The 115,343-nt window shown below is 39.9% G+C and carries 101 protein-coding genes and 3 pseudogenes (2 of these 104 running past the window's edge); 36 read left to right on the top strand and 68 right to left on the bottom strand.

Going from position 1 to position 115,343, the window contains the following annotated elements; translation table 11 throughout:
• The 3 genes from PULV_RS17980 to PULV_RS17970 all read right to left on the bottom strand — a co-directional run.
• Window positions 1-2,472: the 5' portion of an EAL domain-containing protein gene (locus tag PULV_RS17980; RefSeq protein WP_086744448.1), read on the bottom strand. The gene continues 2,028 nt to the left of window position 1, outside the view; only the first 2,472 of its 4,500 coding nucleotides appear in the window; its start codon is at window positions 2,470-2,472; its stop codon lies off the left edge, out of view.
• Between the two features lie 95 nt (window positions 2,473-2,567).
• The gene (locus PULV_RS17975) at window positions 2,568-2,990 is read right to left on the bottom strand and encodes a GNAT family N-acetyltransferase (RefSeq protein WP_193332426.1); all 423 of its coding nucleotides are present in this window, start codon (window positions 2,988-2,990) and stop codon (window positions 2,568-2,570) included.
• The gene (locus PULV_RS17970; protein WP_086744446.1) at window positions 2,990-3,187 is read right to left on the bottom strand and encodes a DUF3283 family protein; all 198 of its coding nucleotides are present in this window, start codon (window positions 3,185-3,187) and stop codon (window positions 2,990-2,992) included. Before PULV_RS17970 ends, PULV_RS17975 begins: the two co-directional genes overlap by 1 nt.
• Window positions 3,188-3,255: 68 nt before the next feature.
• Here PULV_RS17970 and PULV_RS17965 point away from each other — a divergent pair, with 68 nt between their 5' ends.
• A complete protein-coding gene (locus PULV_RS17965) occupies window positions 3,256-3,996 on the top strand; it encodes a transporter substrate-binding domain-containing protein (RefSeq protein WP_193332425.1) in 741 nt (246 codons plus the stop codon).
• 24 nt (window positions 3,997-4,020) lie between these two features.
• Here PULV_RS17965 and PULV_RS17960 read toward each other — a convergent pair whose 3' ends face one another.
• From PULV_RS17960 to PULV_RS17925, 8 genes are all read right to left on the bottom strand, one after another.
• Window positions 4,021-5,604 (bottom strand): PAS domain-containing protein, encoded by a 1,584-nt coding sequence (locus PULV_RS17960; protein WP_193332424.1) that lies wholly within the window; start codon window positions 5,602-5,604, stop codon window positions 4,021-4,023.
• An 18-nt stretch (window positions 5,605-5,622) separates the two neighbouring features.
• A complete protein-coding gene (locus PULV_RS17955; RefSeq protein WP_086744443.1) occupies window positions 5,623-5,865 on the bottom strand; it encodes a DUF1289 domain-containing protein in 243 nt (80 codons plus the stop codon).
• 137 nt (window positions 5,866-6,002) lie between these two features.
• Entirely contained in the window at window positions 6,003-7,118 is a 1,116-nt protein-coding gene (locus PULV_RS17950; protein ID WP_086744442.1) for a lysophospholipid acyltransferase family protein, read from the bottom strand.
• 183 nt (window positions 7,119-7,301) lie between these two features.
• The gene (locus PULV_RS17945; protein WP_193332423.1) at window positions 7,302-8,402 is read right to left on the bottom strand and encodes a DUF1513 domain-containing protein; all 1,101 of its coding nucleotides are present in this window, start codon (window positions 8,400-8,402) and stop codon (window positions 7,302-7,304) included.
• A gap of 1 nt (window position 8,403) precedes the next feature.
• Window positions 8,404-9,540 carry an imelysin family protein gene (locus PULV_RS17940; protein ID WP_193332422.1) on the bottom strand — a complete coding sequence of 379 codons (1,137 nt, stop codon included), beginning with the start codon at window positions 9,538-9,540 and terminating at the stop codon, window positions 8,404-8,406.
• 21 nt (window positions 9,541-9,561) lie between these two features.
• On the bottom strand, window positions 9,562-10,965 hold the full coding sequence (locus tag PULV_RS17935) for a di-heme oxidoreductase family protein (RefSeq protein WP_193332421.1): 1,404 nt from the start codon (window positions 10,963-10,965) through the stop codon (window positions 9,562-9,564).
• Window positions 10,966-10,970: 5 nt separating this feature from the next.
• Window positions 10,971-12,629, bottom strand: a complete 1,659-nt coding sequence (locus PULV_RS17930) for a di-heme oxidoreductase family protein (RefSeq protein WP_193332420.1) — start codon at window positions 12,627-12,629, stop codon at window positions 10,971-10,973.
• Between the two features lie 109 nt (window positions 12,630-12,738).
• Window positions 12,739-14,154, bottom strand: a complete 1,416-nt coding sequence (locus PULV_RS17925; protein ID WP_193332419.1) for an imelysin family protein — start codon at window positions 14,152-14,154, stop codon at window positions 12,739-12,741.
• Window positions 14,155-14,428: 274 nt separating this feature from the next.
• Between PULV_RS17925 and PULV_RS17920 the strand changes: the two genes are divergently transcribed.
• Window positions 14,429-14,689, top strand: coding sequence for a DUF2999 family protein (locus PULV_RS17920; protein WP_086744437.1), 261 nt, complete (start codon window positions 14,429-14,431; stop codon window positions 14,687-14,689).
• Window positions 14,690-14,757: 68 nt separating this feature from the next.
• Here the strand turns inward: PULV_RS17920 and PULV_RS17915 are convergent, their stop codons facing one another.
• The gene (locus tag PULV_RS17915; protein ID WP_227009441.1) at window positions 14,758-15,900 is read right to left on the bottom strand and encodes a PQQ-dependent sugar dehydrogenase; all 1,143 of its coding nucleotides are present in this window, start codon (window positions 15,898-15,900) and stop codon (window positions 14,758-14,760) included.
• 51 nt (window positions 15,901-15,951) lie between these two features.
• Window positions 15,952-16,857 (bottom strand): polysaccharide deacetylase family protein, encoded by a 906-nt coding sequence (locus PULV_RS17910; protein ID WP_086744435.1) that lies wholly within the window; start codon window positions 16,855-16,857, stop codon window positions 15,952-15,954.
• A gap of 231 nt (window positions 16,858-17,088) precedes the next feature.
• Here PULV_RS17910 and PULV_RS17905 point away from each other — a divergent pair, with 231 nt between their 5' ends.
• A complete protein-coding gene (locus PULV_RS17905) occupies window positions 17,089-17,442 on the top strand; it encodes a hypothetical protein (RefSeq protein WP_193332417.1) in 354 nt (117 codons plus the stop codon).
• Window positions 17,443-17,505: 63 nt separating this feature from the next.
• Here PULV_RS17905 and PULV_RS17900 read toward each other — a convergent pair whose 3' ends face one another.
• Window positions 17,506-18,795 (bottom strand): SO_0444 family Cu/Zn efflux transporter, encoded by a 1,290-nt coding sequence (locus PULV_RS17900; protein ID WP_193332416.1) that lies wholly within the window; start codon window positions 18,793-18,795, stop codon window positions 17,506-17,508.
• Window positions 18,779-19,192 (bottom strand): Zn(2+)-responsive transcriptional regulator, encoded by a 414-nt coding sequence (gene zntR, locus PULV_RS17895; RefSeq protein ID WP_086744431.1) that lies wholly within the window; start codon window positions 19,190-19,192, stop codon window positions 18,779-18,781. Before zntR ends, PULV_RS17900 begins: the two co-directional genes overlap by 17 nt.
• Window positions 19,193-19,312: 120 nt before the next feature.
• Between zntR and PULV_RS17890 the strand changes: the two genes are divergently transcribed.
• Window positions 19,313-20,260, top strand: coding sequence for a D-2-hydroxyacid dehydrogenase (locus PULV_RS17890; protein ID WP_193332415.1), 948 nt, complete (start codon window positions 19,313-19,315; stop codon window positions 20,258-20,260).
• Here the strand turns inward: PULV_RS17890 and PULV_RS17885 are convergent.
• Window positions 20,257-21,135: a hypothetical protein gene (locus PULV_RS17885; RefSeq protein WP_086744429.1), complete on the bottom strand. Its 879-nt coding sequence runs from the start codon at window positions 21,133-21,135 to the stop codon at window positions 20,257-20,259. The two genes, PULV_RS17890 and PULV_RS17885, sit on opposite strands and share 4 nt — an antisense overlap.
• Window positions 21,136-21,255: 120 nt before the next feature.
• Between PULV_RS17885 and PULV_RS17880 the strand changes: the two genes are divergently transcribed.
• From PULV_RS17880 to PULV_RS17865, 4 genes are all read left to right on the top strand, one after another.
• Entirely contained in the window at window positions 21,256-23,040 is a 1,785-nt protein-coding gene (locus PULV_RS17880; RefSeq protein WP_193332445.1) for a DUF885 domain-containing protein, read from the top strand.
• Window positions 23,041-23,141: 101 nt separating this feature from the next.
• Window positions 23,142-23,963, top strand: a complete 822-nt coding sequence (locus PULV_RS17875; RefSeq protein ID WP_193332414.1) for an MBL fold metallo-hydrolase — start codon at window positions 23,142-23,144, stop codon at window positions 23,961-23,963.
• 66 nt (window positions 23,964-24,029) lie between these two features.
• A complete protein-coding gene (locus PULV_RS22120) occupies window positions 24,030-25,607 on the top strand; it encodes an HD domain-containing phosphohydrolase (protein WP_193332413.1) in 1,578 nt (525 codons plus the stop codon).
• Between the two features lie 18 nt (window positions 25,608-25,625).
• Complete coding sequence (locus PULV_RS17865) at window positions 25,626-26,555, top strand: hypothetical protein (protein WP_086744426.1); 930 nt, start codon at window positions 25,626-25,628, stop codon at window positions 26,553-26,555.
• 34 nt (window positions 26,556-26,589) lie between these two features.
• On the opposite strand, the gene PULV_RS17860 is transcribed toward PULV_RS17865, so the two are convergent.
• Together PULV_RS17860 and PULV_RS17855 are read right to left on the bottom strand one after the other, a co-directional pair.
• Window positions 26,590-27,486: a diguanylate cyclase gene (locus PULV_RS17860; protein ID WP_227009440.1), complete on the bottom strand. Its 897-nt coding sequence runs from the start codon at window positions 27,484-27,486 to the stop codon at window positions 26,590-26,592.
• A gap of 165 nt (window positions 27,487-27,651) precedes the next feature.
• Window positions 27,652-28,191 (bottom strand): annotated as a pseudogene (locus PULV_RS17855) (PhoH family protein); the annotation flags it as partial.
• Between the two features lie 110 nt (window positions 28,192-28,301).
• Here PULV_RS17855 and PULV_RS17850 point away from each other — a divergent pair.
• The 10 genes from PULV_RS17850 (at window position 28,302) to PULV_RS17810 (ending at window position 41,272) form a co-directional block, all read left to right on the top strand.
• The gene (locus tag PULV_RS17850) at window positions 28,302-31,574 is read left to right on the top strand and encodes a hypothetical protein (RefSeq protein WP_193332412.1); all 3,273 of its coding nucleotides are present in this window, start codon (window positions 28,302-28,304) and stop codon (window positions 31,572-31,574) included.
• Window positions 31,564-33,933, top strand: a complete 2,370-nt coding sequence (locus PULV_RS17845; protein WP_193332411.1) for a hypothetical protein — start codon at window positions 31,564-31,566, stop codon at window positions 33,931-33,933. The genes PULV_RS17850 and PULV_RS17845 overlap by 11 nt, the downstream gene beginning before the upstream one ends.
• Window positions 33,926-34,630 carry a hypothetical protein gene (locus PULV_RS17840; RefSeq protein WP_193332410.1) on the top strand — a complete coding sequence of 235 codons (705 nt, stop codon included), beginning with the start codon at window positions 33,926-33,928 and terminating at the stop codon, window positions 34,628-34,630. Before PULV_RS17845 ends, PULV_RS17840 begins: the two co-directional genes overlap by 8 nt.
• 3 nt (window positions 34,631-34,633) lie before the next feature.
• The gene (locus PULV_RS17835; RefSeq protein ID WP_227009439.1) at window positions 34,634-35,086 is read left to right on the top strand and encodes a hypothetical protein; all 453 of its coding nucleotides are present in this window, start codon (window positions 34,634-34,636) and stop codon (window positions 35,084-35,086) included.
• The gene (locus tag PULV_RS17830; protein WP_193332409.1) at window positions 35,077-37,308 is read left to right on the top strand and encodes an ATP-dependent DNA helicase; all 2,232 of its coding nucleotides are present in this window, start codon (window positions 35,077-35,079) and stop codon (window positions 37,306-37,308) included. The genes PULV_RS17835 and PULV_RS17830 overlap by 10 nt, the downstream gene beginning before the upstream one ends.
• Window positions 37,301-38,650 carry a hypothetical protein gene (locus tag PULV_RS17825; protein ID WP_227009438.1) on the top strand — a complete coding sequence of 450 codons (1,350 nt, stop codon included), beginning with the start codon at window positions 37,301-37,303 and terminating at the stop codon, window positions 38,648-38,650. Before PULV_RS17830 ends, PULV_RS17825 begins: the two co-directional genes overlap by 8 nt.
• 764 nt (window positions 38,651-39,414) lie before the next feature.
• Window positions 39,415-39,792: a MerR family transcriptional regulator gene (locus PULV_RS17820; RefSeq protein ID WP_193332408.1), complete on the top strand. Its 378-nt coding sequence runs from the start codon at window positions 39,415-39,417 to the stop codon at window positions 39,790-39,792.
• 60 nt (window positions 39,793-39,852) lie between these two features.
• The gene (gene merC, locus PULV_RS17815; protein ID WP_008109712.1) at window positions 39,853-40,242 is read left to right on the top strand and encodes an organomercurial transporter MerC; all 390 of its coding nucleotides are present in this window, start codon (window positions 39,853-39,855) and stop codon (window positions 40,240-40,242) included.
• Entirely contained in the window at window positions 40,230-40,454 is a 225-nt protein-coding gene (locus PULV_RS22015; protein WP_227009437.1) for a GDCCVxC domain-containing (seleno)protein, read from the top strand. The genes merC and PULV_RS22015 overlap by 13 nt, the downstream gene beginning before the upstream one ends.
• A 65-nt stretch (window positions 40,455-40,519) precedes the next feature.
• A complete protein-coding gene (locus tag PULV_RS17810; RefSeq protein WP_138628172.1) occupies window positions 40,520-41,272 on the top strand; it encodes a phosphoribosyltransferase family protein in 753 nt (250 codons plus the stop codon).
• 233 nt (window positions 41,273-41,505) lie between these two features.
• Here the strand turns inward: PULV_RS17810 and PULV_RS17805 are convergent, their stop codons facing one another.
• From PULV_RS17805 to cadR, 27 genes are all read right to left on the bottom strand, one after another.
• Window positions 41,506-43,248: a hypothetical protein gene (locus tag PULV_RS17805; RefSeq protein ID WP_193332407.1), complete on the bottom strand. Its 1,743-nt coding sequence runs from the start codon at window positions 43,246-43,248 to the stop codon at window positions 41,506-41,508.
• Between the two features lie 47 nt (window positions 43,249-43,295).
• On the bottom strand, window positions 43,296-43,970 hold the full coding sequence (locus tag PULV_RS17800) for a hypothetical protein (protein WP_193332406.1): 675 nt from the start codon (window positions 43,968-43,970) through the stop codon (window positions 43,296-43,298).
• A 1-nt stretch (window position 43,971) separates the two neighbouring features.
• The gene (locus PULV_RS17795; RefSeq protein ID WP_193332405.1) at window positions 43,972-44,634 is read right to left on the bottom strand and encodes a Cap15 family cyclic dinucleotide receptor domain-containing protein; all 663 of its coding nucleotides are present in this window, start codon (window positions 44,632-44,634) and stop codon (window positions 43,972-43,974) included.
• Window positions 44,634-45,551, bottom strand: a complete 918-nt coding sequence (locus PULV_RS17790) for a nucleotidyltransferase domain-containing protein (RefSeq protein ID WP_193332404.1) — start codon at window positions 45,549-45,551, stop codon at window positions 44,634-44,636. The genes PULV_RS17795 and PULV_RS17790 overlap by 1 nt, the downstream gene beginning before the upstream one ends.
• A gap of 49 nt (window positions 45,552-45,600) precedes the next feature.
• Window positions 45,601-45,846 (bottom strand): hypothetical protein, encoded by a 246-nt coding sequence (locus PULV_RS17785; RefSeq protein ID WP_085282030.1) that lies wholly within the window; start codon window positions 45,844-45,846, stop codon window positions 45,601-45,603.
• 76 nt (window positions 45,847-45,922) lie between these two features.
• Complete coding sequence (locus PULV_RS17780; RefSeq protein ID WP_175474806.1) at window positions 45,923-46,069, bottom strand: hypothetical protein; 147 nt, start codon at window positions 46,067-46,069, stop codon at window positions 45,923-45,925.
• A gap of 296 nt (window positions 46,070-46,365) precedes the next feature.
• The gene (locus PULV_RS17775; protein WP_085282028.1) at window positions 46,366-46,932 is read right to left on the bottom strand and encodes a hypothetical protein; all 567 of its coding nucleotides are present in this window, start codon (window positions 46,930-46,932) and stop codon (window positions 46,366-46,368) included.
• Between the two features lie 38 nt (window positions 46,933-46,970).
• Window positions 46,971-47,900, bottom strand: a complete 930-nt coding sequence (locus tag PULV_RS17770) for a hypothetical protein (RefSeq protein ID WP_193332403.1) — start codon at window positions 47,898-47,900, stop codon at window positions 46,971-46,973.
• A gap of 20 nt (window positions 47,901-47,920) precedes the next feature.
• Window positions 47,921-48,700 (bottom strand): Qat anti-phage system TatD family nuclease QatD, encoded by a 780-nt coding sequence (gene qatD, locus PULV_RS17765; protein ID WP_193332402.1) that lies wholly within the window; start codon window positions 48,698-48,700, stop codon window positions 47,921-47,923.
• Window positions 48,697-50,031: a Qat anti-phage system QueC-like protein QatC gene (gene qatC / locus PULV_RS17760; RefSeq protein WP_193332401.1), complete on the bottom strand. Its 1,335-nt coding sequence runs from the start codon at window positions 50,029-50,031 to the stop codon at window positions 48,697-48,699. Before qatC ends, qatD begins: the two co-directional genes overlap by 4 nt.
• The gene (locus tag PULV_RS17755; protein WP_193332400.1) at window positions 50,024-50,911 is read right to left on the bottom strand and encodes a hypothetical protein; all 888 of its coding nucleotides are present in this window, start codon (window positions 50,909-50,911) and stop codon (window positions 50,024-50,026) included. Before PULV_RS17755 ends, qatC begins: the two co-directional genes overlap by 8 nt.
• A 1-nt stretch (window position 50,912) precedes the next feature.
• Window positions 50,913-52,673 (bottom strand): KAP family P-loop NTPase fold protein, encoded by a 1,761-nt coding sequence (locus PULV_RS17750; protein WP_193332399.1) that lies wholly within the window; start codon window positions 52,671-52,673, stop codon window positions 50,913-50,915.
• 18 nt (window positions 52,674-52,691) lie between these two features.
• The gene (locus tag PULV_RS17745) at window positions 52,692-53,261 is read right to left on the bottom strand and encodes a recombinase family protein (RefSeq protein WP_193332398.1); all 570 of its coding nucleotides are present in this window, start codon (window positions 53,259-53,261) and stop codon (window positions 52,692-52,694) included.
• A 132-nt stretch (window positions 53,262-53,393) separates the two neighbouring features.
• Window positions 53,394-53,747, bottom strand: a complete 354-nt coding sequence (locus tag PULV_RS17740; protein WP_193332397.1) for a cupredoxin domain-containing protein — start codon at window positions 53,745-53,747, stop codon at window positions 53,394-53,396.
• Window positions 53,748-53,772: 25 nt separating this feature from the next.
• Window positions 53,773-56,016, bottom strand: coding sequence for a heavy metal translocating P-type ATPase (locus PULV_RS17735; protein ID WP_227009436.1), 2,244 nt, complete (start codon window positions 56,014-56,016; stop codon window positions 53,773-53,775).
• On the bottom strand, window positions 56,009-56,437 hold the full coding sequence (locus PULV_RS17730) for a MerR family transcriptional regulator (protein ID WP_193332395.1): 429 nt from the start codon (window positions 56,435-56,437) through the stop codon (window positions 56,009-56,011). The genes PULV_RS17735 and PULV_RS17730 overlap by 8 nt, the downstream gene beginning before the upstream one ends.
• A gap of 90 nt (window positions 56,438-56,527) precedes the next feature.
• Entirely contained in the window at window positions 56,528-56,992 is a 465-nt protein-coding gene (locus tag PULV_RS17725) for a YybH family protein (RefSeq protein ID WP_193332394.1), read from the bottom strand.
• A 21-nt stretch (window positions 56,993-57,013) separates the two neighbouring features.
• Entirely contained in the window at window positions 57,014-57,910 is an 897-nt protein-coding gene (locus PULV_RS17720) for a copper resistance D family protein (protein WP_193332393.1), read from the bottom strand.
• 18 nt (window positions 57,911-57,928) lie between these two features.
• Window positions 57,929-58,276 carry a copper resistance CopC family protein gene (locus PULV_RS17715; protein ID WP_193332392.1) on the bottom strand — a complete coding sequence of 116 codons (348 nt, stop codon included), beginning with the start codon at window positions 58,274-58,276 and terminating at the stop codon, window positions 57,929-57,931.
• Window positions 58,277-58,300: 24 nt separating this feature from the next.
• Window positions 58,301-60,133 carry a 2Fe-2S iron-sulfur cluster-binding protein gene (locus PULV_RS17710; protein ID WP_193332391.1) on the bottom strand — a complete coding sequence of 611 codons (1,833 nt, stop codon included), beginning with the start codon at window positions 60,131-60,133 and terminating at the stop codon, window positions 58,301-58,303.
• Window positions 60,133-60,744, bottom strand: coding sequence for a PepSY domain-containing protein (locus PULV_RS17705; protein ID WP_227009435.1), 612 nt, complete (start codon window positions 60,742-60,744; stop codon window positions 60,133-60,135). The genes PULV_RS17710 and PULV_RS17705 overlap by 1 nt, the downstream gene beginning before the upstream one ends.
• 88 nt (window positions 60,745-60,832) lie before the next feature.
• Entirely contained in the window at window positions 60,833-63,997 is a 3,165-nt protein-coding gene (locus PULV_RS17700) for an efflux RND transporter permease subunit (protein ID WP_193332389.1), read from the bottom strand.
• A 14-nt stretch (window positions 63,998-64,011) separates the two neighbouring features.
• Entirely contained in the window at window positions 64,012-65,769 is a 1,758-nt protein-coding gene (locus tag PULV_RS17695) for an efflux RND transporter periplasmic adaptor subunit (protein WP_193332388.1), read from the bottom strand.
• The gene (locus PULV_RS17690) at window positions 65,769-67,181 is read right to left on the bottom strand and encodes a TolC family protein (RefSeq protein ID WP_193332387.1); all 1,413 of its coding nucleotides are present in this window, start codon (window positions 67,179-67,181) and stop codon (window positions 65,769-65,771) included. Before PULV_RS17690 ends, PULV_RS17695 begins: the two co-directional genes overlap by 1 nt.
• The gene (locus PULV_RS17685) at window positions 67,181-67,678 is read right to left on the bottom strand and encodes a DUF411 domain-containing protein (protein WP_193332386.1); all 498 of its coding nucleotides are present in this window, start codon (window positions 67,676-67,678) and stop codon (window positions 67,181-67,183) included. Before PULV_RS17685 ends, PULV_RS17690 begins: the two co-directional genes overlap by 1 nt.
• Window positions 67,679-67,785: 107 nt before the next feature.
• Window positions 67,786-68,166 carry a hypothetical protein gene (locus PULV_RS17680; RefSeq protein WP_193332385.1) on the bottom strand — a complete coding sequence of 127 codons (381 nt, stop codon included), beginning with the start codon at window positions 68,164-68,166 and terminating at the stop codon, window positions 67,786-67,788.
• 485 nt (window positions 68,167-68,651) lie between these two features.
• On the bottom strand, window positions 68,652-69,041 hold the full coding sequence (cadR, locus tag PULV_RS17675) for a Cd(II)/Pb(II)-responsive transcriptional regulator (RefSeq protein ID WP_193332384.1): 390 nt from the start codon (window positions 69,039-69,041) through the stop codon (window positions 68,652-68,654).
• Window positions 69,042-69,119: 78 nt separating this feature from the next.
• Here cadR and PULV_RS17670 point away from each other — a divergent pair.
• From PULV_RS17670 to PULV_RS17660, 3 genes and pseudogenes are all read left to right on the top strand, one after another.
• A pseudogene (locus PULV_RS17670) lies at window positions 69,120-69,779 on the top strand (cation transporter).
• A 10-nt stretch (window positions 69,780-69,789) separates the two neighbouring features.
• Window positions 69,790-70,515, top strand: a complete 726-nt coding sequence (locus tag PULV_RS17665; protein WP_186507792.1) for a transglutaminase-like domain-containing protein — start codon at window positions 69,790-69,792, stop codon at window positions 70,513-70,515.
• Window positions 70,508-71,419, top strand: coding sequence for a cation diffusion facilitator family transporter (locus PULV_RS17660; RefSeq protein ID WP_193332383.1), 912 nt, complete (start codon window positions 70,508-70,510; stop codon window positions 71,417-71,419). Before PULV_RS17665 ends, PULV_RS17660 begins: the two co-directional genes overlap by 8 nt.
• A 67-nt stretch (window positions 71,420-71,486) precedes the next feature.
• Here PULV_RS17660 and PULV_RS17655 read toward each other — a convergent pair whose 3' ends face one another.
• The 6 genes from PULV_RS17655 to PULV_RS17630 all read right to left on the bottom strand — a co-directional run bounded on the left by PULV_RS17655 (window position 71,487) and on the right by PULV_RS17630 (window position 78,911).
• On the bottom strand, window positions 71,487-74,615 hold the full coding sequence (locus PULV_RS17655; RefSeq protein ID WP_193332382.1) for an efflux RND transporter permease subunit: 3,129 nt from the start codon (window positions 74,613-74,615) through the stop codon (window positions 71,487-71,489).
• A gap of 10 nt (window positions 74,616-74,625) precedes the next feature.
• The gene (locus PULV_RS17650) at window positions 74,626-75,516 is read right to left on the bottom strand and encodes an efflux RND transporter periplasmic adaptor subunit (RefSeq protein WP_193332381.1); all 891 of its coding nucleotides are present in this window, start codon (window positions 75,514-75,516) and stop codon (window positions 74,626-74,628) included.
• Between the two features lie 52 nt (window positions 75,517-75,568).
• The gene (locus PULV_RS17645; RefSeq protein WP_193332380.1) at window positions 75,569-76,861 is read right to left on the bottom strand and encodes a TolC family protein; all 1,293 of its coding nucleotides are present in this window, start codon (window positions 76,859-76,861) and stop codon (window positions 75,569-75,571) included.
• A 74-nt stretch (window positions 76,862-76,935) separates the two neighbouring features.
• Window positions 76,936-77,292: a hypothetical protein gene (locus tag PULV_RS17640; protein WP_193332379.1), complete on the bottom strand. Its 357-nt coding sequence runs from the start codon at window positions 77,290-77,292 to the stop codon at window positions 76,936-76,938.
• A 7-nt stretch (window positions 77,293-77,299) separates the two neighbouring features.
• The gene (locus PULV_RS17635) at window positions 77,300-77,947 is read right to left on the bottom strand and encodes a class I SAM-dependent methyltransferase (protein WP_138522019.1); all 648 of its coding nucleotides are present in this window, start codon (window positions 77,945-77,947) and stop codon (window positions 77,300-77,302) included.
• Window positions 77,948-78,008: 61 nt separating this feature from the next.
• On the bottom strand, window positions 78,009-78,911 hold the full coding sequence (locus tag PULV_RS17630) for a cation transporter (protein WP_193332378.1): 903 nt from the start codon (window positions 78,909-78,911) through the stop codon (window positions 78,009-78,011).
• Between the two features lie 178 nt (window positions 78,912-79,089).
• Here PULV_RS17630 and PULV_RS17625 point away from each other — a divergent pair, with 178 nt between their 5' ends.
• From PULV_RS17625 to PULV_RS17610, 4 genes are all read left to right on the top strand, one after another.
• Entirely contained in the window at window positions 79,090-79,443 is a 354-nt protein-coding gene (locus PULV_RS17625) for a hypothetical protein (RefSeq protein ID WP_193332377.1), read from the top strand.
• 82 nt (window positions 79,444-79,525) lie between these two features.
• Window positions 79,526-80,743: a TolC family protein gene (locus tag PULV_RS17620; RefSeq protein WP_193332376.1), complete on the top strand. Its 1,218-nt coding sequence runs from the start codon at window positions 79,526-79,528 to the stop codon at window positions 80,741-80,743.
• Window positions 80,744-80,797: 54 nt separating this feature from the next.
• Window positions 80,798-82,081: an efflux RND transporter periplasmic adaptor subunit gene (locus PULV_RS17615; protein ID WP_184424877.1), complete on the top strand. Its 1,284-nt coding sequence runs from the start codon at window positions 80,798-80,800 to the stop codon at window positions 82,079-82,081.
• An 11-nt stretch (window positions 82,082-82,092) separates the two neighbouring features.
• The gene (locus tag PULV_RS17610) at window positions 82,093-85,293 is read left to right on the top strand and encodes an efflux RND transporter permease subunit (RefSeq protein WP_193332375.1); all 3,201 of its coding nucleotides are present in this window, start codon (window positions 82,093-82,095) and stop codon (window positions 85,291-85,293) included.
• A 157-nt stretch (window positions 85,294-85,450) separates the two neighbouring features.
• Here PULV_RS17610 and PULV_RS17605 read toward each other — a convergent pair whose 3' ends face one another.
• From PULV_RS17605 to PULV_RS17580, 6 genes and pseudogenes are all read right to left on the bottom strand, one after another.
• Window positions 85,451-85,798: a hypothetical protein gene (locus PULV_RS17605; RefSeq protein WP_193332374.1), complete on the bottom strand. Its 348-nt coding sequence runs from the start codon at window positions 85,796-85,798 to the stop codon at window positions 85,451-85,453.
• 13 nt (window positions 85,799-85,811) lie between these two features.
• Window positions 85,812-86,129, bottom strand: coding sequence for a hypothetical protein (locus PULV_RS17600; RefSeq protein WP_064435648.1), 318 nt, complete (start codon window positions 86,127-86,129; stop codon window positions 85,812-85,814).
• A complete protein-coding gene (locus PULV_RS17595) occupies window positions 86,126-87,163 on the bottom strand; it encodes a hypothetical protein (RefSeq protein WP_193332373.1) in 1,038 nt (345 codons plus the stop codon). The genes PULV_RS17600 and PULV_RS17595 overlap by 4 nt, the downstream gene beginning before the upstream one ends.
• A 208-nt stretch (window positions 87,164-87,371) precedes the next feature.
• Window positions 87,372-87,734: a hypothetical protein gene (locus PULV_RS17590; protein ID WP_193332372.1), complete on the bottom strand. Its 363-nt coding sequence runs from the start codon at window positions 87,732-87,734 to the stop codon at window positions 87,372-87,374.
• A gap of 194 nt (window positions 87,735-87,928) precedes the next feature.
• Entirely contained in the window at window positions 87,929-89,311 is a 1,383-nt protein-coding gene (locus PULV_RS17585; RefSeq protein ID WP_193332371.1) for a PhoH family protein, read from the bottom strand.
• A gap of 258 nt (window positions 89,312-89,569) precedes the next feature.
• Window positions 89,570-90,424: pseudogene (locus PULV_RS17580) on the bottom strand (PIN domain-containing protein); the annotation flags it as partial.
• Between the two features lie 252 nt (window positions 90,425-90,676).
• Here PULV_RS17580 and rapA point away from each other — a divergent pair.
• The 3 genes from rapA (at window position 90,677) to PULV_RS17565 (ending at window position 95,184) form a co-directional block, all read left to right on the top strand.
• A complete protein-coding gene (gene rapA, locus PULV_RS17575; protein ID WP_086744423.1) occupies window positions 90,677-93,571 on the top strand; it encodes an RNA polymerase-associated protein RapA in 2,895 nt (964 codons plus the stop codon).
• A gap of 42 nt (window positions 93,572-93,613) precedes the next feature.
• Window positions 93,614-94,267, top strand: a complete 654-nt coding sequence (rluA, locus tag PULV_RS17570; RefSeq protein ID WP_193332370.1) for a bifunctional tRNA pseudouridine(32) synthase/23S rRNA pseudouridine(746) synthase RluA — start codon at window positions 93,614-93,616, stop codon at window positions 94,265-94,267.
• A gap of 92 nt (window positions 94,268-94,359) precedes the next feature.
• Window positions 94,360-95,184 carry a DUF3530 family protein gene (locus PULV_RS17565; protein ID WP_193332369.1) on the top strand — a complete coding sequence of 275 codons (825 nt, stop codon included), beginning with the start codon at window positions 94,360-94,362 and terminating at the stop codon, window positions 95,182-95,184.
• 26 nt (window positions 95,185-95,210) lie between these two features.
• Here the strand turns inward: PULV_RS17565 and djlA are convergent, their stop codons facing one another.
• The 3 genes from djlA to PULV_RS17550 are packed head-to-tail and all read right to left on the bottom strand — an operon-like array spanning window position 95,211 to window position 97,740.
• Window positions 95,211-96,041 carry a co-chaperone DjlA gene (gene djlA, locus PULV_RS17560; RefSeq protein WP_086744420.1) on the bottom strand — a complete coding sequence of 277 codons (831 nt, stop codon included), beginning with the start codon at window positions 96,039-96,041 and terminating at the stop codon, window positions 95,211-95,213.
• A gap of 38 nt (window positions 96,042-96,079) precedes the next feature.
• Complete coding sequence (murU, locus tag PULV_RS17555; RefSeq protein ID WP_086744419.1) at window positions 96,080-96,754, bottom strand: N-acetylmuramate alpha-1-phosphate uridylyltransferase MurU; 675 nt, start codon at window positions 96,752-96,754, stop codon at window positions 96,080-96,082.
• Entirely contained in the window at window positions 96,751-97,740 is a 990-nt protein-coding gene (locus tag PULV_RS17550) for an aminoglycoside phosphotransferase family protein (protein ID WP_193332368.1), read from the bottom strand. The genes murU and PULV_RS17550 overlap by 4 nt, the downstream gene beginning before the upstream one ends.
• 116 nt (window positions 97,741-97,856) lie before the next feature.
• On the opposite strand from PULV_RS17550, the gene lptD reads away from it, so the two are divergent.
• The 7 genes from lptD to PULV_RS17515 all read left to right on the top strand — a co-directional run bounded on the left by lptD (window position 97,857) and on the right by PULV_RS17515 (window position 106,592).
• A complete protein-coding gene (lptD, locus tag PULV_RS17545) occupies window positions 97,857-100,160 on the top strand; it encodes an LPS assembly protein LptD (protein WP_193332367.1) in 2,304 nt (767 codons plus the stop codon).
• Between the two features lie 17 nt (window positions 100,161-100,177).
• The gene (gene surA, locus PULV_RS17540) at window positions 100,178-101,470 is read left to right on the top strand and encodes a peptidylprolyl isomerase SurA (RefSeq protein ID WP_086744416.1); all 1,293 of its coding nucleotides are present in this window, start codon (window positions 100,178-100,180) and stop codon (window positions 101,468-101,470) included.
• A 2-nt stretch (window positions 101,471-101,472) separates the two neighbouring features.
• Window positions 101,473-102,462: a 4-hydroxythreonine-4-phosphate dehydrogenase PdxA gene (gene pdxA, locus PULV_RS17535; protein WP_086744415.1), complete on the top strand. Its 990-nt coding sequence runs from the start codon at window positions 101,473-101,475 to the stop codon at window positions 102,460-102,462.
• Window positions 102,462-103,268, top strand: coding sequence for a 16S rRNA (adenine(1518)-N(6)/adenine(1519)-N(6))-dimethyltransferase RsmA (rsmA, locus tag PULV_RS17530; RefSeq protein ID WP_086744414.1), 807 nt, complete (start codon window positions 102,462-102,464; stop codon window positions 103,266-103,268). The genes pdxA and rsmA overlap by 1 nt, the downstream gene beginning before the upstream one ends.
• Complete coding sequence (gene apaG, locus PULV_RS17525) at window positions 103,252-103,641, top strand: Co2+/Mg2+ efflux protein ApaG (protein WP_086744413.1); 390 nt, start codon at window positions 103,252-103,254, stop codon at window positions 103,639-103,641. Before rsmA ends, apaG begins: the two co-directional genes overlap by 17 nt.
• Window positions 103,641-104,450, top strand: coding sequence for a symmetrical bis(5'-nucleosyl)-tetraphosphatase (locus PULV_RS17520; protein WP_086744412.1), 810 nt, complete (start codon window positions 103,641-103,643; stop codon window positions 104,448-104,450). Before apaG ends, PULV_RS17520 begins: the two co-directional genes overlap by 1 nt.
• A gap of 126 nt (window positions 104,451-104,576) precedes the next feature.
• The gene (locus PULV_RS17515; RefSeq protein ID WP_086744411.1) at window positions 104,577-106,592 is read left to right on the top strand and encodes a HAMP domain-containing methyl-accepting chemotaxis protein; all 2,016 of its coding nucleotides are present in this window, start codon (window positions 104,577-104,579) and stop codon (window positions 106,590-106,592) included.
• A 488-nt stretch (window positions 106,593-107,080) separates the two neighbouring features.
• On the opposite strand, the gene recA is transcribed toward PULV_RS17515, so the two are convergent.
• Together recA and PULV_RS17505 are read right to left on the bottom strand one after the other, a co-directional pair.
• On the bottom strand, window positions 107,081-108,133 hold the full coding sequence (recA, locus tag PULV_RS17510) for a recombinase RecA (RefSeq protein WP_086744410.1): 1,053 nt from the start codon (window positions 108,131-108,133) through the stop codon (window positions 107,081-107,083).
• A 67-nt stretch (window positions 108,134-108,200) separates the two neighbouring features.
• On the bottom strand, window positions 108,201-108,689 hold the full coding sequence (locus tag PULV_RS17505; RefSeq protein ID WP_086744409.1) for a CinA family protein: 489 nt from the start codon (window positions 108,687-108,689) through the stop codon (window positions 108,201-108,203).
• A gap of 27 nt (window positions 108,690-108,716) precedes the next feature.
• On the opposite strand from PULV_RS17505, the gene mutS reads away from it, so the two are divergent.
• The gene (gene mutS / locus PULV_RS17500; protein ID WP_193332366.1) at window positions 108,717-111,305 is read left to right on the top strand and encodes a DNA mismatch repair protein MutS; all 2,589 of its coding nucleotides are present in this window, start codon (window positions 108,717-108,719) and stop codon (window positions 111,303-111,305) included.
• Between the two features lie 105 nt (window positions 111,306-111,410).
• On the opposite strand, the gene rpoS is transcribed toward mutS, so the two are convergent.
• The 6 genes from rpoS to truD form a co-directional block, all read right to left on the bottom strand.
• Complete coding sequence (gene rpoS / locus PULV_RS17495; protein ID WP_086744502.1) at window positions 111,411-112,367, bottom strand: RNA polymerase sigma factor RpoS; 957 nt, start codon at window positions 112,365-112,367, stop codon at window positions 111,411-111,413.
• 105 nt (window positions 112,368-112,472) lie between these two features.
• Window positions 112,473-113,303: a peptidoglycan DD-metalloendopeptidase family protein gene (locus PULV_RS17490; RefSeq protein WP_193332365.1), complete on the bottom strand. Its 831-nt coding sequence runs from the start codon at window positions 113,301-113,303 to the stop codon at window positions 112,473-112,475.
• A 15-nt stretch (window positions 113,304-113,318) separates the two neighbouring features.
• Window positions 113,319-113,897, bottom strand: coding sequence for a YqaA family protein (locus PULV_RS17485; RefSeq protein WP_086744406.1), 579 nt, complete (start codon window positions 113,895-113,897; stop codon window positions 113,319-113,321).
• Window positions 113,898-113,937: 40 nt separating this feature from the next.
• Window positions 113,938-114,576: a protein-L-isoaspartate(D-aspartate) O-methyltransferase gene (locus PULV_RS17480; RefSeq protein ID WP_086744405.1), complete on the bottom strand. Its 639-nt coding sequence runs from the start codon at window positions 114,574-114,576 to the stop codon at window positions 113,938-113,940.
• Window positions 114,566-115,330, bottom strand: coding sequence for a 5'/3'-nucleotidase SurE (gene surE, locus PULV_RS17475; protein WP_086744404.1), 765 nt, complete (start codon window positions 115,328-115,330; stop codon window positions 114,566-114,568). Before surE ends, PULV_RS17480 begins: the two co-directional genes overlap by 11 nt.
• Window positions 115,327-115,343: the final stretch of a tRNA pseudouridine(13) synthase TruD gene (gene truD, locus PULV_RS17470; RefSeq protein WP_193332364.1), read on the bottom strand. It continues 1,015 nt past the right edge of the window; only the last 17 of its 1,032 coding nucleotides appear in the window; the start codon falls outside the window, past its right edge; it ends in the stop codon at window positions 115,327-115,329. Before truD ends, surE begins: the two co-directional genes overlap by 4 nt.

The following is a 115,343-nucleotide window of genomic DNA, read 5'->3' as shown; positions in this document are numbered from 1 at the left end:
TTCACTCTCTTGACTTTCTTTATGTGCTTGCACAAGTTGTAATTGAATTTTATTGCGCCGATAAAACCATGTAAACAAGGCAACTAAACACAATAAGCCATATAAAGTCATAAAAATAGGCGAACGAAAAGGCGGGTGCTTAATAATAATTTTTAGCGAAGTATAAGGGGTGTAATTGCCAGTTAAAGGATCACGTGCGCGGATTTTAAATTCATAGACTCCCGGGTTAAACTTAGGAAATACAACGTTGTTATTTTTTGTTGAAACGCGCTTTTGCTCACCAAGTTGATACTGGTATTCCACTCGATCTTGTAGTTTAAACGTCATCGCTGAGTAAGCGATTTCTAAACCAACTACATCATGATCTAATTCAATTTCGGATACTTTGCTCATTGAAGACAGGTTCATTCGCGGTGACATCAACTTCACTGATGTAATATTCACTTGCTTTAGAATATCGCGGTGTGGGCGGTTTTGCTTAGGAGAAAAAACTGTTAACCCTTTCACTGATCCATACGCTATCCGGCCATCTGATAATTTTAAACTGGCACTGTCATTAAACTCATTGGTATCTAGACCTTCATCGACTGTAAATCGCTGAAAATGCCCATTATCTGGATCAAAACGTAATATTCCTTGATGGGTAGATAACCAAATCATCCCCTCATCATCACTGATCATCCCATACAACAGACTGCCTATATCCTTTTTGTCATCTTCAAATGGATGAACAATTTGGAACGTATCGGCATCGAGGCCAATTAAACCAAATGTAGTAAACGACAACCATAAAATATTGTTTTTATCGACAAGGTGGCTACTCAACCAGATTGAATTATTGTGTACCATACGATCAAGCTGATATATCACTTCAAGCGTTTGTTGTTCGCTGTCCACCCTAAACAGTTTTCCACCTTGAAAAAATAACACCTGGTTGGGTTTATCTGGTAATGGCGCTAAAAAACGCTGAGCTAATTCCATATCTAAGTCAGTAAAATCCCCTCCTAGCGGTGTAATTCCACGGGTGCGGATATTATAAATATAGGGGCCAAGCTCAATGTGGATAAGGTACAATTGCTCGTTATTGAGCATATACCCACCATAACTATAATCTTTTAAGTAATCTTGATGTTGCTCAGTAACCGTTTCAAGGGCTGAAAGTTGATAAGTTTGCGTATTAAACGCCATCATTCCTTCGACTGAAGATAAGTAAATATGATCCTCAACCAAATAAAACTGCTGAATATTAAACTCACTATTAAACTCATCTGCAAAGTAATTTTGTAAATAAACTTCTGATTCATATGTGCTTAAATTGAGCTTTGTTAAGCCGTTATTAGTCCCTAACCAGACGTATTCACCTTGCTCTGCAATGCTCCAAACATTGTGATGAGATAAACCAGGCCCTCTTAGGTTTTCATTATGATAATTAAAAAACAAACTACGGTTTTCAGGAATGAAAAAGGCACCATCATTTTTCGTCCCCAGCCACATTGAACCATGCTGGTCTTCAATCATATTCACAAAGCTTGGATCAGATAACGTAAACTGCTCATTTACAAGGTTATTTTTAACTAAGTGGTTCTCTTTTAAGTAAAATTGATACAAGCCCTGATTCGTTGCTAAGTGTAAATAATCTGACTTTTGATTAATGGTCCAGATATTTAAGTCAGAAATTAGCTCAATATTTTTAAACGGCACATCAGGGGTTTCCATCATTTGTGCCAGATTCGAAATATCAACCTGATACAGCCCTTGTACTGTGCCAAGCAATAAAGTTTCATTATCGATTAATGCTAACTCTTTGGTATTGTTTTGATTGAGGGACGTTGGTGTCTCAGCGGTATGCTCGACTAAACGTGATTGCCCAGACTTCACATCGTATACATACAGTCCTTCGGTTGTTGCAGCGAATAAAAAGCGCTCAAATTGCAATAATTTTCGAACTGCAGATGCCTTAAAATCAGCATTTGGGATCTCAAGTACTGTGTTTATCTCACCTGTATGACGATTTAATATCGCAACATTAGTGCCTCGCCCTAACCAAAGATGAGTGTCATCACCAACATCGAGCATCGCATAAACAGCCTGACTGTAGCTTTGCTCAAGAGACTGAGGTTGAAATAAATACTGACGATACTGCGAAGTATCTACTGAGAAACTTAACAATCCTTGAGCCAATGAAAAAATCCAGATCGTGCCAGACATATCTTGGTACAAGAGATCAATAGCCATGTCTTTTAAGATCCCATCAGGCCCTTCGACGGCTTGATTTATTATTCCGTCATACTTGTTCAGCCCACCTTGCGTCGCAATCCAAAGGTATCCTTGTTTATCAACTAATAATTCATTGACATGACTCTGGGTGAGCCCTTCGTCAGGCGAGAGCCGTTTTACTGGCGCTGCAAACACCGATGGACATAGGAGACTAAATAAAATGAATACTAAGAAAATACGCGCGATTAGTAACAAATTTAGGCCTTTAAAAAGCAAGATTTGTAAATAGGATTAACTAATTATGAACATAAACACTGTGATTTGTAACTAAATTTGTGTGTTTTTCCACTTCAAGGCACAAAGCTCATCGCTAATAGATTACTTTGCTGTTTTTGATATTGATTGAAACGACTTGATAACGAAGTCGACAAACCATCAACTTCAGTAAAACCAAGGCTTGAATAGAAATCACGCAAATGAGAATAAGCAAAAGTGACAAGAGGCTGACTCAACTGAGACAAAATATTCAAGATAAAAAAACGAGCAAGCCCTTGCCCTCGATACGCAGGTTCAACCATGACGGTTGATAAGAAGTATTCACAGTCTATAGACTGAATACGACATGCCGCAATTATTTGCCTTCGATAATAAACAACCCATACATTGTCATGTTTTTTAGCTCGTCCTTTGGCACGGCAACGATCATAAAACTTATTGACTAAGGGAGTTTTAAGCGCATCAAGTTGAACGATTTCACACTCAGTCAATTGCATTACATCATACTTAGGTATTGCTCAAACTGGCGCTTTAAAAAATCTTGCTCGGATACAGAGCGAGAAAGAATAGTGCTATAAACAACGTCGCGGGTTTTTTTACCTTTTTTAACTTGATAAGCCCAATAAGATGCTTCATATTCTAGCTGAATTTGATATTTATCATTTCGTGATAAAAGACATAAGTTATAACTCATATACTAAAAATGCCCCACTGAGAGTATAGATATTAGCTTAGCTAGGAAGCTTACCATAACCTTTAAATATGAAAAAATACAAACATGACTCAGTCATCATTAAATTGGTCTCTATGATTTCAAATCGACTCTTATTCATTTTTGCCTTCGTTTTCACCTCTCCCTTGCTCTCTACTGAATCACTAATATTCAATCGACCTGCAGATACAGCGCAATCAAGATACGTGATTGAGTTAATTTCTCAAGCTTATCAGCAATCAGGTTATCAACTCTCTCTAGTCGATTTTCCACGAGAACGCGCATTAACTGCAGCCAATACAGGCGAGCTAGATGGGCAGCTCGCACGAGTGATTGATATTGAAAAAACCTATAACAATCTACTACGAGTGCCAACTGCGTTATTTAGCTTTCAATTACTGTTGATACACAAAAAAACACAATGTGACCCCTGCCAAATCAATGATTTTAATAAAATTAGTATTGTACCGACCTATCCCGCAGCCAATAACTTTTTAGAACAACATGGTTTTTTAGGTGAGATAGTAGAAGTCACCAGCATTAAGAGCCAACTAACTCTTTTGAATCAAGAGCTTACAGATGCGATTTTAGTATTAGATTTTCACCTTCAAGCAGAAGTCGGTACCTTGCCCGCCAATAGATATAAGGTACAACCAGTGAATAACACCTCCAGCTACCATTATATTCATAACAGTCATCCAGAGCTGCATCAACGTATATCAAGTTTACTGAAGCAATATGAAAGCAACGGTACACTCAACGCACTCAAAGCAAAACACCAAGTTAAGTAGCCAGCTTGTTCGTTGTAACTGACTTTAATCTTTTGATTTTACCGTTACAAAAAACACGCCTAACGATGAAGGTGTCGCTAACTTTTTAATCTCAACATCCACTTGAACTGTTTGGTAATCTTTACTGTAATCAAGTAATTGCCCAGTCCAAACCCCATGTTCTTCAAGAGATTGCGTAATACTTTGATAATCCAACTGCTTAGTCAAAAGTAAGTCAATCATGGGCATACGAAATCCAACAAACTGCTGTTTTTCTTTATCAAATTGCTTACATGCGTAACTGTTTAAATCCAACACGTTCCAATTTTGATCGAGCAGCCAGATAGGTTGTTCAAAACTCTCATACAAACTATGAAGTAAATTATCTTGCGCCTTTTGAAGATGGACCACAGATGCATCAGCAACAGTGAGTAACACTCCCGAATCTAAAAGCTGAATTGACACTTCGACTTGAAGCTGACCCGAAGTCGTATCTAATAACAAATGTTTCTGCGCTTTTTGTTCACTCAACGCGGCCACTTCTTTGATAAACTGTTCAAACTGCAGTAATTCCCCACTGGGTAAACGTAAAATAACTATCGATTGAATATTACGAATTAAAGCGATTTTAGTACCACGCAAAAGCGATTCAAACGCGCGATTATAAAAGATAATCTCACCACTTAAATTCGTCTTAATGACTGCCTCTGCAATGTTATCAAGTACAAAGCCATTTATTTCTTGTTGCTGATGTAAATCATTTACTGAATGCTGAAGGCGTTTGATCTCATCTTGGTGTTGCAATTTTTCATTCTCAAGATAGCTGATAACGGCTTTCAAGCGCTGCTCAAGCCGATGATAAAAATTACCATATGCGCTTAAATCAAGTTCTCGCGCTTGTTGATTACGTAAACTAAGCAAAAAGTTGCTGATTTTTTGTAAAGGTGCACTGGTAGTTCGGCGTTCTAAATAAGCGAATAACCCAGCGATTAATACCGTACACACCAATAAAATAACATCGCCTTGTTTTGCCAGTTTTAGTTTTTCTCCAAACTCATCTAGTTCGAGGTAATTTTCAGCTTTTGTTTCACGAACTAACTCCGAAAATGCCACATCAAGTGGTTTATTTTCTTCAGTCCACTGCACAAAAGAATCATTAAACTGCTCAAAGGTGAGCTCAGACGTGGTTGTTTTGGCCAACAATAAGTTGGTATTTTGCTGTAATGCCACGACTAACTCAGACAATTCAATCAGCTCGTCTAATTCTTCTTGTTCAGCTTCACGGACAAAGTCAGTGGCAAGGCTTAAGTCCGCTTCAACTGCATAACGCCATAAATTGAGCTCTTTACGTAATGAACGGATCTTAAGACGCGTAATGTCTCGGTATTTAACCACTTGTTTTTGATCTTGATTTGCATAGGCGAGTGCAAGCAGTGCCATTTCTTTTTTTGTTTCAAGGTATTCATAGGACGCTTTTTGACTACGGTGAACTTCTTCTAAATTTTGAAATAATAATGCACTCGCTCGCTCTTCAATGTACCAATTGGCCGCCATAGCAAACGAACCGAGTATAATAATCAGTGCAATGGTCAGTTTAAAATATGTGCCTGGTTTTACAGTTATAGTCATGCTTCAAATACGTAATGGTTAAAAATCAAAATCATTTTGCTTACCTTCGGCTGTCGGTTTTTTTGTGTTAGTCGCGTTCGCAGCCCGTCGCTTACGTTGTTGGCATAAAACAATCACCTGCTTTTTATCTACATCTGACATTGTTTGCCAATTAAAACGCTCATCACGACTTCTAAAACATCCTAAGCAATAGCCGCGGTTATTAGTTTGACATACACCGATACAAGGGGATGGAATTTCAAAAATTTCAATTTGTTGCATGAACCCCCCAAGCAGTATTCAGGCTTAAATAATCTTAGTAGAACTTTGTACAACTGTCAGGATGAATAATCAATACATTGGATGATTTGAACGTTTCTAAAAGTACAAAAAAAGCCGCTTTTGCGGCTTCTTAGTGCTTAACGTGACGCGAATTGCTTTGTAACGGGCTTTGCGTACATAGCCATGACCAGCTCTCTTAACTCTTCAGGCACTTGGGCCATTCGCTGTTCAAATAACGCTTTTTGACTAGCTGGGATATTCTCTAGCTGATAATTAGCCGCTAAATAATTGCCAGGATGTAAATAATAAGACGATAAAATTTGTTCATCAATTGTCTGAGCTAGTTGTTCAGGTGTATCACATCTGTCGGTTATCGGCTGACCAAAAGCGACATGCACATGTCCTTTATTAGAGCGAAATCCTTCCATGATACTTTCAATGTCTTCCCCTTGGGCTTTTTTGTACTCTCCAAACGTGCTTTTATGATAACGCTCTTTGGCTTTAGCTATGGCACATGGTTCAAATTGATATGAAATAGACACAGGAACAATTTTGAGTTCTCGTACGTAATCTGCAAAGTCTAATTTCAGTTTACGGCCATTAAGTTGAAGCATTTTTAATAAAGCAGGATCTGTTTGATCATCACCATCTTTAGTGCGCCCTTCTCGTTGCGCGATCCAGATAGAGTTATTACTTTTTAACGAATCAAAAATATAAGCCGACAGTTGCGATAACGCTCTGAGCATTTCCTTTGGCGCTTTGGCTGAACGTTTAACCACAAAGCTCTTATTTAACTTCATTAACTCTGTGATGTATGGGATCTGTAATAAATTATCACCAATCGCAATGCGCACGGTATTCATTTTATGGGTGTGTAATCCCCAATTGATAAGTGCTGGGTCAAGGGCGATATCACGGTGATTTGAAATAAATAAATACGCTTGTTGCTCGTCTAAATGCTCAAGGCCCGAAAAGGTGACTTGCGACGTGGTTTCATTTATCACTCGGCCCAAATAATGGGCGACAATATTTTGAATTTGGTCAACCGTGGTAAATTTTGACCATCGCTTTGCTAAATAACGCTTTAAAAATGGCGCAAGTAAGCCATGAAAAGGGGTTAACCAACTCGGCAGATTGTGCTTTGCGATTAGTGCAATAAAAGCATCGTCATTCACTAAACGTTGAATTGAAGCGCTGACCTCATCATCGTTGTATGGACGGATGTCTGCAAATGGATCTACTGCCTGTGTCATTACTCTTATTACACCAATTAAAAATTTGAACGCTATTCTAACCTGCTTGGTTAAACTAGGCGAAGATTAACAAATCCTACCAGTTAACATGTAGCGAAGAAAGTTAAAGTTTTTAAATGCTTATTCATCGCTTTTGCACAAAAATGTCAAAGTGTGGATTTAAAAGGACATGAGTATTGAGCGTTAACTTAACCAATTCACCATATGATTGTCCCACTTGTGCCCAGAAGCTTCAAAATGCGACAACGCACTACTCGAAAAAGGCGCAACCTGCTGTATCGCTCCTTTGCCGTTACTCAATACAAACCCGTTTTTTGTCACGCAAATACCTGCACAGTCTCTTATTGAAAACTCATCAATCAGAAGGTCTTGATTAAGATCCCAAAAACTTACAAAGCCACCACGTGGGCAACTGACCGCTGCAATATTTGCCGCCAAATCAATACTGACACTGGCCGTATACTGGTTCATTTTTTGCCAAACATCGACTGAAGAAGTGCACGCTGTGATCGGCCCACTTCCTTGTTGGGTAAACACCAGCGGATTAATATCACTGAGTTCGCCTTGAAACTGCATGCCAATTACCACTTTATTGTCTTGATTGACCGCTAAATGCCGAATACTCAATTGATGATGAGGGGGAGAAAACTGCTGTAAGATTGCGCCACTAACACCGTCCAAATAAGTAAGATTGGGTGCCATGGTTGTTAAGTTGAGTTTTTTGCGTGGCGTATCAGGGTGGGTGGCAATCCCACCATTGGCCACCACTAAAGTTTGACCATCATTTAACCACGCCAGCTGATGTGGGCCAATTCCACCACTGTCAAATTCATTAATCACCTGCAAAGATTGCGCATCTCGAGCCACAACCTTGCCCGTTTGAGTGTCATAATCATTTTCGGTCGTAAAAAGTCGTAGCCCATCAGGGCTAAAAACACCATGGCCGAAAAAGTGACGACCAGCATTCGCTTTTATAACTTGATTAAGATGGCCACGACTCAAATCAACATCAAATATGTAGTTTCCTGGGCGCCGAGAAAACACCAAAACGCGCCCAGATTCAGTGTGCGATACCGCCATATCGTGACCACGAAGCGGGAGCTCAACTTGCGCGAGCACCTTGGCTTGGTGATTAAATCGAGCTACAAAATGTCGCCCTTGCGAATTGGTGTAAGCACTAACAAACTGCTCTTCCCGTTGTTGCAATGAACAGCTTGGCAACATCATCATTCCAGCAAAACCGGCTATTGATTGGCAAAACCGACGCCGCGAAAGAGCGACCATATTAATCCCCGTCATTAGAGTTAAAGCTTGGATTAAGACCCGTTGTTTGCACAAAATCACTGGCCATAATGGTGCGCAGCGCCTTAATTTTGTTACTGAGCGCTACTAATTGGCTGCGCCCGTCATCGGTTGTGATGGCCACTTCAAGCACATCATTAACATCATTCAAAGTGGTAAAAACGCCGCTAAATGCTTCTTTGATTGCGTTATCAAGAGTCTGCGCCTGATAAATTTCTGCTAAATAATCATCAAAACCATATCCCTGGCCACCTAAGTAAATGCGCTGTAATGACAGCAAATTTTGTTCAATATTCATAAGCGAGCTTTGACTGCGATATTGCTCAGCATTGGTTATTACCCCTGGCGATAACAGATCTAGCGGTTCAGCAATTTTGTTATCCGTAATTATTTCGACTAATTCAAACCAATTTGTGAGCTGCTCTTCTAGTGCATCTTTGGTTGATACAAAATCACCGTTACCAGCGACGTATTGAGCACGAAAGTTGTCTCCTTCAGTTTGCCAGCCAGTCACGAGTTCAGTACTCAGTTGCGTCACATTGGCAGCAATAGCCATGACAGCTAAACAACGCTTCGCTTTATCTGTGGCATTGAGCAAGCTATTCTCTGATTGCTCAGCAAAAATTAAATACTCTAAGGCAGGTAAGCCCTGAGCACCATCTTGAGTATTGGCCACAACCTGTGCAGTTAAATTATCAGAGGCTAAAAGCGTTGCCACTCCTCGCGAAACAGCTGCATTGTTGTCTGGCCAAGTTTGCAAACGTGAATAGCGAAATTGCTTAAATACCGGGCCCAACTTTGTCGCACGAGTTGCATGCCAAGCTGCATTTAGCGCTAACCAACTTTGTTGTAATGCTGTCAAATCGCTTTGGTTTGCTTGACTCAGCGAGCAAAACTGCGTCGAAGCCACTTCAAATGCTTCACTGCGCTGCTGAAATTGCTGATAGTCAGGAATAATCACTTTATCGGCTAAGTCCGTTAGTATCGCACTCATCGCTTGTTCGTTTGTTTTAACCACAACAGGGGGAGGCTCAACGACCACAGGGGTACTTTGCTTGCTCCCACCGCCGCATGCCGTTAATAATGATGCGCTCAGCATCACACATAGGTATTTGTTCATATTGGTTCCTGTCAAAACTGATTAAATTTGTGTTAAGAAAAAAAGTAACGCTTGGCGCTCGCTTGCTGATAAGGCTAAATATTTCTCTTGAGATGTTTTTGCTTCACCGCCGTGCCATAAAATGGCTTCATTGATGGTTCGTGCTCGACCATCATGTAAATATGCCTGATAGCCTTGAATTCGATGCTGTAAGCCAATTCCCCAAAGTGGCGCTGTGCGCCATTCTCGGCCATTTGCCAAATGCTCACGCTTACCATCCGCTAACTCTTCTCCCATATCATGCAATGCCAAATCGGTGTAAGGCCAAATCACTTGCCCTGCTAATTCGGGTAATGAATAGTCCACCCGCGTCTTAAAGCGAGGCTGATGACAAAGGTGACAACCGAGTTGATAAAAAATTTCTCGCCCGGACTGGGCTTCGGCACTTTTTAAATTTCGAGTAGGCTGGACTGCTAATTGAGCACTCATAAATTCTGTGGTTTGCAACAACTTAGTGGGTATTTCAGGCTGCTCCTCCCCTTTAACTCGCTTTGCTTCAGCTAAACAAGCCAGCTGAGTTGATTGGCAGGTTTCTTTACGAAAGTACGGATTAGTAATCCCAATATCATTAACAAACGCACCAGCAATTTGCTGATTCAACGTAGGGTGCAAACCTTTAAAGCCAAATCGCCCGACTGACATCTCGCCCGTCAGTACATCTGGTACACGATTATAGCGGCCGCTAATTCCATCATTATTGCTATCGAACTCATCTTCAAGGCTGAGCAAATCCTGTGTATCTATCGCATCTAACAATCCCATGCCATAAATTGCCGGCGCATAACGAGGCGATATCTGCGTTTCTTGATGCAGCTCTCCCTGACTCAAATTAACGATCCGATAACTCGGTTTACGTAATTGATAACGCGTACCATCAGCAAACTGCCCTTCAATGAATTCATACTGCAATTCAACTTGTCCTTCAGCCTGTAATTTAGGTGAATTTGTCGGGGTGAGCACCGCAAATGTCTGCAACTGAGCACCATAAATAGGATCGGGTCGCTGTTGCTCGCCATGCCCTAACCGAAACAATAACGCCATCGGACTCGACACACCTTCTGTAACCAACCGACCGCGACCTCCTCGGCTATGACATGCCTTACACGAACGAGCATTATACAAAGGCCCAAGGCCATCTCTATCTGCCGTTATGGCAGGTGAAGCCACCCATGGATCACGAAAAAAAGACAGTCCATCCCAAAACTCCAATTCATGATCAATGGAAAGATTGCCAGACGGATGAATAAATGTTCGGGTATTGACCCTTTTTAAGGTTGCCTCGCCACCCGGGCGTAATTCTGAATCAGAAAATTCAGGGGCTTTTGAGGCATCGGTGCAGGCGCACAACCAAGTGATAAGAACGAGTAAACTATATTTTTTAATCATGACTGTTATAGCGAATTTAAAAATGTCAGTAACTGATCACGCTCAGTTAAAGTCATCGCTTTGAAGTTATCTTTTGCCGCGCTTGCTTCTCCACCATGCCACAACACAGCCTCACTGATTGAGCGAGCTCGGCCATCATGTAAAAAAGTCGCTCTTGGATTAACTGTTTTTACTAAACCTAGGCCCCAAAGTGGTGGTGTTTTCCATTCTGTGCCTGATGCACTGCCTTCTGGGCGATCATCTGCAAGTCCCTGACATCGTTGTACCCAATAACATTGCGCGCCGTCATCACACGCCTCTCCTTGCGCTGTTTCTCGCGCTATAAGCTCACAAGCTCCCCCCATGTCGTGCAAAAGTAAGTCAGTATAGGGATAAATAACTTGATTGCTTAAGGCTGCAATCGGTGTGCGGCTGTCAGCCAAATCGAGTAAACCCGCATCACCGAGTAAGCTTCCTTGCGCTTCGCCGGTTTTATGTCGCGGAATATGGCAACTGGCACATTGCGCATTAAAAAAGAGAGTGCGGCCAGCCAACACATCCGCTTGCCAACTTTGGCTATTGCTATCAAATCCTCGTCGCATTGGTACAGCCAATAAACGATTGTAAAACTCAACTTGCGCTAACGCTAAAGCACTTAAATCCAATCCATCTTGCTCTTTATCTTGTTCTTGAGCGGCTTGCTCAATACAAGCTGGTTGTAAGTCAGTACACGATTCTTGCGTCGCGACCACATTAGTGATCCCCATATCACCGCGATAAGCGCCTGATATTTGCTGCAACACTGAGGCTGTCACAGCCTTATAACCAAAGCGCGCTAACTTCGACTGTAAAGAAATCGGCTCAGTAACAAACACAGCTCGACCAGAAATCCCATCTTTATTCACATCATCTGCATCGGCATAACTGAGAATTGACGCTTCAGGAATGGCTTCTAACAAACCTGCGCCAAAAATGCTTGGAGTGACCCGAGGTGATAACCGCACATCTGGATTAAAATCACCATAAGATAAGTCTTTTACTTTATACGTTGGTTGGCGTAACTGATAAGGCGTGCCATCATCAAACACTCCTTCGATTAACTTATATTCAACCCACGCATACGCCTCGCCATAGGCAATACCTTCTTCTATCGCCCCTCTGTGCTTAGGTAACAAGCCTTGTGATTGACCTGTTTTTAAGCCAAATGTCTGAATTTGATCGCCATAGATAGGATCCGCATTTCCTTGCGCATCGCTGATCCGCAAAAACATACTGCTCATTGCCTCTGAAGGGTGACTTGGTACCTCACCGCGGCCATCTTTAATATGGCAGCCTTGGCAAGTCGGGTTATTAAAAAGTGGCCCTTGCCCTGCATGCACTCCCCGAAATAAATGATCGCCAGACTTAAACACACCATCGAGTTCAAAGTCACTACGGATTGCGGGAGCTGACTGACTAAACGCATCTTGATTGCTGACTATGGTGGTGACGTCCCCACCCGCTAAATGCTCAACATTATCAGGTGTGATAGGGCTAAGCGCAGCTAAACCATCGTCAGGTTGACCCGGCATCACCACACTAGGAGGAGTCACAGGAGGGATCACTTCTGTTTTTTGCTCATTACCTCCACCACCACACGCCACTAACCACACAACACAACTTACTACACAAAACTGCTTTTTCATTGTCGCCCCACGCAAGATGAAAAATAACCCATTTAACTTAATTCGCTTAACCTTTCCAATAAACGCAAAAAGCCCATCCAAATGGATGGGCTAAATATGCAAGCTAGGATTAACCGCCAAACTCGTCAGTATCACCTTCAAGATCACCTGTCGTGACTTCAAGCGCTTCGATCACTTCTTTAATAACTTGAGTTTGTGTTTTAAGTGCTTCAATCGTGTGCGTAACAGCCCCTTTTAATTCAGGCTGTTGAATTTGCACATCAAACGAATACCCTAATTTAGCTGTGGTGTCGATTACTGCAGCTTTAGCCATAGTTTCTTCAAGTGCACCGCGTAATTTATTCGCAAGTTCAGGGTGTCCTGCAACCACAAGTAAATCGTAAACACTGGCCCCTTGTAACACTTCGCCATCAAAGCGAGTGTATTGGCCATTAAAGGCATTTTGAATCCCTTTGGCATTTAAGAAAATATCACGGTGCGTATTATCTGAAAAACATGAATGCTCATCTTCTTGTGAGTCAGTACGAAGGGCAATACTCATGCGCTCGCCCGCCAATTCGCCGTAACTTAAGCGCCCCATTCCTTCTAAAATTTTAGCTAAAGACTGTTTTTGCGTTTCTGCTTGTGTAAAAGCAACATAGTGGAAGCCACTGCCTGGTGTCCACGCATCAACAACTGATTTTAAATCATCAATTAACAAGTCAGCTGCAGCTAGTAAATACTCAGCGCGGCGCAAACAAATTTCATTGGCAGCACCGGCTTCGCCAGACGTACATTGTCCCATTTGATTCTCAATCGTATAAAAATCACTGGCTTTACGATAGCCAGCAGAATAATCACGATTGGCTGTATAAGTACCGTCAGCGTTTAAATCTTGACCCCATAATAAAAACTCAATGGCGTGATATCCAGAGGTCACATTCGCTTCATCATCACCGCGCTCAAACTGCGCTTGGATCGTCGCTTTGTCGATTACAGGAAAGCTTGTTATATCAGCGATAATATTGCCACCAGCAGGGAGCGAGCTTGGGTTTTCTGGATTTTGTAAACCATCCATATCTTGGGTGTAATCAATCAAGGCTTCTGCAAGTGGCCAAGCATTAATTGCCCCCTCAGGGCCTGCTTCTGGCTCTAGTACCCAGTTGCCCGCATCATCTTTAGTTAAATTATCAATCGGCCCTTCGCGAAAACGAAAGACTTCAGATTGACCGTACGGTTCACGTGCCGCTAACCATGATTGTTTAGCTAAGGTAAAGTTTGAATCTGTAGGGTTGGCAACAAATATTGCAAGCTGTTCTTTTAATGCTTTCGCCGCAATCAATGAATCGGCATACACAGCATACGCATGTTGTGCGTTAGTGTTGATCACATCTTGCGTGGTCACAAAGACACTCGTGCCGTTAGCGCCATCTTGACCTGCAACACCTTGTGCGCCTGCCACACCGTCTTTGCCATCATCGCCGCCACATCCAGCTAAGACTGCTGCTGCAATTAAAGAAAGTGCGATATTTTTCATTGTATTCATTGCGTTCCCTTTCATTATTTAAATGATAATTAATGTTATTTGCGCCAGATGCTACACGGTAATAACAATCAGATCAATAATGATAATAACTATCGTTTAAATTAAATATAAAGAAAACTTAAATCCATTTCAGTACAAAGAATCACATAAACACCACAGAACACCTCACAATCAGAGGCGTACACGTTAAAATAAGCTCGAAGACTTTAAACCCGTGTAACATGCCCATATTAAGTAAACATCTGTGTATTAAACATTAAGAGCAAGGCCAACTATGAACCCGATTATTGCAATTTTGAAAGAGCACAATGTGAGTGAGCAACAAACCCACGAGCTGTTTCAATCTTTTACTGAAAACCCATTTATGGCGATGACATTAGTTCAGCAGCTCGGGATCGCACCTGAAAAACTACAACAGCTGATGGGCTTAGTGATGACGCAACCTAATTTAATCAAAGAAGCCGTTGAAGAGCTTGGGCTCGACTTTGCTAAAGTCGAAGAAGCCAAAGAAAAGTTAAACAGCCAAAAACATTAATGGCATTAAAAAAGGGCTGAATACTGTGTATTCAACCCTTTTTCGCGCTAACTTGTCTCAGATTATCGTTACTGAGCTTGGATCACCAAACGTTTCACGCCTTGACCATCAATGCCGATATAAATATAGCCATCATGTCCTTGTAAAATACTTCTGACTCGGCCAATGCCTTGAAATACTTTGTCTTGGCTTACAACCTTGCCTTGTGCGATCTCAAGTGCACTTAAAAACGAATACTTCATTGAGGCTAACAGCACTTTGCCTTTTAATTGCGGGTATTTGTCACTATTTACATAAGCCATATCTGAAGGGGCAATTGAGGGTGTCCACTGCAGAACTGGATTTTCCATCCCTTGTTTTTCAGTCAAATCGGTAAATTCAGTGCCACTGTAATTGACCCCATAACTCACGACAGGCCAACCATAGTTAAGTCCGGGTTTGATAAGATTCAGCTCATCACCACCTTTGGGGCCATGTTCGTGCGCCCAAAGCTGCTTTGTTGTTTGATCAAACCACATACCTTGTGGATTACGATGACCATATGACCATACCGCTTTTTTAGCGCCCGCTTGACTGACAAACGGATTATCTGTCGGCATGCGACCATCATCATGCAAACGATAAATTTTGCCGCCATCTCGAGCTAAATCTTGCGGATTGACATCACGTGCACCCCGATCGCCAATCGAAAAATACACAAAACCTTGATTATCAAATGCAATTCGGCTGCCGTAATGCTGGCCTTTTTTGCTATTCCCTTCGCCTTTATATAACAACTGAAGCTCTGTCAGTTGTGCTTTTTTGCTGTCTAATTTTGCTCGCATTAACGCAGTGTGGCTGCCCTCTCCCTTACCTTCTGAGCTTGAAAAGGTGAAATATAACCAGCCGTTGCTTTCAAACTCTGGGTGTAAGGCTAAATCGAGCAAGCCACCTTGGCCATTGACATCAATCTTAGGTAATCCTTTGATGCGGATGCCTTGCTGATCACTGCTTTGAAGTAACAACTCACCGTTACGATCACTGACTAGCAGCTGGCCTGTTGGCAACTGCACCATGGCCCAAGGGATCGATACGTTGTCGATCATTGATTGCGCTTCATAACGAATTTCTTGTTGAGGCAATTGCGTGTAGTCGACAGCAAACGCGCCGCAACTTAGAAAAGAAGTTACCAACAAAACAACCGATTTTTGATAGATTGTGGGGGTTTTCATAGTCATTCCTAAGTGAAATCAGTAATACAAACCCCGACTTTAGCACACTGATTAATCACCACTAGACAGTTGAGATGAATCACGTTTTTCTGAGTTATGTGCGCGCTGCTTCGTAATATGCGTGGCAACATTATCGATTGTATCAAGCCAATAACCATTTTTAGGGTCGTTAAAATAAGCAATTAATTGAACTAACACTTGCTCATCAACGGTATACCAGCCACTTTTCCCTACTTCATGACCAGCCAAGACAATCCACGAGTTATTCACACGCATGAATTCAATCATCTCAACCAGTTGCTCAAAGCTCATTCCGTCCATTCGGATTGCAGCCACTTGCGCCATATCAACATAATTTGGATTATTACCCGTTTCATCATTCCAAGTACGCCCTACGTTAAATTTTTCTGCGACTAGAGGGACGTAGCTTTGTGTTTTTTCACCCTGCCCAACAAATGTATGGCCACACGGATAAGCAAACCCTGTCGCTTTAACAGCGAGTTTTTCTTCAATATAACGGCTGGTGATATCCATATCTTCAGCAAGCCAATTTAAATCGATTTGCTCCAAGCCAAGGCCTTTTTGTCTGAGCCATTCAAAGTTTCCACTACAGACATGATTAGCAGTGTGATTCGCTATTTCATGTCCGTTTTTTGCTGCTTGTTGCCAGCCAGCCAAACGCTCTTCAACCGCATTAGGAACCACATAAAAAGTAGCTTTCACTCCGTATTTATCCAAAATTGGCAAACCAATATCAACTTGACTTACCCGTGCATCATCAAAGCTTAAGCTCACCGCATTTTGAGCATTATTTGGATAAACAAAACCTTGATATGCATCTTTACTGACACGCACTGTGTCGGCATGAGCCACACCTATTTGCTGGTGCGCATCAACACTAACGGCTGACGATAAAGAAGTGAGAATAAATAAGGCTGAACAAACACCAAGTTTCATAGCAATAGTTCCAGATTAATTTGATGTTGGAACTACACCATTTTTTCGTTTTATTAGATATGAGATTTATCTGAATAAAAGCTGAAGATGTGTCTATTTAAATAAAGAGACACTCTAAGATCGACTAAAACAAGTCAATTTTAACAATGCCAACTTGACAATAAAAAACACAAAACATATAGTGAAAAAAGGGACAAAAATACACATTGAATTAACTACAAGGATAGATAAATGGCTATAAAGTTATTACCCCTGATACTTATTTCCGTAGCATTAAGCGCAACAGCTGTTGCTGAAGTTCAAGTAAAAGAAATAAGCCCACTGTTATTAAAGAAGGTACTTCAAGATTCACCTGAAGTCATTGACACCATCGAGTTATTTAAAAATGATTTATCTGCACAAGGATTAGAATTTAAAATTGTGTCTATCAATCAAAAGCTAGCTATAAATAGCGGTTTAGAAAATGAGTTACAAGGAAGTTGTACGGTGAAAGGTTCGGTTGGAGGAATAGAAATAGAAGCAACCGCTCCAACTTGTAAAGAAGCATTTGATAATCTAATGGACTTAGTCGATGAATTAAAATAACTTTATGGTTCAGATTGAACAAATAAAGCGCACTCGCATAAGGAGTGCATTTTATTTTGTAACTCATAACATTGACGTTTTGAATGTATTTTTTAGCCATATAACCAACAAGCGGATCAATAAACCAGTCAGTAACATAGCCGCACTTAACTCTAGCCAATAGGGTAAAACCTCATGACCATTCGCTATGCTGGGCGCGACCACAAAACCATATTCAGCCACTAAATAATCGGTTAGATAACCGAATATTAACGCCACTCCTACGACCGCAGTTAAATATGCAGCCACGGCTCTTTTACCTAACTCGTTGGCTACCACCCCTAAGGTTGCAATGTTAGTGGCAGGACCTGCCAACATAAATACCAACACAGCACCCGGTGAAACACCTGATAACAATAAACCTGCGGCAATGGGCGTCGAAGCGGTGGCACAAATGTACATCGGGATACTCACTAAAACCATCACGGTCATCGCTAACAAACCACTTCCCCATTGCGCTAAGAATCCTTCAGGAACAAATGTTTGTACCAAGGCTGCAAAGAATAAGCCGATCAATAACCATATCGCTGTATCTTGTAATAACTTAGTGGCACTAAAGTGAAATGCTTGTTTAAGTTTGGACCATTGTGAACGGCTCTCGGGGATGGCTTTATGACTGTCACAGCAGCTTGCTTCATCTTCAGCAATTAAGGTTTTATTGCTGGGTGTCACCGGTGCACAGCAACTTGTTTGTTTCTGTTCTGGTTCAACCTTTGTTACCACTTCGGCCGTCGTACTCGCACAGCAGCTTGTCGTGTTTGGTTTCACTTCGGTTTTTGCTGCGCAGCAACTATCAGTAACTAATTGCTCCTCTTTTTCAATCGCTGTTGGCACTGATGTGCTACTTGCCTTGGTTGCACAGCATGAAGCGCTCTGTTTCTCTGGATGAGCATGCTTGTCATGTTTAGGCTCAGGCTGGTTCTCTTTACCCACCAGCACACCTGCGGTAATCGCACTGGCAATGGCTGCAATCGGTCTAATAATCGCCATAAATGGGCCCAGTAACACATACGAAACTGAAATTGAGTCAACACCTGTCTCAGGTGTCGAAACTAAAAATGCCGTGGTTGCACTTTTTGATGCCCCAGCTCGACGAAGCCCGACAGCCGCGGGGATCACTCCACATGAACACAGCGGCATTGGTGCGCCAATTAAAGCCGCTTTGACCGTAGTCCAAAACCCTTCTTTTCCTAAGTGCTTATTTAAAAAATCTTTGGGTAAATACACATTGATCAATGCTGCGATAAATAACCCCAATAATAGCCATGGAGCCGACACCATAAAAAGTTGCCAAAAATTAGTTAATAATGTCATCAACATTCTCCAATGCAGATAAAATAGAGCAATACTGAGCAGATTCTGGACCACCACAACATGATGCATGCAGTAAACTCAACGATTGATGGAAACGTTGCAGCTCTGCAATTTTATTGGCGACATCTTCCATCTTGCTGGCTGTTAAGCCTTTGACTTCAGCACAGCTATGGCTGGCTTTTTCAACATTAATCGCCAGAAGCTCTTTAATTTCGTTCAATGTAAAACCAACACTTTTTGCTCGCAGAACAAACTCTAGCTGTTTTACACTGCTTTGATCATAAATACGGTAACCAGATGCTGTTCGCTCACTAGCTTGAAGCAATTGATTTTTCTCGTAATAGCGAAGTGTATCAGTCGATACCGCTAGTTTTTTAGCTAATTGTCCAATTTGCATGCTTCCTCCCTCACTCACACCATTGTTTAGCGCCCTTGCTGAGGCGATTAATTTATTGAGCCCAGTATAAAGCTTAGAGTAAACTCCAAGGTCAACTGTTGCTATCAAAAAAAATTAAATATGAATATTGTTATTCTTGATCACGGCACACTCACTTGCGCTGACCTAACACCTCTTAAACAATTAACTCGTCATCTGACATGTTTTGAGCACACTCAACCACAACAGATCCTTGAACGCTGTAAAGATGCACAGGTCATCATTACCAATAAGGTGGTCCTTGATCAAGATACGATTAATCAATTGCCTCACTTAACGCTCATTTGTATTGCCGCAACGGGTACAAATAATGTGGACTTGAATGCAGCAAAAGCAAAGGGAGTCGCAGTGTGTAACGTAGCAGGGTATTCGACTGCCAGTGTGGTACAGCATACTTTTAGTTTGCTATTTAACTTATTAGGCAATACTCATCGCTACCTGTCCGATTGCCAACAAGGACTTTGGCAGAAAAGTACGCATTTTTGTCGACTTGACCACAGCATTGATGAAGTCGCAGATAAAACTATCGCCATTATTGGCTATGGTGAACTCGGTCAAGCCATGGCCAAAGTCGCAGAGGCTTTTGCGATGAATGTACTCATTGCCGAGCGAAGAGATCAGCCCCCGCGTGCGGGGCGTGTTTCGTTCGAAGAAGCAATTTCACAAGCGGATATTGTGTCATTGCACTGCCCACTGGCAGAACACACTTACCACCTCATAGATGAGCCAGAATTTGCCCTGATGAAACCCAGTGCTGTATTACTAAATACTGCTCGCGGTGGCATAGTCAATGAACAAGCACTCTGTGAGGCACTTGAGAAAAAAATCATCGCCGCTGCCGCGGTAGATGTGCTCAGTCAAGAGCCTGCGCAAGCTGACAACCCGCTGATGACTTATAAACAACCAAATCTGCTCTTAACTCCTCATATTGCTTGGGCAAGCACTCAGTCAGTGAATCGGTTAATCGGTCAAATCGCCCTAAATATCACCGCATTTTACCAACATCAACCACGTAATCGGGTCGTTTAACACGCAGGCATTAAGTGCAAGTGGTGCGCGCAATCCACTTGCACAATAATATCAGCTTGACTCGGTAAACAAGATTGAGCCCACAGTGTTAAGCGTTCAAAGTATTGAATAAACTCAGCAATATCGTGATCTGACATGCCCCGCCCTGTTTGCGCAATAAGCTGATGCTCTTGCTGGCACCGCCAGCGAAAGACATCATTAAAATCAGAGACTTTCAAGTAGGCATAATGCGAAAACAATGCAAAAAAGGTTTGATAATCAGCCTGTAACTCTTCATTCACTAATTGACGAAATTGCCCATCACTATCTTGTAACTGTTCAAATTGATTAACTGGCTGCTGTAACTGTTCATTAGTCTGCGCTGTCACGCCCATACACCACCCTTCAACAATCACAATATGCTGCTTGTCAGTCACGTGCTGCCATTGGGATCTGGGTTTTGGGCAATCACGGCTTTTATCAAAACGTGGGATCACACATTCATCACCTGCAACTAAAGCATGAATGTCACTAATCGCTTGTTTAATATCATGAGTACCCGGCACCCCTCTTGTTTTAAATAGAGGGTGGACTCGCTGCGCTTTATCGGCTCGCTCAGAAGGGGATAAATAATAATCATCCAACGAAACCACCAGCGTTTTTTGGTTATGTTGATGTAGAAAATACTCAGCCAAGTACGCGCTTAAGGTCGATTTTCCAGTGCCTTGTGCGCCATTTATAGCCAACAACCAAGGAGTATCATTGCAGACCTGCGCATACAAGGAAACGATATTTGCCACTATTGGAGCAACCTGCTCAATATAGTGCTTTGGCAACTGATACCGACAGATAAAACTATCTTGCCACGGTGCAAGGGGGAGAGTTTGGTGATTCATCTTAATTTGCCGCTAATACGAAGCAAGCCTCTTTTTAAATGATTGAAAATATCTTATAACAGAGTGTCGTTTAAAATAACAATTGAATAGTAGAGCCCAATAATTATGAAAAATTTGGTGATGAAACAAGCTGCACTAGGTGTTGCTCTGGCGGTAACAGTTAGTCTAACAGGCTGCCAATCCAATCAAACTTCAACAGCCAATCAACCGCTATCTTCTGCATCAGTGTCAATGCCGGAGCAGGCTTTTGCTACTTACAGCGAACAATTTATTGAACGTTTATGGAAAAACAACCCTGAATGGTCTCTTTGGGCAGGTTACGGTCAATACGACCATGTTTTAACTATCCCAAATGCTGAAAGTCGCGCGAAAGACCTCAGCAATACCCAAACTGAACTCGCTTTACTGGCAACATTTGATCTGGATCAGCTCAATCAAAATCAAAAAACAGACTACTACTTAATTAAGAATTTACTCGAGAAAAACATCTGGCAGCACACCAAATTTAAAAGCTGGCAATGGAATCCATCGTCTTACAATGTGGCCGGTGGCTTTGCTAAAATCATTAACAGCCGCTTAGAAGATGAACAAAGCAAACTTCAAAAAGTATTAGTCAGATTAGAAAACGTGCCAGCTTATTATCAAGCAGCTCAAGCAAATATTGCGACCCCAACACTTGAATACACTCAGCTGGGGATCTCACAAAATAAAGGCGCATTTTCAGTTTTTTCTGATGATTTACTTTCTCGTGCCCAAAAATCCGCGTTAAGTGATTCAGATAAAGCGTTGTTTACTGAGCGTTTCCATGCTGCAAAGCAAGCCGTGCAAGGTTATATCGATTTTTTAACCTCACTTGAAAAAGAGCTGGTTGCTAACAATTCTGCGCGCTCATTTAGAATTGGTGAAGCCTTGTATGAAGAAAAATTCGCCTTCGATATTCAATCTGGTTACAGCGCAAAACAAATGTACCAAAAGGCCGTCGCCGACAAAACACGTGTCACAGCTGAAATGGTCAAAATCACTACACAGTTGTGGCCCAAGTATTTTCCAGAACAAGCAATGCCAAATGATAATAATCAAGCGATTGCTCAGCTGATCAACCATTTAGCTGTCAAACATGTGTCGGCTGATCAGTTTGTGCCTGAGATTAAGCGCCAAATTCCAGAGTTAGAACAATTTGTGCGCGAAAAGGACTTAATTACCTTAGATGCTGATAAACCGCTTGTTGTGCGTGAAACACCAGACTATATGCGAGGTTTTGCTGGTGCTTCTATCAGCGCACCAGGCCCTTACGACAGTAAAGAGAACACGTATTACAATGTCACTCCCTTAGATGGCATGAACGCCGAACAAGCAGAATCTTATTTAAAAGAATATAACCACTGGATTTTACAAATCTTAAATATCCACGAAGCGATCCCAGGTCATTACTCGCAATTAGTCTATGCCAATAAATCCCCCTCTTTCATTAAAAGCATCTTAGGGAACGGTGCCATGATTGAAGGCTGGGCAGTTTACACCGAACGTATGATGCTAGAAGAAGGCTACGGCGACTTTGAACCTGAAATGTGGCTAATGTATTACAAGTGGAACTTACGTGTTATCTGCAACACAATTTTAGATTACAGCATTCAAGTTTTAGGCATGAATAAAGAAGAGGGCCTTGATTTACTTATGAATGGCGCATTTCAAGAGCGCACCGAAGCCGAAGGAAAATGGCGACGTGCAACTCTTAGCCAAGTTCAGCTAACGAGTTACTTTAGTGGCTATCGAGAAATCTATGATTTACGCGAACGCCAAAAACAGCAATTAGGTGAGGATTTTAACTTAAAATCATTCCACGAAACCTTCTTGAGTTTTGGTAGTTCACCGGTCAAATATATCAGCCAATTAATGGACAAATAAGCGATTTATCACTATAAAACAAGGAGGCTGAGCCTTCTTGTTTTCTTTTCCTTCAATGCCTTAGCCATAAATCTCTGAACAGAAACTAAAAGCGAACGAATATGAAAGTCACCTTTTATGGCACCCGAGGCTCCATTCCTACCCCAGGTCCTGATACCGTGTTTTTTGGCGGTAATACTGCATGTGTATTGTTAGAATCAGGTCACCACAAGCTCATCCTTGATGCGGGAACGGGAATAAAGCGTCTTGGCGAACAACTAGCCAGCACGGACGAAAAAATACATATTCTGCTTAGCCATAATCATTGGGATCATATTCAAGGGTTTCCTTTTTTTATTCCTGCATACCAAGCTGGACGGCGGATCCATATTTACAGCGCGCCCACTGAGCCCACTCAACACCACGCCATTTTAGAGCAAATGTCACAAAGCTTTTTCCCCGTCCCAGCCAGCAAATTAATGGCCGAAATTAAAGTGCATCCCCTCAGTGAAGAAATTAAAGAACTCAACATTACAGGCTTTCAAATAGTCTGCAAACCTATCAACCACCCTAACGGTGGGTTTGCTTACAAAATTCGTGCTGACAACAAAACAGTTGCCTATGTCACTGATAATGAGCTTTTTTCAACCGATAACCTCAAAACGGCACTGACTGAATGGTATTCTTTTTTGCAAGACGTTGACTTACTGATCCATGACGCCCAGTACACCGATTCTGAAATGCCCTCTAAACTTGGCTGGGGTCATTCATCAATCGATCAAGCTATTGCCTTAGGCCAGCAAGCAAAGGTCAAACAATTAATTCTGTATAGCCATGCCCCAGAAAGAAAAGACAGTGAACTCGAGGAAGTTTTAGCCAAGTACGACCATACTCACACTATGAGGTTTGATATTTCTCGAGAAGGACAGGAAATCCACTTATGATTCGATCACTCCCGCACTATGTAGCTTATTTTCTTTGCGCTTTACCTAATAACTGAGGCGTACAGCATGCCCTTATTGAATAATAAAGACGCATTAGATGAATTACTGGCACTGAGCTATCGCCTCTCTACGGAAAAAAATACCACCAAGTTATTAGAAGACATATTATTAAGTGCGAAGGCATTGACTCATGCTGATGGCGGGACTATTTACTCAATTGTTGATGGGCAAGAACTCAAATTTGAAACATTACTAAATGACTCTTTGAATTTATACATGGGCGGCACTTCTCAAACAGCCATCCCTTTTAAAAATATCCCCATCTATCTCGATGGCGAAATTAACAAAAACGCTTTAGTCTCCTTAGCCGCCGCAACACAAAAACCCATAATAATAGAAGATGCCTATCAAGCTTGTGACCACGATATGAGTGGCGCTCGGGCGATGGATCAAAGGATTGGCTACCGCACAAAGTCAGTGCTTACTGTTCCTATGCAAAATCATGATGGCGATATTAACGGTGTATTGCAGCTCATAAACGCTCAATATCTGGGTCAAGTCGTACCATTTAACCAACAAGAAATCGACTTAGTGCTGTCTATGACATCACTGGCCGCCGTTGCATTAACCAATAAGCAATTAATCACCGAAATGGAAGTGTTATTTGAGTCTTTAGCAAAAGTCATCGCTCGTGCTATCGATGAAAAATCACCTTATACCGGCGGTCACTGTCGCCGCGTGCCTGAACTGACCATGATGATAGCTGAAGCGGTTAATCGCACACATCATGGCCCTTTGGCTGAATTTCATTTATGTGAACAAGAAAAAAGTGCGCTTAATGTCGCAGGATGGCTTCATGATTGCGGCAAAATTGCCACTCCTGAATATGTGATGGACAAAGCCACAAAGTTACAAACCATTTTCGACCGAATTGATTACTTAGACGCAAAACTTGAGATTTATGCTCAGCAACTTGAGTTAAAAGCACTCAAAGAACCTGAACTAAATATTGATCTGGCTAGTGCCCTAGAACAACTAGCAGCAGATCGAGACTTTCTTAAACATACCAATTTAGGCAGTGAATTTTTACCTAATGAGAGCATAGAGCGAATTGAACATCTCGCTAAAACATATGTCATTACGATTAACGGAGTTGAGCAATCCGTATTTACCGATGACGAGTTAGCCTGTTTGAAAATACAACGTGGCACACTCACACCTGAAGAGCGAACCATTATTAATCACCATATTGATGTAACGGTCATGATGCTCGATTCCCTCCCTTTTCCTAAACATTTAAAAAGTGTGCCGGAGTATGCCTGTGGGCATCACGAAAAAATGGATGGGACTGGCTATCCCAAAGGGCTAACCAAAGAGCAAATGTCAGCGCCCGCTCGCATGATGGCGATTGCTGATATTTTCGAAGCGTTAACAGCGTCAGACCGGCCATATAAGCCAGGGAAAACACTCAAAGAATGCTTGAAAATCATGGGTTTTATGGCTAAAGATCAGCATATTGATGCTGATTTGTTCAACATTTTCATTAAAGAAAAAGTATACTTAGATTACGCCAAGAAATTTGTACCAAATATTGCGGATGAAGATATTGATGAAAACGACATTCCCAATTACACCGCTCCATAATAAAGACTTGTGCCAACTGTGAAATTGTTAATACTGTTATTGCTTACGCTCTTTTCGAGCGACCTCATCTGCTTTGAAAAAACAGAGCATGATTTAGGCGACGTTATTGAATATCGTTATACATGGCGAGACATGGATGACCAACGTCAAACCTTAGCGTTTAAGTTAGAAAAAGAATTAATTAACAATACCTATCGACGCTTTAAACGTTATGATCAAGATGAAGCTTTAAACTTTGTTTACCAACAATTACTGTCTCAAGTCAGCCAGTACAACCCCAGAAACGTTCGCGTCAAATTTAAACGACACCACAAAAAACTCATCTACAGTATCAAAAGCAAAAATGATGATACCAGGGAAAAAGTACTAACTGAACTGACAGAAATTGAACATTCTGCCCAACAAGCTTTTTTAGAGAAACATCACTACGTACTATTTCAAAGCCCCTGGCATGGCCCGAGCATCAAAGTGGATCACCTTCGCTTTGCTCAAGAAGGTCTTGCTCATGTTGCACCAATTGCTGCCGCTATTGAGGCCCAAATGACCTTAAGAAAACCGCGAGATGTGATTAACTTCGTTCTCAACTGGGTGCAGTCAATCCCATATTCACCACTCGAAGATCGCAAAAGCTCTAACGGGGCCGGGTTTAACCCTCCACTACGACTTCTGACCCAAAATATTGGCGATTGCGACAGTAAAATGATTTTAGCAGCCACTATTTTGAAAAATATTTATCCCCGCCTGAGCATTGTTTTGCTCTACTTGCCTGAACATGCTTTGCTTGGTTTTCAACTACCCATAGTCAGCACTGATAATTATGTTGATATAGAAGGGCTTAATTATTTACTTGCCGAGCCAGTTGGTCCTGCTTTATTGCCGCTGTCAGAAGTGTCTCAAAGTTCGAGATCATTTGTGGATGGTAAAAGCTATTATCATGAAATATTCTAGGCTTAAGGTTAGATGCCCATACTACAGTTAAAAGTTACCCTGCTTTAACTTGGTTTCGGCCCGCTTCTTTCGCCATGTATAAATGTTTATCCGCGACTTCGATAAGGGAGTTTTCATCGACAACCCCTTCAGAGCGACTACTTGCAACACCTATGCTAATTGTTACGTAATCACTGGTTGGCGAAAACTGATGAGGGATCATTAAGTCATAGATTGCTTTTTGTAAACGTTCAGCTTGTTTAATCGCATCTTCTAATGCACATGGAGAAAAAACAGCGGCAAACTCTTCTCCACCATAACGAGCCACAAAATCACTCCCCCGTTGGCACAAAGATTTAATCGTTGTGGCGACTAATTTTAAACATTCATCGCCCGCACGATGCCCATAGTTGTCATTAAATAATTTAAAATGATCAATATCGATAATGAGCATCACCATTTCTTCATTACTGCGCGCAGTTCTACGCCATTCTTTTGCAATATTTTCATCAAAAAAACGACGATTATTAATCTCGGTTAAACCATCAATAGAGACTAATTTTTCTAGAAGGTCATTTTTTTGTTTAATAGTGAGTTGGTTTTTGACCCGAACTTGTACAATAGGTGGGCTAAATGGCTTAGTAATATAATCCATTGCGCCCATTTCTAACCCTTTCGCTTCATCGGCATGACTATCGTTGGCAGAAATAAAAATAACAGGAATGGACTGAGTGTCACTTTGATTTTTAAGGTGCTTGAGCACCTCATATCCATCTAACCCGGGCATTTTAATATCAAGTAAAATAAGGTCGACCGGATGTTGAGCGCTTAACGTGAGCGCTTCTTCCCCATTACGCGCTGTCATCACACGATATTGGGGTTGCAGAGTTTGTGATAACACCACCAAATTAAGTGGGTCGTCATCTACAACTAAAATTAACGCTCGTTCCATCGTTACTCCCATCTAGGGCCAGACCTTTTTAATCAATCCTAACAGATTATGTTAGGTATATTTTTTAACTTAGATTTTACTATAGCGGCAAAAATTACCAACCCTAAAGCTTTTAGGTAATTTTTACCACGAATAAACACAATAGCTAGCACTATAGACAGCCAATTACAAATTTTCTTCTGCAAAAGCAGCTAATCGGCTTCGTACAACACCATTTAAATTAACCGTCGCACTCCCTTCAAAGTTTTTAAACCGTTCAACCAAATATGTTAAACCAGAGGTTACAGGTGTTAGGTAGCTACTATCAATTTGCGCTAAGTTTCCAGAGCAAATTAACTTAGTGCCTTCTCCACAACGTGTAATAATCGTTTTTAGCTGCGCTGCCGTCAAATTCTGACTTTCATCAAGAATTACGATGGCATTTTGAATACTTCGTCCACGCATAAAGTTTACCGACTTAAACTGAATATTGGCCTTTTCCATTATGTAGTTTCGACTCGAAATCGGATTTTGATCGCTTTTATGCAACACTTCTAACGAATCAGTAATCGCAGCAAGCCAAGGGGCCATTTTTTCTTCTTCGGTACCTGGCAAATAACCAATTGATTCTGCAATTTCAGGGGTATTACGAGTGACAATGACTTTGTCATAGATGCCTTGCTCAATCACAAGCTCTAGAGCACATGCCAGCGCCAGTAAGGTCTTAAGGTATTATAAATTCAAAATAGATACACCGACCGACCGATTAAGTGTTATTATTTGCAATCATTTATCTGAAAGTCGATACAATTTTAAGGTATACCTAAGCTAGTCCTATGAATGACAATAAAAATAAAAGCATCCTCAACATCGACAATACAATTTTTCAAAGCTTAGCCCCAAAAGGCAGCTTTTTACAACATTGTTTAATCAATTCTAAATGGGATGATGAAAACGAAAAAACCTCATCTCTAGCGCATTATAATTTACGATTAGCGATATCAAAATTGCTACAGCTAATAAATACTGATGAAGAAGATCACCAAGCACTAATCCATTTATTAGTGAGTAAACCAGAGACTGTAACCATCAAAGATCTAATCCAAGGTTACAAGTCAGTTGATCTAGCATTAGTAAACAGCTTTCCTTTGAGCAGAGCCAAAAGCTACAGCACCGCAGTCAGAAACTTTTTCAATTCATTCAGTGCTCCCATAGAAAATGGTTTTAATGCATCAGAATTAACATATGAAACACTATTATCAACAAATGTAGACTTTAAGAAAAATCCCAACATCGATCTTTTTGCCATTGATGTAAAAAATAAGATTAAGTTTACCGTTATTGATCCCGACACTTTGCCAAATCTATTTGTTAAAGACTCGGTTTTACACGATCTTCTGATCAATTTAGAAAACGCTTCAAAAGAACAGCCATTTGAATACTCCGTCATCGCAGGCTTTAAAAATGTGTTACGCGAAATTGACAAGTGGCCTGAAAATTCTCAGATAAAAATACTACTCAACAGCCCATTAAACGAATTAACGCTAAATACAATTATCGATTCGCTAATCGATTTTGAGAAAAACTTACATAAGGCTTTACCAAATAGAAAGTTGAATCAGCCAAGTACACTGTTTAGACAGAAGCTCTTTGAGCATGGGCTAACTGCTCCTGAACTAAATAAAGCGAAAGACCTCTTCAAAACCAACTTTAACAAAGCTGGTCAGTTAAAATTTAAGCCACGCTTCATAATACAGTGTGAAAACAATGAGCATATTGTAGATTCATTTCAACTACCATTAGTTCTGCCGTTGGAGAGTGTGGGCGAGGATTGTTTTAGTCAGTTCGAAAAAATATCAGAAACCAGCCCTGCCGATACGGACAGCGTAACTGACCTAATAGAAATCTTGATACTGCTTCAGCAAGGGGGATATAGTGATGGGAGATTACTATTTGCTAAAAAGCCCGAAGACTTGATTACTTATAATGTTTCCAAGGGCTTAATCGATCTAGAGTTATTAATCACCGAACACTTCCCAAACAATAAGCAAGAAAAGCTGCAACTCATTCGTGACTTTCTGAACCTATGCGAAACCCCAACTCAAAGTGGAAGGTTACTAAAAGATTTTGAGATTGATTCGACTATTAATCCAAAAGAAAAAATTAATACAATGGCTTTTCAAGGTTATTCCAAAGCTAACGGTAAAAAGAATGATATCACCGTAAAATTTAACCTGACCAAGCTAAAACCTTTGTTGAAATTAAACAGTGTCTTAGTCACAGCTTTGAATAAATTACAAACGCACACAGCGACTACACCAATGCCTGCCACATCTTTATCTGACATAGAGCGGACTTTGGGCTATATCGTAGATACATCACTAGAGTCAGCACAAATAAAGCATATCCTTACCAACCTACTGTCTGAATTAGAACAGCGAGATTTCAGGTTAGGTTTTGCTCAGCTTGAAGACATCATCGATGAGATGGATATACAATTAAAGGCACCTAGAAGCCAAGGTCTACGTACATTCTTAAGTAATTATGCTGGTAAAATCAACGGCTTGATTGATATAAAAAACTGTGGTTTTAAATCTAGATTTAGCGCATCTGACGAAATGAATGCTCAAAAGCTAATTGAGCCTGTTGATGAGAATGGTGATGTATTACCCAGCCCTATTCAAAATCAACAACAATCGCTATCAGAGTTAAGAAAAAATGTACAAGAGTACTTTGAAAAGCCAATTAACCAGATACTAAATTCGTGTAAGAAAGAAGTTGAATGCTATAAGCAGCTTGTATCTACTTTTAACACTTACACGAAAAAAGACGAAAATGGGGTTCACATCAAAAATATCCCAGAAGAAGTTACTGCTTTAGTTAAAAACAATCAAGTTGAGGGAGGTAGAGGAATTCTAAAGTCACAAGCGAGTGCCATTAGAAAAGAATTTACAAATGAAGTTATGATGGGTGCTTACCTTCGGCATCAACTATCCATTGGAACAACAAGCACAACCTACTGCTCTCAAAAATCTGAGTTAATCCCAACTTATGTGAAACATTGGTTTCCTAACTCAAGTACAGGTATGAGAGACTTCTTTTGGTCAGGCATATTTTTACCAAAAAACATTCTTCTTGTGTGCTTTATCAGATTAGCTATTAGAACCACTTGGAATAAAGATGTAATAGCTACGTTGACTCGTGCAAATTTGCCAGAGCAAATACCAGAAGGACCTTTTGTACTTGCTGGGTTCAAAGAAAAAGTAGGTAAAGAGGCTACGCCCGTTACGATTGAGCCACATGAAAAAGAAATTCGTGAGGTGATCAGCTTTCTTATCCAACATCATGACAACATGGTGCGAATGGGCTTTAAGCAAGAGAGTATTTGGGATACTCCGGGTTCGACAAAACTAAATTTCCTATCGGCAAGTATTTTAGACAGGCTACGCGATCACTATACCCTTCCTTATTTTCGGATGGAGTTATTAGCCAAACATCAAATGAATCTAAGAAAAGGTATCGACGGTAGCTTAGTAAATTCACAACGTGAACGAAATCATGCAACCAGTAGAGTAACTTCTGCTTATCTAACGCACCCTATCGCCGTGATTGAATATGAAGCCAACAATGCAGACTTCCAGCGAAAATTTGAAACAACCGTTCAGTTTAGACATAAAGAAGCATCTATAGAGAAATACGGCTTAGATCGTAGCAACATTGACGAGGATTTGATCGTAGCACCAGCAGAGCATAAAGAAGAATTGCCTGAATGGTTTATTTTAGCAGACGGCTCATCATGCACAGACATCTTCGCTGCTGTTGATAAATCTAAACAGGATAGTATCTGTAAAGGTCGAAAGTGCCATTCAGGAGAAGGTTGCGAGTTCAATCGCGTTGAATTGGGTGTTGATGAATTTGTACGAACCCTGCGACATCAGGCTTATTACATAGCACGTGGAGAGGTGCTGTTGGCAAAGCATGGTAGAGAATATTTTGATGAGTATATTGCACCTGACATGCGATTTACGTTTGGTTTGGTGAAGTATGTAGAGTTATCCAATCCTCTAATGTTCAAAGAAGCTAAAGGGAGATTAGAAAATGAACAGTAATCTTAAGTACCAATTCTTAGAAGATATAAAGCCGGAAGACATACTGGAAGAGCATGATGATCTGCTTTTAGAAAATGCAAAACTGTTGCAAGTTACAGATGAAAAGCTCTCTATTGAAGGTACTGTTTTACATTATCACGCAAAGATAACTGGCGCTAAAGCCAATGAAACGGTGCTACAAAAAGGCTCTGTAGATCTGCGAGATATATGGGTTCCCGGTGCTGCGGGGTGGCAGCACCCAGTGCCTATATTGGTTTACCCTGACTATGCCAAGGCACTTGTTGAAATCATCGATATCTATGCAAACAGAGCTAAACATACGCCGACATTTGTAAAAACAGGGGTAATGTCGCAAGTTAACGTTGCAGCGCAATTCATTGAATATATGTGCTTACATGGTCATCTCGTACTAAATGGAGTAAATCAAAAGCAAATCGATAAGATGAAAGTAACGCTCAAAGAAGGTGGTATTCCAGCAACGCTGGCCTTGCATGACCGAGTTAATTCATTTGTCGATTTGTTAATCGAGAATGACGAACTAGAGCCATTTTTAATCAAAGACGGTAATACCGAAAACTCTAAAGTAACGAGTATAAGAGTACCTAAAATTGCCCAATGTATCGGTGCGGTTAGTCTTGAAAATCAAGTTCCAACTAGTGTTTACCAAAGAGTAACAGAACACCTAAAATCAAAGGGAGTTAAAGTCGGTGCTCGTTTAGCATCCAAAGGCGCATCTTCACCTTCTCAACCAGCCGTTAAATCTTTGAATAACTGGTTTGGTACTTGGAATAGGTTTGCAAAACTAGATAACGAAGATCGGATGCAGTTTATTCCTTTTCCTAACCCTAACCAGCTTTCTAAAAAGCTAGGTAAAGTAGCTGGTCGCACAAAAAACTTGGATTTAGAACATGTTGTTGATCTATTGGGCGGTTCACACCTTTGGGTATACGAATATTCATCCAAAATAATTTCATTAGTAAATGAAATTACCAACTTAAAAAATCAATACCTTGATGAAGGGCTTCGCCATCGAACACTGACTGAAGGTAGATTTCCAGAATTTTTAGTTAGCTCAAAAAAAGTTAAAGAGCTTGAAAAGCTGCTTGGCATTGAAATCCATAAATCGAGTTTAACTGCTTCAGATAAAGAATCAGAGGCGTTCTCTGTAACCGAGGTAATCACGTTATTGATGACCGCATGTTATGTCATATTGCAAACTTACAACGCAAGAAGACAAGCAGAAATCCAGCACCCTCTCATCGGTATTACAGAAGAGTTCTTCCGTTGCAAAGATAAAAAGTTCAATTGGTATCAAGCCTGCTTTTATAACGAGAAAAATGGTGAGCGCCGCTGGTACACAACTAATAACGGTAGTACCAAAGCAATTCAATGCTTAATTAAATTGAAAAAAGCATGGGGGGCTGTTGATGTTGACGGCTTGTTTAATGTGCCAACCTTTAGAATTGATGAACAAGATAACTTCAAACACTATAAATATCATTTTAATAAGGGAAAAGATTCAAAGATCACTGGCAACGCCTTCTTAAAAATGATGCTAGGTGATGCAGAAGTGGATATGAAAAGCCACCCATTCAGACGTATCTATGCCGTTATTTACCATTATCAGTACAAAAACGCAGACTTACTAGCATTATGTCACCAGCTAGGACATGTTGATCCCGATGAAACAACTGTGTATGTGACGGAGCCTGCCGCTAGAGAAACGCATGAGCAACTTCATCATAAAACCAAGCTGACTCGAAATGAGAGAGCTGAATCTACCATTGCGATTAAAGAAGAAAACAAAGCACTAGATAAAATAATTGCTGAAGTAGGTGTTGAAACAACGGCAAAAGATATTCTGGCTCTACTTATGGGCACCGAAGAAATGGCAGGTAAATATACTTCTTATTTGAAAAAGGTTTACCGAGTTTTACAAAAGAGTGTCAGATTCAACAACTATACCAAAGACAAGTACGGTAAAGGCTTTAGCGAATTACCTGACGAAGAAAAAAGTAATGAAATGGCTCAAGTGCTGGATGCTAGAGGCCACAAACACAAACCTAAACCACATGCTACTTGCCATAAAAAAGAGGGAGAAGCTAAAAAGCATAAGGCACCTTGTGAACCATCTGTGTGTAAAGGCTGTGCATACCAAGAAGTAAAACGAACCCAGCTTAATATTATGAAAGAAGACTTAATCGCGCTAAAGGCAGTCCAAGCTGATTATTTGACGCTCCCTGTTGAACGTATGCGAGCTAAGGAACAAAGCGCTAATTTAGAGATTTTAATTGAAAGCCATGAACGCACAATGAAAAGAAGTAAGAGTATTTTCCAAGCGGAGCAACCTAATGGCTAAGACAAAACAAACCCAAGATCCCCAACAAAAAGAAGCTTTTGAGCGCATTGAAAGAAAAGTGGAAATACTTGAAAAGTGGGCAAGCGAGGGAATCCCCTTTGTATTAGTTAATGGTAACAAACAGGTTGATGACAAAGGAAAATATGTCCTTGAATTCTTCCCTACCAGCCCTACAGGGCTTAGAAAGTGGAACGGTAAACAAAATAGTAAGGATGTTGTTAAGCAATATGATATTCCGACATATACAACATCTGCAAAGTCTCTGGATGCAATACCTACGAGCTTAAAGCTAAGAATTTATGGCGATAAAAATAAACTAAACATTTGGGAAAGACTGAAGTTTAAGGCCAAGCTGCAAGCCAACACTAAAGAAAAGAACGCCCTGCAAGAGCTAGAGGAAGAGCTTAAAGTATCTAAAGTTAATCACCAAGGGCTAGCAAACGAATTAATTGAACTTAGAGTGACTAACAAATACTTGGAAGAAGAGAACTGCACGTTAGAAAACCAGATTGAAAGTGTACGTTTGTCTATAAAATCCCAGCTTGATCTGAAGAAAAAATTACTTAAGCAGTCTGAGCTAAAAAGTAAGAAACTCAGTATCGAAAATACAAAGCTGAAAAAGCTTTTAGACGAACATGGTATCGGCTACGAAAATGCTGACGAGAGCACCTCTATTATTGATTTTCCGGGGAAGTAAATAATGGTGAATAAGCGCAGAAAATCTTCTCAGGATATCGGTAAACAGAATGCTAAAAAGATAGCTGATTGGGTAAATACTTCGCCTGTTATCCCTTTGTATCAAGGTCGGGTTAACAAGACTCAAATTTTCAAGATGCATAATGTGCCTAAATCAACCCTAGATACGAATGAAGATCTACAAAAATTATTTGATCCTGATGGTCCAATAGAGAAGCTAGTTCGAAAACAAAAAGGGCTTGAGATTGAGCTGTCTAATGATGTTGAAGAAGAAAATTCAGTAAAAGAAAATCTAGAAAATACGGTTTCAAATAGTGAGCTTGAATTGAAAGTTAAGGCATTAGAGACACAGCTTAACTCTATTCAATTAGATCTGGCTTCAGAAGAGTTTTTGTTGGCAACAGGTCGGTATATTCCAAAACTTTACTTGGATGATGGTGACGTGTCATGCAAATAAGCAATATATCGTTTCACGAAGATGTTAAGCAATTAACAGGCGTAGTCACTTTAGTTCGGCACCATACACAAGATAAACGTGGTATTTCATCTATTTTTTTATTAAAGGTTGCACGTGAAAAAATAATCGTGAAGGCTGAATTCGGTGCAATCACCTCAATCCCACAAACAGGAGAAATCTGGAGGGCGACTGGTGATTATTTCTTTGATAAAGAGTATGGCTCACAGTTTGTTGTTAATGAGGCTTCAAAGCAGCACCCCAGCGCAGAAATTACAACAGATGTTCTTTGTGATTTTCTTATCTACAACGCCCATTTCGTCGGGATAAATAGCTATTGGGCGAAGAAACTTAAGCTCGCTTTTGGTGAAGATTTATTAGCTGTTTTACAAAGTTACTCAGCTAAAAAGTTATCTAACTGTAAAAAGCTAAAAATCTCACCAGTTATGGCCCAAAATCTTTGTGATGGTTGGGCTAAAGCTGTTGGTGAAACTGAATTAAATCTATTTTTTGAACGACACGATTTACCAGTTGAGTATGTTGAAGCGACTCGTCAGCTATTAGGACATGACGCAAGTAGCCTGATAAAAAAGAATCCATATCTGCTCTATCCTATAACCTCTGTAAATGCTGCAAAGCGGACATGGAAATCACTAGACAAAAAATTAAGAGTTAATTTTGATATCAATTTGAACGATAAGCGTAGAGCGATTTCATTTATTGAATCACTACTCTATTCAGCACTAAGCAATAACGGTGATATGGCATTACCTGCTGATGAAGTCAAAACTGAGCTGATTGAAGCGGGAATTGAGCTAGAACTTGATGAAGTTGAAGACTGTGCTTTTCAGACGCTTTGTTTCAACAAACAAAATAACACTATACAAATTTTAGGTCATCAGGCGATTGAGAAGGCAATAAATGCATTATTTCACAGGCGTTTATCTAAGATAAAGCAGCTATTTGATAGGAGTTCATTGGCGTTTGGCGAAACGTTATCAGTACTAGAAAACAATAATATTGAGCTAAATCCTCTCCAGTTACAGGCATTAGGTAATGCCTTTAATCAGCCTGTTTCTTTTATTGTCGGGGAAGCTGGAACAGGAAAGTCTTTGCTATCCCAGATCATCATTGATGTATGCCTTAATAATGGTATTAACGTTTGGAAAGTTAATTCAGTTGTTCGTAATGAAGATAATATACTGCCTAATTTAAAGGGAGAATCTATTAATCGCTTCATTTCACAGGCAAAAAAGCGAAACCTAAAAGGCGCATTATCTGAGGCACTTATCCTGATAGAAAATTCAAATTCAGTTGATATGTTAACGCTGTATAAACTTTTAAAGGTTATTCCTCTTAACGTTCACATTTGCTTTATTGGCGATAAATTTAAATTACCCCCTATAGGTCCGGGATCGTTTTTCAAACAGGCTGTTGAATTAAAAGATGAAGCCCTAACAGAGTTAATTGAAGTGAACGGTGCCGAGTCCCAGTCTGATATCCAACGGCTGTATAGCTCTTTAATTGGTGGCGCTGCATCATCAGTATTTGATGCTATTCCTGCATTTGACGTGTCAGAAGAACAAAGCCTAAGTATTTACCATACTGAAGATAAATCTCACGAGATGCTTAGTACCGTTGCGACCAATATTTGGTTTGAATTGACTTCAATGTTAAGTGATGTACCTAAGATCATTTGCTCTAGTCCTCAATTGTGCGATGGCATAAATTCCCAAATTCAACGGGTTCGTTTTGATCGGAAAAAAGTAGCAAAGCTAGAAATTGGAGAATCTATTTTCTACGCGGGGGAGCCAATTATTTTTGCCAAACCTAATAAATTTGTCGATGTACCAGTTGGCACATTAGCAGACATTGTAGAAGTTTACGAAAAGCCTGTCGTTGCATATGGACGTGAGTGTTGGATGAAGATAGACATTGGCGGTGATTGTATCGATTTGTCATTAAATGATATTGAAAGTATTGCACTTTGTTATGTAATTACGGCTCAGAAGGTTCAGGGTAATCAATTTAATCATTCTTTAGTTATTTTGGATAATTTCTATTTGATTGATAAATCATGGCTTTACACATGTATAAACGCATCTAGAGAGTCGATGTTATTTATCGGCAATAGGAGTCAATTAGTCAATGCGGTTGATGCCTCAGAGTTTAGCGCTAAGAGACATTGTGGCGTTCCGCTTAAATTGGAGGTTTCAGATGAGTAACGGTATTACTGAAACAAAGATACGCTATGATCGTCAAGACCACTATGTTTACCAAGATATCAACGGAGAGGTCCTTTGGGGGCCTACTGACTTTCTAATCAATCTTGATAGAGATCCTAAGACCAAGCGCACTTATCGAAAGGCTATCAGACGATTATTTAAATTCTTAAACTCTGGCAAACATAAAATAAGCTGGCTTGAAATGAACGACTCACGCATGAGGGAGTTTAGGGCATTCTGTTTAAAAGCAACAAAAGCAGATTCTCGCTACAGAGGTAATGAAAACGTTGCCAAGCAAACGGTCAACAGTGATTTTTTGATGCCAATCTATAACTTTTATCATTGGGTACAAAAGCAAGGTACATATCACCCAAATATTCTTGGTTTTGATCCGGCCAATAAGTTTTCATATCAAATAACATCATCATTATTATTGAAAGAAATCGCCGTATCTAGAAATGAAAAGCCAAATAATAATTCACTTTATCCAGAATTATTTAGAGATTGTGATACGAGAAGCCGAAACAGAAAAGATGCAAGTGAGTATGAGCTAGAAGAACTAAATAATTACATAGTTAATGAATATCAGGGCTATGAGCGAGCGTCACTACTCTTAATTGCACAGATCATGAATGAAACGGGTAGCCGCCCGATTTCAGTTAGTAGCTATCGTAGACTTCAATTTTCTAAAGAAATCATCGAAAAAGAGTTCTTCCTCAACAAGCAAGATAGTTTATCAATTGTTCCAAAGCTGGCTAAGCAAGGAAATACTATGCCAGTGAGCTTTAGATTCTCAACAGTGCTCGCTGTCAGGAATTTCGTTGAGAATGATTTGGAAGAGTTTCTCACCAACATTGATACTGGCAACTACGATGGTCATTTGTTCATAGACCCCAACAACTTTAAACCATTAACGGCGGAAAATATCAGCAAGCTCTTCAGTGAAATCACCACAGAACTTGGCTGGCCTAAAGGTAAATCGATATACTCATTACGTCATAAATTTTCAGGCGATAGCCTTGATAAGCATTTGGACGCTGCAATAGAGCTAGGCTTTAGTGCTAATGAAACCGCAATTGCACTTCAGATGGAAAAAGAGATGACCCATCGTAGCTCCGGCTCTCTAGAAGACTATATTTCGAGTCGTAAAAGAACGATGCAACAAACTGAATCTTTTAAGAAGTCATTAAAAATTAGTGAACTAGAATCAGATAAAACTCGCCTTGAGTTAGAAAGGCAAAAAGCGATAGAAAGCGCAGAGCAAAAAGATGCAGAGAATCAGGCACTGTTATTAGAAATTCAAAAGCTACAAAGCCAACTAAAAGACGGCGATATTAATTAGTAAATATCTGAATCGGGGATCTCAAGATCTCCTAGATCACCAACCTGCGAATAAAAAGGATGAGTCTCAAATGTATATATTTTATCATCGGACTCGTTATCTTTCGAAACGGCATAGTCAAAGCTTGTAGTGTCGGATTCTAACGAGTCGAGAACGTCACTAAGTTTTGGGTACTTGAATTCAAGTTTCCTATTCATCGTAAACCTCTATAGTTCGCCCTGAGTAATTATAGTATAGAATGAGGGTCATAGACTCTCCCGTTCAGCAAATGCTAAGAAGTGGTGCTTACGATTGAGTTTTTGAAAAAGTAACCTTTGAGAGGTTACTTTTCAAAGGAGTACAAAATAGTAACCGTTGAAAGGTTACTACTTGGCGGCAAACTAAATCTATAGTAGATCTCAATTCTAGTTTTGGTGTTACTTTGAATACGCAAGCTTAAGACTATAATCAGTGAAAATAAAAAATCCACACACGCTCAAACAAGCTTTAGCAAATATGAAGCTCGAAAACTTGTCTCCATCTCCTGAAGTTAGTGTACTTCTGCAACAAGCATTAGTGGATGAGAACATTGACACAGATGACATAAGAAGCCTATTACGTGCTGCTCACCTAACTGATGAAGAATGTTAGTACACTGAATATCAATCGACTCGGTGAGCAATTACAAAACCGTGACCAATAATAATTGAGAGAATTATTTCTTCAACATTAAGGGCAATTTTGAATATTGGTATAATGACACTTATTAATTGAAGAGCCTGTTTATGAAAACCATAGGTAAACTTGCTAAAGAGCTTAACATTAGCGTTGAAACAATCCGTTTTTATGAGCGTCAAGGTCTGATAGAGCAGCCTTTAAAACCAGAATCTGGTTACCGAATGTATGGCGATGCCCTTGTCAATCAACTCAAATTTATTCTGAAAGCTAAAGCATTAGGGTTTACGCTGAAAGAAATTGAATCACTGATGTCACTCAGCGGAAATTGCGCAGATATAGAGTCGATGGGGTTGCAAAAGCTGCAACTCATACGAGATAAGATCGATGATTTACAGCGATTAGAGAACGTGATTCAAGATATGACAGATTCTTGCAAGGCCAATCAAGACCCAAAAACCTGCCCCATTATAAATTCACTTAAATAGCTATTGACCCCGTACTTATGTACGGAGTTTATACTACCTTAAAAATTGAGGTAGATAGTTATGATCAATAAAATTCTAGATAAAGTAGGTTCTGGTGGCGTTTGGCTAGCCGCCCTTAGCTGCACAGCATGTTTTCCGGCACTCGGCTCATTGGCATCCGCTCTTGGGTTAGGTTTTCTTTCACATTTTGAAGGGATAGCGGTGAACACCTTATTGCCATTATTTGCTTCACTAGCGTTGTTAGTTAATTTCTATAATTGGTATCAACATCGAGATTCATTGAGAGGCGTTTTAAGTGTCATTGGCCCAATTGCAGTATTGCTGACCCTGTATCCTTTATGGCAATACGACTGGAGCACTTACTTATTTTACTTTGGGATCATTTGGATGGTCGTAATGTCTATTTTAGATATTGTTAAGCCCATTAAGGAACCAGTATGCAAGGTATAGAACTAGAATCTAAAATCACTTGCCCCGAATGTGGATTTAGCAAGGTGGAAACCATGCTAACAAACGCTTGTCAGTGGTATTACGAATGCGAAAGCTGTAAAGCACTGCTTAAACCGTTAAAAGGTGATTGTTGCGTTTATTGCTCTTACGGAACAGTTAAATGCCCTCCTATTCAAAAAGGGACGACCTGTTGTTCAAAAAACGAATTGTGAAGATTCCATATTAGCCAATAAATAGATAGACTGAGTACAATAATTACATCTATTTGAGGTGACAATTGGGGCTTATAGTACAAGGAAATGTCGTTAAAGTTGATCACGATAATAAAGAGTGGTTGAAAACCAGACCTCAAGGAAATCCAACCAAAGAAGAGATAGGCGGCCTAACAATTTATTCTTTGTTTAAGAGATTATTAGCTTCGGCTAAATCAAGAAGAAAGCACCGTAAGATCCCCGGTGATAACTGTCCAATAATCTACGCATTAAAAGGCAAAGATAACCTTACTACTGATATTACCAGCATTAAACTACTCAGAGAAAGCTATAGTGTTATTGTTAACAGTTTTCAAGCTGAAGAGCCTAATGGCTATGACCTGATTATCTCGATGCCCTCTTCACACAATATTAGCCGCCTTATTGGCAAGCGTTTAGCAAATATTTTTACTGCGCATCACTCATCCGACTTTTTACGTAAGTTGACTATTGAAGAAGCTCTTGCACTATTAGATAGAGCTGATATCAGCGTGGAAGAGCATAAAACATTATCACATAGGCTGAGAAAGCAATTGACCGAGAAAGGATTTCAAGGCGATTTTTCTTTAAAAGGAATTCCCGTTCCATACAGAAGTGAATTTCCTCCGTTATGCTTGAATAACACTACAGTGGTTAATAACGAGCCTCAACGAATTCTATTAGTAGATGATCTTCTTGCCACTGGTACTACATTGAAAACAGCACATGATCTGGTAAAATCCTGTTACCCGCACGCAGTAGTGCATGGTGCGAGTCTAATCAGCTCATCTGCTAAATGATCTTGACGAATACGTCAATTAACATCATAATTGTAAATATAGAGTGTGCTTGAGTCTCCCCGCTCTTAAAATCCAGACGAGACCCGCGTAGGCACCTTGCTGAAGGTCGGTTCGTAAAGGACGAGTATTTGGCAGGTTAGGCAGCGGCTAACCCTTCAACTCTTTGTTGTCGTATTAGTAACTTTAGGAGAGCTTTTTGCTCTCCTTTGTTCTTTCTGGGATTTGATATTTAATTAGACCCCGATTCCTTCTGCGCTGACTTTTATTCCATTTATTGTTACGCTTCTCGTTATATACCTTGCTCCGTCAAAATGCTTCAATTCAGTAAATCTAGTCTCTCGGAGATATACATCGATGACATTACGAGGGTTGGAAAGATCAACACTGTTTTGACCATTTGATTCAGTAAAAGAGCTTTCATAATAGCCATTTTGGTAAAACTCAATTGACCCCCAACACCCAGATAGTACCTTCTTAAAAGTATATAAATCGTAAAGGCAGATTCCGTTGTGGAGTGTAATGCAGTCAAGGGAACCAATATTATGAACGACAATTGGTTTTAGATTTAAAATTTCATCTTTAGTTAAGCCATTTTCAATTAGGTACTCCCTTGCTGAGCTGGAGTTATTGACGACTTCATCTAACCTTTCAAGTTGAAGTATTCCCGTATTAAGCTTTTTGTCTTCCTGCCCGATAAGCTTGAACCACGATTTCAAACCAGCTTCCGTATCTGTAGTAACATGTTTTAGCTGAACCGCGTATACGATATTGATTGATTTATCTCGAATGAAAAAATCAACATCTAGTCTTAAATCAGGGTAGTCAGACGAATCAAATTTATCAGGCTTTAGTTCAAATTCGAGAACATCAAGGTGATTACATTTTATCAAATCATCGAGTAAAAAACGGGTTTGCTCTTTTTCAAGTAATGAGTGCCAATCAGGTCCTTGCTTTTTCAAAGCAAAATATTCCATCTGTTGGATTAGGCCACGTACCAATTTCAGTGGCCCCAAAACTAGTCCTCCATTTCTAATATCAAAGAGCCTATCTTCTGGTTTGTTCTTTTTCTGAAATTCCTTGATCAGCTCATAAGTTCTCAATAGTCCTTTTCTCTCTGGGTATTGACGGATCATTCGTTTAACCTCGCCCTTACTTAAAGGTTTTTCAGATTTATCGATCTCCTTTCTTTGAACAACATTTACCAAGAAAATTACCAGATCTGCGATTTCATGAAATAGTTCCAACGTTCTACTGCCTAAGCCTAATCGCCAGTGCTGAGGAATAATTGAGAGTACTCTGGCATGTAGACCTTGAATTGAGTCTGTCATAGGCTCATCATTTTGGTAAGTCGCAACAGCGAAGCTTGCGATAGCATTTGTTGCTGCTTTTAGGGATAAAAACTCTAATGAATCGCCAAACCAAATTGGAGTGAAAAGTTCCGGCTCAATCTGTTTAAACAAAAATGAACCATCTTGTTGTACCTCCAACTTTAATGTTCCTGAGGTTAGCAAAGCAAAATGCTGCACAATCCAAGCAATATCTAAGATTTCTGATACTAATTCAGTATCTAACTCTCCATTATTCAATAAAATCTGTTGATCATTAATAAGTTCAGCAACATTCATATTAACGTTACATACGTGGTTATCAATACCAATTGAAGTTAGCGTTAAAGGTGTGTCATCTTGAAATTCCGATTGAACATTTACGTAATTCGTCGTTTGATCAGAAATAACATCCTTAATCCTTTTATACCCTTCTACATCTTTGGAAGAAAAATCCATATAATTAGCAAGCTTGAGTTGTGATTTGTTGAGCAAATCAATTAACTGTTCGGCTGGTTTGTGACCTTCGAACATCTTATTTAACCGAGGAATGTTTGCGGGATTGGCAAAATATTTATGAGGAAAACTCAACATAGAAAAAGCGGCTTTCATGGCTCGTTGATCTTGGGTGTTAATTAAAGGCACTGACATAACGACTATATGTATTCCTTACTGGTGTTAACAAATTCTATGTGGTTCTATTGCTGAACAGGTTTAGATTGAAGAGATTTAACAGCATTGTGATTAAATACAGATGATGTTACTCCGTCAAAATATGCACATTGGTGGCTGTTACACGCTATTGAATAGCCAGTATATTTTTCAACCACCCCTTTATTAACTTCGACTAATAGTTCATCAACCGCAACCTGATTATTCTTGATCTTTTCCATATATTGCTCGGCATTTTCTTTGCCTACATGTTCAGCCGCAATAAGCACCAGTATTACAGAAAGATAAAAAAACACTCCAGCACAAACATACCAAAACACTTTTGCTGAAAATTCTGCAAAGTCTTCTAATGCAGGATGTAGTTCAATTTTATTGGGTTCTTTATTGAATGCATTTCTTAGCTTTGAAAATGCTGGTTCGACAAAATTGGAGCGTTTCGCTATTTCGATAACCAAAATAGCTAAATATGCCGTAATCAGTACGCCAGAAGCGCATAATAAAACAAAGCTAATATTAGGAGCGGTTAAATTAGCAAAGGCAAAAAAGCCCTGATAAAAGATCCTATCAATTGACAATGGAAATTGCGTTTCTTCTATGCCAAACGTTTTGAGAAAACTTAAATGATACATCAACCCAAGCGCATATAATGCCGCTAAAATCAGGCTAATGATCACTGACGCATGATTTAAAAGTCCTTTCATGTTACCTCTGGTTTTCAGGCTCTGTTTTCGGATGTTCACGGTGATCATCAGGCAACTCTTCAAGTAAATCATCACTGTAAAAATCGAAGATCATCTCACCAGTAGTTTGTCGCTCAGTCCAATAGCGCCCTTTTAGCCTACGCTTAGGGTTTTCAATAATGGACAAGACACATGCGCCATCATGGGGGTTACTCCTATGCGACAAACTAGCTCGTGGTCTACTCGTATAGCTGTATGTAAGCTCTTTTTGCTGACGCTGTTCGTCAATTAAAAAACCTTCTACATAAGAGTCACTCTGCATTTCAGAAGTTCGAACAACATATGATGTTGAGAAAAATGTCTGTTTAACGGTGAGCATTGCAGGTATAGGAGCTATTTTATTACCTGTAGCTTCGTCTACCCAGCTAGAATATACATAACCAACCCACGTACCGTTTAGATCGGGAAATGGTACTAGCCACCCCCTAAATATTTTAAACTTCCACCCCCATTTGACAAAAATAGCTATAAGCAATAAATCAGCACTAACAACTTTAGGTACAAGGCTAAAAAAATCTTTAGCTAAAGATAGGTTCAGCCCACTAATCCAAGCAAAACCAAACCAGATAAGCGCTGATACTCCAATTAAAACGTAAATGGTGCTTTTGAGTACTATATTTTTCATTATTCGTACCCAACATAATTCCATGCCGCAACTAACAACTTACGGGCCTGCTGTTTTGTCCATTTTTGATTGGAACCAAATAAATATTTTAACTCACTAACTTCACCCCATTCATCAGACGATTCTTTTCCCAATTCTGCGTACAGATATACTATCGCGTTGCGTAAAACGTCATAAAAAGTAGTGTAATTGAAATATTCATTTGGCACGTTCCAGATCAAACACTCACATAAAAACCCCGGAATGCCTTTAGCATCCTCAATTCCATTTGCGGCCATTTCATTCGTTAATTTTTTAAAGACACGGACAGTTCGCTTATATTTTCTTGAAGTAAGTGTATTTTTACTAACACCGTTTTCGTAATGTTGTTCAGGCCAATTGATGATTTTTTTACCATCGTCAGAAAATTGTTGGACACCTGTAATATAGCTTCCATTAGTTTTAAATCGCCTGTGTTCCATAAATGGTGCAACATCTGCTTCAACTCTATAAGTGTTAGCTTTGATATCAAAGGCTTTGCTTCCCCGTGTTACCGCCGCCCTACCAAACTTGTCAACTAATGCCTTTTCTATGTCATCTTTGAAGTCATCAAAGCTATAAGATGCAGCAACATAGCCAAACGAATCTCTGTTATACCCTTTAGGGTAATGTCCAAAAAAGACATCCGAGCAAACAATCCCGACATCAACGTCAGAATCGGCCTGTACATTTACTTTATTTCGATAAGATCCCTGCAAAAAAACATTAATCGACTTGCTCTTAAGTTTTTCGGATGATTCTATTGCACTTTTAATCATACTAATGGCATTTTCGCAGCGCACTCGCTCTGTTTTTCCCGGACCTGTTGACCAGTCTTTAAACTTGTGTTCCCAATTTGATGTACCCAAGGCTTTAGCTGCGGAATTATTAAAAGACATATGTCCCCCTTCTGCGCTCGAAAGCGCAGGTAATAGTTGCAATTATTTACTATCTTGCTTTATTTGATTGAGATAGTACTGACGCAGCGAAAGACTTAGTCTCATCACTATATTTGCTACTTTTTAATACCTCAGAAGCTTTTGTTTCCATCTCACTACTAGTCTGGTTGCTTGAACTTGACTGGCTTAATACAGATGCTGCAAGCGACTTTTGCACTTGCGATGCAGATGGGTCGTTTAATGTGGACGCTGCTTTTGACGCTAACGCCTTTGAGGATTGCTTAGAATTAGTCATTTAAACTACTCCGTAAAAAATTAATAAGAATTTGGGCATCAAACATCAAGCAAAATGCCCTAGTTTTAGCTAGCTGTTATTCAGCAGGAACCAAAAGAGGCCAAGCCTTACAACCATATTTTCGAGCATCTAATAGTTGTTTTGACTTGGGATCTTTACGATATCTGCGAAAAATCAACTTCATGCCCTTAGGAACACGGATCTTCTTTTTCTTATCGGCCATCGCCAACTCCTTAAAGTTTTAAAGAGAGGCTAAAGGTTGAAATTAATTACGAAATAGACTAAATTTAGCCGCGCTTGGAACGTAAAAAATTCCTTAGATGTGCCTCTCAAGTATGGTTCATCTTTGCCTGATCTTGCTGGTAACTCGATCAGGCAGTCCTTTCCTTGATAAGCTTTTTTGACTTTCATAAACCTAATGATTCAATCTAATGTACAACAAAGCTAGACCATCAAAATAAATTTTGATGGTCTAATTATACATATTCGAACAAAAGGATCAAAGTTTTTTTTGATGGTCTATTTAATTGCGTAATATTTGAATTCAACACCGCCAGTTTCTGACTTATCTTCTACACGAAGTAAGAAGCCATCTTCATATAGCGATTTTAGTTTTGTACTAGCGTTATTCACTTTAAAACCAAGGTATTCAGCAACATCACTTGCACTTGAAATACCATTCTTATAAACGAAATCAAATATAGGTTTATTAGTTTTTGAAGGACTGCCGACTTTGTCCATTTTGATATGATCATAATGATCGCCATTATAAAAAGGCATCGGCTGATTTAAACTCAAGACGGGAGCAAGAATGTTAAGTCTTAACATTTCTTTTTCTGCATCTATAAGACAAATTCCTTTTTCTTTTCTGTAATGCTTTGCCAAACGAACAAGACCTTCTCTAGCAAAAGATGCGTCAAATACAACATCTTTAATAGAGATATAGAAAATTCTATATTCTGGTTTTTTGTCGATAAAAAAAACAAGCTCGTTAAAAACTTGCTTGCCTTCATCGTCCCCGATCCCTGTCAAAGAATTCTTTTCAAAAATTCTTACGAGACTTATAACATTTTCATTCTGTTTCATATTTTATATTGAAGCAGATAACTCTACATTTTGTCAAACTATTTGTTAAATGGTACAGCAAAAGAAATGAATGTGCCTGTGAGTTCTAGTAACTGCTCACTAATCATTAGGGAATCGATTAAATTAGGTTTGTCTGCGACTTTGAAAAAGTGGTAGTAGGTTTCAGATAGTCTAATGTGCATATCAGAATTCGTTAATTTTGCATGATGAAAACAAGTACAAAGGCCATTACCACCTTGATCGCCTTCTTTACTTGAAATACCTTTAGTCAACATTTCCAATATAAGTTCAACATCAGAGTACCCTGTATAGGCAGCATTATGGCTTGCTAAGCTAGGCTTAAGTGACTCAAGTAATCCGATCCCACTGTCACAAACCACAATTTCAGCTCTATTTTTATATATTTGTAATGCTGCCAATCCATTTAATTCCGTCTGGCTATGTTCGCAAACGTTTCTAGTTAGTTCACTAAATAGAGAAAAAAACTGAATATAGAGTTCGCTACGCTGTTCTTCAGTAATATTGGGGATCTTATCAGTAATTTTTGCTGCCAGCTTTTTAGGTAACGATTTATCGTGTACAGAACCAGATATTTTATTAATAGAAATATATGAGTTGCCAGATTTTTTGATCCTACTGACTTTATTGATTCCATTTGGAGATTTAAGTTTTACGCCATCAGAAAGGCATTCAAAAAAACCCATCGTCTCACAGTAGCCAAGTAATTTATTAGTTTTTCCAGAAAAATCTAATGTTACTTTCACGCCTTTATGATCAAGCTGGTTGGCTACATTAATCAAGCGTATTAAGGTGTTTATTGGTGCATTTGCTCTGGCTTGAATAACTATAGTTAGAGCTTTTTTATTGGTGAAAATCTTGTCTTTAACTTCAACTAGGAGCTTCTCAAGATCGTAACCAGAAACCCAACCAGATTTTTTTTCCGTTTTAAATTGAATTGTTGCAGCCATTTATTTTAATTCTTATTCCTTTATTTATTGTAAATGGGGCGAATATCCATATTTTCAATGTGGTCACACTGTTTTTTTGTAACTAGGCATTTTAAATTATTAGATAAAGTTTCTATCACCAGCGCTTCATTAACTTCCCACTCAATAGCTAAGTAATCAATCACTAAGTTTACATTTGATGGAAATAATACATTGCCATTGAATCTTGCAAATGGGCCGTCAGTTTCCAATAGGACCTTATCCTGCGGTAGCCATGAAATTACTTTTTTAGCTCTGGAAGAGTTAATCATACTAGGACCAATGGAGAAGTAACACCCTAGCTCAACGGCTTCAAGAACTTGTTTCTTTGTACCTAAAAACCAGTGGAGGATTGAAGTACCAGCTTTTGGGTGCAATCCTAGTTGTTTGAGTACTTCCCCTGTAGCGTTTAGACTATGAATAGTAAGTATCTTGTCCTCGAACATTTCACACTTTTTTAGAATATGTGTAAAAACCTCTAATTGATCATCAAAATGATCTTTAAAGCCCTTCGAACCGTCGAGACCAATTTCACCTATGTATCTAGTTCTTCCTACTAACTGGTCAAACAACGTAAGTTCATTTTTTCTTAAATGCGCTAATTGTGGGTGTAGACCTAGCGCAGTTTTGCATTTGTTTATACCTTTGGTTAGATTCACAGTGCCTTCAAAAGCAGAAGGCACTGTTGTTACGGATAATACGTAGTATCCACTTTGCTGTATGTCATTTAAAACCAGCTCGTGATCGGGATATAAATCAACATGACAATGAAGATCCATCATGATTTAAATTCATCTTTAATAAACGCTTCAACTTCAGCTAGACCACGTTTAATCGTTGACTCCAGCTTTTCACGCTTGTCCAATTCTTGAGGTATCGGCCCCGACATTCGTAGCCAAGAACGATAATTATCAGTCTGTTTCAACCTAATAATGGCTGTTTGAACCGCTTGTAGATCATCTCGCGTATCTTTTTCTTTGATAAGCCCTCTCAACCGCTTTGTCTTGTATGGCGCATCTTCCTTAAATCCTGCATGAAAAACTGACGCTCTTCGAATTAGACAAGGCACACAATGCCCACACTGTTTATGTTCTCTGTGCCAATGACTGCATGATACGCTCAAGGGAACTGCTTTTTTAATTGCATCTTGATCAACGCATTCAGCTAACATTTCACCTTTGGTTTTAAATTGATAAGGGTTTACAAATTTTACATGGAACCCAGTATCTCTAAGCAAAGATTCAAGCCTGTTCAGAAAGTTTGGGTGAGTAGTTCTAGTACTATGGCTACCAATCCGTCTTCTGGTTAGCGGTGGATTTATTGAAATATAGCCATTCTCAGGGACGACAATAGTCTCAATACTGCTATCGCAATTAGCATTTCTTAAGGCTGATATACCAAGTACCGCCATAGCTAGGAAGTTGAAGCTTCTTCCCCTCATGCTAATGTCAGTTTTACCTTCTAAATGCTTTATTATATGAGGAGACATTGAATAGGCCAATTCGCCGAATGGCGGGGATAATAATTGCTTAATATCTTCCTGTTTAGCGCCATCACCACGATAAGCGTGACTAACCAAAAGCGGTTTTAAGTCTGACTTTCCGTTTAAAATGTCAATTGCACCAACTGCGCTATCAAGGCCACCAGAAAAAAGGCAGACTGAATTAAGTCCTATTAGTGATTTTGCTTTTGCTTTCGCTTGCTCACTTTTTTTAGGAGCAGGCATCGGCATAGTTGTTTTTTCAAACGTAAATTGCCATTGATCGCCTGTAAGAAAGTTAAGCAATGAGCTAAGTTCAGGTTCAACAGTATTCCACATATCCTCATCTGTAACAGGAACATGCAAATGCATTTTTCTAGCCCATGCATTTTCTGCATTATCCCTCAATTCAAATGTATCAGCGGCAGTAACGGCGGTTGCAATTGTTATGAGATCTATTGCATCAGCATCTACATGCAATCCTAAATCACGAACTGTTTGTAGTAGTTGTTTTGACACTAAGCTGTGCTTAGTGATGTCATTTTGATGCGTGTGAAACATTTGGACAGGATGACAATCATCAGAAAAGTCAGGCAAGTTATCAGGGTCATGGTTAAAATAAAAATTAGTCATCAAAGCTCTCCCATTCATCCACTGTCATTGCAATTGCATCAGCTTGAATTTTAGTAATATTTTCCTTGCTAATAGTACTAGGGTTGCCATTAGTTACTTTGTCTAACTGCTCTTGTGTGATCACTTTTATTAATTCCCTTAATTCAACTTCCATTTGATGATGCTTGCTTGCAGGCTCAACATGAAACCAAGCTCTGCCCATGCCTTCAACCACATCCTGAAAAATAAGATCTGTTAAATAACAGCCTATGGCTTCTTGAATAACTTCGTCAGTAAAACTGTTTGGGTCAAATTCTTCTGTATCGGGGAGTGCTTCTTCTAGTGCGTAATCCAACGCAACTCTGACAGCATCCGAATCGGCATTATCAGGCGCTAAATGGCTAGCAATTTTGTCAATTGCTTGGTCTGTCGATAGCCCTGTTAGATCACCTAATGATAAGCTTTGATTATTAACCGTTACGGTGTCGCCACGCATGACACCAAGCAATCCAGAACCAGCCGTTATACCGCTTGCTAGTCTCCGGCTTGTGCTTTTACCTCCGCCAGAGCCTTTTCTAGAGTAACTTTTTAATGAACGCCTTAGATCTGAGGTTGAGCCACCTGTTTGTGCATATTTACCAAATGCTCTTCTGGCACTGGCAAACCTATTTGGAGGCGGTGTTGCTGTTGGCGAACCACCGATTTCTTGTTGAACCTTGTCATTGTCAATATCATTGCTATTGTCATTCTGATCATCAGCTTGATTATTATCAGAGCCAGTTTGATCATCCCCATCAGTACCTGATGCAGGTTCTATCGTGACGGGATCTCCTTGCTCTGCCCAAGATGGAATAAGTGGACTCTTGTTATTCGGTCCTGTTGACGATGCGGACGTACCCATATTACTTAGTTCCCTCTAGTTCTTTTAAAATTGGATTAAGCCATCTTTGGCGGGGCAAGCTTTTTAAAAATGTAAGAAGACTTAAGCTACATTTATCATCCTGCTTGGCAAGTAACACAGCCCCATAAATGCCTGTTGGTCTTTCGGTCCAATCACCAATCAACTTAAAGTTTTCAATCAAACCATCCATGACTGACATGTATTCTTCCTTCGGAGTTGTGGTAATCGCAGTAGAGTTAACGCCACTGACCCTTACCTTTTGCTTCATTAATTCTTCTACGAGTTTTTGAGCTGCTCCAGACATTACCGAATTAACAGCACCCATTGGAATGCTTTCTCTGCTCAGATATGCCGCTGGTGTCAAATCCATTTCAGTGAACATGGGAGGTAATTTCGACCATTTATCAATAAAAGCTAGGTCGAGTTTCCACTCTTCAGGTAACTTAATTTCGTCAAATTCGACTTCTGAATTTTCAAGATCCGCTAATACTTTTGGATATCCGTTTTCCTTATCAATTAATTCATAAAGCTTGTTGGTAGCCTGAGTGCCTAAGCACCTCTCAAAAATTACCAGCTTAGTGATAGTTTTTTCATCAAGCTGCATTCCTCTGCGATGAGCGGTTTTCTTTCTCATCTTAACCTGATTGAGTAATCGCTTAACTATGCGAGGGTTGCCGTTAATGTTTGTGGATTCAGCTAATAGTGGAGCTAACTGTTCAGCAACCACAAATTTACTTCTGAGTTCGGAATGCTTTTCAATCTCGTGATCTTGAAGTAGCTCATCAACGGTAATTTGTGGTTGTTTCCACGACAGCCTTAATGACTCTTCAAGGGCACATCTTATCGTTTCTAATTGCGCATCGGTAACGCCGTGGTCTTGAGCAGTAAGCATCATTAAATATGCCCTAATCTCAAGGACACCGGGTCTTGGTACATGCACAGGAATTTGAATAAGCTTGTCTAAATAATCAGTTTGATGTCGTTGAGATGCACCTTTGTGATACTCAGGCACTGCCAAGCGGATCATGTCCTCATCAGCGGCAATAACAAATGCAGTATTGGGTAAAAATAGAAATAACCTGATCGCCTCAAGGGTCGATATAGCATTAAACGGAGAGCAGCGATCTAAATTATCGACATAGACAATAAGTGGCTTATCAAACTCTTTTAACAGATCAGAATATGCTTTTCGGAATTCTTTAATTTCTTTAGGAGGTGAGAATGATTTCTTATCTTTAATTAAACCTTTGTTTTTCTTCGCGACATCCATAGCGCCATCTACAGCACCTTTTACATCACCAACATCGAGTTCACCATCGTCACCACCACTGAATAGTCCCATGATCTTCTGTATACCACCCATAGTTGGTATACCAGCTAATGCTGCACCTCCATCCATTAGCAGCCCCATCAACCTGATCTTATCTATTCGTCCAGCAAACTCTTTTGCTTTTGCACTGAGATTTTTATCGTCTGCTGCTTTTTTAACTAAAGTAGATGCAATTGTTTCTAGTAACGCCGCTTTAGCGTCATCGTACCCTTGGAAAGTCCATGCATCGAAATGTACTTGGATATATTCTTGTTCATCGCTTTCCAGAGAAGCCTTAGTAAGTTCAAGAATCGTCGATTTTCCAGCGCCCCAATCACCAAAAACGCCTATACTAATAGGCATTAACTCCTTTTCTGTTATAAGATCTTTTATTGATTCAGCCGTTTCATTAAAATTTAAGAAATCAATTTTTGATTCTTTATCAGACCACATAACGTCTCCTTTTATTTATTATTTCTTTTGTTCCATTCTTTCAATAGTTCGGTGAACCGTGGGGCGGCTAACAGAATATTTCTTCGCTAATGCAGAGATCGATTCACCATTTAATTTATCTTTATATAATTCTTTCGCTTGTTTGTCTGATAAAGCAGGCAATCTGCCCATGTGTTTGCCTTTAGCTTTAGCCTCTTCACGACCTTCTGCGGTTCTGGCTTTTATAAGATCCCGCTCAAGTTGAGCGAATACTCCACATAGGTTAATCATGGCGGTGGCAAACGGATTATCATTTTTGGTATTGAGAGAACCGTCAATAATATTTAAACAAGCACCTTTTTTGTGGATACTTTCAATAGCCTCAAGAATAGACTTTAATGATCGGCCCAGCCGATCAAGGCGGGTAACAATAACTTCATCACCTTCCCTGATAAAATCGATGAGTTCCTTTAGCTTTTCTTCATTTCTAACTGAAGCACCAGACTGTTTGCCTTGAAATATTTTTTCACAGCCATGAGCGTCCAACTTGGACAGTTGAACATTCAAATCTTGTTCTCTAGTTGAGACTCTTGCAAAACCAACTTTCATATGTACGAAACCTGTAACTTTCGTACACCTTACCAATTAAATGAACGAAAGTCTACAATTGAAATTTCGTTCATGAACGAAATAAACCTGCGACTTTCGTTCACTCAGATGTATAAAAAGATCTATTCAAAACTAAATTACTTTTAAGACACCACGATACATTTGCATCTGACAATGAAACTCATGCTCTCCCGGTGACAAGTTCAATATGGTAATTTGAGTAATTTCATTCAACTTAAGCTGTTCGCTTATATCCAATGAAGGAATAAGCATTGTTTCAGCGCAGGGGGATTGATCTTTGCGCATAAACTTCAAGGTGACAGGTTGGCTAGCAGACACTTGAATTGAGGATGGTGAATACACGCCATCCCTCACTTCAATGAGTATTTCATTATCTTGAACAATTGTTTTATTGGGTTTGTGTAGCCAAAACCACCAAACAATCAGCACGATTAACATTAAGCCTAATAAGTTAATTATCATCATTGTGATTCTCCTTAATGCTTACTCTTTATGAGCTTTGGGCTTTAAAAAATCGAAGTCGATTTGCATTTGACACTACGGTCAATGACGAAAATGCCATTGCAGCTCCAGCTATTACAGGACTAAGCAAAATGCCAAAGAAGGGGTATAGAATCCCCGCAGCAAAGGGAATCCCAGCTACGTTATAGACAAACGCGCCAAATAAGTTTTGTTTGATATTTCGTAAAGTGGCTTTGCTTACAGCTATGGCATCAGCAAGGCCATGAAGTGAGCCACGCATCAGGGTAATATCAGCACTTTCGATTGCTACATCAGTCCCTGTGCCTATGGCGAAACCAACATCGGCTAACGCAAGTGCAGGGGCATCGTTAATGCCATCACCTGTCATACCAACAGTTTCGCCGCTGTCTTGTAGCTCTTTAACTTTGTTGGCTTTGTCTTCTGGCAGCACTTCAGCAAGAAACTCACTAATACCCGCTTTTTTGGCAACAGCGGCGGCTGTTTCCTTATTATCGCCCGTTAACATAATGACGCGAATCCCATTGGTCTGAAGCCGTTTAATCGCTGAAATTGAGTCTGACTTAATAGGATCTGCAACAGCAAAAATTGCTGCCAGCTTGCCATTAACAGCAAAATACATTGGTGTTTTAGCTTCTTTTGCTAAAGACTGGGCTTTTCCAACGAAACCTGTAAGGTCAATGCCTTTAATTTTCATTAGTTTATCGTTACCAAAAAGTAAGGTTTTGTTGTTGCAGCTTGCTTCTACACCAAAACCCGTAATGGCGTTAAACGATTCTATTTTTAGTAACTCAATATCCTGATCTAACGCACTTTCAACAATCGCTTGTGCCAAAGGGTGCTCGGAGCCACTTTCTAAACTTGCCGCAAGCTGTAACACTTCTTTCTCGTCAGTCGCTTTTGCTAAAACAATATCGGTTACCTTAGGTGCCCCTTCAGTAATAGTGCCCGTTTTATCTAAAATCATGGCAGTGATTTTAGAGGCGGTTTGCAGTGCTTCACCGTTGCGAATAAGCACTCCGGCTTCTGCTGCTTTTCCTACTCCGACCATGACAGACATGGGTGTTGCCAAGCCTAAAGCACACGGGCAGGCAATAATAAGCACAGTAGTTGCTGAAACGATGGCAAAAGCAATTGCAGGCTCAGGTCCAAAGTTAAGCCATGCTAGAGCGCTTAATATAGATATGATCATGACAACAGGAACAAAATAAGCGGAAATCACATCGGCCAAGCGGCCAATAGGTGGCTTAGAGTTTTGCGCTCGTTTCACCATATTGATGATTTGCGCAAGCGCCGTGTCTTTGCCTACGCGTGTCGCTCTGAACAAAATCATGCCTGACTTGTTTAACGTTCCTGCAACAACTTCATCTTCTTTGGCTTTTTCAACAGGCATGGGTTCGCCCGTAAGCATTGATTCGTCAATAGATGTGTGGCCTTCTAATACTATGCCATCTACAGGAATTTTTTCCCCCGGTTTTACTTTCACCACATCATTAAGTAAAACCTGCTCGATACCTATCTGAACCTCTTTCTTATCACGAACTACTGTTGCTGTTTTGGTCTGTAACCCAATAAGACGTTTGATAGCTTCAGAGGTTTTTCCTCTGGCTTTTAGTTCTAGTGCCAAACCTAAATTAATCAATCCAATGATCATGGCTGTAGCTTCAAAATAAACATGTCTCGCCATCAATGGCACTGCGTCTGGAACCAATACAACAGCTATTGAGTATATCCATGCTGTGCCTGTTCCTAAAGCAATTAGGGTGTCCATATTCGCAGAGTGATTATTAAAGCTTTTCCATGCTCCTACATAGAAATGCTTACCTGAAAAATACATAACACCAAAAGTTAAAATGCCTACAACTAGCCAAGACAAGCGTTCAAGGTTTGTTTCAACCGTCATTTCTCCAACAACAATGCTGTAGATCATTAGAGGAACGCCGAGTGAAAGAGCGATAAAAGTATCTCGTATTAGCTTTTTGTAATACTTCCAGTCTGCTGCCTCTTTCTCGTCAAGCGTATCAATTGCTGAACTATCATCGATTGGTTTAGCGTTATAACCTATAGATTCAACAGCTTTAATCAGCTCTTCCGTTTTCACGGTTCCTGTGACTTGAACAGTCCTATCAGCAAAATTCATTTCAGCACTAACTACACCATTGGTTCCTTTCAGCGCCCCCTCAATTTTACCGACGCAACTTGCACAGCCTGCACCTTCTATAATGAGCTGATGATCAGGTTTAATATTACTCATGAGAGCCGCCATTGTTTTCTGTAGGTTCAAAGCTGTCTATGAGGTGACATACCATAGTGGAGGTTGGCGCTTTATCTTCCTTGATTTCCCATTGCGCTAGCGCATCTTTCATGTTTTTACGCAAAGCTAACATTGCCTGAAATTGTTTTTCAGTCTCAGCTAGCCTTTCCTTAATTAGAGACCTAACTAGAGGGCATGCAGCTTTTCCGAGACTCGCCTCATCAACAATGTGTTGTATATCTGATACTGAAAACCCCAGTTGTCTTGCACTTAAAATAAACTTCAGTCTAGAGATTTCTGTTGGGGGGTAGTACTTATATCCGTTTTCAGACTTAGTTGGATTGAGTAACTTTAATCGAGTGTAGTACCTGACAGTATCGGGTGTTGTACCAAACTCTTTGGCTAATTCAGTAACTTTCATAAGCTATCCTGACTTAATAAATGGGTTAACTGAGTTAAGTTTAGACCTGTGTGTTAGACACAGGTCAAGCCTGATATAATAATTTTTGAGCTAGTGTGACCAATGAATGTGCTTGATCTTCCATTCACCGTTTTGTTTTTCCAGCACCATCGTTTCCATGCCTTGATAATCGCGCTCTTTACCTTTGTAAGTACCTTTAGTATGACTGCGCGAAGCAGATATAGCGGTATTTCCAAGAATCGTTACTTGATGTTCAAGTGTTTCGCTCTTCATAGAAGCAAGATATTTCATATCCGACAGCATATGGTGATGAGCGTATTCATCAGCACTTCTCTCAACGCGACCACCCTCGTAGATGGTTACATCATCAGCCAACTGTGTTCTTGCTAGCTCTTTGTTACCCGTTTCTAGTGCTTGATGAAATGCCAAAACAACTTTTGCGGCAGGGGTATCTATACCTTTAAACAAACGTTTGTCTTTGTTCTTATCACCATGAGCGTTTGCTACGAAACTAAACGTCATTAATAAAACGAGTAATATATTTATTGTTTTCATTTATATTTTCTCTTTTAAGTTTTAATTTGCAGGGCCAACAACACTAGTAAGCCCTGCCGTTACAGATAAAATGGCAAAAGCGACTACCATTTCTATCGAGATAGATTTAGATAGTGCTTCTCTACCATCGCTATTTTTAAGTTGTGGGACGAGTTTTAACCTGTGCTTAGCTGCGATGCCCAATATCGAAGTGACGAGAGCTAATTTAAGCAACAGTGTTTGCCCATAGCTTGAACTAAAAAGCTCGCCAACATTTCCGACTAATTGAAAAGCTAACCAAAGGCCAGCAATTAACAATAGACTCACCGCGATACTTGCTTGCCTTCCAAACTTGTCCATCAATGAGTAGAGCTGCTCATAGTCCTGTTCATGGCAAGCTTGTTTAAGTGGAAACAACGCTCCGAACCACCAAGCCATAACAAGCACATGGAGCATCAACAATACTTTTTCGAACACTTCTAGTTCAGATACATGACCGAACAAGCTAAAGGTGTAGGAAAGTAGTACAAGGCTAAGCCCTAACAAGCTTTGTTTTATGTTGTTGCTCAGCGCAACAGATTTGAATTTAATGTGTGACGTAATCGCGAATATCGCTAGAACTAACCCAAGTCCTCTAAGTAAAGTTCCATCACCGATAGAAGAGTCCCAAATAATACCTAACATATCAGGCTCAAGTGCACCTTGAATGCCTTCTTCTGCCATCGCACCAGTACTAGCGAAGAACCAAATGGCATTTGCAATCAAAGCGACGATTATAGAAGCCCTTATCCATCTTAGGTTCGCTATTGCCAAGTTATTATGAGGCTCACTTTTTTCAAAAACTTGCTTGAAAAATGTATAACCAGCAATGCAGGCAAAACCGACGTAAAATACAATTTTTGACAGTACAATGACTGTATTCCAGATATACATTTCCATAGCAATCACTCCATTAGATTAGTGAACCATAAAGCCAAAACTATCTTTCATTTTATGCCCATCTTTACCTAAGAAAGTAACATCAACAACATAGTTAGCAGGTGTAAGTTTCGGTAGCTTCCACGTAAATTCGGTATTGGTTTCTTTAGTAGGTTTGAAGCCAAATTTAATCTTTTTACCTTGCTTATCTTTCAATGTAATTTTGACTACACGAACCTCTTTGCTAAATGCCAACGTTAACTCTTCTGGAGTCTTCATTAACATTGCATTATCAGCAGGCACACTTTTTTCAAGATGAACATGCGCGAACACCGCACTACTAAAAACAACGCTGATTACGGTTAAAAATTTAATTAATGTCTTCATATTTACCTCTACTTATTTTATGAATTAACGACTAAATTTGTCTTTGAAAATTTGATTATTGGGTATACCAACATCAGTAATTATTTGTTCCACTTCACTCATCATTGCTTCTGGACCGCACAAGTAAAATTCTGTAGACAGGAGTTTTACTTTCTGGCTCAAATACGGCAGAAGTACTTGCTGTACATAGCCAGAATGCCCTTGCCATTGTTCTGAAGGGTTAGAAAGTGTAGGAATATAAGAAAAGTTTTTATGCTGCTCGCTCAATGAGTTCAACTCATCGCGGTACAGCAAATCATCTTCAGTTCTCGCACCATAGATGAGAGTCAAATCACTTTCATCTTGCCGTTTTTTCAACTGTTCAAAAATGATAGCTCTGAGTGGAGCAATCCCTGAGCCAGCGCCAATAAATATGCGAGGAACCTTTTTATCTGAAGTAGCGTAAAAGTCAGAAAAAGGACCCTTTGCCATTATCGTTTCACCTACTTGGAGTGAACCTAAATAGCTTGAACCTATGCCTGCTCTATAACCATCTTTAGCGGTATGCCAGCGGATGTTAAACGTTAACTCATCTGATTCCTCGTCAAAGTTAACTAATGAGTAGTGACGAGTTACACCGTCATGAGAAAACCTTCCATGAGAATAACTTTCCCAGTATTTTTCATAGTTTTCTGGCATATCATCTGGGCGTAAACTATTCATCCCTGCTGGCACTTCAAATTGCATATATGCTCCAGCTTTAAATGCCAATTGTTTGCCTGATTTCACCTTAAACTTCACTTCCTTGATAAAAGGAGTAATGAAGTTAGTCGCAACCACAACTAGCTCATGATTTTCAATATTGAGATCCGTATTAACTTCAATTGAGCTAATTTCAGAGAATCTGTGCTGACATCCTAACCGATAGCCTTCCTTAAGCTGCTCATCTGATAAATGTTCCTGCTCAGAAAGTGTGATAGGTAATTGAGTTGAACTTAAGAACATGCATTTGCCACATGTACCGCCTCCACCACAACTTGACGGAAGGTAAACATGTGAACTAGCTAATCCTTCTAATACTGTTGAGTAACCAGTTGCTGAAATGTCAGTAATGGTATTTTCATTGGAAAAGGTCACAGCAACTTTTTGCTTATTGCTACTCCAAACAGGCTTTAGGAAACCGTTTTGATATTGCTGTATCAGCCAAGTTACGCCAGTAAGTGAAAGTAATAGCGTTGAAAAAGCAAATGCAATGATCAACCAATGGTTAAACCCTCCAGAGTTGCCATAGTCCATAAAGTGAAGCTTCATCATCAGATCTTTCAATCTGAAATCATCATTGGCATGGCGAAGCACTTGGCCTGTAATACTATCTAAATAAATAGTTGTATTATTCTCATCCTCAACGACAACTTGCCACATAGGATTTTGTTGCCTTACGTGATCAGAAAATGGGGGCTGAGATAACACTGGTGTAGTTAGCTTGCCCTCACCTGAATAGGAGTTTTTTGCCAAAGTTAGTACTTGTTCTTCAGACAGGTTAAATGGCTTTCCTGTTAAAGCATCAAATAGCTTTGAGTGGCGTTCTTGGTAGCTATGCTGGCCCTTATCGAACACAAAATGATAGTAAGGCTGATGTAAAATCCATATAAGTTTTACTTCTTGAGGTGCTTCACTAGTAATGTCTTTAATAGGGATAAATCTAAAGTCTGTAATGTTACCTTCATGATGAGAATGAACTCTAAGCTCATTACCACTGGCTTTACTGTGATCCATTAAATTGAAGTAAAGGCCCGTTCCCAACCAAATAATCAGTTGTAAACCAACAAATAAAGAAAGCCATTTGTGTAACGTTGTATTCAACTTAAATAGTCGCATCAAATGACTCCCTTTTTATTTGGGGAAAGCACTCGATAATAAGTCAATACAGCGCCAGTAATTGCTCCCATTAGACCTAGAGTTGCAACTAAGAACAAAAACCAGTTAGATACGTTTTCACCATCATCGTAATCCATAATGTGAAAACGCCACATCCAATCGAACAAGCGCCAGTAATCATGACGCTTAGCAACAAGTGCGCCTGTTTGTTGACTTATATAAAATGTTGGTGTGGCGAATTGGTCAAAAGTTACTCTCCAAACGGGTAAGTGTCTTGGAGACAACTCAGCAGGCATTTCTGTGACTGATTGAATCAGCCTTATGCTGTCTATTTCATGATTCATTGCATAGTGGTATTGTGCGATTTCTTTAGCTTTGATTTCATCAACAAGGGCCTGAACAGCCCCGGTTTTGGCACCAATTGCTACTTTCCCCTGTTCTCCATTAATAAAAGAATACAAAGGGTCCCCCATGCTTTGGGTAAGCGTGACTTGGCTAGCTTCTGGGTAATCAGCAGCAAGTTCTGCAATGGAGTAATTCACTCTTGCTAAATCTATTTTAACTTCCTCACTCTTAGCTAAGAACTCGCCATGTATATAGTGAATATCCATAGTCACCATATACACGCCAGTTATAGACCAGAACAGAAATTGTATTCCGACAAATGCCATAAGCCATTTGTGATATTTTCTAACTTTGCTAAGCATTATTATCTAGATCCAAGTTAGAAAGCCCTTTGTTAAAGGCATTTACTTCAGGCTTTTTAACGATTGAGTAAATCGCAGGAAGTACAATAAGAGTGAGCAGCACAGCACTTGTCATGCCACCTACCATAGGTGCAGCAATACGACTCATAACCTCCGAACCAGTTCCTGTGCCATATAAAATAGGCATTAAGCCGATAATGATTGTGGATACTGTCATCATTACTGGACGCACACGTAAACCAGCACCGTGTAATAATGCATCTTGGTAAGCATCATCTGAAATACGTTCTGCTCGCTCTTCGGCTTTTTCCTTCAGCTCAGCAAGTGCTTGATTGAGATAAACCAGCATTATCACGCCAATCTCAACAGCAACACCAGCCAGCGCAATAAAGCCCACGCCAACAGCCACAGAGAAGTTAAATCCTTCTAGATACATCAACCATAAGCCACCAATCATTGCCATCGGCAAAGTCACGATGATGATAGCCACTTCGCTAAACGCTCTGAAGTTTAAGTAAAGTAGAATAACAATAATGGCGAGTGTTAAAGGCAATACATAGGTGAGCTTTTCTTTCGCTCTTTCCATATATTCGTATTGCCCAGCCCAAGTAATTGAATAACCTGCTGGTAGTTTTAGATTATTAGCCAAGTGTATTTTTGCACTTTCAACATAAGTACCTACGTCAACACCGTCTATATCGATAAACGTCCAGCCATTTAATCGAGCATTTTCACTCTTAATCCCCGGCGGACCATTTTCTACTCGGATATCTGCGACATCACCTAGTGCAATGCGTTGTCCATTTGGTGTTACAACTGGCAACCTTGCAAGCTGCTCTGGAGAATCACGATAATCCTGCGGATAACGTAAGTTAACAGGGTAACGCTCTTGACCTTCTATCGTTTGAGTAACGTTCATACCACCAATAGCTGTAGAAACCACTTGTTGAACATCTTCGATATTTAACCCAAAGCGACTTGCCTTATCGCGTGAAATATCAACCTTGATATATCGTCCACCTGCAACTCGCTCAGAGTAAACTGATGCTGTGCCTGTAACTTCGGGTAAAATTTGCTCTATTTGTTGGCCGATTTCCTGAATCACACCAAGCTCTGGTCCGGCAACTTTAATACCCACAGGCGTTTTTATGCCTGTAGCTAACATGTCGATTCGGGTCTTGATTGGCATAACCCAAGCATTTGTTAAGCCCGGAAACTTAACCAATTTATCAAGTTCAACTTTTAGTGATTCAGTTGTTACGCCTTCACGCCACTGGTCTTGAGGCTTCAATTGTATAAAAGTTTCAATCATAGTTAACGGCGCAGGGTCGGTTGCAGTTTCAGCACGGCCTATTTTACCAAATACCGTTTCAACCTCTGGAACTGTGCGGAGTAACTTGTCCGTTTGCTGTAATAACTCTCTTGCTTTACCAATTGAAATACCGGGATAAGTAGTAGGCATATACATGAGATCGCCTTCATCCAACGGTGGAATAAATTCACTACCGATTTTATCGACAGGCCAAAAGCCAACGATAGTCACTAATACTGCTGCTACTATTGTCGATTTTGGAAACCTCATTACTTGCTTTAAAACAGGCATGTAGATAGCAATCAATAATCGGTTTAACGGGTTTTTCTTTTCAGAAACAACTTTGCCTCGAATAAAGTAGCCCATCAAAACAGGCACCAATGTGATCGCCAAGCCTGCTGATGCCGCCATTGCATAGGTTTTTGTATAGGCGAGCGGTGAAAACATTCTGCCTTCTTGCGCTTCTAAGATAAACACAGGTAAGAATGAGACAGTTATGATCAGCAAGCTAAAAAATAATGCAGGGCCTACCTCACTCGCAGCCTTAGCTACAATTTGCCAACGGTTTTCATCCGTTAGTGGTGTTTTCTCCATATGTTTATGCATATTTTCAATCATCACTATTGCGCCATCAGTCATCGCACCGATCGCAATAGCGATACCACCTAAAGACATAATATTGGCATTGATGCCTTGCATATACATGATGATGAACGACACCAAGATACCTAATGGCAGAGTGACAACAGCTACAATTGATGAGCGAAGATGAAATAGGAAAGCAACACAGACAATAGCAACGACTGCAAGCTCCTCTAGCAACTTGCTCCAAAGATTATCAACAGCGCGATCTATTAACTTCGATCTGTCATAGACAGGGACAATCTCCACCCCCTCTGGTAGAGAAGATTTAAGCGACTCAAGTTTTTCTTTTACACCGTTTATGGTTTGTTGGGCATTTTCACCAAAGCGCATAACGACAACACCGCCTACAACTTCGCCTTCACCATTAAGCTCTGCTATACCACGGCGCATTTGAGGCCCTAAATTAACGGTAGCAACATCACCAATACGCAATGGCGTGCCTTGCTCGTTAATACCAAGTGGAATTTTCTCTATGTCTCCAACTGATTGAATATATCCCGTAGCAGTAACCATATATTCAGCTTCCGCCATTTCCACAACAGATGCGCCAGTTTCTTTATTGCCTCGTTTAAGTGCCATTTGGATATGACTTAACGGCACGTTATAAGCTCTGAGCTTGTCGGGATCGACTTGTACCTGATATTGCTTAACCATACCGCCAACGGCGGAAACCTCAGACACGCCCGGAACAGTTTGTAGTTCATACTTTAAAAACCAGTCTTGAATACTTCTTAATTGGCTTAGATCATGGTTTCCAGACTTATCTGTTAAAGCGTAGATGTATACCCAACCCACACCTGTCGCATCAGGTCCTAATTGTGGTTTTGCCGAATCAGGCAGGCTTGATGCTACTTGACTTAAGTATTCAAGTACTCTGCTTCTAGCCCAATACAAATCAGTATCATCATCAAAAATGATATAGACGTAGGAATCACCAAAAAATGAGTAACCACGAACAGTTTGCGCTCCCGGTACTGACAACATCGCTGTAGTAAGGGGAAACGTCACTTGATCTTGCACTACTTGTGGTGCCTGTCCCGGATAGCTCGTCTTAATTATCACCTGCACATCAGAAAGATCTGGGAGTGCATCTACTGGCGTTTTTTGTAATGAATACAAACCACCAAACGCGATAATTAAGGTAATCAACAAAACAAAGAAACGATTGCCGATAGACCATCTAATAATTGATTCAATCATTCTTTTTCTCCCACTTAATGATTAGAATGATCAACAGCAGCTTTATTTTCCTTGCCATGTTGTTCATCAGATTCAAGGGAAATTTCAGTTATCACTAAGTCATCTTTAACCTCAAAAGTGAAAGTGACATTATCACCAACATTGAAATCAACTATTTCTATATTGTCCGCGACGATAAAATCCATCGTCGCAGCAGGTCTATCCCATTTCTCTATTGGGCCTCGGCTAATATTCAATGTTCGCATATCAATGTTAATGTCATTAATAAGACCAGATACCGTTGCCGAAGATACTTCTTCACTCATATCAGCAGACTCACTCATAATATGAATTCCAGTAATTTCATATCCACCATCTTCGGTTTTACTCACTTCAAAGTGCAAAGATTGCCCAGACTTTAATGAGTCAATATCGACATTATCGGCTACCGTAAAATCCATTGTCATTTCAGGCCAGTCCCAAGCTTCGGCAGGGCCGTGACTGATATTAACCATGCGGTGCCCAGCCATAACACTATTAACATCACCTTGCATCCAAACAGAGTTAGGCACTTCATCATGAGTCATTCGTTTAAAGTCAGAGCTTTTACTTGATTCAGAATCAATCAAGAATTGCGCTGAAGTGACAACAACATCGTCTTCTTTTAAGCCAGCTAAAATCTCGATACTGTCTTTGTCTACTCGGCCTATGGTGACCGCAATTGATTTAAATTGCCCTTCACCTAAAGCAAGCACCACTCGGTCTTGCTTACCCGTTCTAATGACCGCTTCTTTGGGCACTAACATGGCGCTATCAGCTTGATTAGCATGAATCGACACTTGCGCAAACATATTGGGTTTTAATTGATAGTCTGGGTTATCAAATTTCAGTCTCACTCTGAGTGTACGAGTGTTACTATTAAGTGTCGGATAAACATAATCAACAACGCCAGTCCATTGTTTACCCGGCAGATAATCCAGTGTCATTGACACAGGAAGACCTTGTTTAACCAATGCGGTATCACGCTCGAACACTTCCGCTTCAACCCAAACTTGATCAAGTTTGCCAATACTAAGCAAAGTATTGCCCGGCTTGACGTAAGATCCTTCTCGAATTTTTAAACCATCAACCACACCAGCTTGAGGGGAATAAAAAGTAATGTTTTGTTGTACTTTTCGTTTTTCTTCTAACTCTTTGATAAACTGCGGTGATAGTTGTAACGCTTTTAAACGATCCTTTGACGCGCTAATTAAAGAACTGTTGTTGCGCCTTAAAGCAATCAGCAGTTCTTCTTGTGCATTAACAAGTTGTGGAGAATATAGGGTGTATAACGGTTGTCCTTTTTCTACAGTGTTACCCGCTGCTTTAACATAGAGCTTTTCTATCCAGCCATCAACACGCGGATGAACCTGAATAAGCTTATCTTCATCATATTGAACATAGCCGACCGTTGATATTTCGATATGCATGCTTTTTAGCTCTACGGGCGCTGTACGTACACCAAGATTATTAATCACATGCGGGGCTATTTTGATTGCGCCGGGACCAAAGTCATCACCAGATGATTCTTCCTCATATACGGGGATTAAGTCCATTCCCATAGGCGACTTACCGGGCTTGTCCCGGCGGTAATTGGAATCCATAGGAGCCACCCAATACAGAGGCTTTTTCTCTCCTGATGTTGCTTCATCAGTATTACTGTTTGAACCTGCACCTTGATATAAGCTCAATGCTCCAGCACCTAGTGCAGCACTTATGATGATAGCGATAATTGTTTTCGTATTAGATGACATTATTTTTCTCCAAATTGCTGATTGGATAAGTGCTGAGTGTGCATTGGCTTATGTTCAGCATTTGATTTAGATTGAGAATGCGCAAAGAAATAGTTGATCCGAGCTACTGTTTTAAGTGCATCAACATCAATTCTTAAGGCTGATATTCTGGCGTTTAATTCTGCGATTCTTGCACGAACAACTTCGGCAAAATCACCATCATCGTTGGTGTAGGCCGTCAATGATGCTTCCGCTTGGTCATGAGTTTGTTTAAGGAGTTGTTCTTGATAGATAGATTGTCTATCTGATAAGCGTTTAAGCTGTCTTAGTTCTTTTTCTAGCGCACTGATCATTTGTTTTGTCAGCAATAACTTCTCGGTTTTAACCGCTTCTGATTCAGCAATAGATGCTGCAACTTGCTTATCTTGTCTGTTCTCGGTAAATAACGGTAAATCAAACGTTACCCCAACAGAAAATAAATCAGCTCTACTATCACCAGAAGGCATATTGTCACGATAGGCATAGCTCGCATTAACACCCCATTGCGGCTCATATTGCTGTTTAGCTAATTCAATACCTTTTTCTGAAGCTTTGCGTTTCACATCAATTGCAAGTATGGCTGGATGATTCGCAAGTTCCTGAGCCAATAGATTTCTTGAGTAACTAGATGCTTTTAGGACAGTTGGATTATTCAGAGTAATTGCAGGTAACTTTTTAGAAACCCTAAACACTAATGGTTGCGCGTCAAAGTTGAATGATTCATTCAAACGATCCGCATCGTAAATATGAAGCCACTCATTAAGGCGAGCGATTGTCGTTTCTAGTTTCTGCTTTTCCGAAGTTAATCTGTCATCTAACTGTACGATTTCCAACTGAGCACGAATAACATCTTGCTGTCTGGTTTTACCAACAACGTTTGAGTAGCTAGCTTTAGCCACTTCCGCCATCTGCTCAAAAAGCGCCCAATCTGCTTCAATCAATTTAATGGTTTGTTGGGCTAAGTAAGCATCTAACCAAAGCTGTGACACTTGGCTTTTCAACTTCGCTTTACGATCCTCGCGTAGCAGGGGAAATTTCGTAGACTCAATTTTTAACTGGTCTTGTTTGATCTCTAGGCTATCTCCTCTCGGAAACATTTGAGAGACGCCAACCTTTAGCTGAGTCATTCCTTCCTGATCTAAATCCCAAGTATCTGTTGGTAAATTCATTACCCCTAGCGATACTTTCGGATCTGGCAAAGTACCTGAAGCGATACTTCTATTTTCAACTGCACTTTGTTTCAATCGGCTACCATGAAGCCAAGGATCATTTTGCTGAGCTAAGGTAATAGCCTGTTCAAGCGACACTACTTTCTCAGCTTGAGCTGAGAATATAGATAAGCCGAGTATTAGTGCAGTTGAAAGTGAAGTAAGGTTTGAAGCGTTCAATTTCATTAGAATTGCTCCTCATATGTCTTAACTTTTGCATATACTTCGCTCGTTCCATCTTTAAATAGAATTAACACGTTGTATGGCATAAAGCGGTCACCGACTTCCATACCGGGAGAGCCAACTGGCATTGCTGGAACTGAAAGCCCAATCGCATTCGGGTGCTCTTCTGATAAGAACTGCTGAATAAATTTAGCAGGCACATGACCTTCAAAGGCAAATCCATTTCTGCTCACTGCCGTGTGACAGGAGCGGTAATTAGGCTTAATACCATACTTAGTTTTGATATTGCCGATGTTTCGGAAATCTTTGGAATGCGCAACGACCCCTTCGTTTTCAATATGAGTTATCCATTTTTTACAGCACCCACAAGTAGGGGTTTTATAAACGATTAACTCCAAAGGTGTTACGTCGTGATTGTCTATATGGTTATGTTCATTAGCGTTTGCAAACGCAGATGAAAGCAGCATTACAACTGCTATTTTTAAATACTTATTGATCATTTTTGCCCCCAGACATCGCTGGAAAATATCTATAGCGCTGCGACGCTATATTGACTAACAGAAAAATTAATTACATGTGCGCGAAATTTGGACGCACTAATCCTGTATTAGGCAAAAATCGGTGGACGATAAAGAGAGGTTGAAATTGAATGAGGTTGATTAAATTGCAGATCAGCTACAGATTCACTCAATAATTGAATATCTGTCGAATCAATACTGGAATTTAGGACTGTCGTAGATGAACAAGCATTTGCCGGACAAACACATTCAACATCACAACAATCTTCTGATTGACCATTGCTGCTTTTATTCATTTCACCATGATTCATTCCTTCATGATGACTCATCTTGGAATGATCCATGTTCATGTGTGACTCGTGAGAACCTGATGACATTTCACAAGACATAGCAGAATACGCAAATGCTTGCCCTACAAAGGCAACCAGCATAAGCGTTATTACTAAGACTTTTGAAAATGCTTTAGACATAGAATTCTCTTACAAATACACAATTCCAATACTAATGTAAATTTTCGACTAAGTAAATTGATACTGTGTAAACATTTATGAATATTTGATTATCGTCAGTTTTTTCAAAGGGGTACATGTAGCATTCATAATCTCATTTGACGGTTAGTAGTCAAAAGTTATACCAGTGCACATGGTTGATACATCTCTAATTCTGACTCGTTTATCTTGTAAATGCATATACATCCCCTTCAAAGGTATTGATATACAGCGAAGGAGTATGCTCGCTTATTGATAAACAATACGTCCTTAATGACATTAATTTAATGTCTCGTAGACTCAAAATGGTCACGTTAGGTGCTCACGATACTAGCGACAAATCTCTATTGTTAGTTGAGAGAGTTTGCCGGGGAACTCAAATCTGTTCGTGTGGGTAAGAAAATAACTATTAATTAGCCTGTATCAATAATCAAGGTGAGTTAAAAAAGAGTCTTTTATACATCACTTTAGCTATCTAATGACTTAATTATCCCACACCCTTCAATGGTATTATCAGAATTACACGTACTAGCCATTTGTTGTAATTCGTTTTTTAAGGCTTTTAATTCTTTTATGCGTTTATTAACTAAATCTAATTGCTGTTTAATCAGTTCATTTACACTTGAACAACTTTCTTCTGGTTTATTTTTTAGGTCGATAAGACGTTTGATATCAATCAGAGAGATATCGAGACTGCGACAATGTTTTACGAATTCTAATTGCTTCAAAGCGGTAACGTCATACAATCTGAAGTTACCTTCTGTCCGCTCAGGCTCAGAAAGTAAGCCTTCTCTTTCATAGTATCTGATCGTTTGTATAGAACAACCGGATGTTTTCGATAATTCACCTATTTTCATAATATTTTCTTTTAAACTTGACCCTATAGTTACTATAGGTTTTACACTTGAATTATACAAGTAAGGCGGAGTTAAAAAATGAGCGGTTGTGGCTGTGAAGTAGAATTAAAAGATGACCAACAAAAAACAGTGCTTTATTGGCTTTTAGCTATAAATGCCACGATGTTTGTATTTGAAATTGGTTTAGGTTGGTTATCTGAATCAACCGCATTAATTGCTGATTCGTTAGATATGCTAGCTGATGCTATCGTCTATGCCATTGCCTTATATGCCGTGGGGAAGTCAATCCAACATAAAGCTAATGCAGCATTAGTAAGTGGTTATTTCCAATTGGGGTTAGGGGTTCTAATTCTTCTCGATATAGCTAGGCGACTAGTTGGAGAAAGTGAGCCTCATTCTTGGTTTATGATTTGAGTTGGTTCTGTGGCTTTAATCGCTAATGTCATTTGTTTGATGCTTATACGAAAACACAACAATGATGAAGTGCATATGAGGGCTAGCTGGATATTTTCAGCTAATGATGTGATCGCAAACCTTGGTGTCGTACTTGCTGGCATACTTGTCATGGTGCTAGAACAACGCTGGCCTGATATTGTTATTGGTAGCATCATTTCAATGTTAATTCTTCGAGGTGCTTACATGATATTAACGGATGCCAAACAAGAATTAGTATCGGCTCAATATACATCTGAAGTATCAGATAAAAATAAACAATCAACCTGCTGCAATTCAAAGTAAGGAAGCTCTTATGAATCAAGAATATCTTAAAAAAACTGAGATAGTTAATTTTGAACACCCCACTATCCAATCATTAATAACAGAGCGAAAATGGCATGAACTTGATGACTACAACAAGATTGGCACTGCTTATCAGTTTGTAAAAGACGAAATACTATTTGGCTATAACGAAAGCGACGATATTTCCGCAAGTGAAGTTTTATCTGACGGATACGGGCAATGTAACACTAAGGGCAACCTTTTAATGGCCTTATTACGTGGATTAAGAATTCAGTGCCGATTTCACGGGTTTACAATAGATCAGCAATTACAAAAAGGAGCTATTCCTACCTATGTCTTTTGGTTAGCGCCCAAATACATTATTCACAGTTGGGTTGAAGTTTACTTTGAAGGACGTTGGATCAACTTAGAGGGCTTTATTTTAGACAATCAATATCTCACTTCAATACAGCAAAAGTTTAATCAAATAAAAGACAATTTCTGTGGTTATGGTGTTGCAACAAAATGTTTTTCATCACCAGATACAGATTGGCGCGGAACCGACACATATATTCAAAAAGAAGGGATTCACGACGACTTTGGACTTTATAATTCCCCTGATGAGTTTTATCTTGAAAAAGGCACTAATTTGTCTGGAGTCAAACGCTGGATGTATCAAAAAGTGATCCGCCACCTAATAAATTTCAATGTCACTAATCTAAGAAAAAATAAAGCGCTGGAGGTACAAAATGCATAGTCATAGTCATAGTCATAGTCATAGTCATAGTCATCAACATGGAACAGACGACAGGATTGGTTGGGCATTTTTTCTGAATGTTACCTTTACGATCATCGAATTTATTGGTGGTTGGCTCACCAACAGTACCGCTATTATGGCTGATGCGGTGCATGACTTAGGAGATAGTTTATCGATTGGCTTTGCATGGATATTAAGTCGTTTTTCAAACAAAGCAGCACCAGATAAATACAGCTATGGTTATCGCCGACTTACACTATTCGGCGCTTTGGTAAATGGCGTTGTATTAGTAATTGGCTCAATTTGGGTGTTGTTTGAAGCAATTCCAAGGCTAACCAACCCTGAAATGCCTGTAGTTGAAGGAATGTTAGGGCTTGCGATACTCGGTGTTGCCGTAAATGGGTATGCCGTATTCAAATTAAAAGCTGGGGAAACTTTAAATGAAAAAGTACTAACTTGGCACTTACTGGAAGATGTTCTGGGTTGGGTCGCCGTTCTAATTGTTTCAATTGTGTTGTTATTTGTAGAACTGCCAATACTAGACCCACTGCTATCAATTGGCTTTACATTATTTATCTTGTTCAATGTTTTCAGAAATCTAAAATCTACACTTGTCTTGTTTCTTCAAGCCGCACCGGATGAACAAACTCAACAAAGTATCAAACAATCTCTTATTAAATTACCTGAAGTTAATGACGTTCATCATATACACTTTTGGTCATTAGATGGAGAGAGTCATGTATTAACGGCGCACTTGGAGTTAGCTCAAGATTTAGATATAGATAAACTTATCGAGCTTAAACAAGAAATATCGATAGAGCTTTCATCATATAATTTGTCACATACAACAATTGAATTTGAATTCCCTAATGAAAATTGTCGAGATACAATGTCTAAACTTTAAGCTTTCCGTCCTTTAGCCTTAAAAAAGCAGCTTAATTTTAATAGCGAATTAAGCTGCTAGGCTTTACTTATATATCATTTGAAAGTTGCTTACTACTACCTGAGCCATGTACCCATTGGTATAAAACTGGCAATACAAATAAAGTTAAAATGGTCGAAGATATGATGCCTCCGATGACCACGGTAGCAAGTGGACGTTGCACCTCTGCACCAATGCCTGTGTTTAAAGCCATTGGTATAAAACCTAAACTTGCCACTAGGGCTGTCATCAATATTGGTCTAAGACGAACAATAGCTCCCTCTACAATAGCTAAATAAAGATCGCCTTTTTCGTGCCATAAATCGCGAATAAAAGCCAACATAACTAAGCCGTTTAAAACAGCTACTCCTGACAGTGCAATAAAGCCAACACCTGCTGAAATTGAAAGAGGCATATCTCGAAAATAGAGCGAAAATACCCCGCCAGTTAAAGCCAAAGGCACACCACTAAAAATGATCAAGGCATCTTTAATCGAACCAAAAGCAATAACTAAAATACCCAATATAACAACCAATGTAATAGGCACAACCAGACTCAGTCGCTTACTTGCCGACTCAAGTTGCTCAAATGTACCTCCATAATCAAGCCAATAGCCTGCTGGAACTTCACCCTCACTACTTATTTTGGCCTTAACTTCCTTCACAAAACTTCCTAAGTCCCTGCCACGAACATTTACGGTAACTACAACTCTGCGTTTTCCATTTTCTCGGCTAATTTGTGCTGGCAATGACTCCGATTTGAGTAATGCAACTTCTTCAAGAGGTACATAATTACCGTTGCCAAGCGGAAGTGGTAATGACTTCAACCCTTCAATATCCATTCTGATTAGTTCAGGGAGGCGCACCACTAATTCGAATCTGCGATCACCTTCATATATAATTCCGGCTGACTCTCCTCCTATTGCAGCCGCTACCCAATCTTGAAGCTGAGTTACATTTAACCCGTACCTTCCCAAAGATTCTCTTTTAGGAAGAATTGATAACGATGGTATTCCTGTAACTTGCTCCATACGTGCATCGGCAGCTCCATCAACTGTTTTGACAATATTGAGTATATCGTTAGCAGTAAATAACAATTGATCCAAATCATCCCCGAATACCTTTATACCTAGATCTGCTCGAACACCAGAAATCAACTCATTAAAACGCATCTGGATTGGTTGAGTAAATTCATAATTATTTCCGGGAATACTTTTTAATGCCTCTTCCATTTCTTCAACAAGTTCACTCTTCGCCTTTGTTGGTTCGCTCCACTCACTTCGAGGTTTTAAGATGACAAAAATATCAGCAATGCTCGGTGGCATTGGATCTGTCGCCACTTCAGGCGTCCCTATTCTAGAAAAGACTTTATCAACTTCAGTAAAAGCTTTTATTCTCTGTTCTAATACTTCCTGCATTTCAACAGACTGATCTAGACTGGTTGATGGTATTCTTAAAGCCTGCACGGTTATATCGCCTTCATTTAACTGCGGGACAAACTCTGTACCCAGCGTTGTCGCTATCCACAGGCTATACCCCATTAAAGCAATTGATATTGATACAATGACCCAGCGAAATTTTAATGCCAGAATTAATAGTGGCTTGTACACAGATTTTGTTGAACTGATCACAACACTTTCTTTTTCACTAATCTTACCTTTCATAAACACTGCGACGGCAGCAGGCACGATAGTAACTGACAAGATCATTGCAGAAATTAAAGCCATGACTACTGTTGCTGCCATTGGGTGGAACATCTTGCCTTCTACACCTGTGAGCGTGAAAATCGGTATATAAACTACTGTGATAATGGCAACACCAAATAAGCTGGGTCGTATAACTTCAGAGGTCGCTTCGAAAACGGTATTGAGTCGTTCTCTTAAATCTTGCCTATGCCCATTGTGTTGAGCTTCAGCAAGACGACGAACTGAGTTTTCGACGATAATGACGGCACCATCGACGATTAAGCCAAAATCCAATGCGCCTAAACTCATCAAATTTGCAGAGACGCCTGTTTTTACCATACCTGTTATTGTCATCAACATTGATAAAGGTATTACCGCCGCAGTAATTAGGGCAGCACGTAAATTCCCCAATAATAGAAATAGAACTACAACGACTAAAAGTGCCCCTTCAACAAGGTTTTTTGTCACTGTTGCAATTGCCTTATCAACGAGCGTTGTACGATTATAAACAGGCTCTGCTATTACACCTTTAGGAAGAGATGTTTGAATTTGTTTAAGCTTATTTTCAACTTCCAATGCAACTGTGCGAGAATTTTCGCCAATCAACATCATAGTGGTGCCCAAAACGGTTTCAATGCCGTTTTGAGTTGCGGCCCCAGTTCTAAGCTCTTTACCAATGGCGACACTGGCAACATCACTAATTTTTACAGGAATGCCATTATCTTTTTTAACAACAACATTGAGAATTTCATCAATTTTAGCAAGTTGACCTACAGAACGAACAAGCACTTGTTCCCCATTTTGCTCTATATAACCCGCTCCACGGTTATCGTTACTATTTCGCAACGCGTTAGACAAGTCTTCAAAGCTTATTTGATGATACAACAACTTCTCAGGGCTTGGAGTGATATGATATTGCTTGTTATATCCTCCAATACTATTGACTTCAATGACCCCTTTAACTTGGGCCAATTGAGGCTTTATGATCCAGTCTTGTATTTCTCTTAATGCTATGGCCGTATATTCTTTACCATTAGGCATTCTTGCATCAGGTGAAGCTTGCACGGTATACATAAAAATTTCGCCAAGCCCTGTCGAAATCGGCCCCATTTCAGGTTCCAATCCATTAGGAAGAACACTTTTAATCGCCCCTAATCTGGCATTGATTAAATTTCTTGCGAAGTAAATGTCTGTCCCTTCCTCAAAGATGACAGTTACTTGAGACAAGCCATATCTTGACAGAGATCGAGTGTGAGATAGCTTTGGCAACCCAGCCAATGCTGTTTCTATCGGAAACGTTATCCGTTGTTCAGCCTCTAAAGGGGAATAACCGGGGGCAGACGTGTTAATTTGTACTTGCACGTTAGTAATGTCAGGAACTGCATCAATAGGGAGTTTTTGATAGCTCCATAAGCCAACACTAACAATGACAAACAGCATACTTAATATTAGATAGCGCCTATTTATAGCTAGACGCAGAATTGATTCAATCATCTTACGTCTCCTAATCGTCGTCTTCTACTTCAGATTTTAAAATATCCGCTTTAATCAAAAAGCTATTTTTACTTACATACTCAGAACCTTGTACAAGTCCATCGATAACTTCTATGTGATTTTTGTCTGAACGGCCCAATATTAACGGTGTAAATTCGTATTCTTCACCTTCTTTAACGAATACACCTAGCTGCCCACCTAGTTCTTGTAATGCAAGCTTTTCGATTGCTAAGTCAACGTCGAATTGATTTGTCGTAATATATCCTTTTAACAGTTGGCCTGAAGAAAGGTTATATTTTGTATTATCTAAAAGTGCTCGAACAAAGACGAATGGCTGATCTTTAGTTGGAATAATATTGGTTACTGTTGAGGTGATTACCTCCCCATTAAATTCAATTTCGATTTCTTGACCGACCTCAACTTTAATAAAATGAGTAGCAAAAACTCTAAATTCCGCCCACAGCGTATCGACATTGGCTATTTCAAATAAAATTCGTTGTTGTGTTGTTGCTCCAACATTCCCATTTCTTTGTATAACTAAACCTGATACCGGAGACCTTACCTCGTAGGTATTTAAACTTTCATTCGATTCAATAACAGCTAGAAGATCTCCTTTTTTTACCTTATCTCCAATAGTGTAATTAATCGTCTTTATAACGCCATTGTATCTAGCGTTTATCTGAAACAGTTGCTCTACCCCTATGGTTGTCTTACCATAAACAGAAATTTCTTGATTAAGTCTTCTAGGTGATAACCTAGTTGTTTCTATGCCTACTTTTTCCGACATCTCGTTTTTTATTTTACTTATACTCTCTTCGGAGTCCTCATCACTTGCCCAAACCAATTGAGACAGCGACGAAATCCCTACAAAAATAAATAATGCAATTAAATAGTTTTTCATTTTTTTTCCTAAGTAATTCGATTATCGGTCGAATTAAAAATCAATTTTTAAATTAAAGTGATAACGCTTCATTCGTTAATTTTTCAATCTCGGCCCCGTAAAACAAAGCAGCAGAAGCAGCATCAATCAGCGTGCGACGAGCGTTTAGTAGTTCTTGTCTAGCTGATACATAGTCAAGATAGCCATTACGACCTTTTTGATAAGCAATTTGGGTATCATCTAGTGCCTGATCTAACATTGGAATTACCGACTGTCTTAGTGCATTTGTCGTCAAAATAGCTTGCTGCCTATTCGAGTATGCTCGCAGCAAATGATTTCTAAGCTTTAATTTCGTTACATCTTTTTCAATGGCAACTTGATCACGCTCAGCTAAGGCACTCGCGATTGCTCCTGAGTTTCGCTTGTCAGCAAATAACGGTAGGCTAAAGCCTGCGACTAAGGCAGTATCATTACTTTCTTGAGAGCGTCTAACCCCTACAGACCACTGAATATTGGCAGTTGACTCAGTTCTGGCTAAACGCAACTCAGCTTCCTTAAGTCGCTCCTCATTGGCGTAAATTTGAATGGCAGGATTTGTTTCTAACTTTGCAAAAAGCGTCTCAAAATCACTATCATTTCCAAATTGAAATAAATCACCTGTTACCTTCGAGAAGTTCAGCGTTGATTCTCCCCAAAAAGCGGCTAAAGACAGCCTTAAATATTCTAGGCGTTTCTTTTCTGATTGAGAGGTTAGCTTAGCTTGGGCAATCGCTGCCCTCGCTCGCTTTACCTCAGCATTAGGGGTTGCTCCTGCACGATTACGTTCATCAACAACATTGAATGCTTCTTGAGCTAGGCTTAACGCATTATCGGCTAATAAGACTCTTTCTTGTGAGGCGAGCACTTCGATAAATTGTTGAGTAACTTGAGCTATCAAATTTAACGCCTCAACTTCCGTTTTAGCATTCAACAGCTTTTTAGAATTAGAAATAAGTCCAATTCTTGCAGAACGCTTATCTCCCATTTCAATCACGGAAGAAAGAGCAATCGTTAATTCAGCACTATCAAATTTATTGAAATCACCTGAACCTACAAAGTTCTCAGCTTCTACTTCAAGCTCAAATGCCGGATTTAAGCTTGCTGTTTGTTCTTGTCCAATTAAAGCTTGTTGCTTGAAATCAAATATTTTTAACTCTGGATTTTGCTTGAGTGTCCAACGTATTGCCTCTTGTAGATTAAGCTCCTTTTCAAAAGCGTTAACATTAAATGTTAAAAGCGAAATCATTAAGCACGCAAAATATTTATACCGAGGTGTTATACACCTCACCTTAGCTACCTTTCGGTGCGGTGATACATTAAGTCTCATGTATACTTTCCTATTAATTTTATTCTATAAAACTGTGGGAGTAGAAGATGGCTCTACCTAATTCTTGGGGGAATCTAAGCTAGTTTTGGTGGTCGAAATGGCAAGGATATATAACCTTTTTGCTCGCTAGAAACTATGGTCTCAGCAAAAGGAAAATCAATCACTTGGTTAGGCTCGGAAGGCACATCTGTATATATGAATAATTGGCAACAACAAAAATTGCACTCATCTACTAACGAGCTGCTATTCTGGAGCTGAGTAAGCTCAGTAGCTTCTGTTGATTGCTCTAAAACATAAGAAGAATTTATTGGCGAAAAAAAAGAAAGATCATCAAAATCATTCGGCGAACAAATCACAGAATGTGCTGCAATTAATAACAGCATCACATATGTTAAATATGTTGTGTAACTAGGTAAGCGTAGAAAGGTCATTTCAGGTCTAACATGCTTTAATCAATCTAACTGTCCCTAATACAGTAGGGATAGCATCTTGTTCATAAACGTTGACAAACCCCGCTTCTACTATCAATGACGGGAGGTATCCATCAACATTATCTTTTGTCGTTTTAAAACCATCTAAACATTGAACTATTAAGAATAATGCTCGTTGTAAAATGGAGGTCGGCTTGCCCCAATCAGCAATGTACAATACCCCGCTCGGTTTGAGCGCTCTACGAATTTCTTTTAGTGTTGCTATTTTATCTAAACGAGTAAGGTGGTGAAAAAACAAACTCGAAACAGCTATATCATAAGAGTTTTCACCAAAAGGCATATCTTGACCAAAACCTTGTATCAGCGAAATATTAAGTACTTTCTCACTGAGTTTTTTTCGAAGAATATCTAATGCTGTTTGGTCAGCATCCAAGCCTGTCACCTTAAAATGAGGAAAATTTTCAGCAATTGTTTTCGTTAATGTTCCTGTACCACAGCCCACATCTAGCAGTTCATTTCCTTTGGTTTGAGCTATTTTCTTCACAATTAAACTTTTAAAAAATTTTTCTCGTGTAGTAATTGCAACGATTCTGTCATAGTAACGAGTCAACCAGTGAAAACGTAACGGAGGTATATAAGGTGTATTTTTTTTCATTGTAAATTTCCCTGTCTTGATACTGAATACGTTGCTTTCAAACAGTCATGAATAATGGCTATTAGTACTTTAACTGTAGAATTCGGCGTGCGCCGTTCAATACAACAAGGGAAATTATTAACCCGATAACTAAGTCTGGATAACGGCTATCTGTCAGCGTCACGAGAAGGCCAGCTAAGATAACACCAACATTTGCAATAACGTCGTTGGCTGAAAATATCCAACTCGCTTTCATATGAGCACCATCTTCTTTATTTCTATAAATTAAAAACAAACAAGCTACGTTAGCAATTAGTGCAACCCCACCAAATATCACCATCAACGATGAAATCGGTTCACTCCCATAAATAAAACGTCGAATTACCTCACTTAAAGCTCCAAGCGCTAAAATAACCTGCAATAATCCAGATATATGTGCTGCCCTTAATTTCAGGCTAACTGTCTTACCAACAGCATATATAGCTAGTCCATACACAGCAGCATCCGCAAACATATCCAAAGAATCCGCAATGAGTCCGGCAGATTGAGCAATAACTCCGGCGACCACTTCAACAAAAAACATAACTCCGTTAATCAATAACAGCCATCTAAGTGCTGACATTTCACTTGCTTTGTTTGATTGATCTAACTTTCTCGCTCTTGCAGCTTCTTTACTGCAACTTTCACTTGTTGATTCTAGTGAAGCACCTAAATTGAGAGATTGCAGTTTGTTAGTAATCTCATCCAAATTGTCATCATGGAAAACTTTAACTAACCGACTGGGGATATCAAACTGCAACCCAATAGTTGTGCTAATTCCTTCTATAGCCAGTCGAATTAAACGCTCCTCAGAAGGACAATCCATTTGGGAAACCTTAAAAGTACTGACAAACTTTCCGCCAAAATCATCTGAATCGATGTGGTTATTATTCAGGTCATTGCTAGCTGGAGAGGACTGACATTGCCCAGAGCATTTTTCTGACATAAAATCTTTCCATTAAATATTTTGCACTAGTGTAAACTCTATACCAACTATAGAGTCAAGAATCTTTATCTAACAATAGATTTATAAAAAGTAATTGTTTGAACTTGACTGAAATCACTAGCTCCACAGAAAACTATATGCTAACGTTTATATGTTATATTCCCATTAGGTAGTCACTTTGAACTTGGCTGTTGCGCTTAAATTACTGTTAATAGTTTCGATTGTGTTGCAATCGATAACTGCTGTCGCGTCTGCAACTTCACAAAGCCACCAAATAGATATTGAACACATACAAACCCAACATGATCACCAAAGTGATTTTAAAATTTTTGACGACAATTCAGATGAAAAAGCAGGCCACGACATCAAAGATTGTCATCATTGTGGTCATTGTAGCGGCAGCCACTTATCTTGGATATTAATTAGCAATTCAAATAGTGCAACAAAGTTATATAACAACAACCTAATACCTTATCAATTCGATCAAACAAAAGAATTTTTAGACGCTATATTACGCCCTCCTATTTCTTAAATTTCTAAATTTATATCCGTCCATTTATCGATTAAAAATCGGTAAATGAGAGATGATTAATACTTAAAATTTAAGAAGTCTTATGTATAAATATATAAAAAATACAGGCACTTGCCTGTCATTCTGCCTGCTTGTAAGTATTTCATATGCCGCTTACAGCAAGCAAAAAAGTGAGTCGTGGTTAGACACACAAATAAATAAAGATCCCGAAATAATTGAAGCAAGAGAGTTGTTAATCGCAAGCAATCATCATGCAAAAAGCTTAACTCAGGCAATATATAACCCTGAGCTTGACGCAAGTTTTGAGAAAGAAGGTGATTTTAATAACTATTCAATCGGTTTGAGTCAGACCATTGATTTTTGGGATAAACGCTCTGCCAATACGTCAATTGGCGAGATAACTCTTTATGCCAGCCAGCAGCACTTATTGAATTTAATCGATTCAAAAAAGGCCGATGCGTTAATTGCTTTGACAAATTGGCAATCAGCGAAAGATACTGCACAGCTATCTACGGAGAGAGAAAGTCAACTGCAAACCTTACTTAGTATTGTGGAAGACAAACAAAAGGCGGGAATACTTGAGCCTCTAGATGCTGAGCTGGTTTACTTAAACTTGTCTCAAGTTTTTAGTGAAATAGCTGAATATCAAATAGAGCTAAAAAATGCTGAGGTTAAAGTTAAAGAGCTGCTGCCTGATTGGACACCAGAGTTAGCCAGTAAAATCTCTATTGATTTCGATGTTGAAAACTATTCATACAAAGCTGAATGGATTGAACAACACCCCCAAGTACAATTGGCTAAAGCAAAATGGAAAGAGCAACAAGCTAAAGCACAACTAACAACCATAGAGAATAAAGCTAATCCCACCATAGGGATTAGCGCAGGAAAAAATAGTGACGATAATATCGTTGGCTTAACATTCTCTATGCCTTTGAATATCAGAAATAACTATTCCGATGCTACTAAAGCGGCATATTCAGAAGCCGTTGCTGCGGAAGCTTATTTCCAATCCATTTATCGAAAACGCTCTTTTGAAGCTCAGGCCAACTATGAATCCCTCATGATCAGTAAAAAATACTATCAGCGATGGCAAAACCTTATGCAAAACCGAATTGATAATAGCGCGAGGTTGCTAAACGCTCGTTGGGAGGCTGGAGACATCAATACTTCAGACTATCTAATAGCGTTGAGCCAAAGAGCTAATGGATTGCACTCAGGCATTCAACTAGAAAAACAATTTAGACTCTCTGAAATAGCCTTCATTTGGAGCATGGGTCAATTATCTAAGTTCAAGATTTAATTAGTTAAAACGGCAATTAGAAATCTTAAACTTTAAAAGAATATAGGTAAAAAAATGAATACATTATTTAGCAAAAAAATATTAGCAATACTAATTAGTGGACTTTTTTTAGGTGGGACATTAAGCGGTGAAGTGTATGCTCTACAAGTAAATACAATTGACCCTGTAACAGCAAAACCCAAAGAACATAAACACTCGGAAAGTGAAGAAAATCATGTAGAAGAAGGCCATCAGGAAAATGAAGGCAACCATTCTGAAAAAGACACAGAACATGACGAACATGGTCACGACCAAGAGAGCAAAAATAAAGAAACTGAAGAGGAACATGAAGAAGGTATTACTCTAAGCCCTCAAAAAATGTCACTAGCCAATATTAAAGTTCAAAGCATAAGACCTGATTATCAATTCAGTACAATCTATGCGCCCGGAGAGGTCAAAGTAGATGGTTATAGCAGCTATGTCGTTTCTCCCCGTACCGAGTCAGTGATAATAAGCAGACATACTGCACTCGGTGAACACGTAGAAAAAGGACAAAAGCTGGTCACCCTATTTAGTGAAGCAATGGCTCAAGCTCAAGCTGACTACTTGATTGCGTCAACTGAATGGCAGCGAGTAAAGAAATTAGGCAACAAAACAGTAAGTGAAAGTCGTTTACTTCAGGCTCAAACCACATTTAACGCCACATACGGAAAACTTATCGCACTAGGGTTAACTGAAAAAGCGATAAAAGACATATCAAATAAAGACATAACTTCGTTTGGCCAATATTCGCTAGTAGCTCAGCGAGAAGGAGTAGTTTTACAAGATGACTTCACCCAAGGCCAACGAGTCGATGCGGGTGATACTATCATGCTTTTGGCAGATGAAAATAAGCTGTGGGTGGAAGCTAAAGTATCACCCAACAAAAAGCTCAATCTATCAATCAACTCTCCGGCAATAGTTAAATTAGAAGGAGAGGATTATAAGGCAAAAGTTATTCAGGAAGCCCACACGATTGATCCCATCACTAGAACTCGAATCATTCGCCTAAGTGTTAATAATGCAGATGACAATCTCCATTCAGGCATGTTTGTTAAAGTATATTTTCAATTTGCCACTGAACAAAAAGTTATGGCCGTTCCAGAAGAAGCGCTAATTAGAAGTGCGGACGGAGATTGGACCGTATTTGTTGAGGATCATCCCGGTGAATTCAAAGCGACAGAGGTTGAGTTAGGTCGTTCTCTAGGTAATTTCAGAGAAATATTTGGTTTAGAAAGTGGTACTCGTGTGGTCACTCAAGGAGCGTTTTTTGTTGCTTCTGAAATAGCTAAAGGCGGATTTGATCCGCATAACCATTAAGGAGAGCCGCTATGTTTAATAAAATTATAGATTGGTCTGTAAACAACCGACTCCTTATTTTGATTGCCTTATTTGCCACTATTGTTGGCGCAATAATGGTGATCCCAAAACTGAACTTGGATGCTTTCCCTGATGTGACTAATGTTCAAGTCGCGGTTAATACAGAAGCGCCGGGGCTTGCCGCAGAAGAAGTAGAACAACTCATCACTTATCCGATTGAAGCGGTCATGTATGCGTTACCTGATGTTGAACAAGTACGTTCAATTTCCAAAACGGGGCTGTCTGGCGTTACTGTCGTTTTTAAAGAAGGGACTGATATCTATTTTGCACGGCAGCTCGTCTTTGAACGGCTTCAAGCTGCAAAAGAGTTGATACCTGACGGTGTAGGTACGCCTGAAATGGGACCAAATACGTCAGGGTTAGGTCAAGTATTTCAATACTTGCTCGTGTCAGATAAAGACGCAGGATATGACTCAATGGCGCTCAGAAGCCTCAATGATTGGATAATCAAATTGCTAATTATGCCAGTTGATGGTGTCACAGATGTCTTATCTTTCGGAGGTAATGTTAGGCAATATCAAGTGAACATAGCTCCCTCTAAGCTCCTTGCATATGGATTGTCGCAAGAAGATATCGTTAATGCACTTGATAGTAACAATGCCAACGTTGGCGGTTGGTATATGAACCGAGGACAAGAGCAGCTTGTTATTCGAGGAACGGGTTGGTTCGAAAGTGGTGAAGCAGGCATTAGCAACATTAAGCAAGTACCTGTAAAAACCGTAGATGGTACTGTTGTGACGGTTTCTGATGTCGCCAAAGTTGAACTAGGTAGTGAAATTCGACAAGGTGCGGTCACTATGACCCGTAAAACGTCCGAAGGAAAAGTTGAAAACCTAGGTGAAGTTGTATCAGGCATTGTACTCAAGCGTATGGGTTCCAATACAAAAGCAACCATTGATGGTATTAATGCACGAATTCCACTAATCAATCAGGCATTACCTAAAGGTGTTCGATTCGAACCCTTCTATGATCAAGCTGATTTAATCGAACAAGCTGTCAGTACTGTAGTCAATGCACTAGCACTTGCCTTTATCTTTATTTGTATCGTGCTTGCCCTGTTCTTAATGAATTTAAGAGCAACGTTTCTTGTTCTTATTTCCATTCCAATATCGGTAGGTATTGCATTAATGATCATGGCTTGGTGGGGAATTTCTGCCAATCTTATGTCACTAGGTGGCATTGCCGTAGCTATTGGTATGCTTGTGGACGGCTCAGTGGTCATGGTTGAAAATATGTTTAAACATTTAAACCACCCTGATTCAACACACCAACAAAGTGTAGAAGCTCGTGTTCCTTGTGATGATACTGACCCTTTCGCAGTAGAAAAAGATGATCATGGTATCGAGTTGCGGCTAAAAGAAGCAGGCAAAGAAGTGGCTCGCCCAGTATTTTTTGCTGCTTCTGTCATTTTAGTCGTGTTCTTGCCTTTGTTTAGCTTTGAAGGTGTCGAAGCAAAATTATTCCAGCCAATGGCAATTAGTATTATTCTAGCCATCATTTCAGCTATTGTTGTTGCCTTGTTTGTCGTACCAGCACTTGCCACTTTCATGTTCAAAAAAGGCATAAAAGAAAGAGAAAGCTTTGTCGTTAAACCTTTAGATAAGCTATATAAAAAGGGGCTTAAGTTTGCACTTAAACGTACCAAGTTAATTGTTGTTACCTCGCTAATTATGGTTGTTTCGGCTTTTTCAATTATACCTTACATAGGTACTGAATTCGTTCCAGAGCTAGAAGAAGGAACAATTAACTTAAGAGCAACTCTTGCTCCTTCTTCTAGTTTAGATACTGCATTGATGGTTTCACCTATATTAGAAGAAAAGTTGATGGCATTTCCTGAAGTTACTTATGCGCTAAGCCGTATCGGGCGACCTGATATTGGCGGCGATCCTGAACCAGTTAATAACATCGAGATTTATATCGGACTTAAACCTGTATCCGAGTGGACCAGTGCTTCAAACCGTTATGAACTGCAAAACAAAATGGAACAATCGCTTGAAGAGTTTCCGGGACTTTTACTGAACTTTTCTCAACCAATTGCCACCCGTGTAGATGAGTTACTATCTGGTGTAAAAGCACAACTAGCGATAAAGCTGTTTGGGCCAGACCTCAATCAATTGGCAGTTAAAGGGCAAGAAATAGAATCGGCAATTAAAGAAGTTGAAGGCGCTAGAGATGTTGCGCTTGAACAAATAGCTGGTGAAGCTCAATTAGTTGTAAAGCCAAACAGACAAGAGCTTTCACGTTTTGGCCTATCGGTCGGTGATATAATGGAAGTGATACGAGATGGTATAGGTGGAGTTGAAGCAGGACAAATCATCAACGGGAATGAGCGTTATGATATATATGTGCGTTTAGAAAAAGAATATCGTAGTAATAAAGAAGCTATTTCTGATATTCGCATTCAGTCACCTACAGGTTCTTGGGTTCGTCTTGGTGATGTTGCAACAATCTCTTTTGAGTCAGGCCCTCCGCAAGTGAGAAGAGATGATGTGCAACGACGTGTTGTTATCCAAGCCAACGTGCAAAATAGAGATATGGGCAGTGTTGTTGCCGATATCAGACAGGTAATCGCCGAGAAAGTCGATTTACCTGCTGGCTACTCTGTTGCCATTGGTGGTCAATTTGAAAGTCAACAACGAGCACAACAACGGTTAGCTATAGTGGTTCCTTTATCTTTGGCGCTAATTGCTCTTTTGCTTTACTTCGCATTTGGCTCAGTTGGTCAAGCCATGTTGATTTTAGTTAATGTCCCATTAGCTGTTATCGGCGGTGTTTTCTCCTTATATTTCTCTGGGCAATACTTGTCCGTGCCAAGCTCCGTTGGCTTCATTACACTATTTGGTGTTGCAGTGTTAAATGGTGTGGTTATGGTTGAAAGTATAAACCAGCGAATTAGAGATGGCTTAGAAGTCACTGATGCTGTTTTTGAAGGAGCAACTTCTCGTTTGAGACCTGTTCTTATGACAGCAATAACATCTGCATTAGGTTTAATACCGATGTTAATGTCAAATGGTGTAGGAGCTGAAATACAACGACCACTGGCAAGTGTTATAGTTGGTGGTTTGATAACAGCAACATTACTCACATTGTTTGTTTTGCCTGTTTTATATCGCTGGTTCTCTAAAAAGAAAATTGAGGAGTTATCCCGCTAATTCAATTTTCATCAATTGTGAAGCTTCCGAATCAAGGAATATGAATTGGAAGCTTCGCTTTATTGCTATCACTAAAAAGCTAGCTATTACGTAAAATTACTAATCTGATCGAATATTGAATTTGTTGAAGTCATTCTAGACTCCTTATTTTCGTTATTTAATGACTTTTATGTTGAGACTTAAGTTGCTCTCTCATTTCTAAAACTCGATTTACTGAATAAGCACCTGCTCTCATCACAACCAGTTCAACAAACAAAATATCAATTAATTTATGGTCAGCATCAATCACATAATAACTCCCACTATGTGTGGTTATTTCTAACTTGTCCTCAACAGCAAATTTGCTAACAATCTTTGAAGTCACTATTTGTTCAAATGGCCGAAATCTAAATGTTTCATCGTCAATAACCACCCCTGATAAAAACTCGCCAATAAATGATTTTTCAAATTCTTTATAGTCATAGACTGAGACTATGTAGGCATCCTTTAAAAATGTTTTATCCATGTGTTACTCCCTACTAATAGCTAGCAGGGAGCATATCTCGCAACTCTAATAACTCATTTGGAGAATACATACACTCATGCATTAAATTGAACTCAAATACATTTACATCAAACTCTTTTGGTTCAGCATCTAAGGTATAAAAGTCAGCACCAAAAGTTCGGAACTCAAGGCCATTGATTTCGATAACTTTTGTTGTGAACAAAACTTCTCCCTTTTTACCGCAATCACTATCTTCAGCAAATGTGGCGTAAAGCACCTGTTCAACTTTTTCCTCTGTATCAGATTGAATTGAGATAAGTGTGGCGTTAGTCAGTTTGATTTTTGGTCTCATGCTTTTGCTTCCTTGTTATCCTCAATGCTAAACGGGCGAAAAAAACTTAGATATTTAACCCCATCGACTTCTAGTAAATTCTTGTCAGCATCAAAATGTGACAGAACACTAGATTGATACAACGAAATGTATTTTTCATAATCTATGGTGTTAAAAAAATTGGTATCAACGCGACGGGCATAGAAAATTAAGCTCTGCTGGTCTATACGAATAGTAAACTTTTGATCTCCATCTACGTTTTTGACCTGTAGACATAAATCGGGTTTGTGCCAATCAGATACATAGGAAGGAACCAGTGGGAAGCCATAAACCAAATAACGCATGCCCTCGATTTTGAAGGTTGTTGGACTGAACTGAGTCTTGCTTACTTTGCAGCTGTTGAATAGTTCGAGTGTCAACATCAGCCAATGTTCATGTTTCGAAAAGCTATTTCCGTCGGATATACAGCCTTCGAATTCACCATCATGGTTTACATGATTGATGTACATGTATTTTTTAATGTTATCCAAGGAAAGCTTTTCAAACGGAAACTTTGAAGCGATGAGCCTGAAATAACAACCATGAACTTTTAAATCTGCATATTGAACTATCAACGGATCATCAAAGGCATCAAAGTATGGTCGCCACTCTAAGCGGAAGTCAGCTCCTGTATTTACAATAAACTTGGAATCTTCAGGTAACCCTAATACTTGGTATATCACTGAAACTAACTCTAAAGTTTCGATATCTACCAGCATCAAGCTTTCAATTTCAGATGCCATTGAGGTGATTTCCTGATGAAGTGATTCAATGATTTTCGAATCATCGTATTCATTGATCATCAAGTATTTAAATGATTCGTGTTCTAGAATTGAATTAAGATTGTGGGTATCAAAAGCTTCATGCAGACGCTCATGCGCTTGTGTAAAGTGAGCACAGCTATAGACACCTCTACTCCAAAGTCCTTGTGCATATAAATCTGGTAACTCAAAAAGTAATGCGAAGTCTTTAGCTTGTTTATTTAACTTATTTTTTAATTGATATAGCGAGATCATTTAGTTCTCCAAACAATACTGCAAAAGAACAATGGCCTACAAACACATTGTTTATTTGACTATTTGAATCACTAATTTTTACGGATGCTCCGCTTCACTGTTCACGTTTTTCAAGTGGAAAAACATGCGTAGGCGTAGGCTGTCCGTTCAGCCTTCATCATATAATATCGCCAAAAAACAAAATGACAACTTACGTATTTGTACAATCTTAGGTAGATATTTTGAGTTTGAACTGCTCAAAGCTAAGCCCAAATAGGGATATAACCATTTCCTCATCTATATTGGAGCCGGGAAATTTTTTTTCAAAATTTCCGATGATGCTATCTAGGTGGCTAGCCAATATTTTTACTAAAAATATTTCCGAGTTTGGTGATAGAGCAGATAGTGCTATCAATGAGTTGTCAAAGGATTCAGCTTTTATTTTTACTAGTAAATCGCTGTAACTGTCACAGCCATACAGACAAATAGCAACCCCTTCTTGGGCTTGTCCAAGGGGAATTGATAACTTTTTTGACAACCTCTTTGCCTGACGCTTTATATTACTTATAAGCGCTTCTGATTCAAAAGACATACGCACACCAAAACATAACAACTAAGGTCCACAGCACCTAAGTCATTACATCTTCAATGTATGATTAATCTTTTAAACCCAGAGTAAATCCATTTCGTCCGCAAGTGTGGAAACTGGCTTCTCTGAAAAGCCACTACAATAAGCAGTGGCTATTGTCGCAATATTATAAGTAAATGTGAATTGTAGTTTGATGTCTACATGTTCTTTTCAGTGAACTCAGCTAAGCTACTACGCTCTACTTCATCAAAAATTAGAACAGACCCTTTCTCATAGTTTCTATACACATTAACAGCCGCACTTGCACCAGACGAAGCAGGTGTTACAAACTTATCATCAATCTGGGCAAGGTTACCAAGTACAATTGTACGACAATTTTTACCTCCCCTACTAAGCATCCCTTTAATTTGAGCGCGTGTCATATTTTGAGCTTCATCAATGATTAAAACAGCATCGTCTATTGAACGGCCTCGAAAGTAAGCCATACTAGTAAATTCTATATTGGCTTTTTCGATCACATGCTCAACTGTTGCATGAATATTTGTTTCATGATTATCATCTGAATGCATTGAAATTAATGCATCGGTAATGCCTGCCAGAAGAGGCATCGATTTTTCAGTTAAATCCCCCGGAAGAAATCCGGGATCGTCGTCCATGAAGTCTCTAGAGCGTACCACAACGATTTTTTTGTACTTTTTCAACTCCAATACTTGATGCAGCGCCGAAGCAACTGCCAAAAAAGTTTTTCCGGAGCCAGCAGGGCCAAGGATAATATTTAAGTCATAGTAAGGGTCTGTTAATTGGCTTAAAGCTACCGCTTGACGCTGATTTTTTGGCAATATGCCCCATACCTTTTCTTGCTTACGAGGCAATAACTTTGTGTATACCTCAGTATCAGTCACTTCTGAAATCCGGCCAATGTGTCCGGCTTCATCGTACCAATACATGTTTGGCTGAACTTCATCGTTGAACAAGCTGATTGGGAATGTATAAACCTCTCCTGAGACTTTGAAATCTTTATCTGATTCAATTCGATCAAAAAGATCACCTTCAAAGGCTTGTACGCCTGTATAAAGCAAATCTATATCTGCGATTTGATTATCAACGGATACATCTTCAGCCATAACACCAACAGTTCGAGCTTTTAATCGCATATTGATGTCGCGGCTAACGATGGTAACGTCTTTATCTAACTCTTTCTGAAGATGGAGTGCATAGTTAATTATTCTATTGTCAGCATCGCTACCTATCGTGTGCTTTAATTCTTTTGCCATGTCCAATTGAGTATCAATACCAATGAACAACTTGCCTCTTTTAGCTGTTTCAGTAGAAGGCAGTGGAATACCTGCTTCCATTTCTTCTGCACTGTGCCCATTAATTATGTCTTCAAGCATACGAATACATACACGAGCATCAGCACTTACCGATTTATTGGTTCTTTCTTTTAAATTATCTAACTCTTCTAAAACTGTTAGACAGATGTATACATCTTCACTGTAAGCGAGCAATGACTTTGGATCATGAACTAGTGCCGATGTATCTAATACTCTTGGGTTTCTGTGTTCACTTAGATTATTCATTTTAGTTCTCCTTTGAGAACGATTTTCATTAATTAGCATTTTAGATTTACCTTAGGTTTATTATTTTTGTTTGTGCCTTCTTGCAGGTTAAATCCGTTATTTATATTTATTGATTAATGGTTCTGTTCTTTAAGTCACACTTAATGACATGTTAGAGAGATTAGATCTGAGCTTGTTATAAATACTCAATTTCTTCAGTAAGAATAAGGTCTGTAGATAGGTCTGCACAAATATTGGAAAAAAGCTTGCAGTAATACCTGTTTTACCACAGCCTGCAGGCCCTGTCAGAATCACTAAATCCATATGTGTATCGAGCAATGCATTCATTGCCATTGCTTGATAAATATTTTTAGGTCGCACTCCCCAAGCCATTCTGGACATCAATCGCTCATAACCTAAATCTAGAATCGTTACTTCATCGTCAGTAAAGCTTTCAACCCGAGCCGCAAAATGCCCGCCATCATCTAACAAATATTCATTAATGAATACATCTCCAAGCAAGTCTTTGGGCACAGTGTGGTGTAATTCTCGCCCTTCTTGATCGCTTTTACATTGACCAACTGTCTGCCAAAAATCACCCGATAATTTTTTATGCCCAGAACTGAGTAAGCTAATATCGTCAATCAGTTGATCGGTACGGTAGTCCTCTACAAACTTAAGCCCCGCTCCTTTGGCTTTAAGGCGCATATTGATGTCTTTTGTCACTAAGACAACTTTAATATCTGGGTATTGGTTTTGCAGATGGACAGCACTGTTAATTATGCGATGATCGTTTTCATTTCCGGGTAATCCTGAGATTTGTTCCGCAAATAAATGATCATTTACAATCAACAGCTTGCCATTAGCGGTGCGTTCATCAACTTTTGTACTTGGCAATGCCACGCCTTCGATCATTTCTTCAGGGGTGGCGTTATGCAACACTCCTTCTAATGAGCGTATCGCCACTCGGGCATCGCGACTGACATCTTTTTTTCGATCTTTGATATGGTCAAGTTCTTCTAGAACTGTCATAGGGATGATAACGTCATGCTCCTCAAAGGACAGAAAAGCAAGTGGTTCGTGCAGTAATACGTTGGTATCAAGAACATACATTTTTTTTTCTTCAGCGCGCATTTTTCCCATAAATCATTCCTTCTGTTTTATGATTTTTCTGCTTTACTTCAAGTTTAGTCTATTTCTAAAAAGAGGCGTTTTTATTACAAAATAGTAATAAAAAATCTTAGTTTAGTAATTTAGGTTAACAATTGCCGCTGCACATAAAGCCCCGAAAACTAGGTTCTTTTCGCGCTTAAAAAATAACAGGTGAAACACCTGCTTATAAGCGGTAACATAGCCGCCTTTTTTTCATAGGGGTCGAGTGAGTCAATGAATTTTTCCTTAGGGCAACGTTGGATTAGTGATACAGAATCAGATTTAGGGCTGGGGACAGTTGTGTCGGTTGAAGGCCGCCATGTGACTATTTTATTTCCAGCTACCGGTGATAACCGCGTTTATTCAATGTTAGAAGCACCTGTTACCCGTGTTGTTTTTAATCCTGGGGATAAAATCCGCTCGATCGATGAGTGGGAATTAATTGTTGAAAGTATCAGTGAGCAAAATGGTATTTTGTGTTACACCGGTCGTCGTGCAGATGACGATGAACCAGCACAATTAAAAGAGACGTTTTTAGATCACTTTATTAAATTTAATCACCCACAAGACCGATTATTTGCTGGTCAAATTGACCGCTTCGACCGCTACACATTGCGCTATCAAACGTGGCAACATCAGTATCAAAGTGAGCAATCACCTCTTCGAGGATTAATTGGACCCAGAGCCAGCTTAATTCCTCATCAATTATATATTGCTGAAGAAGTCGGTAAACGCTTTGCTCCGCGAGTGCTGTTATCAGATGAAGTTGGCTTAGGTAAAACCATTGAAGCAGGGATGATCATTCATCAGCAATTAATTGCTGGTCGTGCAAGCCGAATATTAATTGTTGTCCCTGAGAATTTACAACATCAGTGGTTAGTCGAAATGCTGCGTCGCTTTAATTTGAAGTTTTCCATCTTTGATGAAGAACGATGCACCGAAGCATATGCGGACTCCGACAACCCATTTGAAACAGAACAACTCGTTTTAGTCAGCTTAGAGTTTTTAACCAAGAAAAAACGTTGGTTCGAAAAAGCGACATTAGCGGATTGGGATTTATTAGTTGTCGATGAAGCCCATCACTTACGCTTTGATAAAAGCAAACCAAGCACAGAATACATCCGCATTGAAGAGTTAAGCCAAGATATCAAAGGCCTCATCCTACTGACTGCAACACCTGAGCAACTTGGCCATGAAAGCCACTTTGCCCGTTTGAAATTGCTTGATCCGGATCGTTTTTATGATTATGACGCCTTTGTTGAAGAAGAAAGTCACTATCAAGAAGTTGCTGAAGCAGCAAACCAACTCTTATCAAACGATGATTTAAATCAGAGCGCGCAAACAACTCTCACACAATTATTAAGTGACACCCATATCACTCAACTGTTGAGCGATGTCGCCAAAGGGCAACAAGAAGCGCGTAACGAAATTTTATCGTTATTACTCGATCGCCATGGCACAGGCCGTATTTTATTTAGAAATAGTCGCAGTGCGATTTCTGGTTTCCCAACTCGTATTCTCGAGGCACATCCGGTGGCTATGCCAAAACAGTACAGCACCGCGATGTCTGTAATGGGCAATATCAGTGGCAGTCAAAACCAAGAACAAGCAGCCCTTCGCGCTTTATTTCCTGAGCAAATTTTTCAAGAGTTTGAAGGCAGCACAGCTAGCTGGACTAAATTTGACCCGCGCGTCGATTGGCTAGTAGATAAACTATTAGAGCTCAAACGCGAAAAAGTTTTAGTCATTTGTGCTCATGCGCAAACAGCCTTAAGTTTAGAGCAAGAACTGCGCGAACGTGAAGCCATCAAGGCTGCGGTGTTTCACGAAGGCATGTCTATTATTGAGCGCGATCGCGCTGCGGCTTTTTTTGCTGATGAAGATAATGCAGCGCAAGTGTTACTGTGCTCAGAAATTGGCTCTGAAGGTCGTAATTTCCAGTTTGCTCACACCTTAGTGTTGTTTGATTTACCACTGAACCCTGATTTACTTGAGCAACGCATCGGACGTTTAGATCGAATTGGCCAAACGCAAGACATTCAAATTCATGTTCCTTACTTCGAAAATACCGCACAAGAAGTTCTCTTTCGTTGGTATCACGAAGGTATTGATGCCTTTGAACAAACCTCAAGTACAGGCCAACTGTTATATCAAGAATTTAGCGAAGACTTACTCGAGTTAATTAGCAATCACAACTGTGATGAAGAAGAACTCGACCCTTTACTTGAACAAGCAGCGAAACAAAATCAAGTTCTCAAAAACAAAATGGAACAGGGCCGAGATCGTCTACTCGAATTACACTCAAGTGGTCAAGGACGAGCGGAAGAGTTAGTCGAAGCTATTGCTGCCAAAGATGACGAAACTCAATTGGCGATGTTTATGATTAAAATCTTTGATGTCTTTGGGGTTAATCAAGATGACAAAGGTGAAAATAGCATCATTCTAAAACCAACTGAACACATGTTGGTGCCTTCATTTCCGTGTTTAAAAGACGAAGGCATTACCGTTACCTTTGATCGTGATACTGCATTGGCCCAAGAAGATATTCACTTTATTTCTTGGGATCACCCGATGGTTCAAGGGGCAATGGAACTCATCGCCGATGATAATTTTGGTTCAAGCTCTGTGGCGTTACTTAAAAATAAAAAGTTACCTGCAGGAAGCTTTTTTGTTGAGCTGATTTATATTGCAGAAGCCAGTGCGCCGAAATCATTACAAATCGGCCGTTTCTTACCACCAACACCAATTCGTATATTACTCGACAAAGCCGGTAATAATTTAGCTGCTAATGTCGGATTTGATGGCTTTAATCAGCAACTTTCAGCCGTAGGCCGTCAAACTGCAAGTAAATTAGCCAATGCTTTACAACCACAGATTCATGGCTTAATTCAAACTGCAGCGACGATGGCGGAACAAGAAATGCTCACCATAAAAGCAGGTGCGCACCAATCTATGTCTGCAGCTATGGCTGACGAAGTAGAACGATTAACTTCACTGAAAAAGTGTAACCCAAACATTCGTGATGAAGAGATCCAATTTTTGGCAAAACAACAAGCTGAACTAGATCAACACATCGAAAAGACACAGCTTAAATTAGATGCCATCCGTTTAATTGTTGTCTCTCACTAAGCATTTGACTAAAATGGCCAGCTTCAAATAATGAGGCTGGCCGTGTTACTTAATTACTCTCCCCCGATGACCCCCTATCTTGAAATTATTTATCAAGATGATGACTTACTCATTTTAAACAAACCCAGCGAATTGCTGACTGTGCCAGGTAAAGATCCTATTCATGCTGATAGCTTAGAAAAACGCGTACAACGAGTTTTTCCAACCGCCAAGATTGTCCATCGTCTCGATATGGCCACTTCTGGACTGATTTGCATGGCGCTTCATAAAGCCGCTCACAGTCACATCAGCCGACAATTTCAAGACCGAAAAACCAAAAAACGCTACATCGCACGGGTATTTGGACACCTCGCTGAGCAGACTGGTAGTATTGATTTACCCCTTATTTGTGATTGGCCAAATCGCCCAAAACAAATGGTTGATTTTGACCATGGCAAGCCATCATTAACCCATTGGCAAGTGCTTAATTATGAAAAAAATGTCACTCGAGTTGCTCTGACCCCCATCACAGGTCGCTCTCACCAACTTCGTGTCCACATGCTCTCACAAGGTCACGTCATTTTGGGTGACCGACTATATGCTCATCCAGATGCACTCGCAATGGCCCCTCGCCTTCAACTCCATGCTGAATATTTAGCGCTGAGCCACCCCATCACAGAAAATTGGCTTGAATTTACGGCTCCTTGTCCGTTTTGATGCTCAACCTCTATAATTATTGACCGGATGACGTTAACTTTTTTGACCTGAGGCCGTTAACAAGATTAATCAGGCTCTCAATTGAGGTGTATTTGAAATACTTACTCATCTTTTTAATTAGTTTCACAGTCAGTGCGACTGAAATTTCTGCGCCAGAGTCACTTGAAAGTGTGTATCAGCAAGATATGTTTCATTACTACCGTGGCGATGAAATTAAAATGATTTTGGCGGGTGAAACTGAATTTGCAGTACTGTTTCGCGACCGCACTTCAGCGATGGCAAAAGGAGTCGTCATTTTATTACCGGATTGGCACATGCCGGCTAATAATCATTATGGGCTTGATTATTTACGTACTGAATTAAATGAATACGGCTGGGTCAGTTACGCGATGAATATTCCAGATCCGATTGCCTTTTATAATCAGGATATCCAAGCCGATCCTAATATGTTTCACGCACCAGCATTAGCTATCTTAAACAAAGATGATTTAGCCGCTTATAAACTCCAACTGCTGAGTCGATTTAAAGCTTTGTATCAATCCGCTCTCAATCATCCAGGGTTCATCATTGTCATTGCTCAAGGAGCCTCAAGTAGTTTGTTAGTCGAGTACTTTTCAGAACAAGCTGAAGAAGAAGTGGATGCCTTTGTGTTTTTAAGTAGTTACTTACCAGATCCAGAACTCAACTACACGCTTAATCAACGCTTTGCCAAAGTCAGCTCGCCTGTCTTAGATATTTTTAGCAGTGAAGATAGCAATTTAGTCAAAACAACTCTGCAGCAGCGAAAAAAAATGGCCACCAAAGAACATAAAATTAATTACCGACAACGCGAGCTCTTTAGTAGTCAGCAAAATCCAAGGCAGCAAGCTCGCTTACTAAAAGAAATTTATGGATTCTTAACAAAAATTGGCATTTAAGGTCATCTGTAGCCGGTCTATTTTTATTACGCTGGATGCTTTTTAAGGTATTCATATGCAGCTTGAATATCTTGGCTTTTTCGTTTTGCCACTTCCATCAAATGCTCTGGTAACCCTTGTGAAACAAGTTTATCAGGGTGATGCTGACTCATTAATTTTCGATACGCTTTTTTAATCTCTGCCGCACTTGCTGAATCACTAACACCCAACACATCTAAAGCCTGTTTTCGCCCCATCACGCTTGTTTGGGTCGTCGACTGACGCTGTTTATCGCCCGATTGTTGACGCTGCTGGCTAAATTTAAACTCTGCTTGATAACGTTTTAGAATGAAATTGAAATGTGTTTGCGAAAAACCTAATAGCTTGGCCGCTTGTTGCAATAACTCACGCTCAGATTCAGACAAGTGACCATCACAAAATGCCATTTGAATTTGAATTTCAATAAACAGCTGCAATAAATCATAACGACCCGAAAAGCGACGTTTAAATTCTTGTAATGTCTCTTTAAATGTAAACTCGTTGTCTTTTCCCGCACGAAATGCATCTTGCGCCTCTTGCCGACTCTCTCCTGATAGCTGCATTTCATCCATAAACAATCCGGCCGCTTTGATATGCGTTTCACTGACACGACCATTTGATTTGGCAATATGCCCCATCACAGAAAAACAGGTATAAAAAAATAACGCTTGGCGTTCACTGACTTCTTCGCCACTAAATAAGGACTGAAATCCTCCCGCCTTATCAAAGTTCTGCTTGATTGAACGATCAAACATATGACCTAGATAAAAACCTAAAATAGCACCTAACCAGCGACCAAATAAAAAGCCAAACAAAGTGCCTAAAACCTTTCCCCACATATACTCAATCCTGTTATTACATCAAATAGTTATTGTTTTTAAAGCAAGGTGCGCTGACTTGCATCTAACTGTGCTAAACGCTCGGGCGTTCCCACATCGACCCACTGTCCTAAATAAAGTTCACCAGTGACCTGATTATGCGCCATTTTTTCTCGTAGCAACGGGGCTAATGGGCGAAACTCAGCACTCAATCCAGTAAAAAATGTTGGATGATAAACGGCGATCCCCGCAAAAGTGTGGCATACCTCTCCCTCACTTTTTACCATGCCATGAGATAAAGAAAAATCACCTGAGGGGTTATGTTCTGGGTTTTCGATAAGGACTAAATGGGCATGGCCGGGATCAATTTGCAGCTGAATCAAACTATGGGCATCATAATCGGTGAATACATCCCCATTGATTACAATAAAGGGCTCTTCTCCTAATAACGGCAACGCCTGAATAATCCCACCTGCGGTCTCAAGCCCTTCAGGTGGCTCCGGGGAGTATTGGATATCCAACCCCCATTTTTGGCCTTGTTGACAAAAAGCACGAATAACGTCACCGCACCAAGCCAAATTGATAACAACATCTGTCACACCTGCAGCTTTTAAGCATGATAAATGATAATCAAGTAAAGGGCGGTCATTTACTTTTAACATCGGCTTAGGTTGCTCAGCAGTCAGCGGCATCATGCGCTTCCCTCTTCCTGCCGCTAAAATCATCGCTTTCATAATTGCTCTTGGAGTTTTGGAATGATGTGCTTAACCAGCCATTGATGCAGCGCTGATAGTTCAATATATCGAGCTGAAATTTCAGTGATATAACTCATGGTCGGTAAAATTGATGATAAATAACCGGGCTTTTGGTCTCGCTGCGCTAAGCGTGTAAAAATTCCAGCAGCTTTAAGGTGCCTCTGTAACCCGACTAAATCAAACCAACGGGTAAACTCAACCTTAGACGCACCATCCAATAAGCCCACTGATGTTAATGCCTGATAGCCATAATCAAACAACACTTCAAATTGCTCAGCAGGTAGTTGATGGTAGCAATCACGCAATAAGGACACTAAATCATAGGTAACAGGGCCTGTGACTGCATCTTGATAATCAATCACGACCCACTGCTGCTGGCAAAACATCAAATTACGGCTGTGATAGTCACGATGGACTGTTACTTGTGGCTGTTTTAATAAATTATCAGTTAACAAGCTTGTGACCGCTTGCCACATCTCATACTCATTGTGTGAGAGGGCCATTTCGAGAAATGTTTCTACTAACCACTCTTGAAAGATAGTCAATTCTACATTGACAAAATCTGTGTCGTAACGCTTCATCGAATTGACTGCTGGGGTCTTAGCGATTAAAGGAATTAAATCAATCAGCTGTTGATAATATTTTATTATTTGTGGCTCATTAACCAAATCAGCTAAATGCGTTTGACCTAAATCTTCTAGCAAAAAAAATCCGTGAGCTTCATCAGCAGATAAAATGTGCGGTAAACGCAAACCTTGCTCAGCAAAGACTTGATTATATTCAACAAATGGTTGGTTATTGACACGAGACGGATCTGAGTCCATCACAATACCGCACTGCTCAGCACTGATTAAACGATAATAACGTCGAAAACTGGCATCTCCGGTAATAGGCTCTAGTGTAAAATGAGCCCCCATGCAATTGGCATGAACAAACTGTTGTAAGGCGTCGAAGCGTTGATTCATAAGATCACTAAATTACATTTTTTTACTATCATAACAATTTCATTCATTAGAGAAATATTTAAAATTGTTTTATTATGTGGCATTCCTGCTAACCACCTGAGCATTAAGGTTAATAAATGAACAAACTCTGGGGCTTATTGTTGTTTTCTGGCTTTAGCCAAGCAACAAATGCCAACACTGAAGCGACAGCACAGATCTGTGATGCTTCCCCCCAAACCAGAGCATGGCAGCCACTTCCAGGAATTGCAGCGAAATCAATGGACATCGAAGCTGATAATGTAGAAGTAATCGGCACGCAAAGTGCGCAATTTAGTGGTGATGTGGTGATAAACTCACCATTAATGACTCTCACAGCTCAATCTGCCTTAATTGATAAAATTCAAGGTTTATTGGATGCCCGCGGCCCAATCACATTTGAAGATAATCAATCTGTCATTACCAGTTCAGGCTTAAATGCTAACTTAGGCGAAAACAGTATCAATTTGCATGGTGCTGAGTATCGTTTGACTCAACAACAAGGCCGAGGTTACGCTGAAAAATTAGCCATTAATGAAAATGAGCTCAATTTATTTAATGGTAGTTTTACGACCTGCCCAGCAGATAGCGAAACTTGGTCGATTCACGCATCGAAAATACGCTTATCCCAAGAAGAAGGTTGGGGAGAAACGTATGGTGCGGTATTAAAAGTGTACGATACACCACTTTTATATATCCCATATTTTACCTACCCAATTAATGATAAACGTAAATCAGGGTTTTTAGCGCCTAACATTGGCAGCTCCGACCGCTATGGCTTAGAAACAAAAACACCTTACTATTGGAATATAGCGCCTAATTATGACGCTACAATTACCCCTAGGTACATGTCCAATATTGGCCTTCAATTACAAACTGAATTTCGCTATTTGACTGAACAACATCAAGGTTTAATTGCCCTTGAGTATTTGAAAAAAGATGACTCTGAACCGACGTTAGATGATCGCTATTTATTTCACTGGCAACAAAGTTCTAAGCTCAGTGATAACTGGCGTGGCATGATAGATGTGACCAATATCAGTGATGATAACTATTTAACTGATTTAAATTCTAACTACGCCAATAAAACAGATACACAGCTTTATCGTACAGGATTGCTCACCCACCTAGGCGAGCGCTGGCAAACCGATATCAAAGTACAGAACTTTGAAGTACTCGGTGATCACTTAAGTTCGTACTCTGCCTACCCACAGATTAGCTTTAATCAAACACAAGCATATCAATGGCAAAATATAAACTTTACTGTCGATGGTGAGCTCAGTCATTTTAAAAATAACGACTTGAAAAAAGCCAACAACGCAGACAAAAACGTCGCCAAAATTTACGAAGCGACCCGTTTGCACATAGAGCCTAAAGCGCAATATTTATATCAGGACTATGCATGGTCTTTTTTATCTGAATTAAGTTTGATGCAAACTAATTATCAGCAAAAAGGTGATCTGACCGAAAATGGTTACCAATTTGATGAAACGGTTAACAGAACACTGCCTAAGTTACGCCTCTATGGCCAAATAAACTTTGAACGCGATACAGATTGGTTAGTTGAAGATGGATTACAGACTTTGACTCCTCAACTTCAATATCTGTATGTGCCAGATAAAAATCAAGATAACATCGGCTTTTACGATACCACCCGCCTACAAGATGATTTCTTTGGCTTGTTTAGAGATAAACGCTATTCGGGAGTGGACCGGATTGCTAGGGCGAATCAATTTACCCTTGGCGCAACAACGCGTATATTCAGTAATAAAAATGAGGAACTATTTAACCTAAGTGTGGGTCAGATATTTTACCTTTCAAACGAAGCGAAACCGTCAGAACAAACAGCGGCTTTAATTGCCTCAGAAGGTTCTTATAATGCACTTTTTGCAGGTGAAGCAATGCTGCATTGGCACCGCCGTTGGTATTTATCAAGTGGTGTGCAATATGACACAGAAGGTAAACAATTCATCCAATCTCATGTTACTTTAGACTACAAAGGTGACGATCAGCAGCTGGTACAAGTAAATCATCGCTTTGCAAATGATGTATCTGGCAATAAGATTGAGCAAATGGGTATGTTTACCAGTGTGCCAATTAATCAGAACTGGCATTTTATTGCGAGTTACCACCGTGATTTAGAAACAAATCGCAGTGTCGAATTGCTAACCGGACTGCAATATGAATCATGTTGTTGGGCATTTCAAATTACCGGACATAGACAAATTGAAACAGACTTAAATCAGTCTATTTCAGGACTTAACGAACAAACTGCCGTTTTTGATTCAGGAATTCGGTTTAATTTTGTATTTAAAGGACTCGGTGGAAAAGATAGTTATGATGCCAACAAGCTATTGCAGCAAGGTATTTTTAATTATCGTCGCCCGTACTTCCTAAATAACTAACGCAAGAAACAATAACAATGAAGTTAAAAACATTACTACTAACCGCCATGTTTAGCCTGAGCATGAGCAATTTAAGTGTCGCAAAAGAAGTGCAAATAGATAAAGTCGCGGCAATCGTCAACGATGGCGTGGTACTACAAAGTGAAATCGATACCATCATTAATCGTGTAAAAAGCCGAGCCAAAGATGATTCGCAATCACTCCCATCTGATGACGCATTACGACTACAAGCAATGGAAAGGTTAATCAATCAAGAATTGTTAATGCAAATGGCTGGTCGTATGGGGTTACAGATTTCCGATGCTCAACTTGATCAAACTCTGATGCAAATGGCAAAAGAGCAAGGTGGCACTTTGGCTGATTTACGCAAGACCATAGAATCATCTGGCGATAATTATCAAGCATACCGCGAAGAGATGCGCACAGAAATGACCACTCAACAAGTATTAAGGTCAAATGTTGAACGTCGAATTTATATCAGCCTCCAAGAAATCGAAAACTTACTCACAATTTTAGATCAGCAAGGCCAAACGAATGAAGAGTATGATATCGGCCACATTTTAATTGATTTACCGGTGGAAGGTTCAACTCAAGATATCGAAGATGCAAAAATTCGAGCAGAAAAAGTAATTAAACTTCTCAACGAAGGCAGTGAATTCAAACGCATCGCTATTGCTTCTTCAGGTGGCCAAAAAGCACTTGAAGGCGGTCAGCTAGGTTGGATGGGCATTAATGAAATGCCAACATTATTTGCTGAAGCGGTCAAAGGGAAAAAAGCTGGTGAGATCATTGGCCCACTTCGCTCAGGTGCTGGTTTTCACATTATCAAAATTCAAGAAATTCGTGGTCGCCAAGTAGTTGAAACTGTTGAAGTTCGCTCGCGCCATATCTTAATCAAACCGTCAATTATTGTCAGTGAAGAAAAAGCCAAAAGCATGCTTGAAGGCTTTGTCAAAGATTTAAACGCAGGCACAGCCGATTTTGCTGCACTTGCAAAAGAGCACTCTGAAGATCCGGGCTCAGCACTTAAAGGTGGCGAGTATGACTGGACCGACCCTACAACTTATGTTCCAGCATTCAGAGATGCATTACTGAGCCTTGAAAAAGATGAGCTTAGTCAGCCATTTCGTACCAACTATGGTTGGCACATAGTGCAGCTTTTAGGCAAACGCATTGCTGATAAAACAGAAATAGCCAAGCGTAACCGCGCACAACAAATGTTGTTTAATCGAAAATTTAAAGAAGAAAGCTTTGCTTGGCAGCAAGAAATTCGTGAGCAAGCTCACATTGAAATATTGGCTGACGAATAGTTATGGCACTTAGAATCGCAATTACACCAGGTGAGCCTGCCGGTATTGGTCCGGATTTGCTGATTAAATTAGCACAACGTCAATGGGATGCTCAGTTAATCGCGATTGCCGACGCTAATTTACTCACTGAACGTGCAAAGTTACTTAACTTACCGCTAACACTGATTGAATTTGATGCCAGCCAGCCCCCAACAATCCAAGCGGCAGGCCAACTATTTATCCAACAAGTGGATATGGCTGCCCCCGCTTCGCCAGGGGTTCTTGATGAAGCAAATGGGGCTTATGTTCTAGAGACGCTGAGAGTTGCCTGTGAAAACAATATCGCAGGTAATTTTGATGCTATCGTTACAGGCCCCGTGCATAAAGGGATCATCAATCAAGCCGGTATTTCATTTAGCGGCCACACAGAATATTTCGCCCAACAATCGAATACACCCGATGTTGTGATGATGCTGGCGACTGAAGGGCTGCGCGTCGCTTTAGTGACAACGCATATTCCTCTGGCTTATGTATCCAAAGCAATTACTCCAGATAGACTTCGCAAAGTCACTGAAATTCTGAACAACGACCTTCGTGAAAAATTTGCAATCGCCAATCCGCGTATTTTGGTATGTGGCCTCAACCCACACGCAGGAGAAAACGGTCATTTGGGCACCGAAGAGCTCACTACCATTATCCCTACCATGGAGCAGCTCAATAGCGAAGGCATGAATTTAATTGGTCCTTTGCCCGCTGATACGCTTTTTCAGGATAAATACCTAAATAATGCCGATGCCGTGCTTGCGATGTATCACGATCAAGGCTTACCTGTGTTAAAATATAAAGGTTTTGGTAATTCAGTGAATATCACATTGGGTTTACCGTTTATTCGAACTTCAGTTGACCATGGAACTGCGCTTGATTTAGCCGGCTCAGGTACCGCTGAAGTAGGCAGCTTTGAGCTAGCTCTCAAAGAAGCAATCCATTTAGCGACAAAAAAAGCGCAGAGTTAATGACAGATAAAGTACATTTAGGCCACAGAGCCAGAAAACGTTTTGGCCAAAACTTTTTAGACGATGCCATGATAATCGATAAAATTGTCACGGCTATCGACCCTAAGCCTGAAGACTGCTTAGTTGAAATCGGTCCAGGACTAGGTGCAATTACAGAGCCTGTAACTGACTTATCTGGCCATTTAACCGTAGTTGAACTTGATAAAGATCTGGCAGAACGACTCATCCATCATCCTTTTTTGGGTCCGAAATTAACGGTCTACCAAGGCGATGCGATGAAATTTGATTTTGCAAGCTTGGTTCCTGAAGATAAGAAAATCAAAGTCTTTGGTAACTTGCCTTACAATATTTCGACACCACTGCTTTTTCATTTGTTCGAGTTTTCAAATCACATCGAGCATATGCATTTTATGCTGCAAAAAGAAGTGGTTAAACGCATGGTCGCAAGCCCTAACTGTAAGGCTTTTGGTCGCTTAAGTGTCATGACACAGTATTATTGCCATGCAATCCCTGTGATTGAAGTCCCGCCTGAGTGCTTTAAACCGGCTCCAAAAGTGGATTCAGCAGTCATACGCCTTATCCCTAAAAAGCCAGAGCAGTTACGTGCCAAAAGCACCAAATTACTCAATACAGTCTGTTTAGAAGCCTTTAATCAACGCAGAAAAACAATTAGAAATAGTTTATCTAATTTATTAACTGCTGATGAAATGGCCACAATAGGCTTAGACATTAAGCTTAGAGCTGAAAACCTTTCTCTTGAACAATATATAGATATCGCAAATTGGTTATATGACAACAAGCAGTAATTTAGGCTCACCCATCAAAGTGAGTGTTGAAACCTTCTTTATTGAAGGACAGTCTGAGCCGGATAAAAGTAAGTTTGTGTTTGCTTACACTATCACGATTAAAAACCATAGCTTATGTAGCGCTAAGTTACTTAATCGTTACTGGTTAATAACCGATGCTGACGGCAAAGAAACGGAAGTTGAAGGTGAAGGCGTTGTAGGTGAGCAACCAACAATCGCACCTGGCGAAAGTTATAGTTACACCAGCGGCTCAGTGCTTGACACCCCTTTAGGTACGATGCAAGGCCATTACACCTTCAGAAATGAGTTTGGAACTGAATTTGAAGCACCTATTTCAGTTTTTAGATTAAGTATTCCGAACTTAGTCCACTAATGGCTGATTATATTATTGGCGATTTACAAGGTTGCTTTAACGAGTTTAAAGCAACCTTGGCAAAAATTCAGTTTAACCATAAACAAGACACGCTTTATCTAGTTGGTGACATTGTCGCTCGAGGACCTGATTCCTTAGCTTGTTTACGTTACATTCAAGCCCATCAGGATTGCATGCATACGGTACTAGGTAATCACGACCTTCATCTAATTGCCACCTACCTTTTAAATAAACAACCTAACCCAAAAGATCACCTTGAAGAATTGTTTTCAGCCCCTGATTTAGCTCAATTGATTCGTTTTTTACAATCCCAACCTTTAGCAATCTATTTAGAGCGTTACCATACCCTGATCTGTCATGCTGGCCTATCACCCGAATGGTCTCTCCAACAAGCTCTTGATGCCAATGATGACGCACAAGCCAAATACCAAGGCGAAGATGCCGCTTTTTATTTAAGCAGAATGTATGATAATCAAAGCATACATTGGCATGAAAACTTAAACGAACTGGATAAATTTAAATATACAGTTAATACTTTTACTCGCATGCGCTACTTGGATCAGGAGCTCAACTTTGATTTTGCAAGCAAAGGAAGCCCGCAACAAACACCAAAATTAACTCCTTGGTTCAATGTGAACAATCAGCAGCTAAATAATAAATTAACCATTGTTTTTGGTCATTGGGCATCATTAAATGGAAAAACTCAAAGTGAGCAATTTCAAGCCATTGATACTGGGTGTGTTTGGGGTGGAAAGCTAACAATATTGAAACTAAACGACATGCAACGAGTATCGATCGCAGCTATTTAAATTTATACTGTAATACTGCATATCTTTAAATTATCTGTTAGATTGAAACTAATGATTTAACTTATCTTGTTGGGTGCCGATAAGTTAAATAACCTCTCAGCCATTGTAGTAAATACAGGAAAACTTATGAACCTGACAGTCAGTCAGCGAATCTGGGGCGGATTCGTTTTAATTACTTTTTTACTCCTTTTAATAGGAGGCAATTCTTTAGGCAAGATTTCAAATATTAATGCTTCTGCACAACAAGTAAACCAATTATCTTTACCTGCGCTTGAAGAAAGCTCTACATTACAAGTAGAGTTCACATTAATGAGTAAACGTGCTCTACAGATATATTATAGTGAAAGTGAAAATGAGCTTAATGGATTCAAGGCTACATTCCAAAAAGCACAAAAAACCTATGAAGTTGCCAGTAACAAGCTGAGTCAGGTCGTCGACAATAACGCCCAGTTAAACCAAGCAAGCAGCCAAATAAAAACGTCATTTCAATCTTTTTTAAAGAATGTAAACAATCTACAGCAAGAAAAGTTAGCTGTCCTAAATCTAAGTTCCAAACTCACAGATCAACTTTCAGAGCTTGAAACTTCAGCCGAAGATGCGAGTACAGCTGTTTTAGATATCCTTGATAGTGTTAATTTAAAAGAAACCAATCCGGCAGCTTTTGAGGCTGCAAGTAGTATGGAAACTCGTTTTCTTTCTTTGGTTAGTACAAGTACTGATTTAATTAACGTCAAAAATGAACAAATTCTCGATACCCTTCACAATGAGCAAAAATTTAGTATTGAAAAACTTGAAGAAGGTTTCGAACTCGTTAAAAGCGCCGTTAATAATGATGAACCTGACTTAATTAGTGATCTCTATAAATACTTTAATAATGCAAAACAAATCATTACCGGCTCAGATTCACTTGCCGCAAATAAACAACGCCACCTAACGGCTCAAGCGAATGCCATAACAGAACTTAATGCATCAGAACAACATACCACAACAGCTCTAAAACAGCTTAATGAGCTTGTTTCGGTTGCCAGTAAAGTGGCTTTTGACTTACAAAGTGATGTGAACAAAGATGTTGATTCTGCTAATTTATGGACTCTTGTCGGCATGATTGTCGGTGCCTTAATTGCTGTCATAGTTGCTTATTTAACTGTGCAACGAATCGTACGTCCTTTGGCTGAAGTTAATTCTATTTTAGAAGTCGTCGCATCAGGCGATATGACGCAAAAATTAGATGACACTGGCACGGATGAATTTGGTGAATTAGCACGTAGCTGTAATCGTGTAATTGATAACCTGCGCCAATTAATTCAAGGAATTATATCTCGTTCGACCCAATTGGCTGCTGCTGCTGAGCAAACATCTGCCATCACTCGTGAATCAAGTCAGGCTATAGAAAATCAGCGTGCTCAAGTAGAACAAGCTGCCACAGCTACAACCGAAATGAGTAGCACATCTCAAGCCGTCACTCACAGCGCTGAAGAAGCCCTTAATGAAATTAAACATGCTGACAGCGAAGCTGAACGAGTCAAATCAATTTCATCTAAGAATAAAGACACGATAGAAAAGCTTGCTCAGGAAGTTGAAGGCGCGTCTATTGTTATCAATAAACTGCACAAAGACAGCGCATCTATCGGTGGTATTCTTGATGTAATTCGAGGCATTGCAGAGCAAACTAACCTATTAGCTCTGAACGCCGCGATTGAGGCTGCCCGTGCCGGCGAACAAGGACGCGGCTTTGCTGTCGTTGCTGATGAAGTACGCTCACTTGCAAGTAAAACTCAAGAATCGACCCAAGAAATTCAATCTATGATTGAGTCATTACAATCAGGCGCTCACGAAGCTGTTTCTGTAATGGCTAAAGGTAAAGAGCAAGCTGAATTTTGTGTTGAACAGTCAGAACAAGCAAGCCAAGCATTGCAGCTTATCACCAATTCCGTCTCTCAAGCGCACAATGTCAGTGAGCAGATCTCAACAGCTGCGCAAGAACAACATCATGTCTCACAAGAAATCAGTGAACGCTTAGAGTCAATTGTTGCTATTGCCGAACAAACAGCCGAAGGCGCAAACCAGACATCAAGTTCAAGTCAAGAGGTTGCGAGTTTAGCCGAAGAATTACGCCGCTCAGTGGACGAATTCAAGGTTTAAACAACACTCCTTCGAAAATATCAAAGCCAGCATTTATTGCTGGCTTTTTTAATTGCCCTAAACGGTCTCTCTTGCATTACTTACAATACAAGCATGTTTGTGGTGAATGGTGAATGGTGAATGGTGAATGGTGAATATTTTGTAGTTTAGTCATTCTAAACAATAGCACCCAGCAATGAGAAAATGCTTTATGCGAGCCCTTAGCTCTGCGTTTTTTGGATATTTTTCTGCGTTATCGATTTCTTGTGTAGCCAGACAAGGATACATCACCACAGCGCTATCTGTACCACTCCCACCCATTAGTTACAACAGCAATCACAAACGTTCAACGGCCACTATCACTTGAATTAATGCTCTTTAGCCAATAGAGATCATTACCAATTTATATTGCATTAGAGCAGCATCTTTTATGCTTTTCATTTATTAACAAAACTATAAGCAATAAAAAACGCAGCCTAAGCTGCGTTTTTTATTGAAAACTCTAATCTCTAGAGCTCTATATCTGCATCAGAAGCTAATCCCTCTGCTTCACCTTCCTCAGGCTTAATCGTAGCTTTAAGTAGTAGCATATCTCTTAATTTCAATTCTATTTCATCAGCGATTGCTGGGTTTTCTTTTAAGAACTTAATAGAGTTTGATTTACCTTGCCCTACTTTATTCCCTTGGTAGCTATACCAAGCGCCTGCTTTTTCAACTAATTTATGTTGAACACCTAAGTCAAGTAGCTCACCATGTTTAGAAATCCCTTCGCCATACATGATAATGAATTCGGCTTGCTTAAATGGTGGTGCTACTTTATTTTTGACAATTTTCACACGGGTTTCGTTACCAACAACTTCATCACCATCTTTAACTGAACCAGTACGGCGAATATCAATACGAACTGATGAGTAAAACTTCAGTGCATTACCACCTGTAGTTGTTTCTGGATTACCAAACATAACACCAATCTTCATACGGATTTGGTTAATGAAGATAACCAGTGTGTTTGAGCGTTTAATATTCGCTGTTAGCTTACGTAATGCTTGAGACATTAAACGTGCTTGCAAGCCAACATGGTGATCACCCATGTCACCTTCGATTTCGGCTTTTGGTGTTAATGCAGCAACCGAGTCAATAATAACGACATCAACAGCACCTGAGCGCACTAACATGTCACAAATCTCTAAGGCTTGTTCGCCGGTATCTGGCTGTGACACTAAAAGATCATTAACATTTACACCGAGCTTTTCAGCATAAAGAGGATCTAAAGCATGCTCGGCATCAACGAAGGCACATGTTTTGCCTTTTTTCTGAGCTTCTGCAATTACTTGAAGTGTAAGAGTTGTTTTACCCGAAGATTCTGGCCCATAAATCTCGACTATACGACCGGCTGGTAATCCGCCTATACCTAACGCAATATCGATTCCAAGAGACCCTGTCGAAATAGACTCAATGTCTAAGGCCTGGCTGTCGCCCAATTTCATGATAGAGCCTTTACCAAATTGACGTTCAATTTGAGATAACGCAGCGCTCAGTGCTTTTTGTTTATTTTCGTTCATGGGATTCTCCGAATCTGTCTAATGCGCTTAATTATACTGTATAGATTAACAGTATCAAGGCAAATTTTTACTTTATTAATTCCACCGCTTTTTTTAAAGAAAAAACAATAGCTTGAGCTCTAACCTCACCTCTTTCACCTCTAAACACTCGATGAAATGAATGTGTTTGTCCTTGAAAATGAATTGCAAACCAAACTGTTCCAACTGGTTTTTCTGGGCTTCCTCCTCCTGGGCCTGCCACACCCGAAACACTAATAGCGACATCAGCTTTTGCCGCCTTGACTGCTCCAGCGGCCATTTCTAATACGGTTTGTTCACTTACTGCACCATATTGGTTAAGCGTTTCAGTACTGACGGCAAGTAAATCTTGCTTGGCTTGATTGCTATAAGTAACAAAACAACGGTCAATATAACGTGAGCTGCCAGGGGTATCTGTTAAGGCATAACTAATCCCACCACCAGTACATGATTCAGCAGTAGTGATCCAAATCTCTTTATCCGATAAAATAGCCCCCAACTCTGCAGCAAGTTGATATATCTCTTGTTGTAATTCCATATTAAGCCTTTGGGTAGTTAAGTTTTTATGTCACTAGATCTGTTTTCTGAGCATACTATAAGCCAACAAACACCGATGATGCAGCAATATCTAAGAATTAAAGCTGAACATCGCGACATCCTGCTCTTTTATCGGATGGGTGATTTTTATGAATTATTTTTTGATGATGCTAAAAAGGCAGCTCAACTTCTTGATATTTCTCAAACACATCGTGGTCGTGCTGGGGGTGAACCAATCCCTATGGCTGGCGTACCTTATCATGCAGTAGAAAATTACTTAGCACGTTTAGTGCAGATGGGTGAGTCTGTCGCTATTTGTGAGCAAGTAGGCGATCCGGCAACCAGTAAAGGGCCCGTTGAGAGAAAAGTGTTAAGGATTGTAACGCCAGGTACGATTTCTGATGAAGCACTTCTCAAAGAACGCCAAGATAATTTCTTGTCTGCTATCTACCAGCATAAAGATGGCCATTTTGGAGTCGCTTACTTAGACATTAACTCAGGCCGTTTTAATTTAGTCGAGGCTACCGATGAAGAAGCCTGTCATTCTATTTTACAACGGATCCAACCAGCGGAACTGCTCTATCCTGAAAACTTTAATGCTCTACATCTTATTGAAGGTTTTAAGGGCGCACGACGTCGTCCTGAGTGGGAATTTGATCTAAATACAGCTACTCACTTATTATGCCAACAATTTGAGACCAAAGATCTAGTCGGTTTTGGCGTACAACAAGCGCAAGCTGGTTTAATTGCAGCAGGCTGTTTAATTCAGTATGTAAAAGATACACAGCGCACCGCACTGCCGCATATCAATGCCCTCACGTTAGAGCAAAACGAACTAAACGTAATTTTGGACGCTGCCACACGAAAAAACCTCGAATTAACAATTAACTTATCAGGTGACATTGATAACACGCTTGCGCAAGTTCTCGATAAAACAGCCACCCCAATGGGCTCTCGATTATTAAAGCGCAGACTCCATACTCCTACGCGTTGTCATGATGAGCTGAACTTCAGGCTCAATGCTATTTCTGACATTATCGATACTGGTTTATTCCACGATTTTTATGACGTACTAAAACAAATTGGCGATATTGAACGTATTGTGGCTCGCTTAGCACTTCGTAGCGCACGTCCGCGTGATTTATCTCGTTTACGAAATGCACTTCAACATTTACACCCGCTACAGACATTATTAGCCGATACGTCAGCTGCCCGCCTGAAGCAAATTCAACAACAATCTGCCGTAATGCCCGAAATACAACAGTTGTTGGAACATGCTGTTATCGATAATCCCCCTGTCTTAATCAGAGATGGTGGCGTCATTGCACCTGGTTATAATGAAGAATTAGATCAATGGCGAGCTTTGAGCCAAGGTGCTACGAATGTTGTAGAAGCTCTTGAGCAACAAGAGCGAGAACGTACAGGAATTGCTACGTTAAAAATAGGTTATAACCGTGTTCATGGTTATTACATTGAAGTCAGCCGTGCTTATGCCGACCAAGTGCCTCCTGAATACGTGCGCCGTCAAACACTCAAAAATAATGAGCGCTACATTATTCCTGAGCTTAAAGAGCATGAGGACAAAGTAATTGGCAGCCAATCGAAAGCCCTGGCACTTGAAAAGAAACTCTATGAACAACTCTTTGATCAACTCTTGCCGCATTTAAAGCAATTTCAAAATATGGCTGCAGGCCTGAGTGAGTTGGATGTATTGAATAATTTTGCTGAGCGTGCAGAAACCCTTAATTATTCACGCCCAACACTATCTAACAATCAAATAATCGATATTAAACAAGGTCGCCACCCTGTTGTTGAGCATGTGATGAGTGAACCTTTTATTGCCAATCCGATCAATTTATCTCCTGAGCGTAAAATGCTCATTATTACAGGGCCAAATATGGGGGGTAAATCGACTTATATGCGCCAAACAGCACTTATCGTGCTCATGGCCCATGTTGGCTGCTTTGTTCCAGCCACCTGCGCAGAAATTGGATTAGTTGACCGAATTTTTACGCGAATTGGAGCTAGTGATGATCTGGCATCTGGGCGTTCAACATTTATGGTCGAGATGACAGAAACGGCAAATATTTTAAATAATGCCACTGAACATTCTTTAGTGCTGATGGACGAAATAGGCAGAGGAACAAGTACTTATGATGGGTTATCACTCGCATGGGCTACAGCAGAATATTTGGCTCATCAAATTAATGCTAAAACTCTTTTTGCAACGCATTATTTCGAATTGACGGAGCTGGCCGATCAAGTCTCAGGTCTCGTTAATGTTCATTTAGATGCCATCGAGCACAACGATACAATCGCCTTTAAACATACGGTTTTAGATGGTCCTGCCAGTAAAAGCTTTGGCTTACAAGTTGCGGCGCTTGCTGGGGTTCCTAAATCAGTGATCATGCAAGCAAAAAGAAAGTTGTTAATGCTAGAAAACCATCAAGCATTGAGTTCCTCCTCGCAATTAGAGTTACTTGAAACGGTGAATCCTCTCCCACAACCCTCTTTACTAGAAGTGCAACTTGATGAAATAAATCCAGATGAATTAACCCCTAAACAAGCATTAGAGTTAATTTATGCACTAAAAAGCATAGCTAAAAATAACTCATAATAACTGCACAGGTGCATTTAAAATAACGCCAACTACGAGTTAGGATTTTGTGCACTTTTGAGCAAGGAAGAAAAAAGCCGCTAATCGCGGCCTTTTTGTTGAGGTTTATTGGAAGAGTGATTCAATATTTAACCCCTGATGCATCAATATCTCTTTTAAGCGACGAAGCGCTTCAACTTGAATTTGTCTGACTCGCTCCCGAGTTAGGCCTATTTCTTTACCTACATCTTCAAGGGTTGATGGTTCATAACCGAGTAAACCAAAGCGACGCGCTAGGACTTCTCGTTGTTTAGCATTTAGCTCTTCTAACCAATGAACGATATTATCTTTAATATCATCATCTTGGATGCACATTTCTGGGCCACCACCTTTTTCATCGGCAATGATATCCAGTAATGCTTTTTCAGAGTCCCCACCTATTGGCGTATCGACTGAGGTAATCTTTTCATTAAGTCGAAGCATTTTGGTGACATCTTCAACTGGACGGTCTAACTTTTCTGCGATTTCTTCTGCTGTAGGCTCATGATCTAACTTTTGTGTTAACTCACGGGCTGTACGTAAATAAACATTTAGTTCTTTTACAACATGGATAGGTAAACGAATGGTGCGCGTTTGATTCATGATGGCTCGTTCAATCGTTTGACGGATCCACCAAGTAGCATATGTTGAAAAACGAAAACCTCGTTCTGGATCAAACTTTTCAACAGCTCGGATTAAACCTAAGTTCCCTTCTTCGATTAAATCGAGTAAGGCCAAACCACGATTGTTGTAACGACGAGCAATTTTAACCACTAATCTTAAGTTACTTTCAATCATGCGTTTTCTTGAGGCTTCACAACCTTTAAGTGATTTGCGAGAAAAGTAGACTTCCTCTTCAGCACTGAGTAATGGTGAAAAACCAATCTCACCAAGGTACAGCTGTGTCGCATCTAAATTCTTTGCAACAGCCTCTTTGGCGATAATTTCTTCTTCAACTTCATCAACATCCTCGACATCTTCAACCTCATCGAGCATCTCTTCTTGAATATCATCATCCATCACATTTGCCACTTTGCTTTCCATAGCATTCTCCGTAACGGTTTCATGTTTTACTGTGCGAACCATAAGCATTCTCCCGAGCTAAGTTAAGTAACGTACAACATTACTGTTCCAACACGATTTGCGCCCCTAATGCTTAGGCAAATACTTCACAGGATTAACTGATTTTCCTCGAAAACGGATTTCAAACCTCAATCCTATCGATGTTTCATCAGTACGACCCATCTCTGCGATCTTTTGCCCTACTTTTACATCCTGTTTTTCTTTAACTAACAATTTATCATTGTGGGCATAGGCACTAAGGTAATCATCGTTATGTTTCACTATGATTAAATTGCCATATCCTCTTAATGCGTTTCCTGCATATACAACCGTACCATTGGCAGCAGCTGTAACTGCGGTGTTAGCTTTATTTATTATATATATTCCTTTGTAGCCGTTGTCTTTATTAGAAAAAGTACGTGATACTGTTCCTTTGACTGGCCACTGCCACACTATTTTATCGGCAGCTTGCTTAATATCTGTAGCTTGCTTTTTAGTGGTGTGTTTTTGACCATACTCCCGTTGTTTTGGCTGATCAAGCTGTTTTTTTGATTTTTTGTAATTTTTTTGTTGCGAAATTGTAGGCTTATTAGTTTGTTTTGGGTAACTTGACGCCTTTTTCTTTTTTTGCGTGTTTGCTCTAAAGTGCAATAATTGCCCAGGGAAAATCGTGTAGGGGGCTTGTATATTGTTGACTTGAGCTAACTCCCTAAAATCCATATCTGCGCGAAAAGCAATTGAATAAAGTGTTTCGCCTCGCTTTACTTTATAACCAGAACTTAGTTGTTGAATTTTTTGTTGCGAAGAGGTCTTACCTGAAGATAGATTGGTAACAGGAGCCGGTGTTGTGCGGGCAGTACATCCCCACAACACAGTGCAAAAAAGAATAAAGCTTAATTTTAAGTACCGATGGCTCACATTACCTTCCAGTTTTTAGCGGTAAATGAGGTAGGCCGCAACTGCAAGCAAAACAACCCCCCAACCCATCCACTCGACATAATCGCGAAGCTTAGCTTCCATTTTAGCTCCACCCCACTTCATTAATGCCGCCACTAAGAAAAATCGAGCACCACGACCAATCACGGATGCAAGTAAAAAAGGTAAAAATGCCATTTGCATCACACCCGCTCCCAAAGTAAAAACTTTATAGGGGATTGGCGAAAAGCCAGCTAAAAAGACCACCCATACGCCATAACTTTCAAACCATGTGAGCGCATGATCAAACTTATCTTGATAACCGAAATCAGTAATGATGGGCTGTACAAATGAATCAAACAAGAGGTAACCCAATAAATACCCAATCACACCTCCAAGTGTTGACGCTAAAGTCGTATACAGTGCATAAACCCATGCCTTTTCAGGTTTGGCTAGCGCCATAGGTGCCAACATCACATCCGGTGGGATGGGGAAAAAAACAGATTCAGCAAAGCTCATCCCTGATAAATAACGTACAGCATGACGATGACGCGCCCACTTAAGTGCCATGTCATATAACTTAGTAAATAGTTTCAAAAGAACTCCATAATAATTAAACTATTAAATGCATTGTATCCTATTCAATTTCGCCATTAATTAACGGTACAAATCGAACATTTTCAATACGTTGTTGTGTAAAATGCGCGCCTTTTCGCTGAAATATCATCAATTGTTGATCTTCAACACCAATAGGAGCGATTAAAACGCCATTATCAGCCAGTTGGGCTAACAAGGCTTCAGGGACGGTCACTGCAGCAGCTGTAACAATGATGCCATCAAACGGAGCTTTCGACTGCCAACCTTGCCAACCATCACCATGCTTCATGGAGACGTTGTAAAGATCTAAACTTTGCAAGCGTCGCTTGGCTTGCCATTGCAATGATTTGATTCGTTCAACAGAATACACTTGGTTAAAAAGCTGCGCTAAAATAGCACTTTGATAACCAGAGCCTGTACCTATCTCAAGTACCTTATCAGTAACTCCTAATTCAAGTAATAACTGAGTCATTTTGGCCACTATGTAGGGCTGAGAAATTGTTTGCCCAAGCCCAATTGGTAATGCTGTATTTTGGTACGCTTTGTGTTGCAACACATCGCCAACGAATAAATGTCGTGGTGTATTCGCAATACTTGCCAACACACCTGAGTGACTAATTCCTTCTTGCTTGAGCTTATCAGCCAATAACTGAGCACTACGACTGTAATTAGCGAGCACGATTGAACTCCAAACTGGCCACCCAATCACGCATTTTTTCTAAGCTCTCTTTAGCTGTCATGTCAACGGTCAGGGGGGTAACCGAAGCATAACCCTGATTAACAGCATAAAAATCAGTACCAGGACCGGCATCCGCTTCAGCACCTAATGTGCCATACCAATATATATCTTTGCCCCACGGATCACGTTGTTTTGTCATCGTCTCTGCTTTATGACGAGAACCTAACCGTGTGACTTGAATCCCTTTTAGCTCATCTAAAGGAATGTCAGGTACGTTAATATTGATAATTTGATCTTGTGGTAAAGGGTGTGAGCTTAGTTGAGTGATAATATTAACGGCGACCGCTGCAGCTGTTTCATAGTGTTTTTCGTTTTTAGAGCACAAAGATACCGCAACAGCAGGTAGTCCCATATGACGCCCTTCGGTGGCCGCCGCAACAGTGCCAGAATATAAGGTATCATCACCTAAATTAGCACCATTGTTGATCCCAGCTACAACAAGATCAGGTAGTTCATCCATTAACTCATTTAATCCGAGTTGAACGCAATCTGTCGGAGTGCCATTGATTGAAATAAAGCCGTTTTCTAGCTTAGTCGCACGTAAAGGGTTCAGAAGTGTTAATGAGTTACTGGCGCCACTACAATTGCGATCTGGGGCAACTAAAGTCACCGATGCGATTTCACTCAGCGCTTGATACAACACAGTAATCCCTTTGGCAGTCACACCATCATCGTTACTTAACAATATTTTCATGCCGGATCCTTTT

The sequence above is a fragment of the Pseudoalteromonas ulvae UL12 genome (assembly GCF_014925405.1).
Lineage (GTDB): Bacteria > Pseudomonadota > Gammaproteobacteria > Enterobacterales > Alteromonadaceae > Pseudoalteromonas > Pseudoalteromonas ulvae.
This window is presented reverse-complemented; position numbering and strand designations above follow the sequence as displayed.

Coding starts and splice junctions, on each gene's coding strand:
- PULV_RS17520 (WP_086744412.1), top strand. CDS start 103,641: ATGGCTGATTATATTATTGGCGATTTACAAGGTTGCTTTAACGAGTTT.
- PULV_RS17740 (WP_193332397.1), bottom strand. CDS start 53,747: ATGATGATAATTAACTTATTAGGCTTAATGTTAATCGTGCTGATTGTT.
- rapA (WP_086744423.1), top strand. CDS start 90,677: ATGAATTTTTCCTTAGGGCAACGTTGGATTAGTGATACAGAATCAGAT.
- PULV_RS17755 (WP_193332400.1), bottom strand. CDS start 50,911: ATGGGTACGTCCGCATCGTCAACAGGACCGAATAACAAGAGTCCACTT.
- pdxA (WP_086744415.1), top strand. CDS start 101,473: ATGGCACTTAGAATCGCAATTACACCAGGTGAGCCTGCCGGTATTGGT.
- apaG (WP_086744413.1), top strand. CDS start 103,252: ATGACAACAAGCAGTAATTTAGGCTCACCCATCAAAGTGAGTGTTGAA.
- PULV_RS17600 (WP_064435648.1), bottom strand. CDS start 86,129: ATGAGACCAAAAATCAAACTGACTAACGCCACACTTATCTCAATTCAA.
- PULV_RS17685 (WP_193332386.1), bottom strand. CDS start 67,678: ATGATCAATAAGTATTTAAAAATAGCAGTTGTAATGCTGCTTTCATCT.
- PULV_RS17550 (WP_193332368.1), bottom strand. CDS start 97,740: ATGAATCAACGCTTCGACGCCTTACAACAGTTTGTTCATGCCAATTGC.
- PULV_RS17835 (WP_227009439.1), top strand. CDS start 34,634: ATGGTGAATAAGCGCAGAAAATCTTCTCAGGATATCGGTAAACAGAAT.
- djlA (WP_086744420.1), bottom strand. CDS start 96,041: ATGTGGGGAAAGGTTTTAGGCACTTTGTTTGGCTTTTTATTTGGTCGC.
- PULV_RS17940 (WP_193332422.1), bottom strand. CDS start 9,540: ATGAACAAATACCTATGTGTGATGCTGAGCGCATCATTATTAACGGCA.
- merC (WP_008109712.1), top strand. CDS start 39,853: ATGATCAATAAAATTCTAGATAAAGTAGGTTCTGGTGGCGTTTGGCTA.
- PULV_RS17900 (WP_193332416.1), bottom strand. CDS start 18,795: ATGACATTATTAACTAATTTTTGGCAACTTTTTATGGTGTCGGCTCCA.
- PULV_RS22120 (WP_193332413.1), top strand. CDS start 24,030: ATGCCCTTATTGAATAATAAAGACGCATTAGATGAATTACTGGCACTG.
- PULV_RS17615 (WP_184424877.1), top strand. CDS start 80,798: ATGAATACATTATTTAGCAAAAAAATATTAGCAATACTAATTAGTGGA.
- PULV_RS17950 (WP_086744442.1), bottom strand. CDS start 7,118: ATGACACAGGCAGTAGATCCATTTGCAGACATCCGTCCATACAACGAT.
- PULV_RS17955 (WP_086744443.1), bottom strand. CDS start 5,865: ATGCAACAAATTGAAATTTTTGAAATTCCATCCCCTTGTATCGGTGTA.
- PULV_RS17775 (WP_085282028.1), bottom strand. CDS start 46,932: ATGAAACAGAATGAAAATGTTATAAGTCTCGTAAGAATTTTTGAAAAG.
- qatD (WP_193332402.1), bottom strand. CDS start 48,700: ATGATGGATCTTCATTGTCATGTTGATTTATATCCCGATCACGAGCTG.
- PULV_RS17745 (WP_193332398.1), bottom strand. CDS start 53,261: ATGAAAGTTGGTTTTGCAAGAGTCTCAACTAGAGAACAAGATTTGAAT.
- PULV_RS17645 (WP_193332380.1), bottom strand. CDS start 76,861: ATGAGACTTAATGTATCACCGCACCGAAAGGTAGCTAAGGTGAGGTGT.
- PULV_RS17720 (WP_193332393.1), bottom strand. CDS start 57,910: ATGGAAATGTATATCTGGAATACAGTCATTGTACTGTCAAAAATTGTA.
- PULV_RS17730 (WP_193332395.1), bottom strand. CDS start 56,437: ATGAAAGTTACTGAATTAGCCAAAGAGTTTGGTACAACACCCGATACT.
- PULV_RS17830 (WP_193332409.1), top strand. CDS start 35,077: ATGCAAATAAGCAATATATCGTTTCACGAAGATGTTAAGCAATTAACA.
- qatC (WP_193332401.1), bottom strand. CDS start 50,031: ATGACTAATTTTTATTTTAACCATGACCCTGATAACTTGCCTGACTTT.
- surE (WP_086744404.1), bottom strand. CDS start 115,330: ATGAAAATATTGTTAAGTAACGATGATGGTGTGACTGCCAAAGGGATT.
- PULV_RS17610 (WP_193332375.1), top strand. CDS start 82,093: ATGTTTAATAAAATTATAGATTGGTCTGTAAACAACCGACTCCTTATT.
- PULV_RS17785 (WP_085282030.1), bottom strand. CDS start 45,846: ATGACTAATTCTAAGCAATCCTCAAAGGCGTTAGCGTCAAAAGCAGCG.
- PULV_RS17845 (WP_193332411.1), top strand. CDS start 31,564: ATGAACAGTAATCTTAAGTACCAATTCTTAGAAGATATAAAGCCGGAA.
- PULV_RS17630 (WP_193332378.1), bottom strand. CDS start 78,911: ATGTCAGAAAAATGCTCTGGGCAATGTCAGTCCTCTCCAGCTAGCAAT.
- PULV_RS17850 (WP_193332412.1), top strand. CDS start 28,302: ATGAATGACAATAAAAATAAAAGCATCCTCAACATCGACAATACAATT.
- PULV_RS17635 (WP_138522019.1), bottom strand. CDS start 77,947: ATGAAAAAAAATACACCTTATATACCTCCGTTACGTTTTCACTGGTTG.
- PULV_RS17890 (WP_193332415.1), top strand. CDS start 19,313: ATGAATATTGTTATTCTTGATCACGGCACACTCACTTGCGCTGACCTA.
- PULV_RS17655 (WP_193332382.1), bottom strand. CDS start 74,615: ATGATTGAATCAATTCTGCGTCTAGCTATAAATAGGCGCTATCTAATA.
- PULV_RS17795 (WP_193332405.1), bottom strand. CDS start 44,634: ATGAAAAATATAGTACTCAAAAGCACCATTTACGTTTTAATTGGAGTA.
- PULV_RS17595 (WP_193332373.1), bottom strand. CDS start 87,163: ATGATCTCGCTATATCAATTAAAAAATAAGTTAAATAAACAAGCTAAA.
- PULV_RS17750 (WP_193332399.1), bottom strand. CDS start 52,673: ATGTGGTCTGATAAAGAATCAAAAATTGATTTCTTAAATTTTAATGAA.
- PULV_RS17965 (WP_193332425.1), top strand. CDS start 3,256: ATGAAAAAATACAAACATGACTCAGTCATCATTAAATTGGTCTCTATG.
- zntR (WP_086744431.1), bottom strand. CDS start 19,192: ATGCAAATTGGACAATTAGCTAAAAAACTAGCGGTATCGACTGATACA.
- PULV_RS17665 (WP_186507792.1), top strand. CDS start 69,790: ATGAATCAAGAATATCTTAAAAAAACTGAGATAGTTAATTTTGAACAC.
- PULV_RS17875 (WP_193332414.1), top strand. CDS start 23,142: ATGAAAGTCACCTTTTATGGCACCCGAGGCTCCATTCCTACCCCAGGT.
- PULV_RS17735 (WP_227009436.1), bottom strand. CDS start 56,016: ATGAGTAATATTAAACCTGATCATCAGCTCATTATAGAAGGTGCAGGC.
- PULV_RS17700 (WP_193332389.1), bottom strand. CDS start 63,997: ATGATTGAATCAATTATTAGATGGTCTATCGGCAATCGTTTCTTTGTT.
- PULV_RS17515 (WP_086744411.1), top strand. CDS start 104,577: ATGAACCTGACAGTCAGTCAGCGAATCTGGGGCGGATTCGTTTTAATT.
- PULV_RS17960 (WP_193332424.1), bottom strand. CDS start 5,604: ATGACTATAACTGTAAAACCAGGCACATATTTTAAACTGACCATTGCA.
- PULV_RS17725 (WP_193332394.1), bottom strand. CDS start 56,992: ATGAAAACAATAAATATATTACTCGTTTTATTAATGACGTTTAGTTTC.
- recA (WP_086744410.1), bottom strand. CDS start 108,133: ATGAACGAAAATAAACAAAAAGCACTGAGCGCTGCGTTATCTCAAATT.
- PULV_RS17710 (WP_193332391.1), bottom strand. CDS start 60,133: ATGCGACTATTTAAGTTGAATACAACGTTACACAAATGGCTTTCTTTA.
- PULV_RS17935 (WP_193332421.1), bottom strand. CDS start 10,965: ATGATTAAAAAATATAGTTTACTCGTTCTTATCACTTGGTTGTGCGCC.
- cadR (WP_193332384.1), bottom strand. CDS start 69,041: ATGAAAATAGGTGAATTATCGAAAACATCCGGTTGTTCTATACAAACG.
- PULV_RS17590 (WP_193332372.1), bottom strand. CDS start 87,734: ATGTCTTTTGAATCAGAAGCGCTTATAAGTAATATAAAGCGTCAGGCA.
- PULV_RS17650 (WP_193332381.1), bottom strand. CDS start 75,516: ATGAAAAACTATTTAATTGCATTATTTATTTTTGTAGGGATTTCGTCG.
- mutS (WP_193332366.1), top strand. CDS start 108,717: ATGTCACTAGATCTGTTTTCTGAGCATACTATAAGCCAACAAACACCG.
- PULV_RS22015 (WP_227009437.1), top strand. CDS start 40,230: ATGCAAGGTATAGAACTAGAATCTAAAATCACTTGCCCCGAATGTGGA.
- PULV_RS17920 (WP_086744437.1), top strand. CDS start 14,429: ATGAACCCGATTATTGCAATTTTGAAAGAGCACAATGTGAGTGAGCAA.
- PULV_RS17780 (WP_175474806.1), bottom strand. CDS start 46,069: ATGGCCGATAAGAAAAAGAAGATCCGTGTTCCTAAGGGCATGAAGTTG.
- PULV_RS17585 (WP_193332371.1), bottom strand. CDS start 89,311: ATGAATAATCTAAGTGAACACAGAAACCCAAGAGTATTAGATACATCG.
- PULV_RS17800 (WP_193332406.1), bottom strand. CDS start 43,970: ATGAAAGGACTTTTAAATCATGCGTCAGTGATCATTAGCCTGATTTTA.
- PULV_RS17770 (WP_193332403.1), bottom strand. CDS start 47,900: ATGGCTGCAACAATTCAATTTAAAACGGAAAAAAAATCTGGTTGGGTT.
- PULV_RS17695 (WP_193332388.1), bottom strand. CDS start 65,769: ATGTCATCTAATACGAAAACAATTATCGCTATCATCATAAGTGCTGCA.
- PULV_RS17715 (WP_193332392.1), bottom strand. CDS start 58,276: ATGAAGACATTAATTAAATTTTTAACCGTAATCAGCGTTGTTTTTAGT.
- PULV_RS17945 (WP_193332423.1), bottom strand. CDS start 8,402: ATGGTCGCTCTTTCGCGGCGTCGGTTTTGCCAATCAATAGCCGGTTTT.
- PULV_RS17505 (WP_086744409.1), bottom strand. CDS start 108,689: ATGGAATTACAACAAGAGATATATCAACTTGCTGCAGAGTTGGGGGCT.
- PULV_RS17825 (WP_227009438.1), top strand. CDS start 37,301: ATGAGTAACGGTATTACTGAAACAAAGATACGCTATGATCGTCAAGAC.
- PULV_RS17620 (WP_193332376.1), top strand. CDS start 79,526: ATGTATAAATATATAAAAAATACAGGCACTTGCCTGTCATTCTGCCTG.
- PULV_RS17840 (WP_193332410.1), top strand. CDS start 33,926: ATGGCTAAGACAAAACAAACCCAAGATCCCCAACAAAAAGAAGCTTTT.
- PULV_RS17805 (WP_193332407.1), bottom strand. CDS start 43,248: ATGTCAGTGCCTTTAATTAACACCCAAGATCAACGAGCCATGAAAGCC.
- PULV_RS17660 (WP_193332383.1), top strand. CDS start 70,508: ATGCATAGTCATAGTCATAGTCATAGTCATAGTCATAGTCATCAACAT.
- surA (WP_086744416.1), top strand. CDS start 100,178: ATGAAGTTAAAAACATTACTACTAACCGCCATGTTTAGCCTGAGCATG.
- PULV_RS17930 (WP_193332420.1), bottom strand. CDS start 12,629: ATGAAAAAGCAGTTTTGTGTAGTAAGTTGTGTTGTGTGGTTAGTGGCG.
- PULV_RS17640 (WP_193332379.1), bottom strand. CDS start 77,292: ATGACCTTTCTACGCTTACCTAGTTACACAACATATTTAACATATGTG.
- PULV_RS17680 (WP_193332385.1), bottom strand. CDS start 68,166: ATGTCTAAAGCATTTTCAAAAGTCTTAGTAATAACGCTTATGCTGGTT.
- PULV_RS17705 (WP_227009435.1), bottom strand. CDS start 60,744: ATGGATATTCACTATATACATGGCGAGTTCTTAGCTAAGAGTGAGGAA.
- PULV_RS17910 (WP_086744435.1), bottom strand. CDS start 16,857: ATGAAACTTGGTGTTTGTTCAGCCTTATTTATTCTCACTTCTTTATCG.
- PULV_RS17925 (WP_193332419.1), bottom strand. CDS start 14,154: ATGAATACAATGAAAAATATCGCACTTTCTTTAATTGCAGCAGCAGTC.
- PULV_RS17860 (WP_227009440.1), bottom strand. CDS start 27,486: ATGGAACGAGCGTTAATTTTAGTTGTAGATGACGACCCACTTAATTTG.
- PULV_RS17880 (WP_193332445.1), top strand. CDS start 21,256: ATGAAACAAGCTGCACTAGGTGTTGCTCTGGCGGTAACAGTTAGTCTA.
- lptD (WP_193332367.1), top strand. CDS start 97,857: ATGAACAAACTCTGGGGCTTATTGTTGTTTTCTGGCTTTAGCCAAGCA.
- rsmA (WP_086744414.1), top strand. CDS start 102,462: ATGACAGATAAAGTACATTTAGGCCACAGAGCCAGAAAACGTTTTGGC.
- PULV_RS17975 (WP_193332426.1), bottom strand. CDS start 2,990: ATGCAATTGACTGAGTGTGAAATCGTTCAACTTGATGCGCTTAAAACT.
- PULV_RS17820 (WP_193332408.1), top strand. CDS start 39,415: ATGAAAACCATAGGTAAACTTGCTAAAGAGCTTAACATTAGCGTTGAA.
- PULV_RS17905 (WP_193332417.1), top strand. CDS start 17,089: ATGGCTATAAAGTTATTACCCCTGATACTTATTTCCGTAGCATTAAGC.
- rpoS (WP_086744502.1), bottom strand. CDS start 112,367: ATGGAAAGCAAAGTGGCAAATGTGATGGATGATGATATTCAAGAAGAG.
- PULV_RS17915 (WP_227009441.1), bottom strand. CDS start 15,900: ATGAAAACCCCCACAATCTATCAAAAATCGGTTGTTTTGTTGGTAACT.
- murU (WP_086744419.1), bottom strand. CDS start 96,754: ATGAAAGCGATGATTTTAGCGGCAGGAAGAGGGAAGCGCATGATGCCG.
- PULV_RS17970 (WP_086744446.1), bottom strand. CDS start 3,187: ATGAGTTATAACTTATGTCTTTTATCACGAAATGATAAATATCAAATT.
- PULV_RS17605 (WP_193332374.1), bottom strand. CDS start 85,798: ATGGATAAAACATTTTTAAAGGATGCCTACATAGTCTCAGTCTATGAC.
- PULV_RS17885 (WP_086744429.1), bottom strand. CDS start 21,135: ATGAATCACCAAACTCTCCCCCTTGCACCGTGGCAAGATAGTTTTATC.
- PULV_RS17690 (WP_193332387.1), bottom strand. CDS start 67,181: ATGAAATTGAACGCTTCAAACCTTACTTCACTTTCAACTGCACTAATA.
- PULV_RS17790 (WP_193332404.1), bottom strand. CDS start 45,551: ATGTCTTTTAATAATTCCGCAGCTAAAGCCTTGGGTACATCAAATTGG.